This is a genomic window from Nocardioides sp. zg-1230, assembly GCF_013155335.1.
GTDB lineage: Bacteria > Actinomycetota > Actinomycetes > Propionibacteriales > Nocardioidaceae > Nocardioides.
On sequence record NZ_JABJQZ010000004.1, the window covers coordinates 284,310 to 397,884 of the forward strand.

112 protein-coding genes and 1 riboswitch (2 of these 113 only partly in view) are annotated in these 113,575 nt (G+C 70.8%); of the genes, 62 read left to right on the plus strand and 50 right to left on the minus strand.

Features of this window, described 5'->3' with window-relative positions:
- The 6 genes from HOO61_RS13245 to HOO61_RS13270 form a co-directional block, all read left to right on the plus strand.
- A protein-coding gene (locus HOO61_RS13245; RefSeq protein ID WP_172259181.1) for a phosphatidate cytidylyltransferase crosses the window boundary here: on the plus strand, positions 1-753 show its 3' portion. The gene continues 147 nt to the left of window position 1, outside the view; only the last 753 of its 900 coding nucleotides appear in the window; its start codon lies beyond the left edge, outside the window; it ends in the stop codon at positions 751-753.
- The gene (locus HOO61_RS13250) at positions 753-1,529 is read left to right on the plus strand and encodes a sugar nucleotide-binding protein (RefSeq protein WP_172259182.1); all 777 of its coding nucleotides are present in this window, start codon (positions 753-755) and stop codon (positions 1,527-1,529) included. The genes HOO61_RS13245 and HOO61_RS13250 overlap by 1 nt, the downstream gene beginning before the upstream one ends.
- Positions 1,526-2,038, plus strand: coding sequence for a histidine phosphatase family protein (locus tag HOO61_RS13255; protein WP_172259183.1), 513 nt, complete (start codon positions 1,526-1,528; stop codon positions 2,036-2,038). Before HOO61_RS13250 ends, HOO61_RS13255 begins: the two co-directional genes overlap by 4 nt.
- Positions 2,039-2,114: 76 nt before the next feature.
- The gene (locus HOO61_RS13260) at positions 2,115-2,462 is read left to right on the plus strand and encodes a hypothetical protein (RefSeq protein ID WP_216658893.1); all 348 of its coding nucleotides are present in this window, start codon (positions 2,115-2,117) and stop codon (positions 2,460-2,462) included.
- Positions 2,463-2,515: 53 nt separating this feature from the next.
- Positions 2,516-3,640 carry a 23S rRNA (adenine(2503)-C(2))-methyltransferase RlmN gene (gene rlmN, locus HOO61_RS13265; RefSeq protein ID WP_172259184.1) on the plus strand — a complete coding sequence of 375 codons (1,125 nt, stop codon included), beginning with the start codon at positions 2,516-2,518 and terminating at the stop codon, positions 3,638-3,640.
- A gap of 101 nt (positions 3,641-3,741) precedes the next feature.
- Positions 3,742-4,959, plus strand: a complete 1,218-nt coding sequence (locus HOO61_RS13270; protein WP_172259185.1) for a glycosyltransferase family 1 protein — start codon at positions 3,742-3,744, stop codon at positions 4,957-4,959.
- On the opposite strand, the gene HOO61_RS13275 is transcribed toward HOO61_RS13270, so the two are convergent.
- Together HOO61_RS13275 and HOO61_RS13280 are read right to left on the minus strand one after the other, a co-directional pair.
- Complete coding sequence (locus HOO61_RS13275; RefSeq protein WP_172259186.1) at positions 4,922-6,031, minus strand: LOG family protein; 1,110 nt, start codon at positions 6,029-6,031, stop codon at positions 4,922-4,924. The two genes, HOO61_RS13270 and HOO61_RS13275, sit on opposite strands and share 38 nt — an antisense overlap.
- Positions 6,032-6,102: 71 nt before the next feature.
- Positions 6,103-7,077: a serine protein kinase RIO gene (locus HOO61_RS13280; protein WP_367650156.1), complete on the minus strand. Its 975-nt coding sequence runs from the start codon at positions 7,075-7,077 to the stop codon at positions 6,103-6,105.
- 125 nt (positions 7,078-7,202) lie between these two features.
- On the opposite strand from HOO61_RS13280, the gene HOO61_RS13285 reads away from it, so the two are divergent.
- A complete protein-coding gene (locus tag HOO61_RS13285; protein WP_172259187.1) occupies positions 7,203-8,657 on the plus strand; it encodes a M1 family metallopeptidase in 1,455 nt (484 codons plus the stop codon).
- 23 nt (positions 8,658-8,680) lie between these two features.
- The gene (locus HOO61_RS13290; RefSeq protein ID WP_172259188.1) at positions 8,681-9,271 is read left to right on the plus strand and encodes a hypothetical protein; all 591 of its coding nucleotides are present in this window, start codon (positions 8,681-8,683) and stop codon (positions 9,269-9,271) included.
- 1 nt (position 9,272) lies between these two features.
- Here the strand turns inward: HOO61_RS13290 and HOO61_RS13295 are convergent, their stop codons facing one another.
- Positions 9,273-10,490, minus strand: a complete 1,218-nt coding sequence (locus HOO61_RS13295; protein ID WP_367650157.1) for an AAA family ATPase — start codon at positions 10,488-10,490, stop codon at positions 9,273-9,275.
- A 22-nt stretch (positions 10,491-10,512) separates the two neighbouring features.
- Positions 10,513-11,577, minus strand: coding sequence for a tetratricopeptide repeat protein (locus tag HOO61_RS13300; RefSeq protein ID WP_172259189.1), 1,065 nt, complete (start codon positions 11,575-11,577; stop codon positions 10,513-10,515).
- A gap of 26 nt (positions 11,578-11,603) precedes the next feature.
- Between HOO61_RS13300 and dxr the strand changes: the two genes are divergently transcribed.
- The 6 genes from dxr (at position 11,604) to HOO61_RS13330 (ending at position 17,439) form a co-directional block, all read left to right on the plus strand.
- Positions 11,604-12,701, plus strand: a complete 1,098-nt coding sequence (dxr, locus tag HOO61_RS13305) for a 1-deoxy-D-xylulose-5-phosphate reductoisomerase (protein WP_367650158.1) — start codon at positions 11,604-11,606, stop codon at positions 12,699-12,701.
- A 30-nt stretch (positions 12,702-12,731) separates the two neighbouring features.
- Complete coding sequence (locus HOO61_RS13310) at positions 12,732-14,078, plus strand: RIP metalloprotease (protein WP_172259190.1); 1,347 nt, start codon at positions 12,732-12,734, stop codon at positions 14,076-14,078.
- Between the two features lie 160 nt (positions 14,079-14,238).
- Complete coding sequence (gene ispG / locus HOO61_RS13315) at positions 14,239-15,390, plus strand: flavodoxin-dependent (E)-4-hydroxy-3-methylbut-2-enyl-diphosphate synthase (RefSeq protein WP_172259191.1); 1,152 nt, start codon at positions 14,239-14,241, stop codon at positions 15,388-15,390.
- A gap of 59 nt (positions 15,391-15,449) precedes the next feature.
- Positions 15,450-16,301, plus strand: coding sequence for a GNAT family N-acetyltransferase (locus HOO61_RS13320; protein ID WP_172259192.1), 852 nt, complete (start codon positions 15,450-15,452; stop codon positions 16,299-16,301).
- Between the two features lie 89 nt (positions 16,302-16,390).
- Positions 16,391-16,984, plus strand: a complete 594-nt coding sequence (locus HOO61_RS13325; protein WP_216658895.1) for an RNA polymerase sigma factor — start codon at positions 16,391-16,393, stop codon at positions 16,982-16,984.
- The gene (locus HOO61_RS13330; protein WP_172259194.1) at positions 16,981-17,439 is read left to right on the plus strand and encodes a hypothetical protein; all 459 of its coding nucleotides are present in this window, start codon (positions 16,981-16,983) and stop codon (positions 17,437-17,439) included. The genes HOO61_RS13325 and HOO61_RS13330 overlap by 4 nt, the downstream gene beginning before the upstream one ends.
- A 22-nt stretch (positions 17,440-17,461) precedes the next feature.
- Here HOO61_RS13330 and HOO61_RS13335 read toward each other — a convergent pair whose 3' ends face one another.
- Positions 17,462-18,736, minus strand: coding sequence for a S8/S53 family peptidase (locus HOO61_RS13335; protein ID WP_172259195.1), 1,275 nt, complete (start codon positions 18,734-18,736; stop codon positions 17,462-17,464).
- Positions 18,737-18,815: 79 nt separating this feature from the next.
- Here HOO61_RS13335 and HOO61_RS24900 point away from each other — a divergent pair, with 79 nt between their 5' ends.
- A complete protein-coding gene (locus tag HOO61_RS24900) occupies positions 18,816-21,401 on the plus strand; it encodes a CHAT domain-containing protein (RefSeq protein ID WP_172259196.1) in 2,586 nt (861 codons plus the stop codon).
- A gap of 225 nt (positions 21,402-21,626) precedes the next feature.
- Here the strand turns inward: HOO61_RS24900 and HOO61_RS13345 are convergent, their stop codons facing one another.
- Positions 21,627-22,601, minus strand: coding sequence for a hypothetical protein (locus tag HOO61_RS13345; RefSeq protein WP_172259197.1), 975 nt, complete (start codon positions 22,599-22,601; stop codon positions 21,627-21,629).
- Positions 22,602-22,721: 120 nt separating this feature from the next.
- Here HOO61_RS13345 and HOO61_RS13350 point away from each other — a divergent pair, with 120 nt between their 5' ends.
- Both HOO61_RS13350 and HOO61_RS13355 read left to right on the plus strand, forming a co-directional pair.
- A complete protein-coding gene (locus tag HOO61_RS13350; protein ID WP_253942391.1) occupies positions 22,722-24,500 on the plus strand; it encodes a proline--tRNA ligase in 1,779 nt (592 codons plus the stop codon).
- Positions 24,497-25,210 carry an HAD family hydrolase gene (locus HOO61_RS13355; protein ID WP_172259198.1) on the plus strand — a complete coding sequence of 238 codons (714 nt, stop codon included), beginning with the start codon at positions 24,497-24,499 and terminating at the stop codon, positions 25,208-25,210. The genes HOO61_RS13350 and HOO61_RS13355 overlap by 4 nt, the downstream gene beginning before the upstream one ends.
- 275 nt (positions 25,211-25,485) lie before the next feature.
- On the opposite strand, the gene HOO61_RS13360 is transcribed toward HOO61_RS13355, so the two are convergent.
- Both HOO61_RS13360 and HOO61_RS24905 read right to left on the minus strand, forming a co-directional pair.
- Positions 25,486-25,920, minus strand: coding sequence for a ferritin-like domain-containing protein (locus HOO61_RS13360; RefSeq protein ID WP_172259199.1), 435 nt, complete (start codon positions 25,918-25,920; stop codon positions 25,486-25,488).
- A complete protein-coding gene (locus tag HOO61_RS24905; protein ID WP_172259200.1) occupies positions 25,917-26,441 on the minus strand; it encodes a hypothetical protein in 525 nt (174 codons plus the stop codon). The genes HOO61_RS13360 and HOO61_RS24905 overlap by 4 nt, the downstream gene beginning before the upstream one ends.
- A 116-nt stretch (positions 26,442-26,557) precedes the next feature.
- Between HOO61_RS24905 and rimP the strand changes: the two genes are divergently transcribed.
- The 9 genes from rimP to HOO61_RS24150 all read left to right on the plus strand — a co-directional run bounded on the left by rimP (position 26,558) and on the right by HOO61_RS24150 (position 35,851).
- Positions 26,558-27,064, plus strand: coding sequence for a ribosome maturation factor RimP (rimP, locus tag HOO61_RS13370; RefSeq protein ID WP_172259201.1), 507 nt, complete (start codon positions 26,558-26,560; stop codon positions 27,062-27,064).
- Positions 27,064-28,047: a transcription termination factor NusA gene (gene nusA, locus HOO61_RS13375; protein WP_172259202.1), complete on the plus strand. Its 984-nt coding sequence runs from the start codon at positions 27,064-27,066 to the stop codon at positions 28,045-28,047. Before rimP ends, nusA begins: the two co-directional genes overlap by 1 nt.
- Positions 28,048-28,148: 101 nt before the next feature.
- A complete protein-coding gene (locus tag HOO61_RS13380) occupies positions 28,149-28,445 on the plus strand; it encodes a YlxR family protein (RefSeq protein ID WP_367650207.1) in 297 nt (98 codons plus the stop codon).
- 97 nt (positions 28,446-28,542) lie between these two features.
- A complete protein-coding gene (infB, locus tag HOO61_RS13385; protein ID WP_172259204.1) occupies positions 28,543-31,353 on the plus strand; it encodes a translation initiation factor IF-2 in 2,811 nt (936 codons plus the stop codon).
- A 135-nt stretch (positions 31,354-31,488) separates the two neighbouring features.
- Entirely contained in the window at positions 31,489-31,965 is a 477-nt protein-coding gene (gene rbfA, locus HOO61_RS13390; protein ID WP_172259205.1) for a 30S ribosome-binding factor RbfA, read from the plus strand.
- Positions 31,965-32,822, plus strand: a complete 858-nt coding sequence (truB, locus tag HOO61_RS13395; protein WP_172259206.1) for a tRNA pseudouridine(55) synthase TruB — start codon at positions 31,965-31,967, stop codon at positions 32,820-32,822. Before rbfA ends, truB begins: the two co-directional genes overlap by 1 nt.
- 184 nt (positions 32,823-33,006) lie before the next feature.
- Positions 33,007-33,879 (plus strand): hypothetical protein, encoded by an 873-nt coding sequence (locus HOO61_RS13400; protein WP_172259207.1) that lies wholly within the window; start codon positions 33,007-33,009, stop codon positions 33,877-33,879.
- A 62-nt stretch (positions 33,880-33,941) separates the two neighbouring features.
- Entirely contained in the window at positions 33,942-34,877 is a 936-nt protein-coding gene (locus HOO61_RS13405) for a bifunctional riboflavin kinase/FAD synthetase (RefSeq protein ID WP_172259208.1), read from the plus strand.
- Positions 34,874-35,851 carry a hypothetical protein gene (locus HOO61_RS24150; RefSeq protein ID WP_367650159.1) on the plus strand — a complete coding sequence of 326 codons (978 nt, stop codon included), beginning with the start codon at positions 34,874-34,876 and terminating at the stop codon, positions 35,849-35,851. Before HOO61_RS13405 ends, HOO61_RS24150 begins: the two co-directional genes overlap by 4 nt.
- Positions 35,852-36,017: 166 nt before the next feature.
- Here HOO61_RS24150 and HOO61_RS13415 read toward each other — a convergent pair whose 3' ends face one another.
- Genes HOO61_RS13415 through HOO61_RS13430 form a run of 4 tightly spaced genes read right to left on the minus strand, consistent with a single transcriptional unit; the run spans position 36,018 to position 40,166 of the window.
- Positions 36,018-36,260 carry an HPr family phosphocarrier protein gene (locus HOO61_RS13415; RefSeq protein WP_056906489.1) on the minus strand — a complete coding sequence of 81 codons (243 nt, stop codon included), beginning with the start codon at positions 36,258-36,260 and terminating at the stop codon, positions 36,018-36,020.
- Between the two features lie 50 nt (positions 36,261-36,310).
- A complete protein-coding gene (locus HOO61_RS13420) occupies positions 36,311-38,440 on the minus strand; it encodes a fructose-specific PTS transporter subunit EIIC (protein ID WP_172259209.1) in 2,130 nt (709 codons plus the stop codon).
- Positions 38,437-39,402 (minus strand): 1-phosphofructokinase family hexose kinase, encoded by a 966-nt coding sequence (locus HOO61_RS13425; RefSeq protein WP_172259210.1) that lies wholly within the window; start codon positions 39,400-39,402, stop codon positions 38,437-38,439. Before HOO61_RS13425 ends, HOO61_RS13420 begins: the two co-directional genes overlap by 4 nt.
- Positions 39,399-40,166, minus strand: a complete 768-nt coding sequence (locus tag HOO61_RS13430; RefSeq protein WP_172259211.1) for a DeoR/GlpR family DNA-binding transcription regulator — start codon at positions 40,164-40,166, stop codon at positions 39,399-39,401. The genes HOO61_RS13425 and HOO61_RS13430 overlap by 4 nt, the downstream gene beginning before the upstream one ends.
- A 103-nt stretch (positions 40,167-40,269) precedes the next feature.
- On the opposite strand from HOO61_RS13430, the gene ptsP reads away from it, so the two are divergent.
- The 4 genes from ptsP (at position 40,270) to HOO61_RS13450 (ending at position 45,924) form a co-directional block, all read left to right on the plus strand.
- On the plus strand, positions 40,270-41,961 hold the full coding sequence (ptsP, locus tag HOO61_RS13435) for a phosphoenolpyruvate--protein phosphotransferase (RefSeq protein ID WP_253942392.1): 1,692 nt from the start codon (positions 40,270-40,272) through the stop codon (positions 41,959-41,961).
- 29 nt (positions 41,962-41,990) lie between these two features.
- A complete protein-coding gene (locus tag HOO61_RS13440) occupies positions 41,991-43,724 on the plus strand; it encodes a zinc-binding dehydrogenase (protein WP_172259213.1) in 1,734 nt (577 codons plus the stop codon).
- 119 nt (positions 43,725-43,843) lie between these two features.
- Positions 43,844-45,352 (plus strand): PTS mannitol transporter subunit IICB, encoded by a 1,509-nt coding sequence (locus tag HOO61_RS13445; RefSeq protein WP_172259214.1) that lies wholly within the window; start codon positions 43,844-43,846, stop codon positions 45,350-45,352.
- A gap of 137 nt (positions 45,353-45,489) precedes the next feature.
- Entirely contained in the window at positions 45,490-45,924 is a 435-nt protein-coding gene (locus HOO61_RS13450; RefSeq protein ID WP_172259215.1) for a PTS sugar transporter subunit IIA, read from the plus strand.
- Positions 45,925-45,936: 12 nt separating this feature from the next.
- Here HOO61_RS13450 and HOO61_RS13455 read toward each other — a convergent pair whose 3' ends face one another.
- Positions 45,937-48,066 (minus strand): molybdopterin-dependent oxidoreductase, encoded by a 2,130-nt coding sequence (locus tag HOO61_RS13455; RefSeq protein WP_172259216.1) that lies wholly within the window; start codon positions 48,064-48,066, stop codon positions 45,937-45,939.
- A gap of 129 nt (positions 48,067-48,195) precedes the next feature.
- Between HOO61_RS13455 and HOO61_RS13460 the strand changes: the two genes are divergently transcribed.
- The 4 genes from HOO61_RS13460 to HOO61_RS13475 all read left to right on the plus strand — a co-directional run bounded on the left by HOO61_RS13460 (position 48,196) and on the right by HOO61_RS13475 (position 52,902).
- Entirely contained in the window at positions 48,196-48,462 is a 267-nt protein-coding gene (locus HOO61_RS13460) for a DUF6458 family protein (RefSeq protein WP_172259217.1), read from the plus strand.
- A 239-nt stretch (positions 48,463-48,701) separates the two neighbouring features.
- Positions 48,702-48,977: a 30S ribosomal protein S15 gene (gene rpsO, locus HOO61_RS13465; protein WP_056906479.1), complete on the plus strand. Its 276-nt coding sequence runs from the start codon at positions 48,702-48,704 to the stop codon at positions 48,975-48,977.
- A gap of 272 nt (positions 48,978-49,249) precedes the next feature.
- Entirely contained in the window at positions 49,250-51,487 is a 2,238-nt protein-coding gene (locus tag HOO61_RS13470) for a polyribonucleotide nucleotidyltransferase (RefSeq protein WP_172259218.1), read from the plus strand.
- Between the two features lie 101 nt (positions 51,488-51,588).
- Positions 51,589-52,902 carry a M16 family metallopeptidase gene (locus HOO61_RS13475; protein ID WP_367650162.1) on the plus strand — a complete coding sequence of 438 codons (1,314 nt, stop codon included), beginning with the start codon at positions 51,589-51,591 and terminating at the stop codon, positions 52,900-52,902.
- 222 nt (positions 52,903-53,124) lie between these two features.
- On the opposite strand, the gene HOO61_RS13480 is transcribed toward HOO61_RS13475, so the two are convergent.
- Entirely contained in the window at positions 53,125-53,640 is a 516-nt protein-coding gene (locus HOO61_RS13480) for a trans-aconitate 2-methyltransferase (RefSeq protein ID WP_172259220.1), read from the minus strand.
- Positions 53,641-53,719: 79 nt separating this feature from the next.
- Here HOO61_RS13480 and dapB point away from each other — a divergent pair, with 79 nt between their 5' ends.
- Positions 53,720-54,499 carry a 4-hydroxy-tetrahydrodipicolinate reductase gene (gene dapB / locus HOO61_RS13485; RefSeq protein WP_367650163.1) on the plus strand — a complete coding sequence of 260 codons (780 nt, stop codon included), beginning with the start codon at positions 53,720-53,722 and terminating at the stop codon, positions 54,497-54,499.
- Between the two features lie 164 nt (positions 54,500-54,663).
- On the opposite strand, the gene HOO61_RS13490 is transcribed toward dapB, so the two are convergent.
- The 5 genes from HOO61_RS13490 to HOO61_RS13510 form a co-directional block, all read right to left on the minus strand.
- Positions 54,664-54,960, minus strand: coding sequence for an AzlD domain-containing protein (locus HOO61_RS13490; RefSeq protein WP_172259222.1), 297 nt, complete (start codon positions 54,958-54,960; stop codon positions 54,664-54,666).
- Positions 54,960-55,691 (minus strand): AzlC family ABC transporter permease, encoded by a 732-nt coding sequence (locus HOO61_RS13495; RefSeq protein ID WP_172259223.1) that lies wholly within the window; start codon positions 55,689-55,691, stop codon positions 54,960-54,962. The genes HOO61_RS13490 and HOO61_RS13495 overlap by 1 nt, the downstream gene beginning before the upstream one ends.
- A gap of 69 nt (positions 55,692-55,760) precedes the next feature.
- On the minus strand, positions 55,761-55,988 hold the full coding sequence (locus HOO61_RS13500) for a hypothetical protein (RefSeq protein ID WP_172259224.1): 228 nt from the start codon (positions 55,986-55,988) through the stop codon (positions 55,761-55,763).
- 121 nt (positions 55,989-56,109) lie between these two features.
- Positions 56,110-56,673 carry a GNAT family N-acetyltransferase gene (locus HOO61_RS13505; protein ID WP_172259225.1) on the minus strand — a complete coding sequence of 188 codons (564 nt, stop codon included), beginning with the start codon at positions 56,671-56,673 and terminating at the stop codon, positions 56,110-56,112.
- Positions 56,674-56,683: 10 nt separating this feature from the next.
- On the minus strand, positions 56,684-57,265 hold the full coding sequence (locus tag HOO61_RS13510) for a DUF3043 domain-containing protein (protein ID WP_172259226.1): 582 nt from the start codon (positions 57,263-57,265) through the stop codon (positions 56,684-56,686).
- Positions 57,266-57,459: 194 nt separating this feature from the next.
- Here HOO61_RS13510 and HOO61_RS13515 point away from each other — a divergent pair, with 194 nt between their 5' ends.
- From HOO61_RS13515 to HOO61_RS13535, 5 genes are read left to right on the plus strand one after another with little or no spacing between them, the layout of a single operon-like run.
- Positions 57,460-58,260 (plus strand): PspA/IM30 family protein, encoded by an 801-nt coding sequence (locus tag HOO61_RS13515; RefSeq protein WP_216658896.1) that lies wholly within the window; start codon positions 57,460-57,462, stop codon positions 58,258-58,260.
- Positions 58,257-58,535 carry a hypothetical protein gene (locus HOO61_RS13520; RefSeq protein ID WP_172259227.1) on the plus strand — a complete coding sequence of 93 codons (279 nt, stop codon included), beginning with the start codon at positions 58,257-58,259 and terminating at the stop codon, positions 58,533-58,535. Before HOO61_RS13515 ends, HOO61_RS13520 begins: the two co-directional genes overlap by 4 nt.
- Positions 58,536-58,548: 13 nt before the next feature.
- Complete coding sequence (gene htpX, locus HOO61_RS13525; protein WP_172259228.1) at positions 58,549-59,466, plus strand: zinc metalloprotease HtpX; 918 nt, start codon at positions 58,549-58,551, stop codon at positions 59,464-59,466.
- A gap of 11 nt (positions 59,467-59,477) precedes the next feature.
- Positions 59,478-60,050, plus strand: coding sequence for a hypothetical protein (locus HOO61_RS13530; RefSeq protein WP_172259229.1), 573 nt, complete (start codon positions 59,478-59,480; stop codon positions 60,048-60,050).
- Positions 60,047-61,216, plus strand: coding sequence for a GAF domain-containing sensor histidine kinase (locus tag HOO61_RS13535; protein ID WP_172259230.1), 1,170 nt, complete (start codon positions 60,047-60,049; stop codon positions 61,214-61,216). The genes HOO61_RS13530 and HOO61_RS13535 overlap by 4 nt, the downstream gene beginning before the upstream one ends.
- A gap of 8 nt (positions 61,217-61,224) precedes the next feature.
- On the opposite strand, the gene HOO61_RS13540 is transcribed toward HOO61_RS13535, so the two are convergent.
- Genes HOO61_RS13540 through HOO61_RS13550 form a run of 3 tightly spaced genes read right to left on the minus strand, consistent with a single transcriptional unit; the run spans position 61,225 to position 64,911 of the window.
- Positions 61,225-62,412 carry a winged helix DNA-binding domain-containing protein gene (locus tag HOO61_RS13540; RefSeq protein WP_172259231.1) on the minus strand — a complete coding sequence of 396 codons (1,188 nt, stop codon included), beginning with the start codon at positions 62,410-62,412 and terminating at the stop codon, positions 61,225-61,227.
- 18 nt (positions 62,413-62,430) lie between these two features.
- Complete coding sequence (gene nadA / locus HOO61_RS13545) at positions 62,431-63,603, minus strand: quinolinate synthase NadA (RefSeq protein ID WP_172259232.1); 1,173 nt, start codon at positions 63,601-63,603, stop codon at positions 62,431-62,433.
- A gap of 42 nt (positions 63,604-63,645) precedes the next feature.
- Positions 63,646-64,911: an RCC1 domain-containing protein gene (locus HOO61_RS13550; RefSeq protein WP_172259233.1), complete on the minus strand. Its 1,266-nt coding sequence runs from the start codon at positions 64,909-64,911 to the stop codon at positions 63,646-63,648.
- A 62-nt stretch (positions 64,912-64,973) separates the two neighbouring features.
- Between HOO61_RS13550 and HOO61_RS13555 the strand changes: the two genes are divergently transcribed.
- Positions 64,974-66,200, plus strand: a complete 1,227-nt coding sequence (locus HOO61_RS13555) for a glucose-1-phosphate adenylyltransferase family protein (RefSeq protein WP_172259235.1) — start codon at positions 64,974-64,976, stop codon at positions 66,198-66,200.
- A 33-nt stretch (positions 66,201-66,233) separates the two neighbouring features.
- On the opposite strand, the gene HOO61_RS13560 is transcribed toward HOO61_RS13555, so the two are convergent.
- Together HOO61_RS13560 and HOO61_RS13565 are read right to left on the minus strand one after the other, a co-directional pair.
- Entirely contained in the window at positions 66,234-67,121 is an 888-nt protein-coding gene (locus tag HOO61_RS13560; RefSeq protein ID WP_172259237.1) for a GNAT family N-acetyltransferase, read from the minus strand.
- Positions 67,118-67,534: a hypothetical protein gene (locus HOO61_RS13565; protein ID WP_172259239.1), complete on the minus strand. Its 417-nt coding sequence runs from the start codon at positions 67,532-67,534 to the stop codon at positions 67,118-67,120. Before HOO61_RS13565 ends, HOO61_RS13560 begins: the two co-directional genes overlap by 4 nt.
- A 55-nt stretch (positions 67,535-67,589) precedes the next feature.
- Here HOO61_RS13565 and HOO61_RS13570 point away from each other — a divergent pair, with 55 nt between their 5' ends.
- A complete protein-coding gene (locus tag HOO61_RS13570; RefSeq protein WP_172259241.1) occupies positions 67,590-68,672 on the plus strand; it encodes a glycerate kinase in 1,083 nt (360 codons plus the stop codon).
- A gap of 52 nt (positions 68,673-68,724) precedes the next feature.
- Here HOO61_RS13570 and HOO61_RS13575 read toward each other — a convergent pair whose 3' ends face one another.
- Entirely contained in the window at positions 68,725-68,883 is a 159-nt protein-coding gene (locus HOO61_RS13575) for a hypothetical protein (protein ID WP_172259243.1), read from the minus strand.
- 53 nt (positions 68,884-68,936) lie between these two features.
- Here HOO61_RS13575 and HOO61_RS13580 point away from each other — a divergent pair, with 53 nt between their 5' ends.
- Together HOO61_RS13580 and erpA are read left to right on the plus strand one after the other, a co-directional pair.
- Entirely contained in the window at positions 68,937-69,869 is a 933-nt protein-coding gene (locus HOO61_RS13580; RefSeq protein ID WP_172259245.1) for a hypothetical protein, read from the plus strand.
- A 276-nt stretch (positions 69,870-70,145) separates the two neighbouring features.
- On the plus strand, positions 70,146-70,505 hold the full coding sequence (gene erpA / locus HOO61_RS13585) for an iron-sulfur cluster insertion protein ErpA (RefSeq protein WP_090971856.1): 360 nt from the start codon (positions 70,146-70,148) through the stop codon (positions 70,503-70,505).
- 81 nt (positions 70,506-70,586) lie between these two features.
- On the opposite strand, the gene HOO61_RS13590 is transcribed toward erpA, so the two are convergent.
- Entirely contained in the window at positions 70,587-70,841 is a 255-nt protein-coding gene (locus HOO61_RS13590) for a hypothetical protein (RefSeq protein ID WP_172259247.1), read from the minus strand.
- Positions 70,842-70,905: 64 nt separating this feature from the next.
- Here HOO61_RS13590 and HOO61_RS13595 point away from each other — a divergent pair, with 64 nt between their 5' ends.
- Entirely contained in the window at positions 70,906-71,892 is a 987-nt protein-coding gene (locus HOO61_RS13595) for a PfkB family carbohydrate kinase (protein ID WP_172259249.1), read from the plus strand.
- Positions 71,893-71,920: 28 nt separating this feature from the next.
- Here HOO61_RS13595 and HOO61_RS13600 read toward each other — a convergent pair whose 3' ends face one another.
- Both HOO61_RS13600 and HOO61_RS13605 read right to left on the minus strand, forming a co-directional pair.
- Positions 71,921-72,178 carry a sulfurtransferase TusA family protein gene (locus tag HOO61_RS13600; protein ID WP_367650165.1) on the minus strand — a complete coding sequence of 86 codons (258 nt, stop codon included), beginning with the start codon at positions 72,176-72,178 and terminating at the stop codon, positions 71,921-71,923.
- A complete protein-coding gene (locus tag HOO61_RS13605; protein ID WP_172259251.1) occupies positions 72,175-73,302 on the minus strand; it encodes an aminotransferase class V-fold PLP-dependent enzyme in 1,128 nt (375 codons plus the stop codon). Before HOO61_RS13605 ends, HOO61_RS13600 begins: the two co-directional genes overlap by 4 nt.
- A gap of 187 nt (positions 73,303-73,489) precedes the next feature.
- Between HOO61_RS13605 and coxB the strand changes: the two genes are divergently transcribed.
- The 4 genes from coxB (at position 73,490) to HOO61_RS13625 (ending at position 77,878) form a co-directional block, all read left to right on the plus strand.
- A complete protein-coding gene (gene coxB / locus HOO61_RS13610) occupies positions 73,490-74,365 on the plus strand; it encodes a cytochrome c oxidase subunit II (RefSeq protein ID WP_367650166.1) in 876 nt (291 codons plus the stop codon).
- 83 nt (positions 74,366-74,448) lie between these two features.
- On the plus strand, positions 74,449-76,143 hold the full coding sequence (ctaD, locus tag HOO61_RS13615; protein ID WP_172260085.1) for a cytochrome c oxidase subunit I: 1,695 nt from the start codon (positions 74,449-74,451) through the stop codon (positions 76,141-76,143).
- Positions 76,140-76,538, plus strand: a complete 399-nt coding sequence (locus HOO61_RS13620) for a cytochrome c oxidase subunit 4 (protein ID WP_172259253.1) — start codon at positions 76,140-76,142, stop codon at positions 76,536-76,538. The genes ctaD and HOO61_RS13620 overlap by 4 nt, the downstream gene beginning before the upstream one ends.
- A 107-nt stretch (positions 76,539-76,645) precedes the next feature.
- Complete coding sequence (locus HOO61_RS13625; RefSeq protein WP_172259255.1) at positions 76,646-77,878, plus strand: Ig-like domain-containing protein; 1,233 nt, start codon at positions 76,646-76,648, stop codon at positions 77,876-77,878.
- A 319-nt stretch (positions 77,879-78,197) separates the two neighbouring features.
- Here HOO61_RS13625 and HOO61_RS13630 read toward each other — a convergent pair whose 3' ends face one another.
- From HOO61_RS13630 to HOO61_RS13645, 4 genes are read right to left on the minus strand one after another with little or no spacing between them, the layout of a single operon-like run.
- Entirely contained in the window at positions 78,198-79,964 is a 1,767-nt protein-coding gene (locus HOO61_RS13630) for a cytochrome bc complex cytochrome b subunit (RefSeq protein WP_367650167.1), read from the minus strand.
- Positions 79,961-81,073 (minus strand): Rieske 2Fe-2S domain-containing protein, encoded by a 1,113-nt coding sequence (locus HOO61_RS13635; protein WP_367650168.1) that lies wholly within the window; start codon positions 81,071-81,073, stop codon positions 79,961-79,963. The genes HOO61_RS13630 and HOO61_RS13635 overlap by 4 nt, the downstream gene beginning before the upstream one ends.
- Positions 81,070-81,942 (minus strand): c-type cytochrome, encoded by an 873-nt coding sequence (locus HOO61_RS13640; protein WP_172259257.1) that lies wholly within the window; start codon positions 81,940-81,942, stop codon positions 81,070-81,072. The genes HOO61_RS13635 and HOO61_RS13640 overlap by 4 nt, the downstream gene beginning before the upstream one ends.
- Positions 81,943-81,988: 46 nt before the next feature.
- Positions 81,989-82,594, minus strand: coding sequence for a heme-copper oxidase subunit III (locus tag HOO61_RS13645; protein ID WP_216658968.1), 606 nt, complete (start codon positions 82,592-82,594; stop codon positions 81,989-81,991).
- 110 nt (positions 82,595-82,704) lie between these two features.
- Here HOO61_RS13645 and HOO61_RS13650 point away from each other — a divergent pair, with 110 nt between their 5' ends.
- The 3 genes from HOO61_RS13650 to trpD are packed head-to-tail and all read left to right on the plus strand — an operon-like array spanning position 82,705 to position 85,182.
- The gene (locus tag HOO61_RS13650; protein ID WP_172259261.1) at positions 82,705-83,631 is read left to right on the plus strand and encodes a cytochrome c oxidase assembly protein; all 927 of its coding nucleotides are present in this window, start codon (positions 82,705-82,707) and stop codon (positions 83,629-83,631) included.
- Between the two features lie 47 nt (positions 83,632-83,678).
- Positions 83,679-84,104, plus strand: coding sequence for a response regulator transcription factor (locus HOO61_RS13655; protein ID WP_172259263.1), 426 nt, complete (start codon positions 83,679-83,681; stop codon positions 84,102-84,104).
- A gap of 43 nt (positions 84,105-84,147) precedes the next feature.
- Positions 84,148-85,182 carry an anthranilate phosphoribosyltransferase gene (gene trpD / locus HOO61_RS13660; RefSeq protein WP_172259265.1) on the plus strand — a complete coding sequence of 345 codons (1,035 nt, stop codon included), beginning with the start codon at positions 84,148-84,150 and terminating at the stop codon, positions 85,180-85,182.
- On the opposite strand, the gene HOO61_RS13665 is transcribed toward trpD, so the two are convergent.
- From HOO61_RS13665 to HOO61_RS24910, 5 genes are read right to left on the minus strand one after another with little or no spacing between them, the layout of a single operon-like run.
- Positions 85,179-85,418 carry a hypothetical protein gene (locus HOO61_RS13665; protein ID WP_172259267.1) on the minus strand — a complete coding sequence of 80 codons (240 nt, stop codon included), beginning with the start codon at positions 85,416-85,418 and terminating at the stop codon, positions 85,179-85,181. The genes trpD and HOO61_RS13665 overlap by 4 nt on opposite strands.
- A complete protein-coding gene (locus HOO61_RS13670) occupies positions 85,415-85,912 on the minus strand; it encodes an HTTM domain-containing protein (protein ID WP_172259269.1) in 498 nt (165 codons plus the stop codon). The genes HOO61_RS13665 and HOO61_RS13670 overlap by 4 nt, the downstream gene beginning before the upstream one ends.
- 59 nt (positions 85,913-85,971) lie before the next feature.
- The gene (locus HOO61_RS13675; protein ID WP_172259271.1) at positions 85,972-86,256 is read right to left on the minus strand and encodes a hypothetical protein; all 285 of its coding nucleotides are present in this window, start codon (positions 86,254-86,256) and stop codon (positions 85,972-85,974) included.
- Positions 86,257-86,266: 10 nt separating this feature from the next.
- Entirely contained in the window at positions 86,267-86,902 is a 636-nt protein-coding gene (locus tag HOO61_RS13680) for a YgjV family protein (protein ID WP_172259273.1), read from the minus strand.
- A gap of 39 nt (positions 86,903-86,941) precedes the next feature.
- Positions 86,942-91,423 carry an Ig-like domain repeat protein gene (locus HOO61_RS24910; RefSeq protein WP_172259275.1) on the minus strand — a complete coding sequence of 1,494 codons (4,482 nt, stop codon included), beginning with the start codon at positions 91,421-91,423 and terminating at the stop codon, positions 86,942-86,944.
- A 297-nt stretch (positions 91,424-91,720) separates the two neighbouring features.
- Here HOO61_RS24910 and HOO61_RS13690 point away from each other — a divergent pair, with 297 nt between their 5' ends.
- Positions 91,721-91,999: an Lrp/AsnC family transcriptional regulator gene (locus tag HOO61_RS13690; protein ID WP_129457122.1), complete on the plus strand. Its 279-nt coding sequence runs from the start codon at positions 91,721-91,723 to the stop codon at positions 91,997-91,999.
- 3 nt (positions 92,000-92,002) lie between these two features.
- On the opposite strand, the gene HOO61_RS13695 is transcribed toward HOO61_RS13690, so the two are convergent.
- Complete coding sequence (locus HOO61_RS13695; RefSeq protein WP_172259277.1) at positions 92,003-93,793, minus strand: DEDD exonuclease domain-containing protein; 1,791 nt, start codon at positions 93,791-93,793, stop codon at positions 92,003-92,005.
- A gap of 101 nt (positions 93,794-93,894) precedes the next feature.
- Between HOO61_RS13695 and HOO61_RS13700 the strand changes: the two genes are divergently transcribed.
- The 5 genes from HOO61_RS13700 (at position 93,895) to HOO61_RS13720 (ending at position 98,249) form a co-directional block, all read left to right on the plus strand.
- Positions 93,895-94,170 (plus strand): hypothetical protein, encoded by a 276-nt coding sequence (locus tag HOO61_RS13700; protein ID WP_172259279.1) that lies wholly within the window; start codon positions 93,895-93,897, stop codon positions 94,168-94,170.
- 10 nt (positions 94,171-94,180) lie between these two features.
- A complete protein-coding gene (locus HOO61_RS13705) occupies positions 94,181-95,422 on the plus strand; it encodes an NYN domain-containing protein (RefSeq protein ID WP_172259281.1) in 1,242 nt (413 codons plus the stop codon).
- Between the two features lie 65 nt (positions 95,423-95,487).
- A complete protein-coding gene (locus tag HOO61_RS13710) occupies positions 95,488-95,694 on the plus strand; it encodes a hypothetical protein (protein ID WP_172259283.1) in 207 nt (68 codons plus the stop codon).
- 117 nt (positions 95,695-95,811) lie between these two features.
- A riboswitch (cyclic di-AMP (ydaO/yuaA leader) is annotated at positions 95,812-95,971 on the plus strand.
- 96 nt (positions 95,972-96,067) lie between these two features.
- On the plus strand, positions 96,068-96,994 hold the full coding sequence (locus tag HOO61_RS24915; RefSeq protein WP_367650171.1) for an NlpC/P60 family protein: 927 nt from the start codon (positions 96,068-96,070) through the stop codon (positions 96,992-96,994).
- 61 nt (positions 96,995-97,055) lie between these two features.
- Complete coding sequence (locus tag HOO61_RS13720; RefSeq protein WP_172259285.1) at positions 97,056-98,249, plus strand: hypothetical protein; 1,194 nt, start codon at positions 97,056-97,058, stop codon at positions 98,247-98,249.
- An 81-nt stretch (positions 98,250-98,330) separates the two neighbouring features.
- Here HOO61_RS13720 and HOO61_RS13725 read toward each other — a convergent pair whose 3' ends face one another.
- The 10 genes from HOO61_RS13725 to HOO61_RS13770 form a co-directional block, all read right to left on the minus strand.
- The gene (locus HOO61_RS13725) at positions 98,331-98,486 is read right to left on the minus strand and encodes a Flp family type IVb pilin (protein ID WP_172259286.1); all 156 of its coding nucleotides are present in this window, start codon (positions 98,484-98,486) and stop codon (positions 98,331-98,333) included.
- A gap of 72 nt (positions 98,487-98,558) precedes the next feature.
- On the minus strand, positions 98,559-98,732 hold the full coding sequence (locus tag HOO61_RS13730) for a Flp family type IVb pilin (RefSeq protein WP_172259287.1): 174 nt from the start codon (positions 98,730-98,732) through the stop codon (positions 98,559-98,561).
- Positions 98,733-98,930: 198 nt separating this feature from the next.
- Positions 98,931-99,578, minus strand: a complete 648-nt coding sequence (locus tag HOO61_RS13735) for a response regulator transcription factor (RefSeq protein WP_172259288.1) — start codon at positions 99,576-99,578, stop codon at positions 98,931-98,933.
- Positions 99,553-101,127 (minus strand): sensor histidine kinase, encoded by a 1,575-nt coding sequence (locus HOO61_RS24920; protein ID WP_172259289.1) that lies wholly within the window; start codon positions 101,125-101,127, stop codon positions 99,553-99,555. Before HOO61_RS24920 ends, HOO61_RS13735 begins: the two co-directional genes overlap by 26 nt.
- Before the next feature lie 7 nt (positions 101,128-101,134).
- Positions 101,135-102,064, minus strand: coding sequence for a type II secretion system F family protein (locus tag HOO61_RS13745; RefSeq protein ID WP_172259290.1), 930 nt, complete (start codon positions 102,062-102,064; stop codon positions 101,135-101,137).
- A gap of 1 nt (position 102,065) precedes the next feature.
- On the minus strand, positions 102,066-103,958 hold the full coding sequence (locus tag HOO61_RS13750; RefSeq protein WP_172259292.1) for a type II secretion system F family protein: 1,893 nt from the start codon (positions 103,956-103,958) through the stop codon (positions 102,066-102,068).
- Positions 103,955-105,415, minus strand: coding sequence for a CpaF family protein (locus HOO61_RS13755; RefSeq protein ID WP_172259294.1), 1,461 nt, complete (start codon positions 105,413-105,415; stop codon positions 103,955-103,957). Before HOO61_RS13755 ends, HOO61_RS13750 begins: the two co-directional genes overlap by 4 nt.
- Positions 105,416-105,417: 2 nt before the next feature.
- A complete protein-coding gene (locus HOO61_RS13760; protein ID WP_172259296.1) occupies positions 105,418-106,656 on the minus strand; it encodes an AAA family ATPase in 1,239 nt (412 codons plus the stop codon).
- The gene (cpaB, locus tag HOO61_RS13765) at positions 106,653-107,432 is read right to left on the minus strand and encodes a Flp pilus assembly protein CpaB (protein WP_172259298.1); all 780 of its coding nucleotides are present in this window, start codon (positions 107,430-107,432) and stop codon (positions 106,653-106,655) included. Before cpaB ends, HOO61_RS13760 begins: the two co-directional genes overlap by 4 nt.
- Positions 107,433-107,679: 247 nt before the next feature.
- Positions 107,680-109,476 (minus strand): AMP-dependent synthetase/ligase, encoded by a 1,797-nt coding sequence (locus HOO61_RS13770; RefSeq protein ID WP_172259300.1) that lies wholly within the window; start codon positions 109,474-109,476, stop codon positions 107,680-107,682.
- A 117-nt stretch (positions 109,477-109,593) separates the two neighbouring features.
- Between HOO61_RS13770 and HOO61_RS13775 the strand changes: the two genes are divergently transcribed.
- The 3 genes from HOO61_RS13775 to HOO61_RS13785 are packed head-to-tail and all read left to right on the plus strand — an operon-like array spanning position 109,594 to position 111,625.
- On the plus strand, positions 109,594-110,031 hold the full coding sequence (locus HOO61_RS13775) for an SRPBCC family protein (protein ID WP_172259302.1): 438 nt from the start codon (positions 109,594-109,596) through the stop codon (positions 110,029-110,031).
- Between the two features lie 14 nt (positions 110,032-110,045).
- A complete protein-coding gene (locus HOO61_RS13780; RefSeq protein WP_172259304.1) occupies positions 110,046-111,245 on the plus strand; it encodes an ArsA family ATPase in 1,200 nt (399 codons plus the stop codon).
- Positions 111,242-111,625: a hypothetical protein gene (locus HOO61_RS13785; RefSeq protein ID WP_172259306.1), complete on the plus strand. Its 384-nt coding sequence runs from the start codon at positions 111,242-111,244 to the stop codon at positions 111,623-111,625. The genes HOO61_RS13780 and HOO61_RS13785 overlap by 4 nt, the downstream gene beginning before the upstream one ends.
- Before the next feature lie 6 nt (positions 111,626-111,631).
- Here the strand turns inward: HOO61_RS13785 and HOO61_RS13790 are convergent, their stop codons facing one another.
- Both HOO61_RS13790 and HOO61_RS13795 read right to left on the minus strand, forming a co-directional pair.
- Entirely contained in the window at positions 111,632-112,858 is a 1,227-nt protein-coding gene (locus HOO61_RS13790; RefSeq protein ID WP_172259308.1) for a pilus assembly protein TadG-related protein, read from the minus strand.
- A complete protein-coding gene (locus HOO61_RS13795) occupies positions 112,843-113,286 on the minus strand; it encodes a TadE/TadG family type IV pilus assembly protein (protein WP_172259310.1) in 444 nt (147 codons plus the stop codon). The genes HOO61_RS13790 and HOO61_RS13795 overlap by 16 nt, the downstream gene beginning before the upstream one ends.
- Before the next feature lie 168 nt (positions 113,287-113,454).
- Between HOO61_RS13795 and HOO61_RS13800 the strand changes: the two genes are divergently transcribed.
- A protein-coding gene (locus HOO61_RS13800) for an ROK family protein (protein WP_367650172.1) crosses the window boundary here: on the plus strand, positions 113,455-113,575 show its beginning. It continues 833 nt past the right edge of the window; the window shows 121 of its 954 coding nt (coding positions 1-121); the start codon lies at positions 113,455-113,457; the stop codon falls past the right edge of the window.

Consider the following 113,575-nt stretch of genomic DNA (forward strand, 5'->3'; position numbering starts at 1 on the left):
CCCGCCTTCATGGGCATCGTGGCGATCGCGGTCGTGATCGCCGTCTGGGAGCTGCACCGGGGCCTGTCGGCCAAGGGCGTCGACATCCCCGAGCAGCCCCTGATGCTCGGTGGCGTGGTGATGGTCGTCGTGGCCTACGTCTGGGGGGCGCCGGCTCTGGTCACCGCGACCGCCGTCACCGCGCTCGTCATCATGCTGTGGCTGCTGCGGCGCGGCGTCGACGGCTACGTCAAGAACGCCACCGCGTCGGTCTTCACCCTCGTCTACGTGCCGTTCCTGGCCTCCTTCGTTGCGCTGCTGCTCGGCGAGGGCGGCACCGCCCCCGCGTTCGGGCTGGACGTCGACGACCCCGGTGTGCGGGGCGTGATCACCTTCATCGCCATCACCGTCGCCTCCGACACCGGCGGCTACGTCGCCGGCGTCCTGTTCGGCAAGCACCCGATGGCCCGGGTCATCTCGCCCAAGAAGTCGTGGGAGGGCTTCGCCGGCTCCATGGTCGCCACCATCGCGGTCGGCGTCTGGCTGGTGTCCTCGTTCCTCGGTGGCGACTGGTGGGTCGGCGTCCTCCTCGGAGTGATCGCCGCGGTCATGGCGACCCTCGGAGACCTCTGCGAGTCGGTGATGAAGCGTGACCTCGGGATCAAGGACATGAGCCAGGTCATCCCCGGTCACGGCGGGCTGATGGACCGGCTCGACTCGCTGCTGGCCACCGTCGCCCCGATCTGGCTGGTCCTCTACTACCTCGTCTTCTGATGCGCCTGCTCGTCACCGGTGGTCGTACCGGTTACCTGGGGCGCCACGTCGTCGCGGCCGCGGACGGACACGACGTCGTCGCGGTCGCCTCGGCGGACTGCGACGTCCGCGACCCTGCTGCCGTGGACGTGCTCCTGGAGACCTGCCGGCCCGACGCCGTGATCCACACGGCCTACGTCCAGTTCGACTGGGCCGTCACCGCCACGGGGGCGGCGCACGTGGCGCTGGCCGCGGCGGCGTACGACGCGCGGCTGGTGCTGGTGTCGAGCGACGTCGTCTTCTCCGGCGACGACGTCCACTACGACGAGACGGCCCACCCTGATCCGATCACCGCCTACGGAGCGGCGAAGGCGGCAGCCGAGACGACCGCGCTGGCCGCCTGCGAGGACGTCGTGGTGGCACGCACCTCCCTGATCCTGGGGGACGGCGCGTCACAGCACGAACGGCTCGTCCATGCTCTCGCAGGCGGAGCGGAGGGTGCGCTGTTCGACGACGAGGGGCGGTGCCCGGTGCACGTCGGCGACCTCGCTGCTGCCCTCGTCGAGCTCGCAGTCGGCGACTACCGGGGCGTGATGCACGTCGCGGGTGCGGAGGCGATGAGCCGGCTGGAGCTGGGTCGCCTCATCGCGCGGCGCGACGGGCTGGACCCCGACGTGTTGCGGGGAACGAGCCGCGCGGGGCTCCCCGGCCCCGTCGACGTACGCCTCGACTCCCGCCTGGCCTCGACCGTCCTCACGACGCGCCTGCGTGGGGCGCGCGAGTTCCTGGCGTCATGACCCTGTACCTGGTCCGGCACGGCCGTCCCGCGATGGTCCCGGGCGTGCCAGCAGCCGAGTGGGAGCTCGACCCGGCGACGTACGACGACGTGTGGGCGCTGCGCTCCTCGGGTCGGCTGCCTCGGCGAGCGGCGTGGTTCTGCTCCGCCGAGCCGAAGGCGATGCAGACCGCCCAGCTCCTGACCGACGCCGAGGTCGGGGTGCTGCCCGACCTCGGCGAGCACGTGCGGTCGGGGGAGTGGATCGACGACTTCGCCGGCACCGTCCGACGCGCCTTCGCGCGCCCGGGCGAGCCGGCGGCCGACGGGTGGGAGCCGCTCGATGCCTGTCGTGCACGCGTCGTCCCCGCCGTACGCCGGGTCCTGGAGGTGCACGGCGGCGAGGACGTGGTGCTCGTGGGACACGGCACGGCGTGGACGCTCGTCGTCGCGGACCTCACCGGCGAGCCCCCGGACCTGGAGCGCTGGAGTGCGCTCGCGATGCCCGACCTGATGACGGTGGAGACCTGACGGTCCCTCCCAGCCGGTGGACGTGTCACCGCGAGCCCCGCGCAGCAGGGGAGATGCGAGCGCCTAGGCTGGTGGCGTGGAGACCGAACAGGCGCAGGAGCACGAGGTGTCGCAGGACCGGCACTTCGAGTGGTGGCACCACAGCCACCCCACGTTCGCGGGCATCACCGGCTTCTTCGCCGGGATGCTCTTCGTCACTGCCCTGCCGGGCGCCTTCGCGGGGGTGCTGCGGCTGCTGTTCAGCCACGAGACCGCCGAGCGGCTGTTCCCGTTCGTGCTCCTCGCGCTGGCCCTGCCGATCGCGATGCTCGTGATGCGCAAGACCCGGCGCTTCGCCCAGTTCATGTTCGTGGGCATGATCGTCACCGCCCTCGTCGTCGGTGGTGTCGCCTCCCTCGTGCTCTACTTCATGGTCGACGCCTGAGGCGTGACCCGCTGAATGGCCCCCACGCCCGGGGGATGGGAGGATCGGGGGCGATGACCGAGCCGATCAAGACCCTTCCCCTCGTCATGGACGAGCCGCGCGGGCGCAAGAAGCCGCCGCCGCACCTCGCCGACCTCGACGAGGCCGGCCGCAAGGCGCGCCTGGAGGAGATGGGCCTGCCCGGGTTCCGGGCCAAGCAGCTGTCGAACCACTACTTCGCCCGCCTCGTCGACGACCCGGCCGAGATGACCGACCTGCCCGCCGGGCAGCGTGACGACCTCGTCGGCGCCCTGCTGCCCGACCTCATGACGCCGCTGCGCATCATGGAGGCCGACCGGGGCACCACGCGCAAGACCCTGTGGAAGCTCTTCGACGGCGCGCTGGTCGAGTCGGTGCTCATGCGCTACCCCGACCGCGCCACCATCTGCGTCTCCAGCCAGGCGGGCTGCGGCATGGCATGCCCGTTCTGCGCGACGGGGATGGGCGGCCTGCAGCGCAACATGTCGACCGCCGAGATCGTCGAGCAGGTCGTCGCAGGTGCCCGGTCGCTCGCCCGCGGCGAGGTGCCCGGCGGGCCGGGCCGCGTGTCCAACGTCGTGTTCATGGGCATGGGTGAGCCGTTGGCCAACTACAAGGCCGTCATCGGGGCCGTACGCCGCCTCACCGACCCGTCCCCGGCCGGGCTCGGGATGAGCGCCCGCGGCGTCACCGTCTCCACCGTCGGGCTCGTCCCGCGCATCAACCAGCTCGCCGACGAGGGCATCCCGGTCACGCTCGCCCTCAGCCTCCACGCGCCCGACGACGAGCTCCGCAACGAGCTGGTCCCCATCAACACCCGCTTCTCGGTCGCTGAGACCGTCGAGGCGGCCTGGAACTACGCAGCGAAGACCAAGCGCCGCGTCTCCATCGAGTACGCCATGATGCGCGGCATCAACGACCAGGCCCACCGGGCCGACCTGCTCGGCGACGTGCTCAACTCCTACGGCGACTGGGGGTGGGTGCACGTCAACCTCATCCCGCTCAACCCCATCGAGGGCTCGAAGTGGACGGCGTCCGACCCGGCCGACGAGCGCGAGTTCGTCCGCCGGCTCGAGGCCAAGGGCATCCCCACCACGGTCCGCGACACCCGCGGCCGCGAGATCGACGGCGCCTGCGGCCAGCTCGCCGCCAAGGAGTAGCGCCAGCGGGCTGGACCGCGCACCGCAGCGTCGGGGACCGTTCACGTGTCGTCTGCTCGGACAGGACGTGGCGTTGCGGCGCGCTTCCTAGCGTCCGTGGCATGGACCTGCTCGAGAGGCGGCGTCACAGCCGCACCGTCCCGGCCACCGTCGTCCCCCTCGCGCCCGACCTGCCGACGCCGTCGCGAGGCGACCGGCTCCGCGTGCTGGTGGTGACCGAGTCCTTCCTGCCCCAGGTCAACGGCGTCACCAACTCCGTGCGCCGCGTGCTGGAGCACCTGGCGGCCGAGGGTCACGTGGCCGAGCTGGTCGCGCCCACCGGCCCGGCGACGTACGCCGGCTTCCCGGTCACCCTCGCCCGTGGCGCGAGCCTGCCGTTCTACGCCGACTTCCGCATCGGGCTCGAGACGCGGCGCCGGCTGCGCGCAGCGATGGAGCGCTTCCGTCCCGACGTCGTGCACATCGCCTCACCGGCGACCCTCGGCTACCAGGCGGCGAGGGCGGCCCGCTCGCTCGGCATCCCCACCGTCGCGATCTACCAGACCGACCTGGTCGGGTTCGCGGACCGGTACGCCGTCCCCGGCGGCGCCCGCGCGATGGAGGCGCTGACCCGGCAGATCCACCTCGGCGTCGACCGCACCCTCGCCCCGTCGACGGCCAGCATCGAGCAGCTCGCCCGGCTCGGCGTGGACGCCGTCTCCCGCTGGCCGCGCGGGGTCGACCAGGTGCTCTTCGAGCCGGCGAAGCGCGACGAGTCGCTGCACGCCGAGCTGGCCCCGCACGGCGAGGCGCTCGTGGGGTACGTCGGCCGCCTCGCGCCGGAGAAGGAGCTCGAGCTCCTCGCCCACGTCGACCGCCTCCCGGGCGTGCGCCTCGTGCTGGTCGGCGGCGGGCCGGACGAGGCCCGCCTGCGGAGGCTGCTGCCCGGTGCCGCGTTCCTCGGTGTCCTGCACGACGACGAGCTCGCCCGGGCCTACGCCACCCTCGACGTCTTCGTCCACACGGGACGCCACGAGACCTACTGCCAGTCCGCCCAGGAGGCCCTGGCCAGCGGCGTGCCGGTGGTCGCGCCCCGCTCGGGCGGTCCGATCGACGTGGTGGCCGACACCGTCGCCGGCCATCTCTACGAGCCGGGTGACGCGGACGAGCTGGTGGCCCACGTAGAGCGGCTCGTGAACCAGCCCGTGCTCCGGCGCCGGATGGCGCTGGCCGCCCGGCAGAGCGTGCAGGGAAGGACCTGGCAGGCGGTCAACGACCTGCTGGTGAGCCACTACCGCGACGTCAGCGCGCCGCCCGCGAGTCGCCGTCGCGCCGGCTGACCGTCTCCCGCACCACCTCCACGGCCTCCTCGACCGTGTCGACGAGGTGGACGAAGGGCTCCATCACCCGACCGGCGGCCAGCGCCTGGAGCAGCGGCCAGACAGGCAGCTCCTCGGTCCAGTAGCGGCGGCCGAGGAGCACCATCGGCGCCACGGCGGTCCGACCGGCGTAGTAGTTCTCGCAGGCGTCCTGGAAGATCTCCTGCACGGTGCCACCGGCGCCCGGCAGGAAGACGATCCCCGCGGTGCACACCTCGAGCAGCAGCGCCTCGCGCGGTGCGTTGGCGAAGAACTTCGCGATCGACGTGGCGAAGACGTTGGGCGGCTCGTGGCCGTAGTGCCACGTCGGGATGCCGAGCGACTCCCGGCCGCCGGCGGTGTCGCGCACGACGTCGAGGGCGACACCTGCCCAGGCGCCCACGTCGGGCTGGAACGACGGGACCGCGACGAGACGGGCCAACGCGTCGTCGAGGCCGTCGGGCACGAACGCCCCGAGGTTGGCCGCCTCCATCGCGCCGGGCCCTCCGCCGGTGGCCACGGTCAGGTGGTCGCCGAGCGCGTGGCCGAGACGGGCGGCGGCGGCGTACGCCGTGCTGCCGCGCTCCAGGGCGTGCCCGCCCATGACCCCGACGACCTCGCGGTCGGCCACCCACGTCGCCAGGGCTGCGTCGACGTGGTGGTCGTGCAGCGCCATCGCGAGCGTGTCCTCCGGGCTCGTGCCGTGCCGCGACCAGGCGTAGGTGCGCGCGTCGAGGGTGTCGTCGTAGCGGGGCGCGTCGTAGAGGTCGCCGGGGGAGTAGAGGGACGCCCGGTAGGTGTCGACCGGGATGCCCGGGATGTCGTGCAGCACGATCGCGCCCGCACGGCGTACGTCGTCGTCGTCGCCGTCCGCGAACTCACAGCCGAGGAACAGGGCCTGGCCGAGCGACCGCTCGAGCAGGGCCGGGCCGCGGCCGGTGAGGTCCAGGCCGACCACCCGCCAGCCGGCGAGCGACTGCGCTCCGGCAGCGAGCCTCCGGTCGAGGTCGGCCAGGGTCGTGACGTCGACGACGCGTCCGTGGGAGTACTTCACGGGCCAAACCTAGGGTGCTCGCCCTCGAGTCTCCTGCCGACTCGAGGGCGAGCGGCGCCCCGGGTTCCGGGTCAGAAGGCGTGCGCCATCAGCTCGCCGAAAAGCTCCTGCTCGTCGACCGCCAGCCCGCGCGAGCGGAACCAGGCGCACATGTTGGCGCAGTCGCGCAGCAGGAAGTCCATGCCGCGCGGGTTGCCGACGAGGTCGACCATCTGCGGGAGGTCGATGATCACCAGCCGGTCTCCCGCAGCCAGGGTGTTGTAGGGCGAGAGGTCGCCGTGCACCAGCCCGGCCTGCACGAGGGTGGTCAGCGCGTCGCGCAGCTGCTCGTAGAAGCCCTCCACGACCGAGGGCTCCGGACGCACCTGGGCGACGCGCGGGGCGGTCTCGGTGTCGCCGTCGACGGTCACCGTGATCCACTCCATAAGGATCTCGGTCTCGTCGATCTGGACCGGGTAGGGGACGGGCAGCCCGAGCTCCCAGCAGCGGCGCAGCGCGTTCCACTCCGAGACGGCCCACTCGCCGGCCGCGACCTGCTTGCCCCACGTCGACTTGCGCTTGAGCGCGCGGTTGTCGCGCGATCGCTTCATCGACCGACCCTCGGTGTAGGAGGCGGCGCGGTGGAAGGTGCGGTGGTCGGTGTCGCGGTAGCGCTTGGCGGCCATCACGACGGCGGTCTCCGGGCGGTGCGGGTCCTCCCGCTCGAGCAGGAAGACGTCGGCCTCCTTGCCGGTCTTGAGGACGCCGAGCTCGGTGTCGATGGCGCCGCTGGAGGTCACGACCCAGTCGGGGCGTGGCTCGGGGCCCTTCATCAGGGCCTCGAGGTCCTCCCAGCGGGACCAGCGCTGACCCGCGCCGAGCTCGTCGGCGTAGGTGTCGTAGGTGAAGACGAACGACTCGTCGATGCCCTCGAGGGGCGAACGGTCGTCAGGCCGGAGGAAGTCCTCCGGGAAGGATGGATCGGTGTAGAGGTGCGACAACGTGGGTGCTCCGTGGGTGAGAGAGGTGGTCGGCGGGCAGGCCGAGGACAGTCGTGGACATGTCACGGCTCCTCTCGTCTCGGGGCACCGGCGTGGGCACGCGGTGGGCGCGCACGATCGGCGACGCCGGCCACATCGTCGCTGATCCCGGCTCGGCAGCGCAACGCGATTAACCGCGCTAGGTTCGGACGGTGACCACGCGCCCGACGCACCGAACCGTCCGCCCCGCCCTGTCCGCCGCCCTCGCCACGGTGCTGGCCGCTGGGTTGGGCGTCGGGGTCGGCAGCACGACGACGGCGCACGCCGCTGCCGCGCCCGTCGACGGGGCGTCCGGCATCGGCGACCCCTACTGGCCGCTCGACGGCAACGGCGGCATCGACGTGACGTCGTACGAGATCCGCAACCGCTACGCGTTCGCCAGCAAGGGTCTCTCGGGACGCACCCGGGTCGAGCTGACGGCGACCAGCGACCTCCGCAGCTTCTCCCTCGACTTCCTGCTCGACGTGTCGAAGGTGACCGTCGACGGCGCGCCCGCCCAGTTCACCAAGACCGACGGGGACCACGAGCTCCGGATCACCCCCGCGGGGCCCCTCGCCGCCGGCACCGACCACGCGGTCGTGGTGACCTACGACGACTACCCGGCCGACCACTCCTACGCAGGGGAGTTCAACTGGCTGGCCAACCGGCGCGAGGTCATCACGATGAACGAGCCGCACATGGCGCCGTGGTGGTTCCCTGCCAACGACCACCCGCTCGACAAGGCGAAGGTGGACGTCCGCATCAGGGTGCCCAACGGTCGCGAGGTGATCTCCAACGGCGAGCTCAAGGGCCGCCGGGTCGGCAAGCGCTCGACGCAGTGGCACTGGCGGGCCGACGAGCCGATGGTGCCCTACCTCGCGTTCTTCGCTGCCGGGGACTTCGCCATCGACAAGGGCAGGCACCGCGGGCTGCCGTGGCTCGTCGCGGTGTCCGAGCGCCTGGGCGAGCGCGACCAGGCGGCCAGCATGCGGCTGATGCGGAAGACCCCCAAGGTCGTCGCCGGGCTGGAGAAGGACCTCGGTGACTACCCGTTCTCGGTCGTCGGCGGCATCACCACCGGCCTGAACCCCGGGTTCGCGCTGGAGAACCAGACCCGGCCCACCTACCCCGCGGTCGGCGCGAGCGCGACCAGCCTCGTGGTCCACGAGCTGGCCCACCAGTGGTTCGGTGACGACATCGCCGTCGAGCGGTGGTCCGACATCTGGCTCAACGAGGGCTTCGCCACCTTCATGGAGTGGCGCTGGACCGAGACGCACGGTGGTCGCTCCGCCGCGGCGATCCTGCGCAGCTACTACGACAACGTCGCCGCGACCTCCGACTTCTGGCAGGTGGTCGTGGGCGACCCCGGCGCGGACAAGGTGTTCGACGCCGCGGTCTACGGCCGCGGTGCCATGACGCTGCAGGCGCTGCGCAACCGGGTGGGTGACCGGGTGTTCTGGCAGGTCGTGCGCACCTGGCTCCGCGAGCAGCGCGGCGGCAACGGCTCCACCGCCGAGTTCGAGGAGCTGGCCGCCCGGGTGAGCGGTCAGGACCTGGGCGCCTTCTTCGACGCGTGGCTCCGCGCGCCCGCCAAGCCCGCGGCCACCGCCGCCAACGGGCTGGGCTGACGATGACGAGCGGGACGACGGGCGTGACCTGGTTCCGAGCGCCCAGCGACGACCACCCCGGCACCCTCAACGCCTGCTACAACGCCCTCGACATCCACGTCGTCCGCGGCCGCGCCGACGACGTCGCGGCGGACCTCGACGGCTCGGGGCGCACCTTTGCCTGGCTGCTCACCGAGGTCGCCGCGTGTGCCGGCGTGCTGCGCGCGTTCGGTGTCGAGGTCGGTGACCAGGTCGCGCTGGGGTCCGTGCCCCAGGGGGCCGGCGTCGTCGCCGTGCTGGCGGCCGCGCGTGTCGGCGCCCTGGTGCAGTACGACGACTCGGCCGGCGCGACCGGGAAGGTGGTCGTCCGCGGTGGCTCGGACGGTGTGGCGTTCGCGGTCGACGGAGAGGACCTCCCGTGGGACGTCGCGATGCGCGCCGGCCGCACCGACCCGGCCGGCTGCGCCGACGTACCCGGTGACGCGGTGCTGTCGCGGCACGGTCCGGACACGCTCACGGTCCTGGCCGCCCTCGGCGCGTCCGACGACCACGACCTGCCGGTGCCGGATGGCGCGACGCTCGTCGAGGTCGGTGGGTTGCGGTTCTGGTCGTTCGACGCGCCGCAGGCCGGCTGAGTCAGCGCCGCTTGCGCAGCCACTTCGCCAGGTCGTCGTACTCCCCGGACGCGTTGGCGTAGAGCGCGACGTTGCGCGCGGTCTCGACCCAGGGGCCGATCGACGGGCGGATCTCCGACAGCGCCCGGTCGAAGTCGGCCATCTGGATCATCCGGACCGTGCCGGAGCCGACCGACTCCATCAGGGCGTTCTCGGACGCCGACTCGCACAGGTGGGCGAGGTCGGCGCCGCTGAAGCCCTCGGTGGCCTTGGCGAGCCGCCGGGTGTCGATGCGCTCGACGGGCCGGTCGCGCAGGTGCGTGCGCAGGATCGCCTCCCGCGCCTCGCGGTCGGGCGGCAGCACCAGCAGCGTCCGGTCGAGCCGGCCCGGGCGGCGCAGCGCGGCGTCGACGTCCCACGGGTGGTTGGTCGCCGCGAGCACGAACACGCCCTCGTTGTCCGACCCGACGCCGTCGAGCTCGGTGAGCAGCTGGTTGACCGTCGTCCGCGCGCCGGAGCTGCGGTTGAGCGACCGCTTGCCGCCGATGGCGTCGAGCTCGTCGAGGAAGAGCACGCACGGCGCGGAGGTGCGGGCCACCTCGAACAGCTCCTTGACGTTGCGCTCGCTCTGCCCGATGTACATGTCGAGCACGTCCGCCAGCGACACGTGCAGGAACGACGCGCCCAGCTCGCCCGCAATCGCCTTGGCGAGGAACGTCTTGCCGCACCCGGGCGGCCCGTAGAGCAGCAGCCCGCCGCGCAGCGACTTGCCGTAGAGCGCGCGCAGCTCGGGGTTGCGCAGCGGGGCGAGGAAGCTGGCCTCGAGGCGCTTCTTGACCTCCGTCAAGCCGCCCACATCCGCCAGCCGCACCCCCGCCGCCTCGACGTCGTACGCCGCCGGGCCGGAGTCCTCGGTCGAGCCGTCGACGAACATCGGACCCACCGGCTCGCCGAGGTCGGACTCCGCGGCGTGCCAGTCGAAGGTCGACGGCTCTGCCGGGGAAGCCTCGTCCGAGGGTGTCGCAGGAGCTTCAGCCGGGGCGGCGCCCATCGCCCGCGCCATCAGCTCGCGCGCCTGGGTCGACGTCGGGTCCTTGGCGAGCGCGGTCGCGACGTGCTCGACCGCCTCGGCGCCCCGGTCGGCGTCGACGAGCAGCCCGGCCAGGTGCAGCCGCAGCGGCAGGTCGTCGGGGGCGGCGCGCACGGCGGCGGCCAGGCTGTCGATCAGGCGCTCGTCCACGAGCCCCACCCTAGGAGAGGCGTCAGCGGCCGCGCACGAGGTTGACGAGCGCCAGGACCACCCAGCCGACGACGCAGATGATGCCGACCGTGCGGAGGACCGCTGCCAGGACGAGGCCCGCGCCCGCGGCGACGGCGTACGGGGCGACGGACATGACCAGCACGGCGACCGAGAGCAGACCCAGCAGGGCGAGGAGGTACTTGCCCTGCCACTTCACGCGCCCGAACAGCCCGCGCCCCCAGCGTCCGACACCGCGCGGCAGGTCGCGCACCACGCGGCGCACCAAGACCGCCACCCCGCCGACGTACGCCGCTCCGACCAACAGGCGCGACCACCACGGGGCCTCGGTCACGAGCAGGACGCCGAGCACGACGACCGCGGCGAACAGCGACCACATCACCCGCCGGCCGAGGAGCAGGAGCACCGTGTCGAGGTTGTCGCGGACCTGCCGCTGCTGGGGGTCGCTGCTGACGGCACCGCGCAGCAGCCCGGCCGCCCGGCCGAGGCGACCGCGGTCCATCTCCGAGGCGGCGAGGTTGTTCTGCGCGAGCGTGTGCTGGGGGTCGAGCCCCAGCGCGTTGCGGAACGCCCCCTGGGCGCCCTCGTGATTGCCCAGCGCGTCGAGGCAGAGGCCGACGAGGTTGTGGGCGTCGGGGCTGTGCGGGGCCGCCTCCACCGCGCGCAGCGCCGCGTCGTAGGCGTCACGGACCCGCGGCCGGCGCAGGCTCAGCAGAGCGCGGGCGTGCTGGTAGTGCGAGGTGAAGTCGTGCGGCGCCAGCCTCAGCCCGGACTCCGCGGCCGTGACGGCGCCCGGACCGTCCTTGCGGTCGCACAGCACGTCGACGAGCACGTGGTGGGCGCCGGCGTGCTCCGGGTCGAGCGCAAGCGCGCTGCGGACGGCCTGCTCCGCCTCCGCGTGCCGGTCCTGGCGGTTGAGCGCCCGGGCCAGCCCCAGCAGGGCGCGGCCCGACCCGGGGTCGGCGGTCAGCACCTCGCGGAAGCGCTGCTCGGCCTCGGCGTCGCGGCGCAGGTCGAGCAGCTGCTCGGCATGGGCCAGCGCCCGCCAGTCCGCCCCGTCCCCGTCCACGGGCCCCATCCTGACAAACTGCTGGGGTGACTGCGCGCGACATCGTGATCCTCGGCTCGACCGGGTCCATCGGCACCCAGGCCCTCGACCTCGTGCGGGCCCACCCCGACCGCTTCCGCGTCGTCGGGCTGACCGCCGGCGGGTCGAACCGTGAGCTGTTCGAGGCCCAGGTCGCCGAGTTCGCGCCGACGTACTCCGGGCTGGGGGAGGAGGCCTCCACCGAGGCCGCCGGCCGGGCGTGCGACGTCGTGCTCAACGGGATCACCGGTGCCGTCGGGCTCCGGCCCACCCTCGCGGCGCTCGACGCCGGCACCACGCTGGCTCTCGCCAACAAGGAGTCGCTCATCATCGGCGGACCGCTGGTGAAGGAGCGCGCCCGACCCGGGCAGATCGTGCCGGTGGACTCCGAGCACAGCGCCATCGCCCAGAGCCTGCGCGCGGGCTCCGCCGAGGAGGTACGACGCCTCGTCCTCACCGCGTCCGGCGGGCCGTTCCGCGGGCGCACCGCCGCCGAGCTCGCCGACGTCACGCCCGAGCAGGCCCTCGCCCACCCCAACTTCGCGATGGGCCGGGTCATCACGACCAACTCGGCGACGCTCGTCAACAAGGGGCTCGAGGTCATCGAGGCCCATCTGCTCTTCGACATCCCCTTCGACCGCATCGACGTCGTCGTCCACCCGCAGCAGCTGATCCACTCGATGGTGGAGTTCGTCGACGGTGCCGTGGTGGCCCAGCTCGGGCTGCCCACCATGCTGGTGCCGATCGCGCTGGGGATGGGCTGGCCCGACCGGGTCCCCGACGCCGAGACGCCGATCGACTGGACGAAGGCCGCCGACTGGCGCTTCGAGCCCCTCGACGACGTGGTCTTCCCCGCCGTCACCCTCGCCCGCACGGCGGGGGAGCGCGGCGGCACGGCGCCCGCGGTCTACAACGCCGCCAACGAGGTCGCCGTCGACGCCTTCCACGAGGGCCGGCTGCGATTCCCCGACATCGTTTCCGCGGTGGCACACGTCCTTGACCGTCACGACGTACCATCGAAGGAGCACCTCACCGTCGACGACGTCCTCGCCGCGGACGCCTGGGCGCGAGCCGAGGCCGCCGCCCTCATCCGACGCCGCACCTGACGCCCTCACCCCAGAAGGACCCCCACGCACATGTCCGCCCTGCTCTACACCCTGGGTGTCGTCGCCTTCGTCGTCGCGATCCTCGTCTCGATCGGGCTGCACGAGTTCGGGCACCTGGTGCCGGCCAAGAAGTTCGGCTGCAAGGTGCCGCAGTGGTTCATCGGCTTCGGCCCCACCGTGTGGAGCAAGCAGATCGGCGACACCGAGTACGGCGTGAAGGCGATCCCGCTCGGCGGCTACGTCAAGATCGTCGGGATGCTGCCTCCGGGCGCGGAGGACCTCGTCGAGGAGACGACGTACGACGAGGACGGCGAGGCGGTGCACAAGGTGCGCCGCTCCAACACGGGCATGTTCACCCAGCTGATCTCCGACGCCCGCGCCGCCGAGTGGGAGTACGTCAAGCAGCACGACACCGACCGGCTCTTCTACCGCCTCGCGTGGTGGAAGAAGGTGATCGTGATGGCGGGCGGGCCGATGGTCAACATCGCCATCGCCTTCGGGCTCTTCACGCTGCTCTTCGCCACCTACGGCAACCCGCGCGACGAGGTCGTCGAGCCGGTCGTGGCCGCCGTGCCCGAGTGCGTGGTCCCGGTGGAGGACCAGGGCCGGGCCTGCACCGCCGACGACCCGCCCACGCCCGCCAAGGAGGCGGGGATCCGCCCCGGCGACGAGATCCTCAGCTTCAACGGCACGCCCTTCCGTGACTGGGACAGCTTCCAGTCGCAGATCCGCGCCAACGCCGACGGCGACGCCGTCATCGAGGTCAGGCGCGGCGACGAGCAGCTGACGCTGACCACCAACACGACCGTCACGCTGCGCCAGACGTCGATCGAGGACCGCACGCTCACCGAGGTCGGCTTCCTCGGCGTGCAGCCCGAGACCCACCTCGAGACCGGCGGCGTGCTCTACACCACGCAACAGATGGGGACGATGACCGTCGAGACGGTCAAGGCGCTCGGCCAGCTGCCCGTCAAGGTCTACGAGGTCGGCCGCGCCATCGTCGGGCTGCAGGAGCGCGACCCCGAGAGCCCCGTGTCCATCGTTGGTGGCGGACGCTTCGCCGGCGAGGCGGCGTCGGCCGAGTCCTTCCCGGTCATCGACAAGATCGTCACGCTGCTGTTCCTCATCGCGAGCTTCAACTTCTTCATCGGCATGTTCAACTTCGTGCCGCTGCTGCCGCTCGACGGCGGCCACATCGCGGGCGCCCTCTACGAGGGCCTCAAGCGCGGCCTCGCCCGGCTCCTCGGGCGTCCCGACCCCGGGCACGTCGACGTCGCCAAGCTGCTCCCGGTGGCGTACGTCGTCGGGCTTGCGATGCTGGTGATGGGCGTGGTGCTCATCGTCGCCGACATCGTCGTACCCCTGCGCCTGAGCTGACCCGACCAGCCCGCGGCTGTGCGGGTGGTCCACACCACTGGGCGATCGCCGGACACGGGCTGCCCGCTGTGGAATCGTGCGACGGGTGCCGCTGCCCGGGCGTGCGCGGGAGGCGTGCCCGAGCAGCGGCGTCCTGCTGCCCGGCCCGTACGATGGCGCCATGACTTCCGTCGGCCTGGGCATGCCTGCCCTCCCGCCCCCCGTCCTGGCTCCCCGCCGCAAGACCCGCCAGATCAAGGTGGGGTCCGTGGGTGTCGGCAGCGACTCGCCGATCTCGGTCCAGTCGATGACCACCACGCTGACCTCCGACGTGAACTCGACCCTCCAGCAGATCGCCGAGCTCACCGCCACGGGGTGCGACATCGTGCGCGTGGCGTGCCCCAGCCAGGACGACGCCGACGCGCTGCCGGAGATCGCGCAGCACTCGCAGATCCCCGTGATCGCCGACATCCACTTCCAGCCGAAGTACGTCTTCGCCGCCATCGACGCCGGCTGCGCGGCCGTCCGGGTCAACCCCGGCAACATCCGCAAGTTCGACGACCAGGTGAAGGAGATCGCCCGGGCCGCCAAGGACCGCGGCACCTCGATCCGGATCGGCGTGAACGCCGGCTCGCTCGACAAGCGCATCCTCGACAAGTACGGCAAGGCCACGCCCGAGGCGCTCGTCGAGTCCGCGGTGTGGGAGGCCAGCCTCTTCGAGGAGCACGACTTCCACGACTTCAAGATCTCGGTCAAGCACAACGACCCCGTCGTGATGGTGCGGGCCTACGAGCTGCTCGCCGAGGCCGGTGACTGGCCGCTGCACCTCGGCGTGACCGAGGCCGGCCCGGCCTTCCAGGGCACCATCAAGTCCGCCGTCGCCTTCGGCCACCTGCTCAGCCAGGGCATCGGCGACACCATCCGCGTCTCGCTCTCCGCGCCCCCGGTCGAGGAGGTCAAGGTCGGCCTCCAGATCCTGGAGTCACTCAACCTCAAGCCGCGCCGGCTCGAGATCGTCTCCTGCCCGTCCTGCGGTCGTGCCCAGGTCGACGTCTACAAGCTCGCCGAGGAGGTCACCGCCGGCCTCGACGGCCTCGAGGTGCCGCTGCGCGTGGCCGTGATGGGCTGTGTCGTCAACGGGCCGGGCGAGGCGCGCGAGGCCGACCTCGGCGTCGCCTCCGGCAACGGCAAGGGCCAGATCTTCGTCAAGGGCGAGGTCATCAAGACCGTCCCCGAGTCGCAGATCGTGGAGACCCTCATCGAGGAGGCCATGCGCATCGCCGAGGGGATGGAGCCGGTTGACGGCGCTGAGGCGACCGTCAGCGTCTCCTGACAGCCCCACCGGGTGGGACCGCTGGTCCCGCGCCCTTGCGCACCCCTAGGCTCACGAAGGTGCTGAGGACCCGCGAGCAGGTGCGCGTGCTGGGCCCGGAAGACCGGGACGCGTTCATCGCGCTCGCGGAGCAGGACCCGGTCGTCAACGTCTTCGCCGACTACCGCGCGCGCCTCACCAACCTCGACGAGCGGTGGCTCGGGGGACAGGTGTGGGGGCGCTTCGAGGGCGACCGGCTCGTCGCGGGGTGCCACCTGGGGGCCAACCTGGTCCCGGTGCAGTGCACTCCCGACGACGTGGGCGCGTTCGCCGACGTGGCGCTGCGCCGTCGCAACACGGTCGGCACCATCGTGGGCCCCGCCGACGTGGTGGCCGCGCTCTGGGAGATGATCGAGCCGCGCTGGGCCCGACCCCGCGAGTTCCGCCCCGACCAGCCGCACCTGGAGATGAGGCGGGTCCCGACGATCGCCGCGGACCCCCGCGTCCGGGTCACCACGCCTCGTGACCTCGACGTGCTCTACCCCGCGTGCGTGGCGATGTACACCGAGGAGGTCGGTGTCTCGCCCGAGAACGACGCCGGTGGGGGAGACCTCTACCGCGCGCGGATCCAGCAGCTCATCGGTCGCGGCTGGTCGATGGCGAGCTTCGACGACCAGGGGGTGGTCTTCAAGGCCGAGGTCGCCTGCGTCACGCCGTACGCCGCCCAGGTGCAGGGCGTGTGGGTCCGCTCCGACCGCAGGGGCGAGGGTCTCTCCACCAGCGGCATGGCGGCGGTGGTCTCGCACGTCATCTCCACCGGCCTGGCCCCGGTCGTCTCGCTCTACGTGAACGAGTGGAACACCCCCGCGCGGGCGGCGTACGCACGGGTCGGTTTCGAGCAGACCGCGACCTTCGCGACGCTGATGTTCTAGGCCGCACGACGGCGGTGAAAAACATTTGTCCGTCGTGTATCACACAGGGGTGTACGCGCACCTGAGCTGACATGGGGACAATGGTCACCATGTCAGAGGACCGAAGGACTGAGGGGCAGTCCGAGCAGTCACCGTGGGACATGGCCAGTGGGGCGTTCATCGCCTGGCGTTCGGGGGACGCCAAGGCGATGGACGAGCTGGTTGCCACGATGACGCCGATCCTGTGGCACGTGGTGCGGGCCTACGGGCACGACCGCCAGAGCGCCGAGGACGTGATCCAGGCGACCTGGCTCGGTTTCGTACGCCTCCACCGGACCATCGAGGACCCACAGGCGGTCGCGTCCTGGCTGATCACCTCAGCCAGGCGCGGCGCCGCCGCACATGCCCGGGCCGCGCGACGTGCGACCCCGGTGCAGGACGAGACGCTGCACGCCGCCCTCCCTGACGCGGAGTCGGCCGAGGCGCTCGCCGTGCTCGACGACGAGGCGTCACGGCTGTGGGGAGCCGTGGCCTCCGTCGACGAGCGCTGCCGCAAGCTGCTGAGAGTCGTGGCCTTCATGGATCGCCCCGACTACCAGTCGATCAGCCGGGACCTCGACATGCCGGTCGGGAGCATCGGCCCCACAAGGGCCCGGTGCCTGGCGAAGGTCCGGACCGCCCTGATGAAAGGAGGCGAGCGATGACTGATGGGGACGCCGCTCTCCTCGGAGACCTACGTGACATGTGGATGACCTACGACCCGCCGCCGCCCGGCCTCGTCGCGACGATGATCGCCGCCGTCGCTGCCGCCGACCTCGACGCGGAGTGGGAGATGCTCACCCTGGTCCGCGACTCGCGTGACGAGCCCGCCGCCCAGGTGAGGGGGCTCGCCACGTCGCGGATCCTCTACTTCACCGCCGCCGAGGGCTGGTCGCTCGACGCCGAGCTCGACGAGGGGCAGGTGCGCGGACAGCTGCTCGACTTCGACGGTGACATGGGGGCCGTCGAGGTCGTGGTGGAGACCACAGACGGGCAGAGCTGGGCCACCGGCCTCGACGAGGTGGGGTTCTTCGTCCTCACCGCCGAGCCGACCGGGTCGGTCCGCTTCACGGTGCGTGACGGCGACCGGTCGGCGACCAGCCGCTGGATCGAGCTCTGAACCAGTTCTCCGGAGCCACCCCTCACACGTAGGGGCGGCGCAGCTCCTTGACCGGCCCGATGGTCGGGTCGGAGTCGCGGACAGCGCGCTTCAGCACCGCCGTGCGGGCGTCCGCGGCGCTCACGCCGTGCTCGCTGATCTCGCGGGCGATCAGGCCGGCCACGAGCGGGGCCGCGAACGACGTCCCGCTCCACCGCGCCATCCCGGTGCCGAAGACCCGGACGTCGCCCTTGTTCGGGGTCTCGTGGCACGTGAAGGTCCCGTCGGGGAACGCGTTGACGTGGTTGCGGCCGACGACGTAGACGTCGGCCGACACGCCGAAGTTCGAGAAGGACGAGACCCGCTCGTCGCGGTCGAGCGACCCGACGCCGACGCACCAGTCGAAGGCGGCCGGCCAGAAGGGGGCGGCCCACGAGTCGTTGCCCGCCGCGGCCACCATGACGCAGTCGCTGCCCTTGAGGAGGTCCCTGTAGAACGCAGCGAACGCCTTGGAGGGGCGGTCGCGCCACGTGCGGCACCCGGCCGACAGGTTGATGACCTGCGGGTCGTGGGTCATCGCCTCCTCGAGCTGGAGCAGCATCTCCGACTCCAGGATGCCGCCGCCGCCGACGCCGTCGACCGCGAAGCCCTCGACGAAGATCCGGGTGCGCGGGGCGGCGCAGCGCACGACACCGGCGATGAAGGTGCCGTGGCCGGCGTAGGGCCGCAGGTGGGCGCCGTTGTTCTCGTCGTCCCCGTCGACCCCCTTCAGCCACGGCGTGCGGGGATCGGTGGCTGCGGGCGGGTGCCATCCGGTGTCCACGACGACGACGCTGACCTCGTCGCCCTTCTCCTGCGGCTCGATCGGTGGCCACGGATCGGTGAGGCCGGTCTCCTCGGGCTCGACGGCCGGGCACGCCGCCCCGCCACCTCCGCCCGGGGAGACGTGCACCCAGTGGTCAGGGGACGCGGCTCCGTCGGGCAGCCCAGCCTCCTCCAGCAGGTCGAGCACCTCCGGCACCGTCTCGCCCCCCTGACGCGTCGGCAGGACGTAGCGCACGAGGGCTCCGTCGAGCAGGCGGACGTCGTCGCGCCGCGGCGGCTCGGACAGGACGCCCTTGTCGAGGCGTGCCACCGCCTCCTCGAACACGTCGACGTCCTCGGCGTCCACCAGCAGGTGGTCGGGGTGGAAGAGGAACGTGAAGTCCGCCGGAGCCTCGGTGTCCCAGTGGACCTGTCCCTCGTTGGCCCTGCGGAGGTGCCGCAGCTGGTCGGTGGTGCGTCGTCGTCGGTCGTCGCCGATCTTCCAGTCGCTCATGCACCGACGCTAGCGGCGTGCGCGTCTCGGGCCGAGAGGTTTCGGAGAGTTTTCGACGTCGATCCGCGAGGATGGATGGGTGGATCGGGACGAGGCGGAGGAGCTGCTCCGCAACCTCTTCTCCGATCCGCAGTCGGCGCGCCGGATGGCGCAGGAGCTCCTCGTGCACGACCCTGACCCGGCGCTCGCCTCCATCGGGCACCAGGTCGTGGGCATCGTGCTGCGCGAGGTCGGCGACATCGACGGCGCGCTGGGCGAGCTGCGCGCGGCCCGGCGGCTGGCCCGGCACTCCGGCGACCCCGACCGCGCCGCCGAGGTCATGGCGACGCTGGGCACCACCTTGTGCGTGGTCGGTCGCATGCGCGACGGCCTGCGATACCTGGACGAGGCGTCGACCATGCTCGACGGCGTACCGCTCGCGCGGGTGCTCCACCGGCGGGCCTACGTCCTCGGCCACCTGCTCGCCCGGTTCGAGGAGAGTGCCGCAGACCTGAGGAGGGCCCGCGAGCTGTTCGCCGGATCCGGCGACCAGGTGTGGGAGGCGCGCGTGCTCAACCTCCAGGCCCTGGTCGAGGTCAAGCTCGGTGACGTCGGGTCCGCGGCGGACGGGTTCGCTCGCTTCGGCGAGATCTCCGCCTCCCTCGGCGACATGTACGGCGTGGCCGTCGCCGAGCACAACACCGGCTGGCTGGCCTTCGTGCGCGGCGACCTGCCGCGCGCGCTCCAGCAGTACGCCGCAGCGGCCGCGCTCTTCGACTCCCTCGGCGTGACGAGCGTCGACCTCGTCCTCGACCAGGTGGCTGCCTATCTGGCCGGCGGGCTCGCCCAGGACGCCCGCGCCGTCGTCGAGTCCGCCCTTGCCGCCCGGCCTCTCCAGCCGCGCGAGGAGGCGGACCTGCTCGTGGCGGTTGCGGGCGCGGCCCTCGCTGCCGGCGACCTGGACCGCGCCGCGGCGGCCGCCGACCAGGGTTCGTCGCTCCTGCGCGCACAGTCGCGGCACGTCCACCGGATGGATGCCGACCTCCTCTCGATCACCGCGCGTGACCGGGCCGGCGGCCGTGGCAGGCCCTTGCTCACCCGGGTGCAGCGCGTCGTCGACGGCATGCGCGAGGCCAGGGCGCCCCAGCTGCCGCATGCTCTCCTCGTCGGGGCAGGTCTAGCGAGCCGTGTCCGGTCCGAGCGCGCCGCGACGCTCGCGTCGGACTGGCTGGCCGAGGCTGCGTCCTACCGTCGTGCCACCACGGGTTCCGAGCGGGCCCTCGGCTGGTTGGCGCAGGCGCGGGCGCGCGACCTGGCCGGCGACCGGGGCGGTGTGCTGCGTGCGTGCGAGCTCGGCCTGCGCGCGCTGGACGAGCAGCAGGCGACGCTGGGCAGCCAGGAGCTGCGGGCCGGGTCCGCCGGTCACGGTGCTGCCCTGGCGGAGCTCGGCACGCGGACCGCGATGGCCGGCAGAGACGCTCGACAGCTGCTGCGATGGTCCGAGCGGTGGCGGGCCACGGCCCTCTCGACGCCCCTCCGGAGCGCTCGCCCCGACGAGGCGATCGCGGCCGACCTGGCTGCCCTCCGGGCCCAACGCCAACGCCTCGACCAGGCCCGCTCTGAAGGAGCGCCAGCCGATGCGCTCGAGGCGCGCGCGACGCGGCTCGAGCAGCAGGTCCGCCGGCGGCTCCTGCAGCAGCGGGGGTCGGGAGAGGCGGCGGCGGCCCTCGACGTGGGCGCGCTCCTCGACGCGCTCGCCGAGGACGACACCGTGCTCGTCGAGCTGACCGAGCTCGACGGCGTGCTGCACGCGATCGTGGCCGGCCGCGGGCGTGTACGTCGTCGGGTGGTCGGCGATGCCGCGGCAGCCGCCGCCGCCGTGGACTTCGCGCTGTTCACCCTCCGCCAGGCCGCGCGCGGAAGACGGGCGCAGCTGGACGTCGCCGGATCGCGGCTCGAGCGAGCCCTGCTGGGGAGTGCGCTCGCCGGGGTGAAGGGCGGGCACGTCGTCATCTGTGCCCCGGCTGCGTTGCAGAGCGTCCCATGGGGGTTGCTCCCGTCGCTGGCGCACCGACCGGTGACCAGCACGCCGTCGGCGCGGCTGTGGCTGCGGGCACGGGACTCCAGACCGGTCGACGACCGGCGGGTGATGCTCGTCGGCCCGGGTCTCGGGAGCGGCGGCGCCGAGGTCCCGGCCGTGGCGGCCGACGACCCGCATGCCCAGGTGCTCGACGGCGGGGAGGCGACGGTCGCGGCCGCTCTTGCCGCGCTGGACGGGGCCGCGCTCGCGCACGTGGCCGCGCACGGTCACTTCCGTGAGGACAGCCCGCTGTTCTCCTCGCTCACCATGGCCGACGGCCCCCTGCTCGTGCACGACCTCCAGGGCCTCGAGCGACCGCCGCACCGGGTCGTGCTGTCGGCCTGCGAGTCGGGCGTCATGCAGCCGGTCGGCGACCAGGAGCTTCTCGGCCTGGCGGCCGCGCTGTTGTCCATGGGAACCGCCGGCGTCGTCTCGAGCCTCGCCGAGGTCGACGATGCCGCCACCGTCGAGGTGATGGTCGCGCTCCACGCCCGGCTGCGCCAGGGCGGCGGGCTCGGCGACGCGATGCTCGCCGCCCGCGAGGCGGCGGCCGGCGATCCCGTGCTCGCCGCTACCGCCGCGTCGTTCACCGTCCTGGGGACCTGAGGGTCACGCGCCGCGCCCGCCGATGGTGGCGGCACATCGCACGCGGAGGGCCGCTGGACGTGCGATCTGCCGCCACCATCGGGTTCGTGCGAGCAGAGGTGGCGGCACATCGCGGGCGGAGCGCCGTCGTACCTGCAACCTGCCGCCACCCCGGGAGAGGCCGCCGCCCACGGTGGCGGCGTACGACATCAGTTTCGCGCGCCCGGATGTCGTACGTCGCCAGGATCAGGGCGTGCGGACCTTCACCGGGTCCGTCGCGTTCTCGCAGGCGCCGAGCGTGCAGCGCACGGTCGCGGACTTCCGCTTCCCGTTCACGTCGAGGAGCACGGTGCCCGGCGACTCCCACCCCCAGCTGCCGAACCAGTTGGTGGTGTACGTCGCCAGCCGGGTGCCGTCGACCTCGCGCAGGTGGATCTCGCCGGGGCCGAGGCCGTCGGTCAGGATGTGGAAGGTGAGGATCTCCGTGCCGTCGGGGGAGATGGCGGCGACCCTGTCCCGGCACGACCTCCAGACGGTCACCTTGGGACGGCTCAGTCGCGCGAGTCGCATGCATCCACCGAGGTAGGGGTCCTTGGTGTAGGTGACGAGCAGGTCGTGCTCGATGCTCGCGGTGCCGGTGATCTTCCGCGTGAGGGGGCGGCGCACCTCGTCGCGCGCGTAGTTCCACCAGAAGGTCCGCGTGGCGGTGCGAACCAGCACCTTCGCGCCGTCGGCCGCAACCACCTCGGGCCAGTGGCGGAACGCCCGCGACCCGGCCACCGCGCCGGTGATCGGTGACCACACCGTGACGGCGGCGCGTGACCTGCCGGTGTCGGGGACACCGAGCAGGGCGCTGCCGTCCTCGCTCACCTGCACGATGGCCGGGTCGATGTCGCGCAGGACGGTGCGGACGGTGCCGTCCGGCGTGAGGTGGACGACCCGACCTCCGCGCTGCTCGCCGACGCGGTTGGTGCGGTGGGTGCCCACCATCCAGCCGCCGTGCGACCGGCCGATGATCCGGGCCTCGGTACCGGGCAGCTCGATGCGCTGCGCGCCGTCGACGAACACGCCGCCCTCGACGTGCGGGATCGCGATGTCCGCGCCACGCGTCAGCTGCTGCGGCTGGAGCTCGACGGTGGGTGCGGCGGCCTGGGCGGGCACGGTGAGCGCGGCTGCTGCGGAGAAGACGGTGAGGAGCGTGAGGGCGAGCGAGCGACGCATGATGGTCCCCCCTGTGAAGTGCTGTCGTCGAGGAGACGTCGCGGGCCCGCCACAGGTTGCCTGAGACTCTGGACGAATCTGGTTCGCGACGCCTGCGACCCCACCCCTATCGTTGCGCCCATGACCGGCCGCATCCTCCGCATGTCGACCCTGTTCGTGCGCACCCTGCGCGACGACCCCAACGACGCCGAGGTGCCGAGCCACAGGCTGCTCGTCCGCGCCGGCTACATCCGCCGCGCCGCACCCGGCATCTACACGTGGCTCCCGCTCGGCCTCCGGGTGCTGCGCAAGATCGAGGACATCATCCGCCAGGAGATGGACGACATGGGCGCCCAGGAGCTGTCGTTCCCGGCGCTGCTCCCCAAGGAGCCCTACGAGTCGACCGGCCGTTGGGCCGACTACGGCCCCAACATCTTCCGGCTGCAGGACCGCAAGGGCGGTGACTACCTCCTCGGCCCCACCCACGAGGAGATGTTCACCCTCGTCGTGAAGGACCTCTACTCGTCCTACAAGGACCTGCCGCTCTCGATCTACCAGATCCAGACCAAGTACCGCGACGAGGCGCGGCCCCGCGCCGGCCTGCTGCGCGGGCGTGAGTTCGTGATGAAGGACTCCTACTCCTTCGACGTCGACGACGCCGGGCTGGAGGTGTCCTACCAGAAGCACCGCGACGCCTACATCCGCATCTTCGACCGGCTCGGCTTCGAGTACGTCATCGTCAAGGCGACGTCGGGCGCCATGGGCGGCTCGGCGAGCGAGGAGTTCCTCGCCAAGGCCGAGGTCGGCGAGGACACTTACGTGCGCTGCACGCACTGCGACTACGCCGCCAACGTCGAGGCCGTCACCGTGCCCGCCCCGCCCGCGGTGCCGTACGACGACGCTCCCGCCGCGCACGCCGAGGACACCCCCGACACCCCGACGATCGACACCCTGGTCGACCACCTCAACGCGGCCTACCCGCGCGACGACCGTCCGTGGGCCGCCGGCGACACCCTCAAGAACGTGATGGTCGTGCTCAAGCACCCCGACGGCACCCGCGAGCCCCTCGCGATCGGCGTGCCCGGCGACCGCGACGTCGACCAGAAGCGTCTCGAGGGCCAGCTCGAGCCCATCGAGGTCGAGGCCATGGACGAGGCCGAGTTCGCGAAGCACCCGGCACTGGTCAAGGGCTACATCGGTCCCGAGGTCCTCGGTGAGGAGTCGAAATCCGGCATCCGGTTCCTCGTCGACCCGCGCGTCGTCGAGGGCACCCGCTGGGTCACCGGTGCCAACGTGCCGGGCTCCCACGTGCTCGACCTCGTCGTCGGACGCGACTTCACGCCCGACGGCACCATCGAGGCCGCCGACGTGCGCGACGGCGATTCCTGCCCCAACTGCAGCGAGGGCACCCTGGAGTCCGCCCGCGGTGTCGAGATGGGCCACATCTTCCAGCTCGGCCGCAAGTACGCCGACGCGCTGGGGCTCAAGGTGCTCGACGAGAACGGCAAGCTCGTCACCGTCACGATGGGCTCCTACGGCATCGGCCCCTCGCGGGCCGTGGCCGCGATCGCCGAGGGCACGCTCGACGACATCGGCCTGTGCTGGCCGCGCAACGTCGCCCCCGCCGACGTACACATCGTTGCCGCGGGCAAGGACGAGGCGGTCTTCTCCGCAGCCGAGGTGCTCGCCCAGGACCTCAAGGCCGCCGGCGTCGAGGTGCTCCTCGACGACCGCACCGGCAAGGTCAGCCCGGGCGTGAAGTTCAAGGACGCGGAGCTGATCGGGGTGCCCACGATCGTCACCGTCGGCCGCGGCCTGGCCGACGGCAACGTCGAGGTCCGCGACCGCCGCACGGGTGAGCGCGAGGACGTCGCCGTCGGCTCCGCGGTTGCCCGGATCACCGAGATCGTCCGGTCGTGATCGAGGCAGTCATCTTCGACTGGGGCGGCACGCTGACCCGGTGGCACGACGTGGACTTCCACGCCGAGTCCCTGGCGCTCGCGGAGGCCGTCCGTCGTACGCCCTCGCCCGACGACGACCACCACGCCCACGCCGAGCGCCTGCACCGCGCGGGCGACGTCGTGTGGGGGCGCAGCCGCGACCACCAGCAGAGCGCCACCATCGCCGACCTCTTCGCCGAGGCGGGGCTCGACCACGACCCCGACCTGCTGAGCGCGTACTACGAGTTCTGGGAGCCGCACACGCTGACCGATCCGGAGGTGAGGCCGATGTGGGAGGAGCTGCGCGCGTCGGGGATCAAGGTCGGCGTGCTGTCCAACACCGTGTGGCCGCGTGAGTGGCACGTGGGCTTCTTCGAGCGCGACGGGGTGTACGACCTCGTCGACGGGGACGTCTACACCAGCGAGGTCCCGTGGACGAAGCCGTCCCCGCTCGCCTTCGGCGCCGCGATGGAGGCCGTCGGGGTGAGCGACCCGGCCGCCTGCGTCTACGTGGGGGACCGGCTGTACGACGACGTCTGGGGCGCCCACAACGCCGGGCTGCGGGCGATCCACGTCCCGCACAGCACGATCCCGGTCAACCAGGTCGGGCACACCGAGGGCGAGCCGGACGCGACGGTCACTTCGCTGAGTGAGATCCCCGCCGTCGTACGGCGTCTCGACGCCACCTGACGGGCCGGTCGGAGGGGTCCTGAGCGTGGGACTTCTGCAACTTCGTGCGTTGCAGGAACATGCAAGCGGATCCTGCTTTCGGATCTGCCGGATCGAATGCATGATTGTGCATGTCGCTCCACCACCCCCACAGGTTGGGCGACACAGGGTGATGCTGACCAACCCCACGGAGCGGTCCGCGTCCTCGGCCTTTGGGAGAGATCTCGGGACTTTCCCAAGGGTTGAGGCCGCGGGCCGCTCTTCCTGTGTCCGGGCCTTTGTCCTCGCAGCGTGCGTCAGGGACCGTCGAGCTCGGGCGCGCCCGGCCACGTCTCGGCCGTCCCCCCCAGCTGGAGCTGCCACATGGCCGACCACGTCGCCTCGGTGAGCGCCCACTCGCGCACCGAGCCGCTCGACCGGGCGACGAGCGCGAGGAGCACCTCCACGCTCCCGGCCTCGATGTCTGCCGCCGCTCGCTCGATCTGCGCGGGGCGGAGCAGTGGGCCGTCGAGGTCGTAGACCACCTCGGCGGCGACCGGGTCACCGCCGGCGTCGCGCACCATGAGCCGGAGCTGGTCGCGGCGGGCCCGGTGGCGGCGGTAGCCGGCCGTCAGGGTCTCGAGGAGCGCCGGCGAGGTCGCCTGTGACGTCCGTGCGCCGAGCACGCCGTAGGTGTAGAGCGCGGCGTGCTCGTCGGCCAGCGTCTCCTGGAGGGCGTCGAGGACGGTCACGTGACCTCCCCGGCGGCGGAGACGCCGGGCGGAGCGGCGAGCACCGCCCCGTGCTGGGCGGTGGAGGCGGCGATGCTGGCCAGCACCCGGGCGAGGTCGCCGCTGGCCGCGCCGACGCAGCCGCGGCGCACCTCGCGCAGCAGGCGCTGCTCCGAGCGACGTACGACGGTCAGCGCGCGGGCCCGGTCGCCCGCGATCGTGGGCGGCGCCGGGGCGGGGACGTCGGTGTCGGCGACCGCGCCGGCGAGCACCTCGAGGTGGGCGGCGTGCGACGTCGCGACCGGCTCGAGGACCGGCGTCAGCCCGGGAACCGCCAGCGTCGCCGCCTCCACCACCGACCGGGCCCGGACCAGCTCCGCGACGACCGCGGCCACGAGCTCGGAGTCCTCCGGCGGGGGCGGCGTCGGGTCCGCGGAACCGTCGTCGCGAGCCGGCGGGTCGATGTCGCAGGCGGCCGCCGCGAGCGGGGCGAGCAGCGCCGCGCCCACCGTCGTACGACGGGTCAGCGGGCGTCCGGGCACCCCCGAACCCTATCCGCCCCGCGAGCCGGTCCGGACCGGCCACGGGTGTTTGTCGCGGCCCACCCGAAGGCGGCTATCGTGGTCCTCGGACAACTACACAAGGAGGTCGCAACCCGATGAGCACCCCCCACCAGGACGCCACCCGGGACCGCATCGAGGCGGAGCTGGTCGACCCCTTGCGAGCGATGGCGCTCGACGTCGAGGCCGTCGAGGTGACGCCCGCCGGCAAGCGCCGGGTGCTGCGCGTCGCGGTCGACAAGGACGGCGGCGTCACCCTCGACGACGTCGCCGACGCGACGCGCGAGGTGTCGCGCGTGCTCGACGAGTCCGACGTCATGGGCGAGATGCCCTACACGCTCGAGGTCACCTCGCGCGGCGTCGACCGGCCCCTCACCCTGCCGCGCCACTGGCGCCGCAACGCTGACCGCCTCGTCAAGGTCACGCTCACCGACGGGTCGAGCCTCACCGGCCGGATCCTGTCCTCCACCGAGGAGTCGGTGACCCTGGACGTCTCCGGCAAGCAGCGCGAGGTCGCCTACGCCGACGTGGCCAAGGCGCTCGTGCAGATCGAGTTCAACCGCAAGACCGACAAGGCCGGGACGACCGGCGAGAAGGACGACTGATGGACATCGACCTGAGCATCCTGCGCATGCTGGAGCGGGAGAAGGAGATCTCCTTCGAGGTGCTGGCCGAGGCCATCGAGCAGGCCCTGCTCACCGCCTACCAGCGCGCGACCGAGTCCTCGCGCCCCGCGCGGGTCGAGCTGGACCGCAAGACCGGCCACGTCACCGTCTGGGCACGCGAGCTCGACGAGGACGGCACGGCCGGCCCGGAGTACGACGACACCCCCCAGGGGTTCGGCCGGATCGCGGCGACGACCGCCAAGCAGGTCATGCTGCAGCGGCTGCGCGACGCCGAGGACGAGAAGACGTTCGGTGAGTTCTCCGGCAAGGAGGGCGACATCATCTCGGGCACGATCCAGCAGGGCCGCAACCCCGACGACGTCATGGTCGACCTGGGCAAGCTCGAGGCCATCCTGCCGATCAGCGAGCGGGTGCCGGGGGAGAAGTACGTCCACGGCGAGCGCATCAAGTGCCTCGTGACGTCGGTCCGCAAGGGCATGCGCGGTCCCCAGGTCACCCTGTCCCGGTCCCACCCGACGCTGGTCAAGAAGCTCTTCGCGCTCGAGGTGCCCGAGATCGCCGACGGCACCGTCGAGGTCGCCGCCATCGCCCGCGAGGCCGGTCACCGCACCAAGATCGCGGTGCACTCGACCGTCCCCGGCGTCAACGCCAAGGGCGCGTGCATCGGTCCGATGGGCCAGCGGGTGCGCAACGTGATGAGCGAGCTGCACGGCGAGAAGATCGACATCGTCGACTGGGCCGAGGACCCGGCCGAGCTCGTGGCCCACGCCCTCTCCCCGGCCCGGGTCACGGCAGTCGAGATCGTCGACCTGGCCGCCCGCTCGTGCCGCGTCGTCGTGCCCGACTTCCAGCTCTCGCTCGCGATCGGCAAGGAGGGGCAGAACGCCCGCCTCGCCGCTCGCCTCACCGGCTGGCGCATCGACATCCGCTCCGATGAAGCTCCCGCCCCCGGCGCGGGCTGAGGCGAAGCGCCCAGTTCGTAAACCACTGGCCGCACCGGCTAGAGTGGAGGTCAGTGGCCACCACGTCTGACAACCCTGCGCCCGGACCCGTCCGGACCTGTGTGGGTTGCCGGACGAAGGCCGCTGCGAGCGAGTTGCTGCGTGTGGTCGCAGGCTCGGACGCCGAGGGCAGACCCGCCCTGGTGCCCGATCCGGACCGCCGGGCACCCGGCCGCGGGGCGCACGTCCACCCCACGCCCGAGTGTTGGCAGCTCGCGGTGCGACGCCGAGCGTTTCCCCGAGCACTCCGCTCGGGGGTCTCGCTCGCCGGCGCGCCGGTGGAGGACTACCTCGCCTCGCTGCACCACTTTTCCGATCCACAGCACGACCGACCAGAAACTGGAGCACGCAGCTCATGAGCACTCGATGAGTAACTCGTAATGAGTGTGCACACCCACTAGCTGTTCCGTTTCCCCTCCTTCTGGGGTCACGGACCAGAAGGAGTAGTAACCAACCGTGGCAAAGACCCGAGTCCACGAACTCGCCAAGGAGTTCGGAGTCGAGAGCAAGTTCGTTCTCGAGAAGCTCAAGGAGATGGGGGAGTTCGTCAAGTCGGCATCGTCGACTGTCGAGCCGCCCGTCGAGATGCGCTTCAAGAAGCAGTACGGCGACGAGCTGAAGGCCGCAGCGGCCTCGGCGCCCGCCGAGACCGCTGCGCCGGCCGAGAAGTCGGCCGCCAAGAAGGCCGCGCCCAAGCCCGGCCCCAAGCCCGCACCGGCACCCGCCGCCACCGAGGCCCCTGAGGCCCCGGCCGAGGCACCCGCCGTCGAGGCCCCGGCTGAGGCGCCCGTCGCCGAGACCGCGGCTCCGGCTGCCGAGCCGGCAGCGCCCGCCGCCAAGCCCGGCCCGAAGCCCGGCCCGAAGGCACCTGCCGCCGAGCCCAAGGCCCCGCCGGCCGAGCCCGAGGCGCCTGCTGCCCCGGCCGCGAAGGCCCCGAGCCCGGCACCTCGCCCCGTCGGTCGCCCCGGCGCACCGCGTCCGGGCAACAACCCGTTCGCCCCCAGCCAGGGCATGGGGCAGCGCCCCGCCCCGCGCACCTCGAGCGGCGACGACAACCGCCCGCCGCGTCCGCCGGCCGGCGGCGAGGGACGTCCCGGCATGCCGCGTCCCAACCCGGCGATGATGCCCAAGTCCCCGGCCGCCTTCGGCAACGGTCCGGGCGCGCGTCCGGCCCGTGGTGGCCCCGGTGGCGGTCCCGGCCGTCCGGGTGCCCCCGGTCGCGGCGGTGCCCCGGGTCGTCCCGGTGCCGGTGCCCCCGGTGGCGCTCCCGGTCGTCCCGGCGGCTTCGGCCCGTCCGGTGGCGGTCGTCCCGGTGGCGGTCGTCCCGGCCAGCGCGGCCAGACCCAGGGTGCGTTCGGTCGCCCCGGTGGTCCGTCGCGCCGCGGTCGCAAGTCGAAGCGGGCACGTCGTCAGGAGTTCGAGGCGATGGACGCCCCGACCCTGGGTGGCGTGCGCGTCCGCAAGGGCAACGGAGAGACGGTCCGGCTGCCTCGTGGTGCGTCGCTGACCGACTTCGCCGAGAAGATCAACGTCGACGCGGCCGCCCTGGTCCAGATGCTGTTCTCGCTCGGCGAGATGGTCACCTCGACCCAGTCGGTCGGTGACGAGACGTTCGAGCTGCTCGCCGAGGAGCTCAACTACGTCGTCCAGATCGTCTCCCCGGAGGACGAGGACCGCGAGCTGCTCGAGACGTTCGACCTCGAGTTCGGTGCCGACGAGGGCGACGAGGCCGACCTGGTCGTCCGTCCGCCGGTCGTCACGGTCATGGGTCACGTCGACCACGGAAAGACCAAGCTCCTCGACGCGCTGCGTGACGCCAACGTGGTCGACAAGGAGGCCGGTGGCATCACCCAGCACATCGGTGCCTACCAGGTCCACACCGAGGTCGAGGGCGAGGACCGTCGCATCACCCTGATCGACACCCCCGGTCACGAGGCGTTCACCGCCATGCGTGCCCGTGGTGCCCAGGCCACCGACATCGCGATCCTCGTGGTCGCGGCCGACGACGGCGTGATGCCGCAGACGGTCGAGGCGCTCAACCACGCGAAGGCCGCCGAGGTCCCGATCGTGGTCGCGGTCAACAAGATCGACAAGCCCGAGGCCGACTCCACCAAGGTCCGCGGCCAGCTCACCGAGTACGGCCTGATCCCCGAGGAGTACGGCGGCGACGCGATGTTCGTCGACGTCTCGGCCAAGGCCGGGCTCAACCTCGACAAGCTGCTCGAGGCCGTCGTCCTCACCGCCGACGCCTCGCTCGACCTGCGGGCCAACCCCGACCAGGACGCCCAGGGCCTCGTGGTCGAGGCGCACCTCGACCGCGGTCGCGGTCCGGTCGCCACGGTCCTGGTCCAGCGCGGAACCCTGCGCGTGGGCGACTCGATCGTCGCCGGTCCGGCCCACGGCCGCGTCCGCGCGATGCTCGACGAGCACGGCAACGAGATCACCGAGGCCGACCCGTCGCGTCCGGCGATGGTGCTGGGTCTCTCGGCGGTGCCGGGTGCGGGCCAGAACTTCATCGTGGTCGAGGACGACCGCATGGCCCGCCAGATCGCCGAGAAGCGCGAGGCACGTGAGCGGGCGGCCATGCAGGCCAAGCGTCGCGTGCGCCGCAGCCTCGAGGACTTCATGGCCTCCATGGAGAAGGGGGAGAGCCAGGAGCTCAACCTCATCCTCAAGGGCGACGTGTCCGGTTCGGTCGAGGCGCTCGAGGACGCGCTGTCGCAGATCGACGTGGGCGAGGAGGTCTCGCTCCGCGTGATCGACCGCGGCGTCGGTGCGATCACCGAGACCAACGTCGACCTCGCCGCCGCCTCCGACGCCATCATCATCGGCTTCAACGTCCGCCCGCAGGGCAAGGCGAGCCAGATGGCCGACAAGGAGGGTGTCGAGATCCGCTACTACTCGGTCATCTACCAGGCGATCGAGGAGATCGAGGCGGCCCTCAAGGGCATGCTCAAGCCCATCTACGAGGAGTCGACCCTCGGCCAGGCGGAGATCCGCGAGATCTTCCGCTCGTCCAAGGCCGGCAACATCGCGGGCTGCATGGTCACCTCCGGCCTCATCCGCCGCAACGCCAAGGTGCGGGTCCTGCGCGACGGAGCGGTGGTGGCCGACAACCTCGACCTCGCCTCGCTGCGCCGCGAGAAGGACGACGCGTCCGAGGTCCGCGAGGGCTTCGAGTGCGGTCTGGTGCTCCGCAACTTCCAGGACATCAAGATCGGCGATGTCGTGGAGGCCTTCGAGATGCGCGAGATCCCGCGCAGCTGATCACCGAGCGGGCACTTGCTCGCGCTGGACAGAGCCGACCGGGCGGTTCCTCGCGGTACATCGCGAGGAACCGCCCGGTCAGCGCGTGTCAGCGCGAGGAAGTGCGCGGTCCCCGTCTTCTGAGAGAGTGAACCCATGACCAATCCTCGCGTGCGCAAGATCGCCGACCGGATCCAGGTGATCGTCGCCGAGATGCTCGAGCGCCGGATCAAGGACCCCCGCCTCGGCTTCGTCACCGTCACCGATGTCCGCGTGACCGGCGACTCCCAGCAGGCGTCGATCTTCTACACGGTGCTCGGCACCGAGGAGGAGCTGGCCAGCACGGCCGCCGCCCTCGAGTCGGCCAAGGGCGTGATCCGCTCCGAGGTCGCCAAGCAGCTCGGCATGCGCATCGTCCCGTCGCTGACGTTCATCCCCGACGCCCTTCCCGAGAGCGCCCGCGCGCTCGACGAGGTGCTCGAGCGTGCGCGTCAGCAGGACGAGGAGGTCGCGGCCCGCCGGGTCGAGGCCTACGCCGGCGAGGCCGACCCCTACAAGAAGCCCCGCGTGGTCGAGGACGACCTGGACGAGACTGACGCGGACGACCTCGACAGCCGGGACGACCGCGCCTGATGGTCGACCCCGGACTCGTCGTCGTCGACAAGGCCCCGGGCATGACCTCGCACGACGTCGTGGCCCGCGTCCGCCGGCTCGCCGGCACCCGCAAGGTCGGCCACGCCGGCACGCTCGACCCGATGGCCACCGGCGTGCTGGTGCTCGGCGTCGACCGCGCCACCCGGTTGCTCGGCCACCTCATGCTGACCGAGAAGGCGTACGACGCCACGATCCAGCTCGGCGTCTCGACGACGACCGACGACGCGGAGGGTGAGGTCACCGCGACCCACGCGGTCGACGGCGTGCGGGAGGACGTCGTACGGGCCGAGCTGGCGCGGTTCGTCGGCGACATCGAGCAGGTGCCGACCGCTGTCTCCGCCATCAAGGTCGACGGCAAGCGCGCCTACGCGCGGGTGCGCGACGGCGAGCAGGTCGAGCTGAAGGCTCGCCCTGTGACGATCCACGAGCTGGTCGTGCACGAGGTGGCGCTGCCCGACGTGCGCATCTCGGTGCGATGCTCGTCGGGCACCTACATCCGCGCGATCGCCCGCGACCTCGGGGCCGCGCTCGGCGTGGGCGGCCACCTGACCGCGCTGCGGCGTACGGCCGTCGGGTCCTTCGACCTCTCGGCCGCCCGCACGCTCGACCAGCTGGCCGACGACTTCTCCGTCCTGCCGATCGCCGACGCCGCCCGCATGACGTTCACCTCGGTCGACCTCGACGACGAGCAGGCGGCGCACGTGAGGTTCGGGCGCGGCCTCGACCTCGACCTCCCCGGTGACGGTCCGCACGCGGTGTTCGCACCCGACGGCGAGTTCCTCGCGCTCTACGAGCAGCGCGGCGAGCAGGCCCGGCCGGTCGCGGTCTTCGTCTGACGGCAGCGTCCACGGGACGGCGTCGCGCCCAGGATTTCCCAACGGTTGGACACAGCCCCCTTGGGGGTGAGAGGTGGTCTTGACCACCTCGAACCTGTGGTGGTGCTGTGCGCGGCCCGGGAGCACCCTGTCCCCAACGGGGCCGGGGGTCGCAGGGTGCGATCGAGCGCCCGAGGAGGTACGCATGTCCGTCCAACGCATCGCTGTGCTCGGGGTCAGCGTCATGGTGCTGGCCGCTGGAACACTCACCGGGGGAACGGCTGGCGCTGCCGGCCCGGCTGCTGCACGGGAGACAGCAGCCGGCACGGTGACGGTCAGCATCACTGCTGCGCACAACGTCACGATGCCGGCCACGATCCAGCCGGGTGTCAACGAGTTCCGGGTGACCACCGAGGCCAAGAGCTCCGGCTTCCAGCTGGTCCAGCTCGCCGCGGGCTACACCCTGGACGAGGCCATAGCCGACATCGATGGCTTCGACAAGGGCAAGATCAAGCCGCTCAAGAGGTTCGAGGCCAACACCACCCTGCTGGGTGGGGTCAACGTACTGCCTGGGAAGGTCGGCAAGCTGGCCGTCAACCTGCCGGTCGGCAGCTACTACGCAGCCGACATCGAGAGGAACCGTCCGTCCGCGTTCACCGCCTTCACCGTGGCCGGCGCCGACACGGGCGCTTCCATGCCCGCGGGCTCGACGATCAAGGCGGTCAAGAGCACGAGCTGGGCGAAGGGACCGAAGAGCATCGCCCGCCGCGGCATGCTGACCTTCAAGAACCGCACCGACAAGAACCACTTCGTGGGGCTGGTGAGGCTCAAGAAGGGCAAGACGGCCAAGGACTTCGCGGCCTGGATCGACGCCGCGATGGAGGGCGAGGAGGGCCCGCCGCCGGTGGACTTCCGCGTCGCGTTCGACAGCGGACTCGTGGCACCCGGCCAGACGGTGGCGACGAACTACAAGCTTCCCAAGGGCGAGTACATCCTTGCCTGCTTCTGGCCGGACGCCTCGATGGGCGGCATGCCCCACGCGTTCATGGGCATGTACCGCGGCATCACGCTCACCTAGCGACAAGCGACAAGCAGGCCCGGCGGCGCGGGGCGCGAGCCCCGCGTCGCTAGGCTGCGCAGGTGCAGATCTGGCGAGACGTCGACGACGTGCCGGCCGACCTCGGCCGCACCGTGGTCAGCATCGGCAACTTCGACGGCGTGCACCTCGGTCACGCCCACGTGCTGCGCGAGGCGCGCACGAGCGCCGAGCGCCTGGGCATCGACACGGTGGTGGCGGTGACCTTCGACCCCCACCCGATGGCGGTGCTGCGTCCCGAGCACGCCCCGCCCACGTTGACCTCGATCCACACTCGCGCCCGGCTCCTGGAGGACGCCGGTGTCGACGCGATCCTGGTCGTCGCCTTCGACCGCGATGTCGCGTCGTGGTCGCCGCAGGAGTTCATCGACCGGATCCTCGTCGACACGCTCCATGCCCGCGCGGTCGTCGTCGGCTCGAACTTCCGCTTCGGCAACAAGGCGGCGGGCGAGGTCGCCACGCTGGTCGAGGCCGGGACGTCGCGCGACTTCGAGACCGTCGGGGTGGCGCTCGACGGCGGTCCGCAGGTGTGGAGCTCGACCTACGTCCGCCAGTGCCTGGCCACCGGTGACGTCGCCGGGGCGGCGGAGGCCCTGGGGCGCCCGTTCACCGTCCGCGGCACCGTGGTCGAGGGCGACAAGCGAGGCCGCGAGATGGGCTACCCGACGGCCAACGTCCCGATCCCGCCGGTCGACGCGGCCCCGGCCGACGGCGTGTACGCCGGCCGGCTGACCCGGCTCGACACGGGGGAGACCTTCCCCGCCGCGATCTCCGTCGGCACCAACCCGACCTTCGACGGCGAGCGCGACCGCCGCGTGGAGTCCTACGTCCTCGACCGCGACGACCTCGAGCTCTACGGCGTCGAGGTGGAGGTCGCCTTCGTCGACCGGCTGCGCGGCATGGTGAAGTTCGAGGGCATGGAGGCGCTCATCGAGACCATGCACGACGACGTACGCCGGGCGCGGGACCTGCTCGCGTGACGCGGGACCGGACCGCCGTCGAGGCGTGGTTCCTGGGCCACGGCCTGCCCTACTTCGTCGCCGAGGAGCGCGCTGCCGCGCGGGCCGGGCTGCGGCCCCGACGCCTGGTGACCCTCGCCCTGGTGCTCGCCCTGCTCGCTGCGGGCGTCGGTGCCCTGGCGTGGGCCACCGAGACGACGTACGCCGGCCCCGCGGTGTGGATGTCGCTGACCGGCCTCGCCCTGCTCTGGTACGCCGCGACCGCGCTGCACGCCCGGCCGATCCTGGGCTTCGCGCTGTCCCGCACCCTCGGCAGCGTGCGGTTCCTCGTGCCGATGGCCTCGCGCGCACTCCCGCTCCTGCTCGTCTTCGTGACGTTCCTCTTCGTCAACGCGGAGGCGTGGGAGATGACCACCAACCTGCCATTCGGGCTGCTGTGGGTCACCGTGCTGCTGATGTTCGGCCTCGCCGTGCTGTTCCTGCTGGTCCGGCTGCCCGAGGAGGTCGACCGCGTGGACGACGAGGTGGACGACGACTTCATCGTGCGGGCGTGCGCCGGCACGCCGCTCGAGCAGGCCAGTCGTGAAGTCGCGGCGGACCCGCGGATCGACCCGCAGGAGCACGCCCAGGTCTCCGGCTTCGAACGCTGGAACCTGATCCTCGTGCTGCTGGTCATCCAGTCCGTGCAGGTGCTGCTGCTCTCGGTGACCGTGTTCGTGTTCTTCATGCTCTTCGGCTCGCTGGTGATGGAGACGAGCACCCAGGAGTCGTGGACCGGCCGCGACTACATCCCGGCAGCGCCGTTCCTGCCGCACGTCTCGCTCTCGCTGATGAAGGTGTCGCTGTTCCTGGCCTCGTTCAGCGGCTTCTACTTCACCGTCTCGGCCGTCACCGACGACACCTACCGGCGGCAGTTCTTCTCCGTCGTGGAGAGCCAGCTCGAGCGGGCCGTCGGGATGCGCGCGGTCTACCTCGCGACGCGCGAGCGCCGCTGACGTCCTCGGAGCGGTGGCCCACCCACATTCGGCGACCTCGCAATGTGGCTCGGCCACCGCTCTCGGGCGTGTCGGGCCGGACGCGCCGGTGGGCGGTGATCCAGCCACGTTTCCGGCGTACGGAATGTGGCTGGACCACCGCCCACCGGGCAGTGCGATGGAAACCTCAGGCGTCGAGGTCCTGCTCGACCAGGGCGGCGATGGTGTCGACCGCGGCCTGGTCGTCGCCGGCGACCTCGACGGTGTCACCGTTGCCGGCACCGAGGGTCATGATCATCAGCGAGGAGCTCGCGTCGACGCCGTTGATGGTCACTTCCGAGCCGAGCTCGGCGGCCTTCTCGGCGATGATCGCGGCGGGACGGGCGTGGAGGCCGACGGCGGAACCGACGACGACGGACTTGCTGGGCATGGTTCTCCTTGGGGTCGGACTGACTCAGGGACGGGACGGTGTGGCGGTGCTCAGACAGTAGCGACGTCGGCGTCGGAGGGGCCGATGGACTTCAGGGCGACCACGGCCACCGCGCCGACGACCACGCCGGCCGCGAGCGCGATGAGGAAACCAAGGACGCCGTCGACGGCGAACAGGACGAAGATCCCCCCGTGCGGTGCGCGGACGGCCACGTCCATCGCCATGGACAGGCCGCCGGTGACGGCGCTGCCGAGCATGATCGCCGGGATGACCCGCAACGGGTCGGCGGCGGCGAACGGGATGGCGCCCTCGGTGATGAACGAGGCCCCGAGCGCCCAGCCCGCCTTGCCGTTCTCCCGCTCGGGCACGTTGAAGAGCCCGGGTCGGATGACCGTGGCGAGGGCCAGGGCGATCGGCGGCACCATGCCGGCGAGCATCACGGCTGCCATGATCCTCAGCTCGGGGGCGTCGCTGGCGAGCGCCGCGCCGCCGACACCGGCCGCCGCGAAGCTGTAGGCGACCTTGTTGAGCGGACCGCCCATGTCGAAGGCCATCATGAGGCCGAGGATCACGCCGAGGAGCACGGCGCTGCCGCCGCTCATCGAGTTCAGCCCGTCGGTGAGCTGCTCCATCAGCCACGCGATCGGCTTCCCGAGCAGCACGATCATCACCAGGCCCACCGAGATCGTCGTGAGGAGCGGGATGATCAGCACCGGCATCAGCCCGCGGGCCCAGGTCGGGACCTTCCAGCCTGCGATCCAGTGGGCCACCAGGCCGGCGAGGACACCGCCCACGATGGCACCCAGGAAACCGCTCTGCGGGGCGCCGAAGCCCGAGATGTCGGTGACGAGGCCGCCCATGACGAAGCCGGGCGCGATGCCGGGGCGGTCGGCGATGGCGTACGCGATGTAGCCGGCGAGCGCGGGGACGAAGAAGGCGAAGGCGATCTTGCCCAGCATGAACAGCGCGGCCCCGAGGTAGGCCATCGCACCCGAGTCGAAGAGCACGTGGTCGAGGCCCGGGTCGGCGTAGGCCGAGATGTCCGGCGGGCTGAACAGGCTGCCATCGGCGAGCACCGCACCGGCGTGGTTGGCGATCTCGTAGCCACCGAGCAGGAAGCTGATCGCGATCAGCAGGCCGCCGGCGGCGACGAACGGGATCATGTAGGAGACGCCGGTCATCAGCACCCGACGGGTCTTGGCGCCGAAGGACTCCTCGCCGCCCGTCGTGCCGCTCGCGTCGGTCGCGGTGCCCTCCACCTTGGGGGCGCTGGCCGGGTCGGCGGCGTAGCGCAGCGCCTCGGCGATCATCGCGTCGGCCTCGTCGATCGGCCGCTTCACCGAGGAGCTGACCATCGGCTTGCCGGCGAAGCGGCCGCGGTCGCGCACCCCCACGTCGACGGCGAAGATCACCGCGCCGGCGCGAGCGATGGTGTCGTGGCCGAGCGGGGTCGACCCGGCCGAGCCCTGCGTCTCGACCTGGATGTCGACGCCGGCGCGCTCCGCGGCGGCCTCGAGCGCCTCGGCGGCCATGTAGGTGTGGGCGATGCCGGTCGGGCAGGCGGTGACCGCGACCAGCGAGGTGCCCGTCGTGGTCGCTGTACCGGCCGCTGCGGGGGCTGCGGTGCTCGCCGCCTGGCCGGCAGCCGTCGTCTCCCCGCCGCCCGGGACGGCAGCGCCGGAGGGTGCACCGGACGCCGGGGCGGCGGCGTGCTTCGCGGCCGGCGCGGGCTCGCCGAGCTCGTGCGAGACCAGGTCGACGACCTCGTCGTCGCTCTCCGCTGCGCGGAGCGCGTCGGTGAAGGCCGGCTTGACCAGCGCGCGGGCCAGCTTGGTCAGGATGGTGAGGTGGTCGGCGTCGCCACCGGCCGGTGCGGCGATCAGGAACGCCAGGTCGGCCGGGCCGTCCTTGGCCCCGAAGTCGACGGGCGGGTCGAGCCGCGCGAAGGCGAGCGTCGGCGTGTCGACCCCGGCCGTGCGGCAGTGGGGGATCGCGATGCCACCGGGCAGGCCGGTCGCCGAGGTGGACTCGCGCGCGAACGCGTCCTCGACGAGCTGGTCCTTGCTGGTGGCCCGACCGGCGTCGTCGACGACGCTCGCGAGGGCGCGGATGACGTCGTGCTTGTCGGCCCCCCAGTCGGCGCCCAGGCGGACGAGGTCGGTGGTGATCAGTGAGGTCATGCGGTGCCTCCCAGTGACGGGGTGAGGGCGGAGACGCCGACCAGCTCCGTGCGGAGCTGGGACGGCTGAGGGATGGTGGTGCCGGGGAGACCTGCGGCGGCGCTGCCGTAGGCGACGGCCAGTGCCAGGCGCTCCGGGGCAGGGAGGCCCCGGATGTCGCCGAGCAGGTAGCCGAAGAGGCTGGAGTCGCCCGCACCGACGGTGCTCACGACTGTGGTGGGAGGCGGGCTGGCGTGCCAGGCCCCCTCGGGGGTGACCAGGACGGCACCGTTGCCGCCCAGGGTGGCGAGGACGGCTCCGACGCCGCGCTCGATGAGCTGGCGGGCCGCCGCCGCGGTCGCCCGCGGGTCGGATTCCAGCTCGTCGGCGTCGCCGCCCGTGAAGGACGCGAGCTCCTCGCCGTTGGGCTTCATCAGGTCGGGCGCCGAGTACGGCAGCGCGTCGACCAGCGCCTGGAGCGGCGCCTCGCTCGTGTCCACGGCGACGCGACCGCCGACCTCGCGCAGCCGTCGTACGAGATCGGCGTAGAAGGAGGCGGGGGCGCCCGCGGGCAGGGAACCGGCGAGGACGGTCCAGTCCGCGCTGGAGGCGCGGACCAGCACGGCCTGGGCCATCAGCTCGAGGTGGAGGGGGAGCACGGCGGCACCGGGGGAGTTGAGCTTGGTGGTGGTGCCGTCGGGCTCGGTGATGGTGAGGTTGACGCGTACGTCGCCGGCCGGCTGGACGGGACGGCAGTCGATGCCAGCGCCGAGCAGCTCGAGCACGAACGCGTCGTCCTTGGCGGCGGGTACGACGGCGATGCTGGGGATGTCGGCGCTGACGGCGGCACGGGAGATGTTGACGCCCTTGCCGCCCGCCTGTGAGGTCACCGAGGCGACCCGGTGGACCTGGCCGCGCGACAGCACGCCGTCGAGGGCGACCGTGCGGTCGATGCTGGGGTTGGGGGTCAGGGTCAGGATCATGCGACCACCACCTCGATCCCGGCGCCCTCGAGCGCCCGTCGGTCGGCTGGCTCGATGTCGCTGTCGGTGACCAGCACGTCGAGGCTGTCGAGGGTAGCGAAGCGCACGGCCGTCTCCACCCCGATCTTGGTGGAGTCGGCGAGCACCACGGTCTTGCGGGCGCAGGCGATCATCGCGCGCTTGCTCGCCGCCTCGTCGCTGTCGGGGGTGGTGAGTCCGTGCCCGACCGTGAGGCCGTTGGTGGCCACGAACGCCACGTCGGCGCGCAGGTCGGACAGGGCGGCGACGGTCTCCGCGCCGACCGCGGCGTGCGTGGTGGGCCGGACCTTGCCGGGCAGCAGGTGGAGCTCGATCTGCGGCAGGCCGGCCAGGCGGGTGGCGACCGGCACGGCGTGGGTGATGACGACCAGCCGGTGGTCGCGGGGGAGCGCTGCCGCGAAGCGTGCGGTGGTGCTGCCCGCGTCGATCACGACGACCGAGTCCGGTGGCGGCAGCAGGGCGACCGCCGCGTTGGCGATGGCCTCCTTGGCCTGCGTGTTGGACTGGTCGCGCTCGCCGATGCCTGATTCGATGACGGTGAGCGAACCGGCGGGCACCGCGCCACCATGGACGCGTCGGACCAGTCCCATCCGGTCCAGCGTGGACAGGTCGCGGCGCACGGTCTCGGTGGTGACCTCGAACTGCTCGGCCAGCTGGACCACCGACAGCCGGCCGCGCCGACTGATCATGTGGGCCATCGCCTGCTGGCGCTCTTCCGCATACATCGGATCGGTCCACCTCCACGGTCGTCGTCTGGCGATCTGTGTATGTGTTGTTTTAGTCCCGAATGTGTTGCTTGTCAACAACCTGATGTCTTACGGTGTGTCCATGACCACATCCGCGAAGTCGCCCGCGAACACCCTCAGCGGGACCCCGGTGGTGCCGGGCGTCGCCGCTGGCCCGGTCCTCCACGTGCGCGGCGAGGTGTCGCCGGACGCGATCGCGCGCTTCGGTGACGGCGACTTCGCCGACACCGACGCCGCGCTGGCGGCGTACGACGACGCGGTGACCGCGGTCGCCGAGACCTTCTCCAGCAAGGCGGCCTCCGCGCAGGGTGCGGCCGCCGAGGTGCTCACCGCGAGCGCCGGCCTGGCGAAGGACAAGGGCCTGCGCTCCGGTGTCGCGAAGAACCTGCAGGCCGGCCAGGGGCCCGTCGCCGCCGTGCAGGGCGCGGTGGAGCAGTTCGTCACCATCTTCACCAACATGGGCGGCCTGATGGCCGAGCGGGTGACCGACCTGCGCGACATCGAGCGCCGCGTGGTCGCCCACCTGGTGGGGGAGCCCGCCCCCGGCGTCCCCACCCCGAGCGAGCCGTCGATCCTGGTCGCCGAGGACCTGGCGCCCAGCGACACCTCCGGTCTCGACCCCGAGCTCGTCACCGCCCTGGTCACCGAGCGCGGCGGCGCCACCAGCCACACCGCGATCATCGCTCGCCAGCTCGGCATTCCCTGCGTCGTCGGCGCGGCCGGTGTCATGGACGTCCCGGCCGGCACGTTCGTCGTCGTCGACGGCGAGGCCGGCACCATCGAGCAGGGCGCCGACCCGGAGGAGGCACGCTCGCGCGTGGAGGAGAGCCGGCGGCTCCGCGAGGAGCTCGCTGCCTGGAGCGGGCCTGCTGCGACCTCCGACGGGATGCCGGTCAAGCTGCTCGCGAACGTCGCCGACGGCGCCTCCGCCCAGTCCGCGGGTGGGGAGCCCGTGCAGGGGGTGGGCCTGTTCCGTACCGAGCTGTGCTTCCTCAACCGCAAGGACGAGCCGAGCGTCGAGGAGCAGGCCGACATCTACTCCGAGGTCCTCGCGCCCTACTCCGACGGTCGCTACGTCGTCGTCCGCACGCTCGACGCGGGGTCGGACAAGCCGATCGCCTTCGCCACCCACGAGGGCGAGGAGAACCCCGCCCTCGGCGTGCGCGGCCTGCGGCTCAGCTTCGGCAACCCGGCCCTCATGGACCGCCAGCTCGACGGCATCGCCGCCGCGGCGGAGCGCACCGGCACCGAGACCTGGGTCATGGCGCCGATGGTCGCTACGGTCGCCGAGGCGGCTGACTTCGCCGGCAAGGTGCGCGAGCGCGGGCTCAAGGCCGGCGTGATGGTCGAGATCCCGAGCGCGGCGCTGCTCGCGCACCGGATGCTCGAGGTCGTCGACTTCCTGTCCATCGGCACCAACGACCTGACCCAGTACGCCATGGCCGCCGACCGCATGGCCACCGACCTGGCCCACCTCACCGACCCCTGGCAGCCGGCCGTGCTGCAGCTCATCGCGATCACGGCCCACGCCGGCACCGAGGCCGGCAAGCCCGTCGGCGTCTGCGGTGAGGCGGCCGCCGACCCGCTGCTCGCCACGGCGCTCATCGGGATGGGCATCTCCTCGCTCTCCATGGCCGCGCGCGCCGTACGCCCTGTCGGCGCCCAGCTCGGCAAGGTCAGCTTCGAGACCTGCGAGGCCGCGGCCGAGGCCGCCCTCAGCGCGCCCGACCCGATGGCCGCCCGCGCCGCCGTGCGCGACCTGCTCGGGCACTGAGACCGCACCCACCTCACGACGGAGGAAGCATGACATCAGCGTACGACCGCTACCGCGCGGCCGATCTCGACCTGCCGGAGGGCGCCTGGGCCTGGAACCTGTGGGGCGCAGGGGAGGAGAACATGGGCAAGGGCGACCAGCCCGAGCTGGTCCCCATCCCCAGGCCCGATGCCGACCACATGCTGGTGCGCATCGACAGCGTCGGCCTCTGCTTCTCCGACGTGAAGATCATGCGTCAGGGCGGCAGCCACCCGAAGCTCTACAACCGTGACCTGGCCAACGAGCCCACCCGGCTGGGGCACGAGGTGAGCCTCACCGTCATCGAGGTCGGCGACAACCTCAAGGACCGCTACCACGCCGGCCAGCGGCTGGCCGTGCAGCCCGACATCTACCAGGACGGCAGGAGCACGGCCTACGGCTACACCATCCCCGGCGGACTGATCCAGTACCACCTCATGGGCACCGAGATGCTCGACACCGACGACGGTGCCTGCCTGCTGCCCCTCCCCGACACGATGGGGTACGCCGAGGCCTCCACGCTGGAGCCCTGGGGTTGCGTGATGGCCGCCTACACCCAGCGTCGCCGACTCGAGCCCAAGGACGGCGGGACGATGTGGATCGTCGGCCGGCCCGGGGACGAGCGGGAGTACGACTTCTCCTCCGGTCTGGACGCTCCGAGCACCATCGTGCTGACCGACGTGCCCGCCTCGGTGGCGGAGCTCGCGGAGCGCACCTCGGCCACCGCGGTTGTCCGCAACGGCATCGGGACCGATGACTACCAGGCGTTGGTGGACGAGCTGACCGACGGCGCCGGCTTCGACGACATCGTCATGCTCGACCCCCGTTCGGCGGCGACGGTGGGTGCGGTGGCCACGCACATCGCCCGGCGCGGCACCCTCAACCTGGTCGGCGAGACCGAGCTGGACGGCCTGGTGGACACCGACGTGGGCCGCCTGCACTACGACTACACCGCCTACATCGGCAGCCGGGGGCCGGACATCGCCGCCTCCTACGGAGAGGCGCGCAACCGCTGCGACCTGCGCTCGGAGGGCACCACGGTGTTCGTGGGCGCCGGCGGCCCCATGGGGCTGATGCACGTGCAGCGGGCCATCCAGCAGCCGGGCGGCCCCCGGAGGATCGTTGCCACGGAGGTGAGCGACGAACGCCTCAGGGCCCTCGAGGACCGGCTGGCCCACCTGGCGGAGAGCAACGACTGCGAGCTGATCACCTTCAACTCCCAGACTGCCGACCAGTCCCTCCACGACTTCGTCATGGACCTCACCGACGGCCGGGGGGCCGACGACGTGGTGGTCAGCGTCCCCATCGCCGCGGTGATGGCCGAGGCCGACACCCTGATGAGGTCCGACGGCATGCTGGTCTTCTTCGCCGGTGTCCCCAACGGCACCATGGCGCCGATGAACCTGAGCGCGGTCTACCTCGACAACGCGCAGTACACCGGGACGTCGGGACTGACCATCCACGACCAGCAGCAGGTGGTGGACCTGGCCAACCAGGGTGCGCTCTCGCCGGGATCCATCGTGGGTGCCGTCGGCGGCATGCGGGCGGCCAAGGACGGCCTCCAGGCCCTGGTCGACGGGAGCTACTCCGGCAAGGTCCTGATCTTCCCCCAGATCCACGACCTCCCCCTGATGGGGCTCGACGAGCTGGAGCAGGAGCTGCCGGACGTGGCCGCGAAGCTCGGACCCGGCGGAACATGGAACGGCGACGTCGAGAAGGCGCTGTTCGACAGCCAGCTGGGCTAAATCCACACGGTCGGGCACCAAAACATGCCCGAATGCTTGGCAACATGCCCGAACGTGAGGTTTAATCGCGGCATCATGTGATGGGGGTCACCCCCTGAGTTCGACTGGAGGACATCAGCATGGCCACGACATTCACGGCCCCCACCGGCTCCGGTGCCCGGGTCCGCATACAGAAGTTCGGCACGTTCCTCTCCAACATGATCATGCCCAACATCCCGGCACTGATCGCGTGGGGACTGCTCACCGCGCTCGTCATCGACGTCGGCTGGTGGCCGAACGCCGACCTCGCCACGATGGTCGGCCCGATCATCCACTTCGCCCTGCCGATCCTCATCGCCGCCACGGGCGGCCGCATGGTCTACGGCGACCGCGGCGCGGTGGTCGGTGGCTTCGCGGTGATGGGTGCGATCGCGGGATCCGACCTGCTGGTGGCGAACTTCAACGCCGACCTGCCCGCCGACGCGGCCCCGCTCGGCCAGGTGCACATGTTCATCGGCGCGATGATCCTGGGCCCCCTGTCGGCCTACGTCATGAAGCGGGTCGACGCGATCTGGGACGGCAAGATCAAGGTCGGCTTCGAGATGCTCGTCAACATGTTCTCGGCCGGCATCGTGGCCTTCCTGATGGCGATCGTCGGCTTCTGGGTCGTCGCACCCATCGTCAACGAGATCATGGAGGTGCTCGGCAACGCGGTCGAGTGGCTGGTCGACAACAGCCTGCTGCCGTTGACGTCGATCGTCATCGAGCCCGCGAAGGTCTTCTTCCTCAACAACGCCATCAACCACGGCGTCCTCACGCCGCTGGGTCTTGCCGAGGCCGCCGAGTCCGGCAAGTCCGTGCTGTTCCTGCTCGAGGCCAACCCGGGCCCGGGCCTCGGACTGCTGCTCGCCTACACGTTCTTCGGCCGCGGCGTGCCGAAGGCGACCGCCCCGGGCGCGGCGATCATCCAGTTCTTCGGCGGCATTCACGAGATCTACTTCCCCTACGTGCTGATGAAGCCCCGCCTGATCCTCGCCATGATCGCCGGCGGCATGACCGGTGTCGCGATCAACGTGGCGTTCGACGTGGGCCTCCGCGCACCGGCGGCCCCGGGCTCGATCTTCGCCGTGTACGCCCAGACGGCGCGAGGTGACTACCTCGGGGTCACGCTCGGTGTCTTCGGCGCCGCGGCCGTCACGCTCGTCGTGGCCGCGTTCCTGCTGAAGATGGACAAGTCCGACGACGAGGGTGACCTGAGCGCTGCGACCGCCCAGATGGAGGCCAACAAGGGCAAGAAGTCCTCGGTCGCCAGCACGCTGACCGGCGGCGCGGCCGCTGCCACGGCCACCGCCACCCGCGAGATCCGCAGCATCGTCTTCGCCTGCGACGCGGGGATGGGGTCCTCGGCGATGGGGGCCTCGGTGCTCCGCAAGAAGATCCATGACGCCGGGCACCCGGAGGTGACGGTCATCAACAAGGCGATCGCCAACCTCGACGACAGCTACGACCTCGTGGTCAGCCACCAGGACCTCACCGACCGGGCCCGTCAGAAGACACCGTCAGCCGAGCACGTCTCGGTCGACAACTTCATGGCCAGTCCCCGCTACGACGAGATCGTGGAGATGGTCCGCGACAACAACCGGACCTGACGCCCGCGCCAGGTCCCCCCGACGGTCGAGCCCGGCCCTCCCCCCGTGGGGGCCGGGCTCGACCTCCGACGACCACCCTCCGCCGCGAGCGTGTGGTCTGATGATCCACCCGACACTGCGAGGAAGAGAGACGCCACATGAGCGACGTACTGAGCAGGGAGGCCATCGTTCTCGGCGGCCAGGCCACGGACAGGGATGCAGCGATCACCGAGGCCGGCCGGCTGCTGGTCGCGAGCGGTGCGGTCGACGAGGCGTACGTCGACGCCATGCACGAGCGCGAGACCTCGGTCTCCACGTTCATGGGCAACGGTCTCGCCATCCCGCACGGCACCAACGAGGCGAAGGCGCTGATCCGCCGCACCGCGATCTCGTTCGTCCGCTACGACGAGCCGATCGACTGGAAGGGCAGCCCGGCCCGCTACGTCGTCGGGATCGCCGGCGCGGGCGACGACCACCTGACCGTGCTGCAGGCGCTGGCGGGTGCCTTCACCGACGACGCGAGCATCGCCGCGCTCGACGCCGCGCAGACCCCGGACGACGTCCTCGCCGTGCTGGGCGACGTCAGCGCCTGACCGGGCCGACGCTCAGATCGCCGTCACCGCGACCGGTACGCCGTTGAGCGCGGCGTTGCCCGAGACGTCGAGCAGCTCGGGGTCGGTGAGGTCGTTGACCGAGACGCCCGGGACCTCGCGGCTGCGCGACATCAGGACGCCGTCGGCCGCGTGCCCGTAGCCGTGGGGGAGGGACACCACGCCCGGCATCAGGTCGTCGGACGCGGCCACCTCGACCTCGACCGATCCGACGCGCGAGGTCACGCGCACGCGCGAGCCGTCCTCGATGGCGCGCTGCACCAGGTCGCCGGGGTTCATCAGCAGCTGGTGGCGCGGCCGGCCACGCGTCAGTCGCTCGGAGTTGTGCATCCAGGAGTTGCAGTCGCGCTGGTGGCGCCGCCCGATGAGCACCAGCTCGTCGCCGGCGGGCACCGGGACCTCGGCGAGTCGCCTCACGTCGGCCACTACGAGCGCAGGCGCCAGGTCGACCCGCTTGCTGCGGGCCGGCAGCCGGTCGGGCAGCTGGCCCCCGCGGAGCGGGCCGAGGTCGATGCCGGCCGGTCGCGCGCGGAGCTTGGAGAGCGTGACCCCGCTCGACCCGCGGCGCAGCAGCTGCCCGATGAGGAACGTGGGGCTCGCGGTCAGCCGCGCGCGCTGGACGATGCGCTTCTTGAGCGGGGCCTTGCGCTCCAGACGGGCAGTCGTCCGCAGTGTGATCTCCCGGAAGATCTGCCAGTCGTGGCGCTGGTCGGCCTCCTTCTCGAACACCGCCGGGGTGAACCGGGCCGTGTTGCGCACCGCGAGCAGGTGGAAGACCAGGTCGTAGTGGTCGCGCTCGAGCGCGGTGGTCGGCGGCAGGATCACGTCGGCGTGCCGGGTGGTCTCGTTGACGTAGATGTCGACCGCGGCCATGAAGTCGAGGCCGCGCAGCGCACCGTCGAGGCGGGCGCCGTCGGGCGTCGACAGGACCGGGTTACCCGCCACCGTGAGCAGTGCGCGGACCTGGCCCTCGCCGGGCGTCTCGATCTCCTCGCGCAGCGCCGCCACCGGCAGCTCGCCCGCGGTCTCCGGGAGCCCGCGGACCCGCGAGCGCCACGCGTCGTGGTGGCCGCGGCCGATGAGACCGGTGCCCACGGCGTCGATCGCCGGGGTGGTGAACATCGCGCCGCCCGGCCGGTCGAGGTTCCCGGTGAGGACGTTGAGGCAGGTGACCGCCCACTGGCACACCGTGCCCCACGGCCCCGCGGACACCCCGATGCGGCTGTAGACGACGCCGGCCTCGGCGGCCGCCAGCTCGTGCGCGAGCCGGCGGACCTCCGCCGCCGGCAGTCCGCTCATCGCCTCGGCCCGCTCGGGCGTGAAGTCGGCGACCAGCTCCACGACGGTCGCGAGCCCGTCGACGTACGACGCCACGCTGGGTGCGGTGTCGGGGGAGGACTCGACGGTCAGGACGTGCAGCATCGCCAGCAGCACCCACGCATCGGTGCCCGGCCGGACGAAGTGGTGCTCGTCGGCGACCTTGGCGGTCTCGGTGCGGCGGGGGTCGAGCACGACCATCTTCCCGCCGCGGGCCCGGAGGTCGCGCACCCGCTGCGGGAAGTCGGGAACAGTCATCAGGGAGCCGTTGGAGGCCATCGGGTTGCCGCCGACCACGAGGAACCACGAGGTGCGGTCGATGTCGGGGATCGGCAGGAAGAGCTGGTGGCCGAAGACGAGGTGCGCCACGAGCTGGTGGGGGAGCTGGTCGACCGAGGTGGCCGAGTAGCGGTTCCTCGTGCGGAAGGACTTGAACATCGCGGTGCCGTGCGTCATCGACCCCAGGCTGTGGGCGTTGGGGTTGCCGAGGTAGACGCCGAGCGCGTCGTCCCCGTGCTCGTTGATGGTGCGCGCGAGGTTGTCGGCGACCAGGTCGAAGGCCTCGTCCCAGCCGATCTCCTCCCACCGGGCGTCGGCGCCCTCGCCGACGCGGCGCACGGGTCGACGCAGCCGGTCGGGGTCGGCGTACACGTCCGCGATGGCGACGCCCTTGGGGCACACGTGACCGCGCGACAGCGGATCGGCCTTGTTGCCGCGCACCCCGACGACCTCGCGCCCCTCGATCGTCAGCTCGAGGCCGCAGATGGCTTCACAGAGGTTGCAGACGCCGATACGTGTCTCACCCATGGTGTGGATCGTCGCACGGCGCACCCCGCAGGGGGATGACACCGGACCGGTCACCCGTCAGACTCTGCCGGGCCCGGTCCAGACCGCCCCGGTCGCCGGGCGGCATCCCCCAACAGAATGGAGCACGTCATGGGTTTCGGAGGGCCGATCGGCCTGATCGTCGTGGGACTGATCCTCGCGCTGGCCTTCAACGAGCAGCAGGTGGGACCGCTCGAGGTACCCACCATCGGGTGGATCCTCGTGCTGGCCGGAGCGCTCTGGCTGGTGCTGACGGTGGTCCAGCAGAACACCAAGCGACGCCACAGCACGACCGCCACCACGACCGACGCAGAGGGTCGCCAGGCCTCGACGCAGCGCACCACCGAGTCCGACCCGCCGGCCCCGCCGGCCGTGTGAACACCCCGCGGCGTTCTCCTCCTCCGCTTCGCTCCTCCGGACAACGCCGCGGGGACCCCGTTCCCTCGGAGGGCCTCCTGCTTCTGGTTGCGCGGCGCGGATTGGGCCAGGGGTCCGGCGCCTCGATATGATCCTGCGGTTGCCCGACAGGGCGACACGCCGTCACGACGGCCGCGGAACCAGAGTGCCCCGGTGAACAGGCCCGGGCGCGCCGCGCAACGAGAACCGAAGGAGCCCCCATGTCGATTGGTACCGACGCGGAGACCAAGAAGAAGATCATCGCCGAGTACGCCCTGACCGAGGGTGACACCGGTTCCCCCGAGGTCCAGATCGCGCTGCTCAGCCACCGCATCTCGCACCTCACCGAGCACCTCAAGACGCACAAGCACGACCACCACAGCCGTCGTGGACTGCTGCTCCTGGTCGGCCAGCGCCGCCGCCTGCTCAACTACCTGCAGAAGACGGAGATCGAGCGCTACCGCTCCATCGTCGAGCGCCTCGGCCTCCGCCGCTGAGCAACGGAGCGGCTCCCCGCCACGGGGAGCCGCTCCTCTCACATCCGGGCCGCGCCGCGCTAGTGTCGACCCGGCACAACTGAAACAACACCCAACAGGAGCGACCCGCCTCGTCGCCCGGTCCTCGGTAGTGGCCTTCAGATCCCAGCCCCACGGCTGGAAGAGCTGCGGGCCTCGATCGAAGACCGGCCCCGCGGGACCTTCGATGGTCCACCACATGAGGGGTGGACGCCGCGGATCGCTCCGCGAAGAGAAAGCAGAGTCCTGCTTCCATGAGTGAACCCATCATCTCCGCTGTCGAGACCGTCCTCGACAACGGCAAGTTCGGCCAGCGCACGGTCAAGTTCGAGACCGGGCTGCTCGCCCGCCAGGCCGCCGGCTCCGTCACGGCCTACCTCGACGACGAGACCATGCTGCTCTCGGCGACCACCGCCTCGAAGAACCCGAAGGACCACTTCGACTTCTTCCCGCTGACCATCGACGTCGAGGAGCGGATGTACGCCGTGGGCCAGATCCCCGGCTCGTTCTTCCGTTCCGAGGGTCGCCCGGGCGAGGACGCGATCCTCACCTGCCGCCTCATCGACCGCCCCCTGCGCCCGACCTTCAAGAAGGGCCTGCGCAACGAGGTCCAGGTCGTCATCACCGTCATGGCGCTCGACCCCGACCAGCCCTACGACGTGCTGGCCATCAACGCCGCGTCGCTGTCCACCCAGCTCTCGGGCCTGCCGTTCTCCGGCCCCGTCGGCGGCGTCCGCGTCGCCCTCATCGACGGCCAGTGGGTCGCCTTCCCGAGCCACTCGCAGCTCGAATCGGCCGTCTTCGACATGGTCGTCGCGGGTCGCGTCACCGAGACCGGCGACGTCGCCATCATGATGGTCGAGGCCGAGGCCCCCGAGGAGACCATCGCCCTCATCCAGGGTGGAGCCCAGGCACCCACCGAGGAGGTCGTGGCCAGCGGTCTCGACGCCGCCAAGCCCTTCATCAAGCAGCTGTGCGAGGCGCAGTCGCAGCTCGCCGCCGAGGCCGCCAAGCCGGTCCAGGACTTCCCGGTCTTCCTCGACTACGAGGACGACGTCTACGCCGCCGTCGAGGCCGCCGCGAAGGACGACCTGACCGCCGCCATGCAGATCGGCGACAAGCAGGAGCGCGAGTCGCGCACCGACGAGCTCAAGGTCGCCCTGCTCGAGAAGCTCGCCGACCAGTTCGAGGGTCGCGAGAAGGAGCTCGGCGCCGCGTTCCGCTCCGTCAGCAAGAACGTCGTGCGCGAGCGTGTCCTGCGCGACAAGGTCCGCATCGACGGCCGCGGCCTCGCCGACATCCGTCCGCTGCACGCCGAGGTCAACGTGATCCCGCGCGTCCACGGCTCCGCGCTGTTCGAGCGCGGCGAGACCCAGATCCTGGGTGTCACCACGCTCGACATGCTCAAGATGGAGCAGCAGCTCGACACGCTGTCGCCGGAGAAGCACCGCCGCTACATGCACAAGTACGTCTTCCCGCCGTTCTCCACCGGCGAGACCGGCCGCGTGGGCTCGCCCAAGCGTCGCGAGGTCGGCCACGGCGCCCTGGCGCGTCGCGCGCTGCTCCCCGTCCTGCCCAACCGCGAGGAGTTCCCCTACGCGATCCGCCAGCTCTCCGAGGCCATGGGCTCCAACGGCTCCACCTCGATGGGCTCCGTCTGCGCCTCGACCCTGTCGCTGCTGCAGGCCGGTGTGCCCCTGAAGGCGCCCGTGGCCGGCATCGCGATGGGCCTCATCTCCGGCGAGGTCGACGGCGAGACCCAGTACGTCGCGCTCACCGACATCCTCGGCGCCGAGGACGCGTTCGGTGACATGGACTTCAAGGTCGCCGGCACCCGCGAGTTCGTCACGGCCCTGCAGCTCGACACCAAGCTCGACGGCATCCCCGCCGAGGTCCTGGCCGCCGCGCTGACCCAGGCCCGCGACGCCCGCCTGGCGATCCTCGACGTGATGGGCGAGGCCATCGACGCACCCGAGGAGATGTCGGTGCACGCGCCGCGCATCATCACCGTGCGCGTGCCCGTCGACAAGATCGGCGAGGTCATCGGCCCCAAGGGCAAGGTCATCAACCAGATCCAGGACGACACGGGCGCGACGCTGTCCATCGAGGACGACGGCACGGTCTACATCGGCGCGACCAACGGCGAGGCCGCCGAGGCGGCCAAGGCCGCGGTCAACGCGATCGCCAACCCGACGATGCCCGAGGTCGGCGAGCGCTACCTCGGCACCGTCGTGAAGACGACCAACTTCGGTGCCTTCGTCTCGCTGATGCCCGGCAAGGACGGCCTGCTGCACATCAGCAAGCTGCGCGCCCTGGCCGGCGGCAAGCGCGTCGACGCGGTCGAGGACGTCCTGGCCGTGGGCCAGAAGGTCCAGGTCAAGATCGCCGAGATCGACGACCGCGGCAAGCTGTCGCTGGTCCCCGTCGTCGAGGAGGACGAGGGCGGCTCCGAGGAGTCCGCCGACGCCCCCGAGGCCGTCGACGCCGAGTGACCTGACGCTCCTGCTCCACCCACGACCGGTCGGCCGTCAGGCCGGCCGGTCGTGGCGCTTCACCCCGGCTCCACCCCTTGTTTCGCCCCGGAAGGACCCCTGTGCAGAAGAACGGCACCACCCGCACCCTCCACACGGTGAAGGACGCCGACGGCGCCGTCACCTCGCGCGTACGACGCACCGTCCTGCCCAGCGGCCTGCGCGTCGTCACCGAGCAGATGGCCGGCACCCGCTCGGCGAGCATCGGCGTGTGGGTCGCGGTCGGCTCGCGTGACGAGACGCCCACGCTGCACGGCTGCTCGCACTTCCTCGAGCACCTGCTCTTCAAGGGCACCCCCGAGCGCACGGCGATGGACATCTCCGTGGCGCTCGACGCGGTCGGCGGCGAGTTCAACGCCTTCACCACCAAGGAGTACACCGTCTTCCACGCGCGGGTCCTCGACGAGGACCTCGGCACGGCGGTCGACGTGCTCGGCGACATGGTGACCGCCTCGACGATCGCCGAGGCCGACGTCGAGGCCGAGCGTGACGTCATCCTCGACGAGATCGCGATGCACGACGACGACCCGGACGACGTCGTCCACAACCTCTTCGCGCAGCAGGCGTGGGGCGACACGCCCCTCGGTCGTCCGATCGCCGGCACCGAGGCCTCGATCACCGCGATGACGCGAGCGCAGATCCAGCGCTTCTACCGGCGCCACTACCGCCCCGACAACATGGTCGTGTCCGTCGCGGGCAACATCGACCACGCGAGTGTCGTACGACAGGTCCGGCAGGCGTTCGGTCGTGGCGGCTTCCTCGAGGTCGAGGCCGACCCGACCCCGTCCAACCAGTCCGAGCGTGCCCGCAAGGTGCACCCCGGCGAGGCACGCACGATCCGCCCGCAGGAGCAGGTCAACCTCGTCCTCGGGGTCAAGGGACTGACCCGCACCGACCCGCGCCGCTACACCCTCGGCGTGCTCAACACCGCCCTCGGTGGCGGCACCTCGTCGCGGATGTTCCAGGAGGTGCGCGAGCTGCGCGGCCTGGCCTACTCGGTCTACTCCTTCGCCACCCACCACGCCGACGCCGGTGTCGTGGGCGTATCGGTCGGTTGCCTGCCGGGCAAGTACGACGCCGTGCTGGAGACTGTGCGCAACGAGCTCGCCAAGGTCGCGGCCGAAGGGCTGACCGACGAGGAGGTCGAGCGCGGCAAGGGCCAGCTCAAGGGCGGCCTCGTGCTCGGTCTCGAGGACTCCGGCTCGCGGATGTCGCGCATCGGCAAGGCCGAGCTCGTCCACGACGAGCTGCTCACCATCGACGAGGTCGTCGCGCGCATCGAGGCCGTGACGGTCGAGGACGTCACCGCCCTCGCCGAGGAGCTGTTCACCCAGCCCGAGCTGCTCGCGGTCGTCGGGCCGTCCGCCGCTGGCTGAGCCGGCCGCCGCTGGTTGAGCAGCGAGCGTGACGACCGCTGGTTGAGCAGCGAGCGCCAGCGAGCGTGTCGAAACCAAGGTTCCTCGGGCTCGAGCTGCTTGTCGGCTGACCGGGTTTCGACACGCTCGGTCACGCCTTCGTCCCTCAGGCGTGCTCGCTGCTCAACCACCGATGCTTGGCGACGGTCACCCACCGCCTCGCGGGCTCGGCGGTTGCGATCGTCACCTGCGCGCGATGATCCCGATGACCGGGGGAGCCTTCTGCTCCACGACGCTGACCCGGAAACCACCGCGAAGGAGGTTCTCGGAGGCCTTCTTCACGATGTTGGGCACCAGCTCGGGGCGGGCGGCCTCGTAGAAGAGGTACACCGCACCGCCGGGGACGACCCGCTCGTGGAGCAGGGCGACCTCGTCGTCGCAGGCGCGCACCCAGAACAGGTTGACGTTGAAGGCGAAGACCTTGTTGAGGCGCTTGACCGGGACGCGGAGGGTGGCCAGGTCGATCTGGCGCACGACGAGCCGACCGGCGTCGACGTGCTTCTGGTTGCGGCGCTTGGTGCGGTCCACGCCCGACTCGGATCGGTCGATCGCGAACAGCTTGCCGGTCTCCAGCTTGGCGCAGATCGCCTCCGCGCCGGCGCCGGGGCCGCAGCCGATCTCGAGGACCTGGTCGGCCGGTTGCACGTCCATGAGGTCGACGGCCCACTTGATGCGCGGCGGGATGGTCGAGGCAGGCATGGGCCACAGCCTGCCAGACGCCTGTTCGCGAGTCAGCCACCGCCACACGCCGATCCGTGCGGCCGATACGGTTGAGCGCGTGAGCAGTGGAGACGCGGGACAGGTTCGGGCACGGGTTCGGGTCGGCGTGCTGGGCGCGCGGGGCAAGGTCGGCTCGGAGGTGTGCCGGGCCGTCGAGGCTGCCCCCGACACCGAGCTGGTGGCCTCGGTCGACGCGGGTGACGAGCTCGAGGAGCTCGCCCGCGCGGGCGCCGAGGTCGTCGTCGACTTCACCCACCCCGACGTCGTGATGGACAACCTGCGCTTCTGCATCGAGCACGGCATCCACGCCGTCGTCGGCACGACCGGCTTCGACCAGCCCCGGCTCGACCAGCTCGAGGCCTGGCTCGCCGACGCGCCGGAGGTCGGGGTGCTGATCGCGCCCAACTTCTCCATCGGAGCGATCCTGATGATGCGCTTCGCCGCGCAGGCCGCCCCCTTCTTCGAGTCGGTCGAGGTCGTCGAGCTGCACCACCCCGACAAGGCCGACGCCCCCTCGGGCACGGCACGGCGCACGGCCGAGATGATCGCCGCGGCCCGCCGCGAGGCCGGCAGTGCTCCCATGCCCGACGCGACGTCCACCGGCCTCGAGGGGGCCCGCGGCGCGGACGTGGAGGGCGTACGGGTGCACGGCCTGCGGGTGCGCGGGCTGGTGGCGCACCAGGAGGTCGTGCTCGGCACGGCGGGGGAGACCCTGACGATCCGCCACGACTCGCTCGACCGGGTCTCGTTCACCCCCGGCGTGCTCACGGGCATCCGCGCGATCGCAGACCACCCGGGCCTCACGGTCGGCCTGGACGCCTTCCTCGACATCGACTGAGCCCGCAGCCACGGTTCCGCTGGGGTGGCGGCAGATGGCAGGTCAGCCAGCTGCCGGGCTGCGATGTGCCGCCACCGTCGTTTGTCGCTCCGCTGGGGTGGCGGCAGATGGCAGGTCTGGCGGCTCCCGGGGAGCGATGTGCCGCCACCCAGCGGCGACCGAGGTCAGACGAGGCGAGCCACAGCCGCCACGACCGCCGCCCCCACGACCACGACCAGGAAGGGCATCCGCAGCAGCAGCGCCACCACGGCGAAGCCGAGACCGAGGGCCCGCGCGTCGAGCACCAGCTCGGGGCCCGACGAGAAGGTCTGGACGGCGACGAGCGCGGCGAGCAGCGCGACCGGGATGAGGTCGGCCACCCGCTCGACCGTGGGGTGCTCGAGCACCCGCTCGGGCAGGGACAGGCCGGCGAGCTTGAGCAGGTAGCAACCGACGCCGGCGAGCAGGACCGCGGTCCACATCAGCGGTGGCTTCCCGCGACGTCGCCCGGCCCGGGGACCTCGGTCGGGTCCTGCCGCCTGCCGAGGACGCCCACGAGCAGCGCCACGCCGCCCGCGGCCAGCACCGGCACCCCGGCGGCGGTGATCGGCACCACCGACAGCGCCACGGCCGCAGCGAGCACGGCGACGAGGATGTTGCGCCGGTCGCGCAGCCGCGGCCAGAGCAGGGCCAGGAACGCGGCACCGACGGCTGCGTCGAGGCCGAAGGTCCGTGGGTCGCCCACGGCCTCGCCGGCGAGGGCTCCGACCGCGGTGGCGAGGTTCCACAGGACGAAGACCGAGACGCCCGTCGTGAGGAAGCCCAGCCGGGCGCCCTCCGTCGTGTCACGGCCGACCGCCATCGCGGTCGACTCGTCGATGAGCACGTGGGCGGCTGCCGCGCGCCGCCAGCCGCGCCACCGCAGCAGCGGTGCCATGCGGAGTCCGTAGAGGGTGTTGCGGGTGCCCAGCAGCAGTGCTGTCGCCGCGCCCGACACCGGCGCGCCGCCGGCGGCCACGACGCCGACGAGGGCGAACTGGCTCGCCCCGGTGAACATCAGCAGGGACAGGACGCACGTCTGGGCGATGCTCAGGCCCGAGGCCACCGACACGGCACCGAAGCCGAAGCCGTAGGCCCCGGTGGCCAGGCCCACGGCCAGGCTGTCGCGGACGATCGCGGTCCGCTCACCGGGTTCGAGGGCGGCGTCGGGCACGCCCCGAGGCTAGGTCATGCCACCGACCGTCCCGCGCACCGTCCTGTGACGCGTCCCGGGACGGTTTCCTCAGTGAAGCCGTCGGCGCACGCGGACCGGGCGGCCCTCACGCTGGTGGAAGTCGTGGACCAGCACGAACGCCACAGCGATGCCGGCCGCGGCGCCCGCCACGAGCCCGACGCGGAGATTGAGCGGGATCTCGGGCGCGGCGACGAACCAGAGGCCGATGCCCGTGCAGACGACGAGTGCGGCGGCGACGAGCAGGTACTTGTGCAGAGCGGGTAGCGGACCGAGCATCAGGACCCCCGTGGTGTGCCGGCCGGGCGGCCGTTCCCTCCATGGTGACGCGCGTCACAGGAAAAGCAAGCGCCCCAGGGGTGGATTCCTCGAGATGGGGGGTGCGGTTCCGCCTCGCCCGTCAGGCGATCCCGGTGTGGAGGCGTACCTGCTTGACGGTGGTCGCCCCTGTGCCGTCGAGGTCGAGCTCGCGGTGGGCGGTGTCGGGGGCCCAGCCGGCGTCTGTCAGGAAGGTCCGCAGGGCGTCGTCGCCGGCGTTGACCCAGGTCACGGCGCGGGTGAAACGGTCGGCCGCGAGCGTGTCGACCGCAGCCTGGAGCAGTCGGGAACCGTGGCCCTTGGCCCGCTCGCCCGGATCCAGCGTCACCTCGGCCAGCTCGCCGTCGGCGACGGGGTCGCAGTCGGGGTCGGCGGCCGGCGAGGTCAGCGCGAAGCCCACCACGCGGTTGCGCTCGAGGGCGACGAGGACCCGGTTGCGGGCGTCGACGGGGCGCGACAGCGCCTCGCGCCACTGCGCGGCGACGGCCTCGACGTCGGTCGGCAGCACCTCGGCCGGCAGCAGTCCGGCGTAGAGCTCGGGCCACGCCCGGACCTGGACGGCGGCGATCGCGGCGGCGTCGTCGGACCAGGCGACGCGCACGGACACGTCCGCGCTCGGGCCCCGGCCCGGGTGCTGGTGCGACATCAGCGTGCGCTCATCGATAGGTCTCGGGGAGCTTCTCGCCGATCTTGACCTGCGCCTTGGGCATGCGCAGGAACTTCATCTGGAGGGAGCGCATCGCGGCGTAGAGCGTGGTGCCCTTGGTCGGCTCGTCGGGGAAGCGGCGAGCGAGCTCACGGCGCAGCCGGAAGCGCAGCATCACGATGTCGAAGACGATCACGAGCAGGGTGGTGAACAGGACGGTGTTGCCGAGCTGGACCATGCTCCGGTTGCCGGAGTAGCCCAGGATCATCGACACGATCAGCAGCGGCACCATCAGCTCGATGAAGGAGAAGCGCGAGTCGACGAAGTCGCGGATGAAGCGGCGCACGGGACCGCGGTCGCGAGCCGGCAGGTACCTCTCGTCGCCGGTCTTCATCGCCTCGCGCATCTTGCGCGACGTGTCGCCACGAGCGGCGCGCTGGGCGGCGGCCTGCTCCTTGCGCGAGCGGGGGACCTTGGCGCGGGCCCGGGCGGCTGCCTCGGCCTCCTTGCGCGTCGGCGTGGGCCGGCCCTTGCCACCCACCTTCTCGTCGGTGGTGGGGGTCTCCGGCTCGGAGCTGGTACGACGGAACACGCGTGCTGCCTTCACATGGCTTCGGGAGGAACGGATGGGGCGGATCTGGTGGTGGGGCCAGCCTATCGCCGCGACCCACCGGGCGCGGTGTCGAGGCAGGCCCAACCTCCGACTTGCCCTACCTCCGACTTGCCATTGGTCCTAGGGTGAGAACGTCACTCCAGTCGCATGCCCAAGAGAGGGTCTCCACCCCGATGAGTCTCATGAAGCGCATCAGCCTGATCTTCCGCTCCAAGGCCAACAAGGCCCTGGACAAGGCGGAGGACCCCCGCGAGACCCTCGACTACAGCTACCAGCGGCAGCTCGAGCTCCTGTCCAAGGTCCGTCGAGGCGTGGCCGACGTGGCCACGAGCCGGAAGCGCGTCGAGCTCCAGGTCAACCAGCTCGAGCAGCAGGCCGCCAAGCTGCAGGGCCAGGCCGAGAAGGCCATCGGAGCCGGTCGTGAGGACCTCGCCCGCGAGGCGCTGACCCGCAAGTCCGGCCTCGCCTCGCAGATCACGGCCCTCAAGGAGCAGCAGGCCACGCTGCAGGGCGAGGAGGAGAAGCTCGTCCTGGCGCAGCAGCGGCTGCAGGCCAAGGTCGAGGCCTTCCGCACCCGCAAGGAGACCATCAAGGCCACCTACACCGCGGCCGAGGCGCAGACGCGCATCGGCGAGGCGATGTCGGGCATCGGCGAGGAGATGGGCGACGTCGGCCTCGCCATCCAGCGGGCCGAGGACAAGACCGCCCAGATGCAGGCCCGCGGCCAGGCCATCGACGAGCTGATCGCCTCCGGCGCCCTCGACGACGCCTCGCAGCTCAACGCCGGCGACGACATCTCACGCGAGCTCGACGCCCTCAGCTCCGGCTCCGACGTCGAGGCCGAGCTGGCCCGGCTCAAGGCCGCCAGCACCCCCCAGGCCATCGAGTCCGGCGACGAGGGCGGCGACATCCTCGCGGCCGAGCCCGACGCCGTACGCGCCGAGGGCGAGAGCAACGAGGGCGGACGGGCATGATCGTCCGCATCCTCGGCGAGGGTCAGTACGACCTCGACGACCACGCTCTCGACGCCCTCAACGGCCTCGACAACCAGATCGAGCAGGCCATCGAGTCGGGCGACGAGGAGATGTTCCGCACCGCGCTGCACGGGCTGCTGTCCGCCGTGCGCGCGAGCGGCACGCACCACTCCCTCGACTCGCTGGACGAGTCCGACATGATCCTGCCGCCGCCCGACGCGACGATCGACGAGGTCCGCGAGCTCCTGGGCGACGACGGACTGATCCCGGGCTGAGACGCCCCGACCGGTGGCCACCTCACGCTTCATCAAGGACACCGGGCTGACCGCCCGGATGACCCTCACCATGTTCCTGCTCGGCGCGCTGTTCGTCGGGCTCGTGGTCACGGTCATGGCGTTCGTCAGGAGCACCGGCGGCGCCGTGCTGGTCGCGGTCATCGCGATCGGCATGGCGTTCTGGCAGTGGTGGAGCTCCGACAAGGTCGCGATGCGCGCCATGCGCGCCCGCGAGGTGACCCCGGAGGAGGCGCCGGAGCTCCACGGCATGATCGACCGGCTCTGCGCGCTCGCCGACATGCCCAAGCCGCGCGTCGGGGTGTCGCAGCTCGACATGCCCAACGCGTTCGCCACCGGTCGCTCGCCCGACCGCTCCGTCGTGTGCGTGACGACCGGGATCCTGCAGACCCTCGACGCAGAGGAGCTCGAGGCCGTGCTGGCCCACGAGCTCAGCCACGTCGCGCACCGCGACGTGCTCGTGATGACCGTCGCCTCCTCGGCCGGCATCGCCGCGGGGCTGCTGATGCGCTTCGCCCAGTTCGGCGGCCTGGGCCGCTCCCGCAACAACAGCAGCGCGCTGCCCGCGCTCCTGGTCGCGGTGGTCGTGAGCATCGTCGTCTACGCCGTCAGCTTCGTGCTGCTGCGCCTGCTCTCGCGTTACCGCGAGATGAGCGCCGACCGCGCGGGCGCCTACCTCACGCTCAAGCCTGCCTCGCTGGCCAGCGCGCTGCAGAAGATCAGTGGCGAGGGTGCCGCGACCCCGCAGCGCGACCTGCGCGCCAGCAGCGCCGCGGGCGCGGCCAGCGCGCTGTGCATCGTCCCGGCGCTCCATGGCGGACTGGGTGGTCTGATGGCGACCCACCCGCCGCTGCAGCAGCGGCTCGAGCAGCTGGCACGCATCCAGGCCGAGCTGAGCCGGCCGACCGGCTGAGGGGGAGCGACATGGGTCTGTGGGAGGCGATGCGTGGTCGGACGCAGCCCAAGCGCAACAACCTCGACGCGCTGTTCCACGTGCCGAGCGCGGCGATCACGTTGCAGACGGCGCTGGGCTTCGAGCCCACCGGCACCGGGTCCGTCTGCTACCGCTCGGCCGCCGGCGCCGCCTTCGCGCAGACCCAGGCCGACGTGCTCGCCCTGCTCCGCGACGACGCCGAGGCGCCCGACGTCGAGGTCACCCAGGACGACTTCGGCTTCACCTGGCTCGTCGTGGAGGGCGACAAGGACGACATGGCCGGCCTGTGCACCGACCTCCACGCCGTCAACACCACCCTCGAGCTCAACGGGTTCGAGTCCGGGCTGCTGTGCTCGCTGGTCCCGTTCGTCAACGCGTCCGGCCAGCGGTTCGGCCTGACCTACCTCTACAAGCAGGGCACGTTCTACCCGTTCGCGCCCACCGGCGAGCAGACGCGCGACACGCTGCTCGAGCTGTCCGTGCGTGACCTGCTGGGGGAGGAGCTCCCCATGGAGCCCGACCTGCAGCGGTGGCTGGCGGTGTGGAAGGCCCCGGGCCTGTGAACCCCGGAGTGACCCGCGACCGCTCGCTGGCGGCGTACGACGCCCTCGACGGCCGACCGCGCCGGGAGCTCGACTCCCTCGTGCAGCTCGCCGCCCAGGTGGCCGGCGTCCCCTTCGCTGCGGTCAACCTGCTGAGCTCCCACTCGCAGCACCAGGTCGCGACGGCCGGGTTCGAGGGCACCCAGTCGCCGATCGACCACTCGATGTGCCGCCTGGTCGTCGAGAGCGGGCGGCCGATCATGCTCGAGGACGCGGGCGAGGACGTGCGGTTCGCGGAGAACCCGTGGACGACCGGCGAGATCGCCGAGGTGAAGTACTACGGCTCCCACCCGCTCACCACGCCGGCCGGTGTCACGATCGGCACGCTCTGCGTCTTCGACGACCACAGCCACCAGGTGACGCCGGAGGCAGCGCGGGGCCTGGCCCAGCTGGCCGACCGCGTGGTCGACGTCCTCGAGCTCGAGCTCACGTCGCGCCGGCTCAGCGAGGCCAACGCGCGGCTCAGCACCTCCAACCAGCGGCTGGCCCACTTCGCCGGGCAGGTCAGCCACGACCTGAAGAACCCCCTGACGTCCATCTCGCTGTCGCTCGAGACGCTCGAGCTCGACGTCGAGGACCCCGACCAGCTCGACACCGTGGCCCGCGCGCGCCGCGGCGTGGACCGGATGACCGACCTGATCAACAACCTGCTGGAGTTCGCGCAGCAGGGCGAGGCCCCCGGCGAGGACGTCGTGGACCTCGCCGTGGAGCTGGGGTCCGCGCTCGACGACCTCGCCGGGCGGCTCTCCCGCGACCAGGTCGACGTCGGGGACCTGCCGCTGGTGCGCGGCGACCGCGCCCAGCTGCGGTCGGTGCTGATGAACCTCGTGGACAACGCGGCGAAGTTCACCGTGCCCGGGGAGCAGCCCGAGGTCGAGGTCGACTCGGTGCCGATCGACGGACACCACCGCGTGGAGGTCCGCGACCGTGGCCGGGGGATCCCGGAGGACAAGCGCGAGCGGGTCTTCGCGCCGCTGGCACGGCTCGACAAGACCGTCGAGGGCTCCGGCATCGGGCTCGCGACCTGTCGCCGGATCGTCGAGGCCCACGGCGGCCGGATGGGCGTCGACGGGCGCGAGGGCGGCGGGTCCGTCTTCTGGTTCGAGCTGCCCCGCGCGGACGCCTGAGCCCTGCGTCAAGGCAGCTTGGCCTGCCTCATCTGCCGCGAGGCGTAGATGTGACCGATCACCGTGCCGTCGAGCCATGCGGTGAGCCGCCGCGCCTCGTGCTCGAGGGCGGCGAGGCCGTCGGGGCCGACGTCCTCGAGCAGCGACAGCCGGACGACGCCCTCCTCGTCCTGGACCCAGCAGCCCACGATGCGGCCGTCCCACCAGGCCGTCGTGCCGGCGTTGCCGTTGGTGTCGAAGAGGTAGGGGACGTGGGACGGATCGAGGTAGAAGTCACGTGCCTTCCACCCCATCACGGTGGGGTCCAGCGTGGGCAGCAGCGCCGCCCACGGCTCCACCGGCCCGGTGTCGCCGACGTCGTCGGGGTGGACCCAGCCCGTCGAGCCGTCGTCGAGGTCGACCTCGACCGCGCCGAGGTCGGCCAGCGCGCGGGTCACGGCGGTCTTGGTCGAGCCCAGCCACCACTGGATGTCGGCCGCGGTGCCGGGGCCGAAGGTGAGGAGCCACTCGCGCACCAGCGCGGCATAGCCCGTGTGCTCGTCGAGAGGTGGCTCCACGACGCCCAGCCAGTGCTCGGCGGTCGTCCACGTCGGCTTGTTCAGCCGCCAGTGCCCGGCGTTGCGTCCGCGCACCACCTTGCCCTCGAGGCCGAGGTGCGTGAGCACCCACGGGGCCACCGGGACCGGCCGGTCGTACGGCTTGTCCGTGGTCCCGCCCACCATCCCGGCCAGCTCCGGCACGTCGGCGCGCAGGTCGGCGGTGGTCGCCGGCCCCGCCGCGAGGCGTACGAGGGTGGCCTCACGGGCGGCGTCGAGCCAGGCGTCCCCGTCGGGCGCGATGCCGGCAGCGGCGATCGCCTTGGCGATGCGCTTGCGCTCCGACGTCGCCACGCGCGCCGAGGCGCTGCCCCAGGCGGCGGGCAGCAGGTCACGAGGGAAGACGAACAGCGTCCGGCGCATCGCGAGCTGCTTGACCACCGACCGGGCGTCGTACAGCTCGGCGTCGACGTCCTCGGGGGTGATGCCCTCCGAACGCGCGGCGACCGCGAGGTGCACGGTGGCCGCCTCGGTCGCGTGCAGGACCGTCATCGCACGGGTCACCGCGGCGACGTCGGCCAGACGGTGGGCCGGTGCCAGCGCGTGCCGTACGCCGATGCGGCTGCGGCGCTCGGAGTCGCTGATCCGCCGCCGTGCCATCGTCGTCGCGCCGGTCGCTCAGTCGCGGTGCGACTTGCCGGGCAGGTCCAGCATGCGCTGGAGCGCCACCAGCGCGTCGGCCTCGGTGTCGGGGTCGACGGTGATCCGGTTGACGACGTTGCCGGCGACGAGGTTCTCCAGGGCCCACACGAGGTGGGGGAGGTCGATGCGGTTCATCGTCGAGCAGTAGCAGACGTTGCGGTCGAGGAAGACGATCGTCTTGTCGGGGTGGGCGTCAGCGAGGCGCTTTACCAGGTTGAGCTCGGTGCCGATGGCCCACACGGTGCCGGGCTCGGCGGCCTCGATGGTCTTGATGATGAACTCGGTGGAGCCGACGAGGTCGGCCTTGAGCACCACCTCGTGCTTGCACTCGGGGTGGACCAGGATCTTGATGCCGGGGTGCTTGGCGCGGAGCTCGTCGACGACGTCCTCGGAGAAGCGGCCGTGCACCGAGCAGTGGCCCTTCCACAGGATCATGCGCGCCCGCTGCAGCTCCTCGGCGCTCAGGCCCCCGCCGGGCTGCAGCGGGTCCCACACGACGCACTCGTCCAGCCCGATGCCCATCTGGAGCACCGCCGTGTTGCGGCCGAGGTGCTGGTCGGGGAGGAACAGGACCTTGGCGTCGGGCCTCTGGGCGAAGGCCCAGTCGAGCGCGACGTCGGCGTTGGAGGAGGTGCACACCACGCCACCGTTGCGCCCGCAGAACGCCTTGATGTCGGCGCTGGAGTTCATGTAGGTCACCGGGACGACGAGGTCCTGGATGCCGGCGTCGGCCATCGCGTCCCAGGCGTCCTCGACCTGGCGCAGGCGCGCCATGTCGGCCATCGAGCAGCCGGCGGCGAGGTCGGGGAGGACCACCTGCTGGCTGGGCGAGGTGAGGATGTCGGCCGACTCGGCCATGAAGTGGACGCCGCAGAAGACGATGAACTCCGCGTCCGGGCGGGCCGCTGCGTCGCGGGCGAGCTTGAACGAGTCGCCGGTGACGTCGGCGAACTGGATGACCTCGTCGCGCTGGTAGTGGTGGCCGAGCACGAAGACCCGTTCGCCGAGCGCCTCCTTGGCCGCGCGTGCCCGGGCGACCAGGTCGGGGTCGGACGCTGCCGGCAGGTCGCCGGGGCACTCGACGCCGCGCTCGGCGTCGAGGTCGCGGCCCTTGCCGAGGGGGAGGAGCGGCAGGTCGACGAGGCTCATACGCAGATCCTAGGCCGGAGCGTGACCGCGCCCGACGGGTGCTCAGCGCACGCGCACGGGGGTGAGGCGGTCGTCGAGGCCGCCGTAGCCGAGCTGGCCCGCCGTGCCGCTGCCCCAGCACCACGCCGTACCCCCTCGCAGGCCGCACGCGTGCGTGCCGGCGAGCGCCACCGCCTGCCAGCGGCCGTCCAGGCGATCGGGGGAGAAACGTGGCTCGAGCGAGCCGTTGCCGACGGTGCCGTGCTCGTTGCTGCCCCAGCACCACAGGCGGCGGTCGGTGCGGATGCCGCACGTCGTGTTGGCCCGGGTCGTGATCGCCTGCCAGCGGCCGGGGAAGCGGTGGATGCCCACCGCCTGGGTGGGTGCGCCGCTGCCGACGGTGCCGACGCCGTCCCACCCCCAGCAGGCCGCGCGGCCGCGCGTGGTGATGCCACATGACGCCGACGCGCTGGTGACCACCTCGCGCCACCGCCCCGGCAGGGTGCTGACGTACTCGACGTCGCTCGGCGCGCCGGGACGGACCTGGCCGTTGGTGTTCTTGCCCCAGCAGGCGGCGCGGCCCGTCGGGCGTACGCCGCACCCGGAGGTGTCCCCGACGTGGAGCGTGCGCCATCGTCCGGGGATCCGCTGGGGCACGCCGGTGTCGGTGTTGTTGCCGTTGGCGAGCTGGTTGTACAGGCCCCAGCCCCAGCACCACCCGGAGCCGTCCTTCTTCGTGGCGCACGTCGTGACGCCGGGGCTCACGGACACGAACCCGTGGCCGATGCGCAGCGGCTCGAGGACGTAGAGGCTGCCGTCGGTCCCACCGGCCTGCCCGTGGTTGTCGTGCCCCCAGCACAGCAGGGCGCCGCTGGTCCGGATGCCGCAGGTGGTGGAGCCGGACGTGACGATCTCGCGCCAGCGACCCGCGACCCGCTGCGGACGGGGCTGCGGGTAGCCGCTGATCGGCCGGGCGATCTGTCCGAGCTCGTTGCGCCCCCAGCAGTAGCCGCGTCCCCGACCGCGTACGCCGCAGGTGACGCCGTCGGCGTTGCTGAGCTGGCGCCAGCGTCCGTCGATGCGCTGCGGCCGCGGCACGAAGTCCTCGACGCCCTCGGGCCCCAGGGCGCCGGAGCCGTTGCTGCCCCAGCACCACACCCGCCCGCCGTCGGCCCCGGCACACGACGCGCCCCACGTCGTGGAGACCTCGGAGAAGGCCGGCAGGTCGCGGGCTCGCTCCTCCGGAGCGGCCGACGCGGGCCCGAGGGGGACGAGCACGAGGACAGCGGCGACGACTGCCGTGCGCACGGCGACCAGGACCTGAGGCATCTTCGAAGGATCGACCCGACGGGGTGGGCGCACCAGCCCCCTGGGGGTGCCATGCTTCGGCCATGTCACGACGCGGTGAGGTGCTTGCCCTGGTGCAGGCCGGGGGCCAGGGGTCCCGGATGGACGTGCTGACCCGCGAGCGGGCCAAGCCCGACCTGCCCTACGGCGGGGTCCACCGGCTGATCGACTTCGCCATGTCGGGCCTGGTGCACGCCGACCTGGCCGACGTGTGGGTGTCGCTGGAGTACCAGGTGACCTCTATCGACGACTACCTCTCGGGGGGCCGTCCCTGGAGCCTGGACCGCAACCGCGGCGGGTTCCGCCGGATCGTCCCGCAGACCGGCACCGGGCCGGCCACCGAGAGCGGCTTCGCCCACGGCAACGGCGACCTGCTGCTGCGGACGTCCGCCGACATCGAGGCGTTCGGCGCGCAGACGCTCGTCGTGTGCAGCGCCGACCACGTCTTCAACATGGACCTCGCCCCGGTCATCGAGGAGCACGTGGCCGCCGGCCGCGTCGCCACCGTGCTGACGAGCGAGGTCAGCAAGAAGGACGCCTCGGACAACGTCGTCGTCCTCGCCGGCCGCGACGGAACCATCACCGGGGTCGAGCACAAGCCGTCCCGTCCGTCGTCCGGCACCGTCGCGACGGAGATCTTCCTCTACGACACCGCGGTGCTGCTCGAGACGCTCCGTGACCTGCGGCGTGAGCTGTCCGGTGAGCACGACGACGGCGACAGCGGCATCGGCGACTTCGGCGAGCACCTGCTCCCGCGCCTCGTCGAGACCGGCAGGACCGCGGCGGTGCCGCTGACTGGCTACTGGCGCGACGTCGGCCAGCCCGGCCTCTACCTGCAGTCCCACCGCGACCTCATCGCCGGCAAGGTGGACGTCTTCGACCACCCCGGCCGGCCGGTGATCTCGCACTGGCCCGACCGTCCGGCCGCCCGCGTGCGCGGGACGGGCGCGCTGCACGACTCGCTGCTCTCGCCGGGGGCGGACGTCTCCGGCCTCGTCGTGGGCAGCGTCCTCGGCCCCGGCGTCGTGGTGGAGAAGGGCGCCGAGGTCCACGACAGCGTGGTGATGGAGGACTGCGTCATCCGCGCGGGCTCCGTGGTGCGCACGGCCGTCCTCGACGAGCGCTGCGAGGTGCGCGCGAAGGCCCGCGTCGGCGAGGAGCCGACGCGCCGGGTGGCTCACGACGACGACCTCGTGCTCGTCGGCCGGGAGTCGACGGTGTCGGGCACGGTGGCCGCCGGAGCGCGCCTCGAGCCGGGCTCGGCGACCTGACCCTGCGGCCGTGACGGCTGCAGCCCGCTGCGGCTAGAGCAGCGAACCGTGGTGCAGGTAGGGGGTCGGCGGCTTCATCCGGCGCAGGCACAGGTAGCCGTTGGTGTAGATCGCCAGCCGCGCCGACAGGCCGACGTCCAGCGCCCACGCGTTGGCCGCGGTGATGTGGCGAACCTCGACCTGCTCTCCCGGGGTCGAGGAGGCCAGCGCCTCCCACATCAGCCCCGACGCCGTACGCCGGTTGGTGGCCGCGACCAGCACGGGGACGCCGTCGTCGTCGACGTAGGCGTAGCCCGACCCGGTCGAGTGGTCCGTGACGACGAGCCGGAACTGCGCGAGCAGCAGCTCGTGGTCGCCGAGGTGGGCCGCACCACGCGTGCGCCGGTCGACGGAGTCCATCAGGTCCACGTCGCCCGCCGTCCCCTCGCGGACCCGGTCCACGACCGGGATCGCGCTGCGGTCGACCACGCCGGTCAGCATCATCTGCGGGTGCAGGTCGAAGCCGGCGAGCCGGTAGCGGCGTACGGCGCCCGGGTCGGCGCTGGCGGCGAACATGCCGCGCAGGCACCCCCGCCCGTGGTGCAGCGCCGCGGCCATCAGCTCGGTGCCGATGCCCTGACCCTGGTGCTCGGGCCGCACCGCGAACGAGGCGAGGATCCACATCAGCTCGCGCACCCGGGACACCGCGCCGCCGATGACCTCGCCGTCGACCTCAGCGACCCAGCAGCCGCCCGGGTCGGTGACCAGCGCCCGCCCGGTCCGCCGGATCCAGTGGTCGTTGCGGGCGGCGGGACGTCGTACGGGATCGGGCCAGGCGCGCTGGTGGGTGCGGGTGTCGACCTCGTGGTAGGAGGTCGCGGTGATCTCGGCGAACGCCGCGAGGTCCTCCTCGCGCATCGGCCGGACGACCGGCGCGGTCACGACACGTGCGCGGCGTAGCGCGTGAGCAGGTCCTCCCAGTGCGTGAACCTCTCACGCACCTCCTCGGTGCCGGGGGTCCAGCCGCTGTGCACGAGCCGCACCTGAGAGCCCTCGGGGGCCTCGATGAAGCGCACGTCGAGGACGGTCGCCTCGTCCTCGGGGTGCCAGAGCCAGAGCTCCTGGATGTAGTGGCCGATCGGGTCCCACTGCATCACCCGGCCCCAGACGTACTGCTCGTCGCCGTGCACCGACGCGACGGGACCGTTGGGGTCGATGGCGATGCCGGTGAACGCGGGCGGGTCGGGGCTGAGCAGGGGGTCCCACCACTCGCCCATCTGAGCCGTGAAGCCGACGAAGGCCTCCGTCGGGGTCACCGGGACCGTGATCTCGGCGACGATGGGATCCAGGCTCATGTCCCAAGCATGCCCGACGCAGGCTCTCCACCTGCATTGCTGGATCATGGCGGCCATGCGCGTGCTGATCGCCCCGGACAAGTTCGCCGGAACCCTGACCGCGGTGCAGGCCGCCGAGGCGGTCGCCGACGGTTGGCGCCGGCACGCGCCCGACGACGAGCTCGACCTCGCTCCGATGGCCGACGGGGGACCGGGATTCGTCGACGTGCTGCACGCCGCCCTCGGCGGGTCGCTCGACGCCGTGACCGTGAGCGGACCGCACGGTGCCCCGGTTCCCGCGGTCGTGCTGCGGGTGGGGGAGACGGCGTACGTCGAGAGCGCGCAGGCCGCGGGGCTGCACCTGGTGACGGGGCCGGTCGAGACCGCGTCCAGCGCCGGGGTCGGAGAGCTGGTGCTCGCCGCGGTGGCCGGTGGCGCCCGCACCGTCGTGGTCGGGCTCGGCGGCACGGGGACCAACGACGGCGGCGCGGGGGTGCTCGCCGCCCTGGGCGCGGTCTCCGACGGGGTCCTCGACGGCGGGGCCGCACCGCTGGCGTCGGTGACCTCGGTCGACCTGTCCGTCCCCCGCTTGCGGCTGGCCGGCGTCACGCTCGTCGCCGCCAGCGACGTCGACAACCCGCTCACCGGGCTCTTCGGGGCCACCAAGACCTTCGGCCCGCAGAAGGGCGTGACCGAGGACCGCATCGCCGAGGTGGACGGGTGGCTCGAGGCCTTCGCCACCGCCACGGACCGGCGCACGTCGCTCGAGAAGGGCGCCGGCGCCGCCGGCGGCATCGGCTACGCGCTCCTGGCCCTCGGCGCGACCCGGGAGCCCGGCATCGGCCTGGTCGCCGACGCCGTCTCCCTGGCCGCGCGGGCGCGGGCCGCCGACCTGGTCGTGACCGGCGAGGGCGCCTTCGACTTCTCCAGCCGAGCCGGGAAGGTCCCCTACGGGGTGGCCGCCGTCGCCTCCGAGGCCCTCCGCCCCTGCATCGCCCTCGCCGGCCAGGTGCTCGTGGGCTCCCGCGAGATGCGCGCCCTCGGCATCGAGTCGGCGTACTCCCTCGTCGACCTCGTGGGGGAGGAGCGCGCCCTCGGCGCTCCCGCCGAGGCTCTCGCCGACCTCGCCGCCCGCGTCGCGCGCACCTGGTCGCGCTGACGGGCACTTTCGCCGCGGTCGCCTCTTGAGGGTGGCGGCATACGACATCGGATCAGCGACCCGGGATGTCGTACGCCGCCAGGGTCGGGTCGACGGCCACGAGGGTGGCGGCATACGACATCGGGTCGGGCTGCGTCGATGTCGTACGCCGCCAGGGTCGGATCCCGGGCCGTAGAACGTCCACAGGGTCGGCCCGGCCGACACCGTCCACAGGGCCGTCCGCCGATCCTGTTCGTGCGGCGCGCTGGTGGCGAGCATCGACGTGTGGATGACGTATCGCCGCTGGCACCCGCCCCGCTGGGCGTGCGGGGCAACCCGAGGCTCAAGGCCTACGTGCGTGAGTCCCATGGTGTGCACCGTCGGGCGGACCTCGGGGACGACGCCGTTGCGTCCCTACACGCCTGGCAGCTCCTGATGACCGACAACGGCTGCTTCACCGGGCCGACCTCGGCCCTCGTCCGGAGGTGGTGGCTGCCCCCGCTCCCTTCCACGACGCCTGTCTTCATGGCCATGGAGCTCGACGACCCGCGGCCGATGCGCTGTGGCGTGCTGACGAGCAGGCACACACGTCAGGTGGTGTTCGAGGAGATCGACGGGCTTCGGTGCGCCACAGCGGCCGAGACGCTGCTGGCCTGCGCGCGGTGGTTGTGCCTCATCGACGTGGTGGTGCTGGTCGACTGCGTGCTGCACACGGGTCAGGCCACGCGCAGCGAGATCGAGGAGGTGATCAAGCCACGACGTCCCGGGGCGCGCCGACTGCGCGACGCGCTGGCACTCGCCGACCGCCGGTCCGAGTCGGTGTTCGAGACCTTGCTGCGCCTCCTCCACGTCTCGTGCGACATCGACGTCGTCCCCCAGTTCGAGGTGGTCGGCGAGGACGGCGTGCTGGTCGCACGAGGGGACCTGTGGCTTCGCGGCACCAACAGCCTGCACGAGTTCGACGGGGACGAGCACGAGAAGCCGGCGCGCCGGGTCAAGGACAGGCGGCGCGACAGGAAGCTGGACAAGGCCGGCCTGGTCCGGAGGGGCTACACCTCCGGTGACGTGCTCCGACGGCCGGTGACCGTCCTGGAGGACGCCGACCGAGCGTTGGGTCGCGATCATGACCCTGCTCGGATCCGCGTGTGGACGGCACAGCTGCGGGAGTCGTTGTTCACGCCAGCAGGTCGGTCGGCCTTCCTCTGTCGCGTCGCGTGAGGGTCGCGGCTTGGGACATCGCGTCGCGCTCCGTCGATGTCGTGGGCCGCCAGGGTGGAGCGCCGCCAGGGTGGGGCGCCGCCAGGTGGGCGCCGGTGTGGGCCGCCACCTGAGGGTGGCGGCGCTGGACATCGAGATGGGCTGGGGAAGTGTCGTACGCCGCCAGGGTCCGCCAGCCCGGGCTGCGGCGGCGTCCATGCGAGCACGACCACGGGGAATATCCGCCGGTGTGCGACCATTGAGCCAAGCAGTACCCGAGACTTCTGGAGTGATGAGATGACCGAGCAGGTCGAGACCACTGAGCGCCGCACCGACCAGATCAACCTCTCCGCTGTCGCCGCCGGCAAGGTGAAGAGCCTCCTCGAGCAGGAGGGTCGCGACGACCTGGCCCTGCGGATCTCCGTGCAGCCGGGTGGCTGCTCGGGCCTCCGCTACCAGCTCTTCTTCGACGAGCGCACCCTCGACGGCGACGTGACCACCGACTTCGACGGCGTGACCGTGGTCGTCGACCGGATGAGCGTCCCCTACCTCAACGGTGCCGAGATCGACTTCGTCGACACCATCGAGAAGCAGGGCTTCACGATCGACAACCCCAACGCCACCGGCTCCTGCGCCTGCGGCGACAGCTTCCACTGAGGCGCGTCGACACAGACACACACGAAGGGCCCCAGCCGATTGGCTGGGGCCCTTCGTCGTACGTCGCGGCGGCTGGCGAAGTCAGTCCAGGTGCAGGTGCAGCGCGTTGGCGATCCGGGCGGCGGCGTCGGAGACCCGGATCTCGCGCTTGGCGACCTCGGCCGGGTAGTCGTCGAAGCGCAGGCTCGGGGCCGGGGACACGGCGGCCCGGGCCGCGCGATCGAAGCGGCTCTGGAGGCCGAGGTTGCGGCTGGTCTCGCGACCGTCGGCGGCCATCTCGGCGGGGGTGCCCAGCTCGTCACTGAAGAGGGGCGCGGGGCGTCGTGACGTCGTCATGGGCACGACGCTATTGGCTACTGATGCGTATCCCGAGCCGTACCGCGAGGTAGTGTCTCGCGGCGTGTCCCTCCTCGTTGCCGGATCCATCGCGACCGACCACCTGATGTCCTTCCCGGGCAAGTTCGCCGACAGCCTGGTGGTCGACCAGCTCGACAAGCTCTCGGTGTCCTTCCTGGTCGAGGACCTCGAGGTGCGCCGCGGCGGCTGTGCCGCCAACATCTGCTTCGGGCTGGGCAACCTGGGCCTGCGCCCGGTACTGGTCGGCGCGGTGGGCGAGGACTTCGCCGAGTACCGCTCGTGGCTCGAGCGGCACAACGTCGACTGCGACTCGGTGCACGTCTCGGAGACCCGCCACACCGCCCGCTTCGTGTGCACCAACGACACCTCGATGGCGCAGATCGCGAGCTTCTACGCCGGCGCGATGAGCGAGTCCCGCGAGATCGAGCTCAAGCCGATCGTCGACCGCGTCGGCGCCCCCGACTACGTGATCATCGGCCCGGACGACCCGGACGGGATGCTGCGCCACACCGAGGAGTGCCGCCAGCGGGGCTACCGCTTCCTGGCCGACCCCTCGCAGCAGCTGGCCTTCGGCGACGGCGACCTCATCCGGCCCCTCATCGACGGCGCGGACATCCTGTTCTCGAACGAGTACGAGGCCAGCCTCATCACCCAGAAGACCGGTTGGAGCCGCGAGGAGATCCTCTCCCGCGTCGGCACGTGGGTCGTGACCCTGGGCCCGAACGGCGTCCGGATCGACAGTGAGGGCCAGGAGTCGATCGTCGTCGGCGCCGTCCCCGAGATCGCCAAGGTCGAGCCGACCGGCGTCGGCGACGCCTTCCGCGCGGGCTTCCTCGCGGCCCTCACCTGGGGCCTCGGCCACGAACGTGCCGCGCAGCTCGGCTGCCTCCTCGCGGTCCACGTGGTCGAGAAGGTCGGCACCCAGGAGTACGAGATCTCCCGCGGCGCGTTCCTCGAGCGGTGCGCGAAGACGTACGGCGACGACGCCGCCGCCGACTTCGAGCCGCACCTGCGCACCATCCGGCCCTGATCGAAACCTGGTCGCTCGACCGCGGCCCTCAGGCCAGCCGTCGTACGACGTAGCGCGGGGCGCCGTCCTCGGCGACGTCGGCACCGACGTAGTCCTGCGCCTTCATCCGGCACCAGGCCGGTACGTCGACCGCCGCGGCCGGGTCGTGGGCGACCACCGCCAGCAGCTCGCCGACCTCGACGTCAGCGAGGTGGCGCGCGAGCTCGATGACCGGCATCGGGCACGGCATCTCCCGGCAGTCCAGCTCGAGCGCCAGGTCCCAGGGCTCGGCCGGGGAGGCGCTCACAGGCCCACCCGGGACCGGATCTCCGCGACCACCTCGGGCAGCACGTCGCAGAAGGCGTCGACGTCGGCGCGCGTGGTGTCGCGCTGCAGCGAGAGCCGGACGTTGCCGTGGGTGAGCACGCCCATCGCCTCCAGCACGCGGCTCGGGGTCAGCGTCGAGGCCGTGCACGCCGAGCCGCTGGCGATGCCGAAGCCGCGCCGGTCGAGCTCGGTGACGAGCGCCTCGCCGTCGACGTAGAGGCACGAGAACGTCACCAGGTGGGGGAGGCGCCGGTCCGGGTCGCCGACGACCTCGACGTCGGGCACCTCCGCGGCCACCCGGCGGCGTACGACGTCCACGAGCGCGTGCTGGCGCGGGTTCACCTCGTCGCGCTCGGCCACCACCGCCTGCAGCGAGGCCGCCGCGGCGAGGACGGCCGGGACGTTCTCGAAGCCCGTCGAGCGCTCGTCGATCCGGTCGTCGCCGGGGAAGGGGTTGCGCCATCGCGCGCGCTTGCGGACCAGCAGGACGCCGACACCCGCCGGGCCGCCCCACTTGTGCGCCGATCCCGCGGCCGCCGCCCAGCCGGACGGCAGCGGCAGCCGGCCCATCGAGGCGCAGGCGTCGGTGAACAGCGGGACGTCATCGGGGAGCTCGAAGCCACCGACGTCCTGGATCGTGCCGACCTCGTGGTTGGCCGTCTGGAGCGCGACGACCGCGGTGCCGGGGGAGGACGCGTTCTCGACGAGGTCGCCGTCGTGGACACGCCCGTCGCCCTCGACGCCGACCTCGAACGACTCGGCGCCCCACGCCACCGCGTGCCGCACGGCGGAGTGCTCCACGGCCGAGTGGACGACCACGGTGCCGCGACGAGAGCCCCTCACCAGGCCCAGCAGTCCGAGGTGGACCGCGTGCGTGCCGCTCGGGGTGAAGGTCACCTCGTCGGGCCGCACGCCCAGCGCGTCTGCGGTCGCCTCCCGTGCGTTGTCGAGCAGCAGCCGCGCCTCGCGGCCGGCGCGGTGCAGCCGCCGCGGGTCGGCGTACCCCCTGTCCAGGGCGGCCAGGAGCACCTCGCGCGCCGCCGGGTGCAGCGGCGCCGAGGACGCGCTGTCGAGGTCGGCGGGCCCAGGCGGAGGGGCAGTCACAGGGGCAACTTATGCCACGCGGAGCCGCCTCGGCGCGGGCGGACAGACCCTGACCGGCGCAGATCGGCCGACACCCGACCCTGCCCCGCACGACGCGGCCAGTTGGGGATACCCTCTGTCTGTCGACAAGGACCGAGAGAGAGGCTCATCAGTGGGTCTGCAAGTCCCCAAGCTTTCGGGCGCGCCCGTGCGGCGCACCCTGAGGGTCGCGCTGCTGGGCGTGGCGATGCTGGTGCTGGCCGGGTGTTCCGAGGCCGACCAGCACCAGATCCGCAACCTCGCGATGCCCGACCGCGCCAGCGCTGAAGGTCCCTACACCTACGAGCTGTGGAAGTGGGCCTGGGTCGCCGCGATGGTGACCGGCGTCATCGTCTGGGGCCTCATCTTCTACGCGGTGGTGAGGTTCCGTCGCCGCAGCGACGACGAGGTGCCGCGGCAGACGCGCTACAACCTGCCGCTCGAGGTCTTCTACACGATCGCCCCGGTCCTCATGTGCGTGGTGTTCTTCTTCCACACCGTCCGGGTCCAGGACGAGGTCCTCAACATCGACCCCGAGCCCGACATGACCGTCGAGGTGCTCGGCCAGCAGTGGTCGTGGACCTTCAACCACGGCGTCGGTGAGCAGGACCCCTCCGCGACCGCCACGGGCGACGACTTCGCCTACGGCTCCTACGTCTACACGTCCGGCACCGGCGCCCAGATCCCGACGCTCGTGCTGCCGGTCGACCAGACCATCCAGTTCAACCTCCACTCGCCCGACGTGATCCACGACTTCGGCGTCCCGTCGTTCCTCGTGAAGATGGACGTCATCCCCGGCAGGGTCAACAGGCTCCAGGTCACCCCGACCGTCGAGGGCACCTACGCCGGCAAGTGCTACGAGCTCTGCGGTGTCTCCCACTCGCGGATGCTCTTCAACGTCGAGGTCGTCAGCCAGGACGAGTACGACGCCTACCTCGGCGAGCTGGCTGACGCCGGCAACACCGCCGAGCTGCCCATCCTCGGCGGCGACTACGTCCGCGAGCAGGCGGGTCTCGAGGACGATTCGGAAGGACACAGCGAGTGAGCGCCCCCACCACGTCCCGCCCGGAGGCAGCGACACCGCCCCCGGAGCCCAGGAAGCGTCTCGGCGAGCAGGCCGTGCGCATCATGACCACGACCGATCACAAGCTGATCGGCAAGATGTACCTGATCACCTCGTTCGCGTGGTTCGTCATCGCCGGCGTCATGGCCATGCTGATCCGCTCGGAGCTGGCCTACCCCGGTCAGCAGATCGTCAACGACCAGCTCTACAACCAGCTGTTCACGATGCACGGCACGATCATGCTGCTGCTCTTCGCGACGCCGCTGTTCTTCGGCTTCGCCAACGTGATCATGCCGCTCCAGATCGGCGCCCCCGACGTCGCCTTCCCGCGCCTCAACATGTTCAGCTACTGGCTGTTCCTGTTCGGCGGCCTGATCGCGGCGTCCGGCTTCCTCACGCCCTCCGGTGCCGCCGACTTCGGCTGGTTCGCCTACACGCCGCTCTCCGACGCCGTACGCAGCCCGGGCGTGGGTGGCGACCTGTGGATCATGGGCCTCTGGATGGCCGGTCTCGGCTCCATCCTCGGTGGCGTCAACTTCATCACCACGATCATCTGCATGCGCGCACCCGGCATGACGATGTTCCGGATGCCGATCTTCGTGTGGAACACGCTGATCACCAGCATGCTCGTGATCATGGTGTTCCCGATCCTGGCGGGCGCGCTGCTCTCGCTGGAGGCCGACCGGATCCTCGGGGCCCACGTCTTCGACCCGTCGCACGGCGGCCCGATCCTGTGGCAGCACCTGTTCTGGTTCTTCGGCCACCCCGAGGTCTACATCATCGCGCTGCCGTTCTTCGGCATCGTCTCGGAGATCCTCCCGGTCTTCAGCCGCAAGCCGATCTTCGGCTACGTCGGCCTGGTCGCGGCGACCCTCGGCATCGCGATGCTGTCCGTCGCCGTGTGGGCCCACCACATGTTCGTCACCGGCGCGGTCGACCTGCCGTTCTTCTCCGGCATGACGTTCCTGATCGCGGTGCCGACAGGAGTGAAGTTCTTCAACTGGATCGGCACGATGTGGGGCGGATCGGTGTCGTTCGACACCCCCATGCTGTGGTCGATCGGCTTCCTGGTGACCTTCCTCTTCGGTGGCCTCACCGGCGTCATCCTGGCCAGCCCGCCGCTCGACTTCCACGTCTCCGACTCCTACTTCGTGGTGGCGCACTTCCACTACGTCGTCTTCGGCACCGTGGTGTTCGCGATGTTCGCCGGGTTCTACTTCTGGTGGCCCAAGATGACCGGCCGGATGCTCGACGAGCGCCTCGGCAAGGTCCACTTCTGGATCCTCTTCGTCGGCTTCCACACCACCTTCCTCGTCCAGCACTGGCTGGGTGTCGAGGGCATGCCGCGTCGCTACGCCGACTACCTGCCCGAGGACGGCTTCACCACGCTCAACCAGATCTCCACGGTGGGCTCGTTCCTCCTGGCCGCCTCGACGCTGCCGTTCTTCCTCAACGTCTACCTCTCGGCCAAGGCGCCGAAGGTGACCGTGGACGACCCGTGGGGCTGGGGCCGCTCGCTCGAGTGGGCGACCAGCTGCCCGCCCCCGCGCCACAACTTCCACATGCTGCCGCGCATCCGATCGGAGTCGCCCGCCTTCGACCTGCACCACCCCGAGGTGGCGCTGCTCGAGCTCGACGACAACCCGGCCGAGGGCAACGGCGACGTGGCCGACGCACCTGAGGTGGACGGCCGCGAGGAGATGCTGCGCGAGCGCGCCGACCTGCCGGTCGACCGCACCGACGAGGAGAGGGACCGATGAAGGCCGAGGCATGGATCTTCGGGATCACCACCGTGTTCGTCGCGGTGGTGGCTCCGGGCTACTGGTTCCTCTCCGGGGACTGGACCGGCACCTCCGCGCTCGTGATGACCGCGCTCCTCACCGCGATGATCACCCTCTACCTCGGCTTCCACGCCTCGCGCATGGACCCGCGGCCGGAGGACCGCAAGGAGGGTGAGATCGCCGACGGTGCCGGCGAGCTGGGCTTCTTCCCGCCCTACTCCTGGTGGCCGCTGTGGTGCGCCCTCGCCCTCGGCGTCATCGTCTACGGCACCGCGATGGCGGCCTGGTGGCTGGTCATCATCGGCTTCACCGCCGGTGCGGTCGTGACCTGCGGTTTCGTCTTCGAGTACTACCGGGGCGAGCACGCCCACTGAGCAACGCCCCTCGTGGCAATTCTGGAAGAGCCCGTCCGCGTCGTACGCTGGACGGGTTCTTCTGTTCCACCGCCCGTGAGGGTGGGCAACCCTGGGGGTCACGTCGCATGCGCTCACGCGCGCTCCGGTCCACGCGTCCCGCGCATCGTCGTACGACGGCCGCGGCGGCTCTCCTGACGCTGTCCGCCGGCCTCGCCGCCTGCAGCAGCAGCGGCTCGACTCCTGGTGACGACTCCCAGGCCGGTGCCACGGACGCTCCCGGCGCCACGCAGGCCGCCGACCCGGTCGACCCGGTCCGGCTGACGACCAGCTTCACCGACGCCGGTGCCGTACCGATCGACGCGCCGGTGACCGTGTCCGCGACCGGCGGTGACCTGTCCGACGTACGCGTGACGTCGGCGGTCGGGCCGGTCGAGGGTCGCGTCGAGGGCGGCACGTGGACCTCGACCACCCGGCTAGAACCCGGCACCGACTACCGGATCACCGCTTCCGCGACGCGCTCCGACGGCCAGGCGGTCGAGCGCACGCGCGGCTTCCACACCGTCGACCTGACCCTCGACGAGCAGACGTTCGCCGCGGTCGCTCCGCTCGACGGGGAGACCGTCGGCGTCGGCATGCCCGTGGTGGTGACCTTCGACCTGCCCGTCACCGACCGTGCGCTGTTCGAGAAGCACATGACGGTGACCAGCACGCCCGCGCAGAAGGGCTCGTGGTACTGGCTGAGCGACCGCGAGGCGCACTTCCGCCCGGCACGCTACTGGAAGGCCGGCACCGACGTGTCGGTCGACCTCGACATCAACAGCCTGCCCGCGGGCAACGGGATCTACGGCCAGGAGTCGCGCCGCGTCGACTTCCAGGTCGGCGACGCCAATGTCTACAAGGTCAACGCCCAGACCCACCAGATGCAGGTCTTCAGCAACGGCAAGCTGCTCCGCACGCTGCCGATCACCACCGGCAAACCCGGGTTCACCACCCGCTCGGGCGTGAAGGTGATCATGGAGAAGTTCGAGTCCCGGCGGATGAACTCCGAGACGGTCGGCATCAACCGCAACAGCCCCGAGGCCTACGACATCGACGACGTCCGCTGGGCGATGCGGCTCACCCACTCCGGCGAGTTCATCCACGCCGCCCCGTGGTCGGTGGGCTCGCAGGGCTACGCCAACGTGTCCCACGGCTGCACGGGCCTGTCGACTGCTGACGCCGGATGGCTCTACGCCATGAGCCGACGCGGCGACGTCGTGGAGTACACCGGCACCGACCGCCCGATGACCCTCGAGAACGGCTACGGCGACTGGAACCTCGCTCCCGCCGCCTGGAAGCAGGGCTCGGCGCTCAGCTGACGCTCGCTCGCGCCCGAGCGGTCCGACAGGCGGCTTCCGGGCCGCTCGATCCCGCCTCACCCACCGCCCGCCGGGGTGTCGTACGCCGACACGCGGGGAGCGGTGGTCCACCCACATTCGCATCGTCAGGAATGTGGCTCCACCGCCGCCCGCCGGGGTGCCCTACGTCGGCGCGCCGGGGAGCGGTGGTCCGCCCACATTCTCGTCGCCCGGAACGTGGCTGGACCACCGCCCGCGGGAGAACCGTCGGCGAACCGAAGACAAGACGAGGGCCCGCCGGGAAGCTTCCCGGCGGGCCCTCGTGCAGGTCGTACGACGATCAGTGGTCGCGCAGCGGCACGTCGTCGGTGTCGCGCAGGCGGTGGTCGTCGAACTGGTGACCGTCGACCGGGTGGTCGAGCCCCGACTGGAGCTCGGCCTCGTGCTCGGCGTGGTGGTGCGCCTCCTCGAGCTCGGCCCGCGTGGGCTTCTGCACGTTGTGGCTGTACATCCACGACGAGAGCCTGGCCCGCAGCTTCTCCGAGCGCGAGTTGGGTGCGGCCACGCCGGAGGCGTCGGTGTCGCTCCCGACCGTGAACACCTCGTCGCGGTCGCGCGCGGTGAGGGTGTAGGCGGACGTCTCGTTGATCGGCAGGTGCCGCTCGGCGTACTGACCCTCGGGGGAGCGGGTGATGATGCCCGTCTCGTAGCCGTGGAGCAGCTTCTCGTTGTCGTGGCGCTGCAACGAGATGCACCAGCGTCGGGTGATCCAGAACGCCAGGAGCGGGCCGAGGAAGATGGCCACGCGCATGAAGTAGGTGATCTGGTTGATGCTCAAGTCGAGCTTGATGGCGATGATGTCGTTGCCGCCCGCGGCCCAGGCGAGGCCGTAGAAGGTCATCAGGGACACCATGACCGCCGTGCGCGTCGGCGCGTTGCGCGGGCGCTGGAGCAGGTGGTGGTCGCGCTTGTCGCCGGTGATCCAGCCCTCGATGAAGGGCAGCAGCATCAGGATGACCAGCATCAACGGGGGCACGATGAGGATCGGCAGCATCACGTTCCACGAGATCGTGTAGCCGAAGATCACCGACTCCCAGCCGGTCGGGATGATGCGCAGGAGGCCGTCGGGCCAGCCCATGTACCAGTCGGGCTGCGATCCGGCCGTCACCTTGGTCGGGTCGTAGGGGCCGAACTTCCACACCGGGTTGATCGACATCAGGCCGCCCATGATGGCGATGACGCCGAAGACCATGAAGAAGAAGCCACCCGCCTTCGCGGCGTACACCGGGAGCATCGGGAAGCCGACGACGTTCTGCTCGGTGCGGCCGGGGCCGGGCCACTGCGTGTGCTTGTGGTAGACGAGCAGCAGCATGTGCGCCGCGATCAGCGCCAGCAGGATGCCCGGGATGAGCAGCACGTGGATGATGTAGAGGCGGGGGATGATCGACTCGCCGGGGAACTCGCCACCGAACAGCAGGAACGACATGTAGCTACCGGCGACCGGGGTCGCCTTGAGGAAGCCGTCAGCCGCCCGGACGCCGGTGCCCGAGAGCAGGTCGTCGGGGAGCGAGTAGCCGGTGAAGCCCTCGAGAGTGCCGAGGAGCAGCAGCAGGCAGCCGATGACCCAGTTGAGCTCACGGGGCTTGCGGTAGGCGCCGGTGAAGGCCACGCGGAGCAGGTGGACCATCATCGAGGCGATGAAGATCGCTGCCGCCCAGTGGTGCATCTGGCGCATCAGCAGGCCGCCGCGCACGTCGAAGGAGATGTGCAGGGTCGAGGCCATCGACTCCGACATCCCGACGCCGCGCAGCTGGTCGTAGGAGCCCTCGTAGGTGATGTGACCCATGGACGGGTTGAACCAGAGGGTCAGGAAGACGCCGGTGAGCAGCAGGACCACGAAGCTCCACAGGGCGATCTCGCCCAGCATGAAGGACCAGTGGTCGGGGAAGACCTTGCGCAGGTTCTTCTTCATCGCCGTGGCGAGGCCGAGGCGGTCGTCGGCCCACGAGGCCAGCGAGCCGGCGGGTCCGGGCTTGGACGCGGTCGCAGCGGTCGTGCCGTTGCTGGTCGCGACCTTGCTGGTGTCGATCCTGGAGTCCGTGCTCACAGCTTCTCACGCTCCCAAAAGCTTGCCCCGATGGGCTCGGTGAAGTCGCTCTGCGCGACCAGGTAGCCCTCGTCGTCCACTGCGAGGGGCAGCTGGGGGAGGGGGCGGGCAGCCGGACCGAAGACCACCCGAGCGTGGTCGGCGAGGTCGAAGGTCGACTGGTGGCACGGGCACAGCACGTGGTGGGTGGTGCGCTCGTAGAGGGAGATCGGGCAACCCACGTGGGTGCAGATCTTCGAGTAGCAGATGATGCCGTCGACGGTCCACTTCTCGCGGCCCTCGAGTGGGGTGATCTCGTCGGGGTCCATCCGGACGACGATGATGGCGGCCTTGGCCTTCTCGGCCTGCTCCTCGGCGCCGTGGAGCTCGGGGTAGCCGTTCTCCTCGGACGGGAACATCGCCTCGGCGGTGCCGTTGATGAGGTCGCCCATCTCGACCTCGCTGGCGAGGATGGGGGTGCCGACGACGTCGCGCACCACGCGCATGCCGGGCTCCCAGATGGTGTTCGCGAGCTTGTCGATGTCGAGCTCGTCGCCGGGAGCGAGGTCGCGCAGCAGCACCACGGCGGGCAGCCCGAGCACGCCGACGGCGCCGAGCATGGTGTTGCGGACGAGCGGACGCCGGCCGATGCCGGCCTCGGCGAGGCCGTCGTTGAGCGCCTGGACGGTGGCGTCGCGGTCCTCCTGCGGGGACGCGGCGGGGTGGCGCATCTCGACCATCTCGTGGTCGGCCATCAGCTTGCGGGCGAGGTGGATGATGCCCGTGCCGATGAGCAGCAGGCTCAGGCCGAGCGTGAGGCCGAGCGTGATGGTGGAGGCACCCAGACCGGCGAAGGTGTCCCAGTTGTCACCGACCTCGAAGGAGAAGTAGGCGACCACGAAGAGGACGGCGAAGACCATCGCGGCGATGAACATCGCCGCGATCTGCCGCTCGGCGCGCTTCTCGGCCTTGGGGTCGACGTCGGTGGGGCGCCACGTGTGGGCCGGCAGGCCCGGGTCGGCGATCGGCTCGGCCTCGCGGTGCGTGGGCACGTGCGTGTCGTACGGCACCGGGGTGCCGTCGGGCGCGTTGACCGGGTGCTCCGGCGTCGAGGAGTTGTCGTTGCTCACGCGTTCACCTTGCTCTTCTTGCTGCGGGTGGTGTGCGAGGCGATCCAGACCGCTGCGCCCACCAGTCCACCGATGCCGACCACCCAGGCGAAGAGGCCCTCGGACACCGGGCCCAGTCCGCCCAGCGTGAAGCCGGCGTACTCGGGGGTCTCCTCGAGACTACCGAGGTAGGCAATGACGTCGCGCTTCTCCTCGGGGGAGAGGTTGCCGTTGCTGAAGTTGGGCATCTGCTGGGGGCCGGTGAGCATCGCCTCGTAGATGTAGCGGGGCTCGACGCCGTGGAGCGAGGGCGCGTAGCCACCGCGCGGCATGGCACCGCCGGCGCCGTTGAAGTTGTGGCACGCGGTGCAGTTGGTCAGGAAGATCTGACCGCCGCGGGAGATGGCCTCCTCGCGCTCCTCCTCCGACAGGTCATCGATGGAGTAGTCGGCCTCGCTGGGGATGGCCGGGCCGGGGCCGAGCGAGGCGACGTACGCCGCCAGCGCAGCGATCTCCTCGTCGTTGAAGACGACCTTCTTGCGCGGGGCCTGCTGGCCCGGGGCGGCCATCGGCATGCGGCCGGTGCCGACCTGGAAGTCGACGGCCGCGGCACCGACACCGACCAGCGAGGGGCCGAGCTGGTAGCCGTCGCGGACGGTGGGCACGCCCTCGCCGTTCTGGCCGTGGCAGAACGAGCAGCTGGCCAGGAAGAGCTCCTTGCCCTTCGCGACCTGCTCGGTCTCGCTCGGCTGGGAGTCAGCCTGGGCGGGGGAGAAGGCCGTGTAGAGGGAGCCGCTGATCAGCAGCCCCAGCAGCAGCACGGCGAGACCCGCCAGAGGTCCCCGACGATGCCGGGAGAGGCGACCAGCGGTTCGGTTCAGCAAACGCACTTTTGAGTCCTTGCCAGTTGCGACGGTGTGGGCTGTCTGGGGGTGCTTACTGGATGACGTAGATCGTGAAGAACAGACCGATCCACACCACGTCGACGAAGTGCCAGTAGTAGGACACGACGATGGCGGTGACGGCTTGCTCGTGGGTGAAGCGGCGGGCCAGATACGTGCGGCCGAGGACGAACAGGAACGCGATCAGGCCGCCGGCCACGTGGATGCCGTGGAAGCCGGTGGTCAGGTAGAACATCGAGCCGTAGGCCGAGCTCGGGATGGTGACGCCGTGCTCGATCAGCTCGGCGTACTCCAGCGCCTGGCCGCCGATGAAGATGGCGCCCATGACGTAGGTCAGGATGAACCACTCGCGCAGGCCCCACTTCGTGAAGTTGAGCAGGCCGCCGGTGCGCCCGACCTGGCCGCGCTCGGCGGCGAAGACGCCCCACTGGCAGGCGAAGGACGAGGCGACCAGGATCGCGGTGTTGGCGGTCGAGAACGGGACGTTGAGCTTGTCCGTCTCCTGCGCCCACAGCTCGGGGCTCACCGCCCGGATGGTGAAGTAGGACGCGAACAGCGCCGCGAAGAACATCAGCTCGCTCGAGAGCCAGATGATGGTGCCCACGCTGACCATGCTGGGTCGGTCGTGGTGCCCGTGCAGACGGGAGGCCGGAATCGTCGCAGTTGCTGTCGCCACGGAAGCATTATGGCCGTTGGCGGGGACAAGGGGCACCCCGACCCCCTGTGTTGTCCCGTCATAAAGTTCACAACGTGGTCCACACCCTCCTCGCCCTCTCCGCGGACACCGCCGAGGTCCTTCCGAGATTCACGCTCGGACGAGTCCTGACGGACTGGGGGATCGACCCGATCCCGTTCGTGGTGACCGTCTGGGCGGTCGGGCTGTACGCCGTCGGGGTGGGCGTGCTGCGCCGCCGCGGGGACCGCTGGCCGGTCGGTCGGACTCTGGCGTTCGTGGTGCTCGGGATGGGCTCCTTCGCCTTCGCCACCATGTCGGGGCTGGGTATCTACGACACGACGCTGCTGAGCGTGCACATGGTCCAGCACATGGTGCTGTCGATGGTCGTGCCGCTCGCCCTCGCGCTCGGCGCGCCGGTGACCCTCGCCCTGCGCACCCTTCCCGCCGCGCCGCGCCGGTGGTTGCTGGCGGTGCTGCACTCACGGGTGGCGAAGGTGCTGGCGTTCCCGCCGCTCGCGTTCGTGCTCTACATCGCCTCGCCGTGGGCGCTCTACTTCAGCCCCTGGTACGACGCCAGCCTGAGCTCGTCCTTCGTCCACCAGATGATGCACATCCACCTCGTGCTCGTCGGCACCCTGTTCTTCTGGCCGCTGATGGGCGTCGACCCGGTGCCGGGTCGGGTCAGCCACCCGTTCCGCGTCCTCCTCACGCTCATGACGCTGCCCTTCCACGCATTCCTGGGCGTCACGATCATGGGCCAGACGACCCTCATCGGGGAGGAGCACTACCTCGCGCTCCGGGAGGGGCCGATGGGCGCGTGGCTGCCGCCGGTGCTCGAGGACCAGCACCTGGCCGGCGGGATCCTGTGGGCCAGCGGGGACCTCATCGGTGTGCTCTTCTTCGGCGTGCTCTTCACCCAGTGGGTGCGCTCGTCGATGAAGGAGGCCGCCCGTGAGGACCGGCGGCTCGACCTGGCTGAGCGGCGTACGCCGACCGGCTGATGCTGTGACGCATGCCTCGGCGCCGGTGACGGGTGACGACGGTTACGATGCCTCTCGTGACTGATGCCGCCGCAGACCGCGCACTGAAGGTCCTCGTCTACAGCGACGACGTGAACACCCGCCAGCAGGTCATCCTGGCGCTGGGTCGCCGTCCGCACCCCGACCTCCCCGAGCTCGAGTACGTCGAGGTCGCCACCGAGCCGGTCGTCCTGCAGAACATGGACCGCGGCGACATCGACCTCGCGATCCTCGACGGCGAGGCCGTCCCCGCCGGCGGCATGGGCATCGCCAAGCAGCTCAAGGACGAGATCTACCAGTGCCCGCCCGTAGTGGTGCTGACCGGCCGTCCGCAGGACGCCTGGCTGGCCACCTGGTCGCGCGCCGAGGCCGCCGTCCCGCACCCGCTCGACCCGATCCAGCTCGCCGAGGCCGTCATCGGCCTGCTGCGGCCGTCGGTCCCGGCCACCTCCTGACACGGCTCCGGCGCCTCCTCGGCGCGCCGATAGCCTGACCACCATGTCCCACTCCTGGCCCGACGTCCTCTCCACGCTGGTCGCTGGGAGCGACCTGTCGACCGAGCAGGCGCGATGGGCCATGGACGAGGTCTTCGCCGGCGCGGCCACCCCGGTCCAGCTCGCCGGCCTCGTCGTCGCGCTGCGCGCCAAGGGCGAGACGGTCGAGGAGGTCACCGGCATCGCGGACGCGATGTTGGCTGCCGCCAACCCGATCGCGGTGCCCGGCCGCCTCCTCGACATCGTGGGCACGGGCGGTGACCGCTCGATGTCGGTCAACATCTCGACGATGGCCGCGATCGTCGCTGCCGGCGCCGGCGCGCGGGTGGTCAAGCACGGCAACCGGTCGGCGTCCTCGAAGTCCGGATCGGCCGACGTCCTCGAGGCGCTCGGCATCCGCCTCGACCTCGCCCCCGCGCGGGTCGCCGAGGTCGCGGAGGAGGCCGGCATCACCTTCTGCTTCTCCGCGGCCTTCCACCCCGCCATGCGTCACGCGGCCGTCCCGCGGCGCGAGCTCGGCATCGCGACCACCTTCAACATCCTCGGCCCGCTGACCAACCCGGCCCGCCCCCAGGCCCAGGCGATCGGGTGCGCCGATCCGCGGATGGCACCGGTCATGGCCGGCGTGCTCGCCGGCCGCGGCGTCGACGCCTGGGTCTTCCGCGGCGACGACGGGCTCGACGAGCTGACGACCACGACGACCTCGACGCTGTGGCGGGTGCACGGCGGCTCGGTCACCCAGTCGTCAGTCGACCCGGCGTCCCTCGGCCTCGCCCGGGCGGCCACCGAGGACCTCCGAGGTGGGGACGCCGCGCACAACGCCGACGTCGTACGCCGCCTCCTTGCCGGCGAGCAGGGGCCGGTGCGAGACGCGGTGGTCCTGAACGCCGGTGCCGCGCTGGCGGTCTACGACTCGCCGGACTCCGAGGTCGACGCGGCGCTCGAGGCTGGTGTGGCGAAGGCGGCCGAGGCGATCGACTCCGGAGCGGCGCACGCTGCGCTCGAGCGGTGGGTGGCAGCGACGTCGGTGTCGTCCTAGGTGGTCGCTCGTCGCTGGTCCGAGTGGACGCGCCGCAACGCCTTCCACGCGTCGGAGGCGTACGGGGCTCGTAGCACCAGCGGGTAGACGGACAGGCAGACGATGGAGAACGTCAGCAGGGGAAACCACGCCGACATGAGCGTCACGATCGACAGGTGCAACAGCGCGCCTGTCAACAGCGCGACCCGACGGGTGGGCCGCATCCACATGCCGAAGGCGATGAACAGCTCGGTCAAGATGACGAGCGCGGCAAGTGGCCTCCAACGACCTCCGGCAGTGGGGTCAGCAACTGCGCCCGGAGCTCGTCGCCGGCGAGCCACCAAGGGTTGATCTTCGCGAGCGCTCCGAACAAGTAACACACGCTGAGCTGGGTGACCATGAGCAGGACGGGCAGCGACGTGGCCCGCGTGCGCTGACCGAAGAGGGAGCTCACGGACCAGACGTTGTCGGAGCCCGCGAACGCCAGGTATGCGAGCAGCAGCGTGGTCAACCAGAAATGATTGGTGTACGCCTGCTGGTCCCACAGCATGGCTGTGAGGCAGGTCGCGCTGCCCGCAAGGGCCGCAGGGGTGGTCAGTAGCCCGACCAATACCAGAATGGCGCTGGTCATGGCAGTCAGCGTCCACGCGCTGACCGCGGTCTGCGTGAGCGCCAGTTGAACAGGTCCGGGCATCGCCAGCGCACCGTCGCGAACGCGGCCGAGGATGGCGTGGATCTCGACTGTGTTCATGAGGGCGGCCAGACCGAGCAAGATCCGGCACAGGGCGACTGCCCTGGGAGAGGGCCACGTCATTGGCACTGCACAGTCCTAGTGGAGCGCGACCTCTCCACCGTCACCTCGACGGCGCCGGCATCGACGTCACAGATGTGCTCGGGCAGGCGCCGGGTCCAGTCGACGTCGATCCGGTCGAGGGCCACATAGTCAGCGAGCCGGTGCTCGCGCCGGGCCCCGGTCTCGTCGACCACCGTGATCCTCGTCCAGCCGGCACCCGAGTACATCTGGAATCCGAATTGGGCAGGTGCGCGGACTAGGGCTACCAGCGGGATGAGCAGCTGCACGAGCACCGCTGCCATGACCCACTGCCTACGCTGCACCGGGCACCTTCAGCACCCATCGGTCGCCGCGCGGTTGGAATCCGAGCCGGTCGTAGTAGGCCCCGACCATGCCAGGGGGCGTGACCACTTGGCGGATGCCCCGACTGGCGAGCAGGCCGCTCTTGCGCCACACGAACTCGCCGGGGGAGAAGTCACGGTAGCGCGGGGTCACGTAGTCGAGGAGCACGTCGGCAGTACCTCCCTCTTTGCGCAGCAGCACCACGCCTACGGTCTCGTCACCCTTCTGGACGAGGAAGGCGTCCTGCTCGTCCGACGGGTCGTGCACGAAGGCCGGGTTGAACTTGAGGATGTCCGCGCCGTGGATCCGCAGGGTGTGCCTGAGGTACTCATCGTTCGGGGCGACCTCGAGCACCTCGTACACCGTCTCGTCGTGGCGATCGCGGAGCAATCGTGCGATGAACCAGAGGTTGATGGCGACGAGCACGGCGTTCATCCCCACCATGGGCCAGACCTCGAGCACGGCATTGAACACGATGAGGATCACGCACGCGATCGCGTTGAGCACGCGGAGCCTGAGGACGCTCGCCTGCAGCAGCGAGTAGACCAGGAGGGCGCTCCCGCCCCACCCGAGTACGTCCAGCCAGTGGTCGGCGAGCCAGGTCACGGCGGGAGAATACCTCCGGCCGTGACCTGGTGCTGACGATCACTTCACGACGTACAGGATGATCCTCTTGGACTTCGATCCGAAGGTCTGGGCGTTGCCGAGGTAGACCACCTGCAGCTTGTGCTTGCCCTTCTTGAGCTTCTTCAGCTTGAGCGTCTTCTTGCCCTTGTGGACCGGCGCCATGGTGAACTGCGCGATCTTCTTGCCCTTGTCGAGGACCTGCACCACTCCGGTCGGGGTGGTGAGTCCGCTGACGGCGATCGTCACGCTCAGCTTGGCACGCTTTCCGACCTTGACACGGGACGCCTTCAGCGCACCTGCGACAGTGGACTTCAGCCTGGCGACCGCCACGGCCGCCGAGTTGGCGGAGCCGTCGTTGAAGCCGGTCTTGGATGCCAGAACGGTCACCGCGACATTCCTGCCAGCGTCCTCAGTGGTGACGCGGTAGCTGGAACCCGTTGCGCTTGGGATCGGAGCTCCGTCGCGCAGCCACTGGTACTTGAACGTCGGTGACGACTCTGACCACGTACCGGGATCGACTTTCAGAGTGCTACCCGAGGCCGCGGTTCCCGTGATGACCGGCGGGACGGTTGCCTGCAGGGCGCCACCGGCCGAGCCAACGACGACGTTGCTCACGACCACGCTGTCCTGGAAGCCCGACTTCTTGCCCGTCGCCCGGAGGCTGATCTCCTTGCCGAGGTCGGTCACCGTCAGCGCGTAGGCGGACGTCGTGGCGCCGGAGATGTTCGCTCCGTTGCGCAGCCACTGGTAGGTGGTGGTGACATCGGGTTGGTTCCATACCGGTGCGGTGGCGACCAGACCGGCGCCGATGCCGGTGCCAGACGGCGCGGACACCTGCGGGCCAGCCACAGCGGAGAGGGTCTCCACCCGGACGGCGTTGGAATGGGCCACACCGTCGGTGTAGCCGGGTGCCGATACCGTGACGCGGAAGACGATGTCGCTGCCGGCATCCGCGGCGACGGGGGTGTAGGTCGTCGTCGTCTGGTCCGGGATGGGGACGCCGTTCCTCAGCCAGGCATACGAGTACGACAGCGTGCCGTACGTCGCCGGCCACGTTCCCCTGTTGCCAGTGAGCCGGTTGCCGACGGCGACCGGGCTACCAGTGATGGTGGGCGCCGTCACGTTCGCGATGGCGTCACCGGACGTGGGCGAGATGGGCAGGCTCGTGCTGATGCCGTCGATGTAGCCGGGCGCCTTGCCGGTCGCCTTGACTGTGATCGACTTGCCGAAGTCGGCGTTCACCAAAGTGTAGGACGTGCTCGTTGCCCCGCTGATGTTCGCGCCATCGCGCTGCCACTGGTACGTCGTCGTCACACTCACGCCACCCGGGCTCCACGAAGGCGGCGCGACCGTCAACGTCTTACCCAGACCCGTGCCCTCGGGTGTGTTGATCGTGGGCCGGAGGATTGCCTGGAGCTGGCTGTTGACGTCGAAGGTGGAGCTCGCCTGTCCGATCGGGTTGCCGCTCGCGTCGCGGGCCGTGACGGTCCACCCATACGTGCCGCTGACCAGGTTGGTCACGGGCGCATATGCACTAGCGGCGGTGGTGAAGTTCTGCGTCGATCCACCTGGCGCGACGAGCGCAACCGCATAGGACGCTGCGCCAGCAACCTGCCTCCACTGGAAGAGCGCTCCATTCGGTGGCGTCGATCCGCCCAGAGCAGGCGAGAGCAGCTGTACAGCACCCGCGGTCACGCGGAAACGACCTGCCACCGACCAGGGGCCCTTGTTCCCGTCAGAGTCCGTCCGACGCACGCGCCACAGGTAGTACTCGCTCGATACCGGGAGCGTGTCGATCGGAACGTACGCGGCGTTGCGAACGCCGCTTGCTGACGCGATCTTGTTCGCTGCCGAGAACGTGGCGTCGTCGTTGGCGTAGATCTCGATGTCGTAGGACTTGGCGAACGCTTGCGGTGTCCAGCGGAACGGGGTCGTGCCCGCAACCGCAGCGTTGCCGACTGGCGAGGTGAGGCTGACCTGCAGACTCTGCTTGGTGAACTGGTGGTACTCCGGAGTCGGGTTGATGCGCGACCAGGCCAGACCGTTGTCGTCTGAATCGACTGCCTGCACACGCCAGTACAACTTGCCTTCGGGGTAGAGCTTGGTCAGCGCCGTGTAGGTCGGCTGGTCCACGAGCGCGCTGTCAATGAGCGCGCCAGCGAACGACGCGTCGTCGTCGACCTCGATGCGGTAGCGCTTGGCGGACTGGTTCGGCACCTCGCCCGTCTGCGCCCACGGCTGCTCCTGGTTGGTTTCCCAGTAGTCGGTCCACTTGAAAGTGACCTCGGTCCCGCTCGGATCCGTCGTCTGCTCCAGACCCCTGATCTCAGGAGACCGCTTCTTGAATGTGCCCTGCGCAACGTCGGTCTGCGAGACCGGGTCAGGGCCGCAGTTGAGCGCCGTCCGGCACGGACGGATGTGGTAGTAGTACGACTGCCCGGCCTGGCTGTCGGGATACGTGTGCGCCGTGTTGTCGAGCGCAGGTGCGTACATGGTGCTGGTCGTCGCTGGCACGGCGTTGCTGGGCTCGAGAAGATTCGTGAAGTTCGGGTCGCTCGCGACGTAGACCATGTAGTACGACGCTCGGGGGTCGGTGTCCCACTTCAGCACGGGAGTGCTGGGCACAGTGCAGCCGCCACTGGAAGGCGTACACGGATTCTGCGGGCCGGCGAAGTTGTCGTCGAGCTGCTGGCCGTCCTGCGCGAGAGCATGACCATTCGTCGACCGGATCGGTTGGACCGTGAATCGTCCTTCTGGCCCGACGCCGATCTTGACGTTGTCCTTGTCATAGGCCGTCACCTGCCAGTCGTAGTCCCCCGGTAGGAGCAGCCTGGTGGACGTGTCGGTCATGGCCGGGTAGTCGGTGGCCTGGCCGAACAGGTCATCCGTTGCGTGTCCGAACCACACCTGCACGCCATCATTGGCGTTGCCGACGTTGACCGAGTAGTGGTCCGCCCCCGCCATTGGCGCCCAGGTGAGGGAGGGCGCAGTCATGATCGTGGCGTCCGACGTGGACGGGGTCAGAGGAGTGAGACCGGGCTTGTCGCTGGTCGGGACGTTGCCCGATACGTTGAACGTGTTCGGATAGGTGACAGACTGCGTTCGGTCAGCGCCGATAGCGGTGATGTGCCAGGTGAACGGGCCGTCGGCCGGGTTCAACTTGACCGTCGGCGTGTACGAGGTCGCTGAGGTCGACTTGCTCAGCACCTGCGTCCCGTTCGCCCGCACGATGCGCACGCGGTAGGACTCTGCACCAACCGCCGTGTCCCACGTCAATGTCGGAACGTCGACCGTGGCGCCGCTCTTGGGCGCCATGTTGGTCACGCTGAGTGGCATGTAGCGGAAGGCCTGTGCCTCCGAAAAGAGGCCCTGCACGCCTGGGATGTCTCCACTCTTGGTGAAGGGTCGATCGAGCCCCCGTACGCGCCAATAGTTGATCTCGCCCGCTTGAGGGATGCAGTCCTCGTTGATGCGCGGCGGAGCCAGGATGCCGGTGGTGTTCACCGCGAACATACCGGGGGTGTACGTCGTCCCGGCTACTCGACAGCTCTCGAAGGTTCCTACAGTGAAGTTCGCCTGCGTACCGACCTGGATCTCGTATTCCGACGCGTGCTTCACGGGGCTCCACTGGAAGTAGAGCGGGGCCGGCACGTCCTCTGCCCCGTCTGCGGCTGGAAAGACCGCTGTCGGGCGATGTGGCCAGTTGCGGGTGAAGCTCGAGCGAGCGGCCGTCCAGGGGGTCGCCTGCCCGGACATGTCGATCGCACGCACCCGCCAGAAGTAGCTCGCGTTGTCGTAGGTGACAGCAGGTGAGTAGCTGGTGCCGAGGATCCCGGTTGCGCTGTCGATGAGGGCGCCGCCCTGACTGAAGTCCGCCTCGGTCGACACCTGGACGTCGTAGGAGGCTGCCCCCTCGATGGGACGCCAGTCCAACACGACGTCCTGCAATGTCTGGGTCGCGTCATCCTCTGGATAGTCGATCTGCGGTTGGGGAAGCGGGGAGACAAGGAACCGTCGCTCTTCACTTGCAAGGGAGTTGAGGCTTGTGCCCTTGCTCGCCGTCACCCGCCAGTACCAGTCGCCGTCTCCGAGCGGGAATGGGACCACCAGCGACGTGTTCTTGGTGGTGTATGAGCTGGCCCCGACGAAATCGGCGTCGCCGTCCACCTCGACCTTGTACGACGTGGCTCCGGCGGAAGGCGCCCACGTCAGGAGCGGGGGGTTCCCAGGCTGAGCCAGGGTGGCATTTGCGGTCGGGGACACCAGGACTGGAGCGGCCAGTCGCGTGCTGGAGAAGGTGCTCGTGGCGGCTGGGCCGGGCTCCGTGCCGGCGTAGGCAGTGACCGACCAAGCGAGGTTTCCCTCGGGCAGAGCCTGTGGAGGCACGAACGAGTTGTTGACCGTGCTTGTGGTGGTGCCATTGACCGTCACGGCGTACCGCGTCGCGTTCGGCACGTGCTCCCACGAGAGGATGCTGGTGGTGCTGTCGGGCTGGTTCACCGCCAGACCCGTCGGCATGTCCGGTGGCACGGCAGACGCGGGAGCCGTCGCCCCGAAGGTCGCAGCGACCAGTCCCAGCGTCAGAGCGGCGGCGATCCGCATTCGAACGGCAGCGCGGTGCATTGAGCGTGACATCCCGAAAGTTCCCCTCGTCGGGTGGTGGCAGACCGCCACACGCTAGGTCTGCGGAACGCGCGTCCGATGGGAAATGGCACTTCCGTAGTCATAAAGGACTAGTGGGTCCGACCGATCGGTCGCCTCACGTGCCGCAGACGCCCTGAGCGCTACGGTGAATCCATGATCACCGCCATCGTCTTCGTGAAGGCCGACGTCGCACGCATCCCCGAAGTGGCGGAGGCCATCGCCTCCCTCGACGGGGTGAGCGAGGTCTACTCGGTGACCGGACAGATCGACCTCATCGCCCTGGTGCGCGTGCGCGAGCACGAGGACGTCGCCTCGGTCGTCGCCGACAGGCTCAACAAGGTCGAGGGCGTGACCGAGACTGAGACCCACATCGCGTTCCGCACCTACAGCAAGCACGACCTCGAGTCGGCGTTCAGCATCGGGCTCGACTGACGATCAGCGCGCCGGTCGGTGCACCGGCGACGGAAGTCGCTGCTCGTCGAAGGGTACGAGCGACAGCCGCGACTGGTTGGCCGCGTCGTAGAGCGCGAGGTGGCGCGCCGCCCCGCCGAGCGGGCAGACCCACTCGCCGTCGACGTCAACGAGGCGCACGCCCGGTGACTCGAGCCAGCGCAGGATCTTCTCGGTCTCCTCCGCCGTCGCGGCGGGCACTGGACCGGGCGCGACGTTGACGGTCTCGGCCGTGGCCCTCAGCTCGCGCACGTACTGGTGGGCGTCGGCACCAGGCGGGATGACTCCCGCAGCGGCGAGCCGCCCGTGACGCACGACATGCACCGACCATCGGCCGCTGTCCTCCCTGCGCGCGGCGACGATCTCCGGGCAGCGGGTCAGGGCCGTGAGCCGCTGGGTGCGGGCCGCGGCACGCACGAAGGTGGCCAGCCGGTCTCGGTGGATGCCGGCTTCCTCGAAGCGCTCGCGATCGGCCAGCGAGGTCATGCGCTGGTTGATCGCCTCGACGACCTCCTGCGGGTTGCGGAGCAGCGTGTCGCGCAGCTGACGCACGATCGCTGCGTAGGTGGAGGCGTCGGTGGATCCGTCGCACGGGGACAGGCAGCGACCCATCTCGGCCAGCACGCACGCCGATCGGGATGGAGCCAGCGGCAGCCGGCCACTGCACTGTCGGACGGGGAAGGTCTCGTGGAGCGCGGCCAGGCACTTCTCGGCCGTCTTCCTCGAAGAGAACGGTCCGAGGTAGTCGGCGTCGTCGTCGAGCACCTTGCGCACGAGCGACAACCGCGGCCAGGCCTCGCGGGTGAGCTTGAGGAAGTGGACCTTCTCGGGGAAGCGCGAGCGCCGGTTGTACTTCGGCTTGTGCTCGGCGATCAGCCGCAGCTCCCGCACCTCGGCCTCGAGCGGCGTCGCGCACTCGATGCCGGTGACCGATTCGGCGAGCCCGACCATCTCTCCCATCCGCGTGCGAGTCTCCGAGGACGTGAAGTAGGTGCGGACGCGCGTGCGCAAGTCCTTCGACGTCCCCACGTAGAGGACACGCGCCCGGTCGTCGCGAAAGAGGTAGACGCCGGGGGAGTGGGGCAGTCCCTCCGCCAGGTGGCGCTTGCGCCGCTGGGCCGTGCTGACCCGCGCGGAGAAGGTTTGGAGCTCCTCGAGGGTGTGCACGCCGAGCCCGCCGAGCCGCTCCATCAGACCGTGCAGGACGTCGACGGTGGCCCGGGCGTCCGAGAGTGCGCGGTGGTTGGGCGTCGTCTCTGAGTTGAAGACCTTGGCCAACGACGACAGCTTGCAGTTGGGAGCATCGTCCCGAGTGATCACGCGTCGGGCGAGCTTCGCCGTGTCGAGCACCTCGAACTTCGGCCAGGGCCGCCCCTGCTGGCGCGCGAAGTGTTGCAGGAAGCCGATGTCGAACGGCGCGTTGTGCGCGACCAGGACGCATCCCGCCGCGAAGTCCAGGAACGCGGGCAGCGCCGTCTCGATGGATGGAGCGTCGTGGACCATCGAGTTGCTGATGCCGGTGAGCACCGCGATGAACGCCGGGATCTCGGTGTGGGGGTTGACCAACGTCTGGAACTCGCCGAGGACCTCGCCACCGCGGACCTTTACTGCCCCGATCTCGGTGATCATCGATCCGGCTGTGGCCGAACCACCTGTCGTCTCGAGGTCGACCACGCAGAAGGTCAGATCGCGCAGGGGCCGCCCCAGCTCGTCGAAGCTGCGCTGCGCCTCCCAGCGGGACGTCTCCCGCGAAGGGCGTTGGGCAGTGGTGCTCATGTCCGACGACGCTAGACGTGGGATCCGACATCGGCGCTGCGGCGCGCGGACTACGCTGACCGCGCCTCCCCGCAGAGGCGACGACGACTCGAGGAGACTCCGTGCCTGAGCAGACCAGCGACCTCCGCGTTCCCGGTGACGGTGAGCGGTGGCGTTGCGCCGGCTGCGGCAACCTCACCCGCTTCGACGTCACCCGCACTCGTCGTACGACGGAGTACTGGCACTTCGACCTCGCCGGCGACCACCAGGTCGAGGAGGAGACCGTTCGTTCGGAGGCGGTCGAGTCGGTCTCCTGTCGGTGGTGCGGCCGCAGCGACGCGATCGAGGTCGTGGACCGCGCGTCCGCCGACGCGTCCAGCGACCCGGCTGCTGGATGACGGACAGACCGTGACCGACCTCGCGGCCCTGCCGGAGCGGCTGCGCCTGAGGGTGGTCGCCCTGGTCTCTGCGGTCCTGCCGTCCGTCACCCCGGTGCCACCCTCGCTGCGCAAGGTGGCTGGTTTCGCGCCCGCCCGGCGCGCGCGACTCGGTGGCGGGGCCATCTTGGCTGCGCTCGACGACGACACCTTCCGCGAGCACGCGGCCGTGCAGGTCGCCGCTGTTCAGGCCTCCGTGGACGATCCGGTCGACGCGGCCGCCCGGGCCTGGCTGGCCAGAGAGGACGGCTGGGAGGACGTCGTGGCCCAGGTCGCCGACTCGCTCGAGGACGACGAGGTACGCGACGAGCAGACCCATGCCGAGCACGCCCGCCTCACCGCCCAGGTAGCCGCACTGCAGGCCGAGCTCGCCGCAGTGCGAGCGGAGCACCGCGCCGAGCTGGAGCGGGCGAAGGCCGACCACAAGGTGCTGCGCCAGCGTCTGGGGGAGGCGCGCGGTGTGCTGCGCGCCGCCGAGGCGGAGCGGGACGCAGCGTACGCCGCGCGCGACGAGGCCGCGGCTGCGGCCGAGATCGCGACCCGCAATGCGGAGGCCGACGTACGACGCCTGCGCGCGCAGCTGGAGGAGGCCGAGGCCGGCCTGGCGGCCAACCGTCGCGAGGCACGGTCCGACCGGGACGCGGCGAGCATCCGGGCCCGGCTCCTGCTCGACGCGGTCGTCGACGCCGCAACGGGGCTCCGGCGCGAGCTGGCCCTCCCGGCCGTGAGCGGCACGCCGGGCGATGCCGTGGAGTCTGCCCTGGCGGGCATCGAGTCGGCACCCGCGTCCAGTGCGCCGGCCACCCCGGCACTGCTGGAGCAGACCCTCTCGCTGCCACGGGCACGTCTCGTGGTCGACGGCTACAACGTCACCAAGCAGAGGTGGCCGACCGCGAGCCTCGAGGCCCAGCGCAGCCGCCTGGTCGCAGCGCTCGGCCCGCTGGTTGCGAGGACCGGGGCAGAGACGACCGTGGTGTTCGATGCAGCCGAGTCGACCGTGCGTACGGCGATGCCGGCGCCGCGCGGCGTCCGCGTGGTGTTCAGCCCCGAGGGCGTCATCGCCGACGACGTGATCCGTCAGCTGGTGGCTGCCGAGCCTCGAGGTCGCGTGGTGGTCGTGGTGACCGGGGACCAGGCCGTCGCGCGCGACGTGGCACGCGACGGCGCGCGAGCAGTGCCTGTCGCCGCACTGCTCGGCGTCATCGGTTCCTAACCCGACACGCCGACCGGCGACACGCCGAGGAGGCGTTGTCGGTGGCCCCTGTCACCGTTCGGGACATGACGACACGGATCGACTGCGACACCTGCGTGGTGCGCGGGCTGCACTGCCACGACTGCGTGGTGACGGTGCTCCTCGGCCCACCGCCCGAGCTGACCATCGACGACGACGAGATGGCCGCGCTCGACGTTCTGGCCTCCGGAGGCCTGGTCCCACCCCTGCGGCTCGTGGAGCCGGTGACGGGGCCGGTCATCGAGTCAGCATGAACGGGCGTCAGACACGACTTCCACAAGTTGGGCCGAAGATTGGCGACGGGTCCGACGTCGGTCTAGGGTGTGGGCTGACGTCCGTGGCAGTGGGTCACCCGGCCCGCGCGGGCGTCGCGCCGAGTCGTGGACCACACCCCCGCATCACCCGTGGTCGACGAGCCGGGGAACCACACTTCCCCCTGGGGTGAATCCTCTGTGAGGTGCGCTGCGCGAGCGGCGCGAGGAGCAGAGGTAGGCCAGTCGAGCCGAACCCGTCAGCTCACCTGGTAGGCGTACGACACCCCGAGGAGTTCCCCCGCTCGTGGCTCACACCCGCAAGCGAGTTGGCGCGACCGTTCTTGGTCTCTCCGCGATCGCTGCCATCGCTTTCGTGCCCGCGACTCCCGCGCAGGCCGATCCCGACATCCAGGACGTCAAGGCTCGCGTCGACCGCCTCTACCACGAGGCCGAGGCGGCGCAGGAGCGCCTCCACGACGCCAGGCTCGACCTCGCCGACCTTCGGAGCGACCTCAACGGCCTCAAGGCCGACCAGGAGCGCCAGGACGAGCGGCTCGACGCCGTTCGTGACCAGGTCTCAGACGCGGTCGTCCGACAGCTCGAGGGAGAGGGCATCGCGACGGTCGGTCAGATCGTCGTCTCAGACGACCCGGGAGCGTTCCTCGACTCCCTCTCGACGATGTCGTCCTTCAACGACCTCCAGGCCTCGCTGCTGTCCGACTACGACACCGAGCTCGCGGCCCTCGAGATCCGCCGTGAGGCCACCGGTGCCCGCACGAAGGAGATCGCGGAGCTCACCGAGCAGCTGAGCGCCGAGAAGGACACCGTCGACGACAAGCTCGCCGAGGCCAAGGACCTGCTCGCCGACCTCGAGGCCGAGGAGCGCGACCGCGTGCTCGCCTCGCGCGGCACGACGACCCGCGCGCCCAGCTCGGTCTCCGTCCCGGCGTCCGGCCGCGCTGCCGCGGCCGTGCAGTACGCGATGGCGCAGGTCGGCGACGCCTACGTCTACGGCGCCATGGGTGAGAACGCCTTCGACTGCAGCGGCCTCACCATGCGCGCGTGGGCTCAGGCCGGCGTGTCGCTGCCCCACTCCTCGAGCGCTCAGTTCAGCTCCGGTCCCCGGATCGCTGCGAGCGACCTGCAGCCCGGCGACCTGGTCTTCTACTACAGCCCGATCAGCCACGTCGGCATGTACATCGGGAACGGCATGATTGTGCACGCCGCCAACCCCGGCACCGGCGTCGCCGTGTCGGGTCTCCACTCGATGCCCTACGTCGGCGCGGTCCGCCCTGGCTGACCAGCAGACCTCGAAGGCCGGTCGTCCACTCCTGTGGGCGGCCGGCCTTTCGCTGTTCCTCGTGGTCGTCCTGGTGGTCATCGTTCTCGTCAGGGACGGACGTCAGGAGGTGGCTCCCGCCCCGCCCGTCGAGACGCCGCGCGCGAGTCCTGCCGAGGCTGCCCGCGCTCTGGCAGCGTTCGTCGAGGCCGTTCAACAACGCGACGCGCCGGCGATGGAGCGGCTGGCACCGTCCGAGCTGCCCGCCGCGCGCGAGCTGCTCTCGGGCATCGCCGCGAACGCCCGTTCGCTCGACCTCACCGCTGTCAGCGCACGGTACGTCGACCAGGTGGACACGGTCTCGTCGGACGGTTCTTGGACTGGGGTGGCGGAGCTGACGTGGCAGCTGCGCGGCTTCGACGACGAGCCGGCCCGTAGCGATGTCGCGGTCCTGTTCGCTCCCGACAGCGAGGGTCTCGGTATCGCCGGGTTCGAGGCATTCGCCGAAGAGGGCGGTCGGCTTCCGTTGTGGCTCCGGGGACGACTGTCCGTGGCGCGTGCGGACGACGTCCTGGTGATGGCGGACGGGCCCGCGAACGTGGCCGAGGCTGCGACTGATCGGGCAGTGCGCGGCATTGACGTCGTCAGACGAGCCCTGCCTGACTGGAGCTCGCCCGTCGTGGTCGAGATCCCCGACAGCGCGCGAAGCCTCGACGAGACGCTCGGCGCCGAGCCCGGGACGTACGCCGGCATTGCCGCCGTGACCGCACCAGCCGGGCGCGCGTCCGATGTCGACGGGCCCGTCCACGTGTTCGTAAACCCCGATGTCTCCGACGGACTGCGGCGCATGGGCGCGCAGGTGGTGATGAGCCACGAGCTGGTGCATGTCGCGACGGACGCCGTACGTCGACCGGTCGAGCCGTGGCTGCTCGAGGGCTTCGCCGACTACGTCGCGCTGCGGGGGACGCGGCTCCCGGACCGGGTGACCCTCGGCCGGGCCATCGAGGCGGCGAGGCGGGACGGCGTCCCGGAGGCGCTGCCGACGGCGGCGGACTTCGACCCCCGTGCGCGCAATCTGCAGGCCCGCTACGAGGAGGCCTGGCTGGCCTGCCGCATCATTGCCGAGCGCGTGGGCGAGCGAGCTCTCATCGAGGTCTACGGGGCTGCGACGCGACGTGATGACCTCGAACGAGCACTGAACGGAGCGGGGTTCGGCCTGGGCGACCTGACAGCGACATGGCGAGATGAGCTCCGTGTGCGGGTCCGTCGACAGTGAAGAAAGACATTGAAGGCGACCGATGATCGGTCGCCTTCAATGTCGATGGCCAAGCTGTCGCGGAGCTCCTGTCGCCGGTGGCTACCAGGGCCAACCGAGCGTGCCCTGGAAGATCCCGAGCAGCTCTCCGCCCAGGAGCGAGACCGCCGAGATGATCACGGCAGCGATCAAGCTGACCATGAGTGCGTACTCGACTGCAGTGGCCCCGCGCTCGTCATCGATGTGCATCTTCGGCATCGCGCTCGCCTCTCAGAGAAATGCAGCGAGCCGGCGTTGCGGGCTCGCAACGCCGGCTCGCTGGTGGTCGGCTCAGAGCTCGGCGAGAACCGTGTTGAAGGCACCGAGGATGGCCTGGCCCAGGAGGGCGACGGTGGCGACGATGATGGCCGCGATCAGGGCGACCATGAGGCCGTACTCAACGGCGGTCGCGCCCTTCTCCTCGTCACGGCCGACGATCATGAAGGTGATGAACTTCTCGAGCATGGAATTCCCCTTAGGTGACTGTGTGTTGGTGAGTCTCGGTTCCGAGCCCGCGTGGACCCGTCGAGGACAACTCTGCCAAGCCAGCCTCTTCGCCGAATCGGGTGATCGGCCGCGCCTCCGTAGTCTCTTGTGACTAGGGATGGCCCACCCGCACGGACGGCTCCGTCGCACGGGAAGACAGCACCCGGCAGAGCCACTTCAGAACCGTTGCGGCGACGCATGGTCCAGCATGCCGAGCCGCATCGCCGTCACCAGCGCCTGAGCCCGGTTGACGGCGCCCAGCTTCTGGTAGATGTGGGTGATGTGCGTCTTCGCGGTCGATTCGCTCATGTACAGGCGACCGGCGATCTCGCCTGTTCCCAGTCCGTCTGCCAGGAGGGTGAGCACTTCTCCCTCGCGCCCGGACAACTTGGGAGGTGCGGGGCTGGTCGCTCGACGCACCATCGCGGCGCTGAGCCCGGCGCAGAGGAAGGTCCTGGGTGCCACCGCGGCGTGCTTGGCTGCGCTGACGACCTCGGCCGCCTTGCTGTCCTTGCCGACGAACGCGGAGGCGCCAGCCTCCATCGCGGCGAAGATCTGGTCGTCGCCGGCGTGCATGGTCAGCACCACCACGCCGATGGAGTCGGACACTGCACGCACCGCCCGGGCGATCTCGAGACCATGCCCGTCCGGAAGCTGGAGGTCTGTGACCACCACGTCTGGAGTGAGCTGATGGCACGCCGCAACACCGTCGGCCACGTTGCCGGCCTGACCCACGACGGTCATGTCGACGTCACGCTCGAAGGCGCGCGCGAGTCCTTGGCGAATCAGCTCGTGGTCATCAACCAGTAGCACGGTGGTGCCCATGGGCAGTGCCTCCTTCTCGGGGGGTGGTCACGGTGGACCGCAGGCTGACGACGGTGCCGCCGTCCTGACGTGGACAGACGTCGAGCCGGGCGCCGACGCCCTCTGCCCGTTCGCGCATGGTCTGCAGCCCCCAGTGGTGTTCGCGTGGGCCGGCGTTCCCGACGCCGTCATCCTCCACCTCGAGCTGAAGCATGGTTCCGTCGGACTCGAAGGTCAGCCACAGGTTCTCGGCGTTGGCGTGCTTCCTGACGTTGCCGATGGCCTCCTGCGCCACGCGCAGGACTTCTGTCGCTGTGCGCGGCGACAGGGGCGGACCCGACTCGGCCAGGGACAGGTGCACGCGGAGACCGCTGGCGATGCTGACCGCGCGCGCGTAGTCGGCCAGCGAGCTCGCAACACGTCCGTCGGTGACTTGATGGCGCAGGTCGAAGATGGAGAACCTGATCTCCGACACCAAGCGGGTGATCTCGGCCCTGAGCACCGATGCCAGCTCCCGCGTCTGGTCCTGGTCGCTGATCGACTCGATCTCGTCGACGATGTATCCGAGCGCGACGATCTCCTGCGCGACGCCGTCATGCATCTCGCGTGCGATGCGGTTCCGCTCCTCCGAGGTGGCGAGCGTGCGGACGTCGTCGAAGAGCACGGCGGTGTCCAGTCGTAGGGCGAAGTCGTCTGCGACCTCGCGGGCCCGATCAGCGAGCTCATCGGTCCATCGAGGCACCCCGACCACCACGCAGTAGCCCAGCACCTGTTGCGCACCGCGGAGCGGAACGACCGCCGCGCCGGGCGTCCGATCGGAGTCGGGCAGATCGATCTCACGTGCGAGACGTTCCACGTCCGGGCCGGGGTTGAGTGCGCGCAGCGTTCTGTCGGGCTCCACGACGAAGACCGTCGATCGGGCACCGCTGGTCGCTCGACGCATGGCGTCCTCGAGCTCACTGGCAAGCGAGGTGCTGTCCAGGCCCAGGGTGCCTGAGGTCGCCAGCTGGTGGATGCGGGCCATCAGGAGGTGGGCCGCGGCATACGGCGCCTGCCGCGCAGCGAGGTCGCGCGTGGCGCGGGACTGCCAGCTCGCGAGCAGCCCGACCCCGAGGCCGATCGCAAGCCACGGCGCACACGCTGCCGCACCCTGGAGGGCGTCGCCTCCGGGCTCGAGCGCCAGGGTGGCAGCGGCCGTGAAGGCTGACAGGAGTGTCACGTTGAGCGTGGTGACCAGACCGTGCCGTACGCCGGCGACCACAGGCGGAACGGCGAGGTACGCGACGGGACTCGAGGATGAGGACGCGCCCACGATCACCGTAGTGACCGCCACGGCCTCGGCCACGGAGTGCCAGTGGGTGAGCTTGTTCCTGCTGGACCACTCGAGAAGGGACGAGGCCGCGGACACGACAGCCAGCACCAGCAGGAGCGGAAGGACCTCACTCAGTGTCCCGCTGCTGATCGCGTTGCCGGTCGCCAGTGCGAGGGCGAAGACGCGTACGGCAGTCGTCGTGCGCCACGTCCGGAGCTGAGGGCCGCCAGGCGCTTCGGTCGATGGGAGCGTCTGCACCGCGAGCCTAGCTGCCGAAGGCTTCCATCATCCCGATAGCCGCAGGGCCCATCACGATAATGAAAAGGCAGGGGAGGATGAACAAGACCAGGGGCACCATGATCTTGACGGGCACCTGCTGCGCTTTCTCCTCAGCTCGTTGCCGCCTCTTGGTGCGCATCTCCTGGCTCTGGACACGCAGCACGCGACCGATGGGGATTCCGAGGCTGTCCGCCTGCACCATGGACGTACAGAATGATCGCAGGTCATCCAGCGACGAGCGCTCTGCCATGCTGCGCATGGCTTGGACTCGGCCCACTCCGATCTGCATCTCCTGAAGGAGACGGCCGAACTCCTGCGCGAGGGGGCCCTCGGTGTTCTTGGCCACGCGTGCGACTGCGGAGTCGAAGCCGAGCCCGGCCTCGACCGACACTGTGAGCAGGTCGAGGGCATCCGGCAACGACTTGCGCATGAGTGCCTCCCGCTTCTGCCCAGCGTTGTAGAGCAGGACGTTGGGCAGCACGTAGCCGAACCCGGCGACCGCTGCCGTGGCGATCACGACGCGGTATAAGGGCCAGTCAGTCGACGCGATGTACAGGAAGCCGAGAACGCCGAAGATGCCGAGGCCCAGCACCTTCAGGCCGAGGATGCGGTTCACATCCCAGCCCTTGGGGTTGCCAGCGATATCGAGGCGGTGCTGGATCTTCTTCGCGGTGTCGGCGCCAGCCAGCTTGCGGCCAACGCCGACGAAGCGGTCGCCCAGAGGAGCGAGCACACGTTCCGCGAACGGTCGCTCGAGCTCTTCCTTCATGACGTCGGGAGCTGACTCGAGTGCGTTGATGGCGGCGACAGATCTCGCCACGCCGCGACGCTCGACAGTTGTCACGCCGATGAGTGACAGCGTGAGGGTGCCGGCGACGAAGAGCATTCCCGCACCGAGCATCAGGATGGGCGACATGTCAGACCTCCACCTTCGCCAGCTTGGCCATGAAGAAGCTCCCCACGCTCAGGAAGAGGGCGGCCACGATCAGCATGATCCACCCGAGGCCCGTGGTGTAGAGGGGCTCCACGTACTTGCGGTTGGCCATGAGCATGTAGCCGAACATTCCCACGGGCAGCGCACCGAGGATCCATGCCGACATCCGGCCCTCCGCGCTCAGCGCCTTCACCTGTCGGCGCAGGTACTCGCGCTCACGCAGCGTGTCCGACACTGTGTGCAGGATCTCGGCCAGGTTCCCACCGACCTCACGCTGGATCCGGATGGCCATGACCACCCACGTGAAGTCCTGACTCTCCATTCGCTGGCCGATGCCCTCCATCGCGTCCGTGATGTCGATGCCGAGGCGCTGCTCGATGAGCGCCCGCTTGAACTCACCTGCGATGGGTTCGTTGCCTTCCCGCACGACGGTGTCAACGGCCTGTGGAAGGGACAACCCCGCTTGGAGTCCGCCTGCCATGAGTCCGAGTGACTGCGCGAGGTTCGCGTTGAACTTGGAGAGTCGGCGCTTGTGGCGGAAACGGAGGTAGATCCAAGGAAGCACGATGCCCAGCACGAGTCCCAGCACCGCGGTGGCGGCGCCCCCGACGAGGAACCCGACCAGTGCGCCACCCACCGCGATCGCGGCGTGCAGGAGCACCCACTCGGCCGCTGTCAGAGCCGAGCCCGCGCCCGTGAGACGCTGTGAGATCCGGGTTTCGAGGTCCGCTGTGACCACCTTGTCCGCCACTGCCACCGCAGACCCCTTGAGGTCCGCGGTTGCGGCCTGGCCTCGCCTTCGCGACTCCCGCCCATCGCCGAAGTACTCGTCCAGGCGACGCTCGGATGCCGTCCGACTGTCGGTGGCTCCGACGAGCACGGTCACCAGCACACCGCCCAGCCCGACTGCGAGGGCAAGGGCGCCGACCAGCATCACGGGGCGGCTGACGAGCGCCTTGCCGGAGTCGACGACGTCGAGCTGCGTCCCGGTGCCCGCGAAGGCGACCAGAGCGGAGTCGTGGAAGGTCTGTCCGGCCGATGTCAGGGTCACGTCCACGGACGCGTCGGTCGTCACGTCGCGAGGCGCCTCGAACGTGATGAGCAGCTGCTCGGCCAGCGCGTCCGCCTGACGGCTGAAGACCGTGGCGAGAGCGGCTCGGTCGGCCGGGATGACGGTGCCTCGCGTCGCATCGGCCAGGGAGGCCAGCTCCGCGGCCCGAGCGGCCTCGGCCAGCGACACGACGTCGACGACAACCCCGGCGTCGGCCGCTTGCCGCGACAGGACGTCGAGCGTCGTGGTGCTGCCGGTGTCAGCACCGTCCGACAGGACCAGGACGGAGCGGGAGCCTTCGTCGCCCAACGCCGCCATACCGGCCTCGATGCCGTCGTAGACACTCGTTCCCCGCTTGAGCGTGACGCCCTCCAGCGCGGCAGCCACGGCATCGTGGTCGGTCGTCGGATCGATGGTCGTCGACACCTTGCCGGCAAACGCCACCAGCCCGATGCGGACGTCCTCGGGTGCCGCCGTCAGGTAGGCGTCGACCGCAGCCTTCGCGGCGTCGAACTTCCCAGCGCGCCGCATGCTGTTGCTCGCGTCGAGGACGAGCATGGTCGAGCGCTGGATGTCGCCGGCCGCGACGGTCTTGACGACTGAGTCGACGGCGCGCCCGTCCACGGCCACGTCCACCGAGTCTGCCTCGACCCCAGCGCCGCCCGGGAGGCGGTCGACCGAGAGAAGGAGGTTCACCTCCGACCCGGTGGACTCGACGTGGTCGATCGTGACCTCGTTCTCGGCGAATGCCGCGCCGGGTACGGAGAGTGCAAGTGCTGCCACCGCCGCGCCGACGCCGGACAGCCTGAGAGCGAGGCGCCTCATCGTCGACCGCCCACGGCGGCGAAGATGGCGGGATCCATGTGGACGCCGTGGTCCTGGAGCCGCTCGACGAAGCGAGGGCGCAGACCGGTTGATGCCAGACCGCCCTTGAACTTGCCCATGTCGTCCATGCCTGCGGCGTAGTCGAACAGGAAGACGTCCTGGGTGGTGATGATGTCGCCCTCCATGCCGACGATCTCCGTGATCGCGGTGATGCGGCGGGTGCCGTCCTTGAGACGGGTCTGCTGGATGATCAGGTCGACCGCACTGGCGACCTGCTCACGGATGGCGCGCACCGGCAGGTCCATGCCCGCCATCAACACCATCGTCTCCAGGCGGGACAGTGCGTCACGCGGGGTGTTGGCGTGAAGGGTGGAGATCGAACCGTCGTGACCGGTGTTCATCGCCTGAAGCATGTCCAGTGCAGCCGCGTCACGAATCTCACCGACGACGACGCGGTCGGGGCGCATGCGAAGGGAGTTCTTGACCAGGTCGCGGATCGTCACGGCGCCCTTGCCCTCGATGTTGGCGGGACGCGACTCCAGGCGCAGCACGTGGTCCTGCACGAGGCGCAGCTCCGCGGCGTCCTCGATGGTGACGATGCGCTCGTCGTCGGGGATGAAGGACGAGAGCACGTTGAGGGTCGTGGTCTTCCCTGCACCCGTACCGCCGGAGACGAGGATGTTGAGGCGGCCCTTGACGCATCCGGCGAGGAGCTCAGCCGACTGTCGGGTGAGTGTGCCGAAGCTGATCAGGTCCTCGACGGTGTAGGGGTCCTCGGAGAACTTGCGGATGGTGAGCTTCGAGCCGTCGAGCGCCAGGGGCGGGATGATCGCGTTGACGCGGCTGCCATCGGGCAGGCGGGCATCCACCATGGGGCTGGTCTCGTCGACGCGTCGGCCGATCTTGCCGACGATCTTGTCGATGGTGCGGCGCAGGTGTGCCTCGTCGGAGAACGACGTACCGGTCTTCACCAGCTTGCCGCTGCGCTCGATGTAGATGCTGTCGTAGGCGTTGACCATGACCTCGGACAGGTCCGGGTCACGGAGCAGCGGCTCGATCGGACCGTAGCCGAGGATGTCGTCCGCGATCTCCTGGGCGATACGCGTCCGGTCTGCCGAGGTCATCGGCATGTCCGTGTCTGCGAGCGTCGTCTGCAGAGCCAGTCGGACCTGCTGCTCGAGCTCGGACTGAGTCATGTTGGCGTCGTAGAGCTTGGGTCCGATCGACTCCACGAGGCGGGCGTGGACGACACGCTTCAGGTCACGGAACGGGTCGACGCCCTCCGGCGTCTTCTGCTTGCGACGGGCCGCGAGACTCGATGCGGAGGTCACGGCCGTCCCGGGTGCCTCCCCGGCTGCTGCGGTTCCGTTGACTCCCTCCTGGTCCGTTGCGGCCGCGGCGCCACCTCCGGAGCCGTTGAGGCGCGTCGCTGCGGCGAGTCGGTCGCTGAGTCCCATGATCAGCCCTTCCTGAGACGGAGCCGCCCGGACTTGCGCCCAGCGGATTCGGATGTTGCCGCGGAGGTCGACGTGTGGCCGAGCGTCGCTGCGAAGCGCACCAGGCCCCTGCTGTTCTGGTGTCCGGCGTAGGCGCGCACGAGGGGTTCACCGCGGTTGACGGCGTTGAGCACCTCGTTGGCCGACACGAGAGTCAGTGCGGCCTTGAGTCCCAGGGTCGATTCGTACTCGTCGACGGACAGGCCGACGCGGCCGTCGGCGCGATTGAGCACGAACCGCCACGAGTCCTTGCCGAAGTTCAACAGGTTCAGCGTGTTGGTCGCCAGCTTGAGTCCCTTGAGGGCTGGTATGTCGAGGGTGCCCACCAGGATGATCGTGTCGCTGCGGTCGAGCGCAGTCAGCGCTTGGTCGTCGAAGACGCCCGAGGTGTCGACCACGACAGCGTCGAAGCGGTACTTCAACGCGTCGAGCAGCTTGCCGATGTCCTCGGCGGTCGCCTGATCGGGACTGTCCAGGCGGATCGGCGCCGCCACGATGGAGAGGTTGTCGGAGTACTTCGTGAGGACGGAGTCGACCGCGCCGTCGTCGACGACGCCCTGGAAGCCGGCGAGGTCACTGATCGTCCTGGTCGGGTTCAGCTGGAGCATGATGGCGACGTCACCGCTGTTGACGTCGAGATCGACGAGGCAGACACGGTGTCCCGCATCGGCGAGCGCCACCGCGACGTTGGTGGCTACCAGGCTCTTGCCCACGCCGCCTTTGGTCGAGAAGACCGTGTGCAGGCGACCCGACGGGCCCTCTGCCGCCGCCTGGGCAGCAGCTGCCTCGGCGGCAACCTGCGCCATGGCTGCGTCGGCCGCAGCCTGCGCCTCACCCAGAAGCGTCTGGCCGATGGCGCTGGCGACGCTCCGCGCCCGCTGGACCGCGGTGGTCACGCCCGCCAGGTCCCGCGCGCCGACGACTTCCCGCATGCCGCTCCGCAACGCGAGCGCGAGTGCGTCACTGTTGACGGTGTCGCGCAGGAGGATGACACCGAGGTCGGGGCGCTGGACGCGCGCCCACTGCGCGAACTCGGCTGCGGAGTCGGCTGGAACTGAGGGCCCGATCACCACCGCGAACTCTTGGGGCGTCGCCTCGAGGTGGTCGCGCAGCGCACTCATGTCCTGGAACGCCGCGGAGCCGTGCAGCATCGCCTGCAGGATGTTGGCCTGCGACGTGTCCGGTTCGAGGATCGCGGTCACGGCGTCGTCCTGAAGTGCTCGGGCATCACGCCGCCGAGTCCGATGCCCGGTTCGTCCTGGATACCGCTGTCGTCCGTCAGCAGGGCGAAGGTGAGCTCGGTCGTGCGGTCGGAGTGGATCAGCTTCTCGGCCTCGGCCTGGCTGACGGCGATGGTCAGGATCGTCGTCGGAACCTCCTCGACGACCTCCTCCCCGTCGTCGCTCTGCGTGGTCCGGGAGGTGACGCTCGTGGTGCCGACACCCAACACCGGTACGCGTGGCAGGACGACTCGGGTCCAGTCGCCCAGCTTGGTCTCCTCGCCATCCGGGGCGATGCGTACCGGAGCCAGCGCCGTGCCGAAGATGGCCACCTCGTTCCCGGGGTTGACGAACCCGGCGACACGCTCCCAGTCGGTGAGCTCGACCGACACGGCCATCTTGTCGTCGGGGATGACCAGCGAGTCGGTGTCCCCGAGGGTGCCGAACTTGCGCGCGATCAGCTGCTCACCTGGGTAGATCGGTCCTGTCGCAACGAGGTCCGAGATCGAGCTCGTCGAGGACAGCGCGCCGTCGACGACATCGTCGCGCCGGACTTCCTTGGTGTCGAACTTGCCGGCTTCCTGCGCCGCCGAGACGGACTCGCCCGCCTCGAGGGTGTCCGTGGCCACGAGCACCTCCACGAGCTCTTGGCCCTCGGCTGCTCGCGCATCGATGCCTTGGACGTAGACGACGATCAACGCAGTGCCGATCAGTGCGATCAGCACGGCCACCATGAGGAGAACGGAACGGCGAGCCATGGGGCAGTCCTTTGGTTCGGGGAACCGAACGACACGTCCGATTCACACAACGGAGCGCCGGGCATCGGGCTTGGGAGGCCCCGGCGCCCAACCCAGCGACTGAGAACTTATGGGCGCCGCCGCGGGCGCGGGGGCTAAACCGCGCAAACCACCCGAACATGGCCACGGGGTAGTCCCTTGTGACTATGCCGACCTAGTCGAGGCCTAGCCCGCGATGCTGGGGGGATCCGACTCGGTGGGGGATGTCTCAGCCGAGGTAGAGCGCCTCGATCTCTTCGCGCGACTCCCGCATCACCACGCGTCGCTTGAGCTTGAGGCTGGGGGTGAGCTGGCCGCCCTCCTCGGTCCACTCGCCGGGGAGGATCGCGAACTTGCGGATCGACTCGGCCTTCGACACGGCCTTGTTGGCCTCGTCGACAGCGTCCTGGACAGCCGCGACCAGGTCGGGGTCGTCGAGGTTGGCGCCGAGGTCGGACGTCTTGCCGTGCTGCTCGGCCCACTCGGGGTAGGTCTCGCGGTCGATCGTCACGAGTGCTCCGATGAACGGCTGACCGTCGCCGACGACGAGGCACTGGTCGACCAGGGCATGGGCACGAAGGCGGTCCTCCAGGACGGCCGGCGCGACGTTCTTGCCGCCGGCGGTCACCAGGATCTCCTTCTTGCGGCCGGTGATGCGGACGAAGCCCTCGTCGTCGACCTCGCCGACGTCGCCGGTGTGGAACCAGCCGTCGCGGTCGATGGCCTCGGCCGTCGCCGCCTCGTCACCCCAGTAGCCGGCGAACACCTGGCCGCCGCGGAAGAGGAGCTCGCCGTCGTCGGCGACGCGGACGCTCGTGCCGGGAAGCGGCCGTCCGACCGTGCCGATCTTGGTGGCGTCGGGGAGGTTGGCGGACAGGGCGGCGGTCGTCTCGGTGAGGCCGTAGCCCTCGAGCACGGTGAGGCCGATGCCGCGGTAGAAGTGGCCGAGCCGGTCGCCCAGCGGTGCGCCACCTGAGATGGCGTACGTGCAGCTGCCCCCGAGTGCCTGGCGCAGCTTGCCGTAGACGAGGCGGTCGAAGAGGGCGTGCTGCGCGCGCAGCCGCACCGGCACACGCTTGCCGTCCGAGGCGCGTGACCACGCGATGGCGACGTCGGCAGCGCGGTCGAAGATCCTGCCCCGGCCGTCGGCGGTCGCGCGCTGCGAGGCGCTGTTGAAGACCTTCTCGAACACCCGCGGCACGGCCAGGATGAACGTGGGCCTGAACTCGCCCAGGTCGGTCACCAGGTTCTTGATGTCGGCGCTGTGGCCCAGCTTGGCCCGGCTCTTCACTGCGCCGACCTGGATAATGCGGGCGAACACGTGGGCGAGCGGCAGGAAGAGCAGCGTCGAGGCGTTGTGGCTGTCGAACAGCTCGTGCAGCTCGTCGACGGCCACGCCGAGCTCGAACATGAAGTTGCCGTGGGTGAGCATGCAGCCCTTGGGCTTGCCCGTCGTGCCGCTGGTGTAGATCAGGGTCGCGAGGTCGAGCGGCGTCGCCGCCGTACGGCGCTGCTCGAGCAGGTCGTCGGAGATGTCGGAGCCGAGGCGATCGAGCACGCCGACTGCGTTGTCCTGCAGCGACCACACGTGCTGGAGCTCGGCGAGGTCGCCAGACTGGCGCGCCTCGCGGACCCGGGCGAGGTGGTCCGGACCCTCGGCCACGATCGCGCGGGCGCCGGAGTCCTGCAGGATCCAGCCGATCTGCTCGGCCGACGACGTCTCGTAGATCGGCACGGTGACCGCGCCGGCGAACCAGATGGCGTAGTCGAGGAGCGTCCACTCGTAGCGCGTCTTCGACAGGAGGGCGACCCGGTCGCCGGCCTCGACGCCGGCCGCGACGAGCCCCTTGGCGACCGCTCGGACCTCGGCGAGGAAGGCGGCCGCCGTGACGTCGGTCCACCCGTCATCCGTGCGTCGGCTGAACACCACGGTGTCCGCGAAGTCGCGTCCGTTGGTGACGACGTCGTCGGTGAGGTTCCCGGTGGACGGGATGGTGATGGAGAGCGGCGTCGAGAACTCCCGCACGGTGGAACCTCCTGGAGGGTGGTGGACTGCGGTCGCAGGTTATCGCCCGGTAGGGGGTGTCGAGCACGCCCGGTGCCTGTGCCCGGACCCACCCGCGCGTTGGGCTAGGCTCCGGCCATGGCCGAACAGACCTCCTCGTCGATCGTCGTCGACGCTCCTCCGGCCGACGTGATGGCCGTCATCGCCGACTTCGAGTCCTACCCCGAGTGGGCCAAGGGCGTGCAGAAGGCCGAGGTCGTGGAGCCGGGGGCCGACGATCGGGCCGAGCGGGTCTACTTCGAGCTCGACGTCGCGCCGATCAAGGACGAGTACACCCTCGCCTACGACTGGGACGGCGACCGCGAGGTCACCTGGACCCTCGCCCAGGGCAAGATGCTGCGCGCCCTCGACGGCACCTACACGCTGGTCGACCGTGGCGACGGAAGCACCGAGGTGACCTATCGGCTTGCGCTCGACGTGACCATCCCGCTGATCGGCATGCTGAAGCGCAAGGGCGAGAAGATCCTCATCGATGCCGCGCTGAAGGGCCTCAAGAAGCGCGTCGAGTCGCTCTGACGCGCGGTCCGGGCATGCGGATCCTGCTGTTCACCGGCAAGGGCGGTGTCGGCAAGTCGACGCTCGCCGCCGCCACGGCGTGCGCCAGCGCCGCGGCCGGGCACCGGACGCTCGTGCTGTCCACCGACGCCGCGCACTCGCTCGCCGACGCGTTGGACGTGCCCGCTGCGTCCGAGCCCACCGAGGTCGCCGCGAACCTCTGGGTCCAGCACGTCGACGCCCAGGAGCGCCTCGAGCGGTCGTGGGCCGACATCCAGGGCTACCTCCTCCGCGTGCTCGACGTGGCCGGGGTCGACCCGGTCGCAGCCGAGGAGCTGACCGTGATCCCCGGCGCCGAGGAGGTGCTGGCCCTCCTCGAGGTGCGCGCCCAGGCGAGGTCGGGGGAGTGGGACGTGCTGGTCGTCGACTGTGCGCCGACGGCGGAGACACTGCGGCTGCTCGCCCTCCCCGAGGCGCTCGGGTGGTACATGACGCGCGTCCTCCCCGTCGAACGCCGCGTCGTCAAGGCACTCAAGCCCGTGCTGAGCCGCGCCGCCGGCGTGCCCATGCCCGAGGACTCGGTCTTCGACGCGGTCGAGCGGCTCCACGCCGACCTCGACGACGTACGCGCGGTGCTGACCGGACCCGAGACGTCGGTCCGCCTCGTCCTCACCCCCGAGTCGGTGGTGCTGGCCGAGGCGCGCCGCGCCTACACGTTCTTGACCCTCTTCGGCTACAGCGTCGACACGGCCATCGTGAACAGGGTGTTCCCCGCCGAGGGGGCGGACGACTGGCGCCGGAGCTGGGTCGACGCCCAGCGCCGTCGGCTGGAGGATGCGGCCGACTCCTTTGCCGGCCTCGGCCTGCTCACGTCGGTGTACCGGACGAACGAGCCCGTGGGGCGCGACGAGCTGCTCGACCTCGCGGCGTCCGTATACGACGACATCGACCCGCTCGCGGTAGGAGCGTCGGCGCCCGCGATGTCGGTGCGCTCGACGGCGAGGGGCCTGGTGCTGTCACTTCCGTTGCCCCTGGCGTCCCAGGACGACGTGGGCCTCGTGCGCAAGGGTGACGAGCTCATCGTCACCGTGGCGTCCTACCGTCGCCTCCTCACCATGCCGTCCGGGTTGGCCAGGCAACGGGTCGCCGGTGCGCGTGTGCGCGACGGCGAGCTCCAGGTCCGGTTCGTCGAGCCGGCTGCTGCATCCACCGACCTGTCCGAGGGGGCACTGTGACCGACGCCGAACCGCGGGACGTCGGGTCGCTGGGCGAGGAGGCAGCACGGCTGTTCGGTGCCCTGTCCGGGTGGGCGCGCGACCACGCGGCCGAGGCCGGGGACGGACTGTCCGGTCTCGCGGCACAGGCCGCCACCTCCGCGCACGACCTCGACGAACACCTCGCGACAGGTGCGGCGGAGTGCACGGTGTGCCCTCTGTGCCGGGCGATCAGCGCCGTGCGCCAGGTGAGTCCGGAGGTCACGGCGCACCTGTCCGCCGCCGCCAGCTCGCTCGCACAGGCGGCCGCGGCGCTCCTGGCGTCCGCCCCGGACTCGTCTCAGGGCACGGACGACGTCGAGCAGGTCGACGTCACGGACGACTGGCCCGAGGACGAGTGACCCGCTTCATTCCTCACCGCCACCGCCGGTGAGACGCGTACGCCGCAGCCCGCCGTCGCACTCAGCCCCCAGTGCGCACTCGGATTCTGCATGGGTTCCACTGGTGCGAGTCGAGATGTACTTCAGCACGAGGTAGTTGTTGCCGCTGCTGTCGTCCGGGTCCGCCTCGGCGAGGAAGGGGTTGCCTTCGCACTTGCCCGTGGTCGAGTGCTTCTTCTCCTTCTTGCTGAAGTGATAGCCGCACACGATGGCCGACACGAGCTTGTAGACGGGGAACACGGTTCCGGTACCCGAGCCGGACGTCGTGTCCTCACTGCACTGCGGCGACACGCAGAACACCGGGAAGATGCTCTCCTTCTCCGTGTCGACCAGGTCCTCCCAGGCATCCGCGATGTGACCAGCGTCCAGGTTGCCTGGGTCGCCGCTCATGCACGTCTCGGAGCCGATCGGCGCTGCCGGGCACGCATCCTCGAGCACGACCGTCAGCTGTCCGGGAGTGTCCACGTCCGACTGGCCGGGGATGACAGTGACGCGGTCCGTGCAACCGTTGCGGATCTGGTCCTCGAGGACGGTGGTGGCACCACCGCGTTCCTCGGGACAGTCGAGGGTCCACCAGTTGCCGGCACTCTTGGGCTTCGGGCACTGCGGAGGTGACTTGGTGCCGTGGCCGGGGTAGAAGATCTGGACGAACTCGCCCGGCTCGGTGTCGCCGACCGCGGCCGAGCAGAGCGCGAGCGGCCGCACGTTCTCACCAGCGCCCGGAGCGACGTCGATGGTTGCCTCCGAGTCCTGCGTGGTGGTCACTTCCTCATCGCCGCCGAAGATGGGCGCGAACACCGTGTCGGTGGTGCCTTGGTTGCCGAACGTGACGATGAGCACCTTCAGGTCCGGGTCGCAGTCGATGTCGAAGTCGGTCTCGCCCCAATCGCGCGCGACGTTCTTCGGGTAGTTATCCTGCGCGACCTCCTGGGCGCGAGCATGCGCCAGCTCCCAGGCCTCGCCGCCCTCCCTGAACGTCGCCAGGTCGCAGCTGCCCGGAGTCTGGGTGAGTGACTGTGCGGCGGCCAGGGCGCCCGCGTCAGCAGCACGCTGCAGGTTGCGGTTGGACACGAACGCGACGCCTGCGTCCGTCGTGAACGCCACAAGCCCGACCATGAACAACGCGAGGATTCCGACGAGGACGGCGGTGGCGCCGCGCTCGTCAGGGTCACGTGACGTCAGTTGAACTCGCACTGGAACGCAGCCTCACTCTCGAGGTCGAAGGAGTCCGGAAGGACCGCGTCGGGGAATATCCAGGGGATCACCACGTCAGTGGTCACCTCGGCGCGGACCGCCAACATGTCCCCGAACTCGCTGCCCTCGCAGGAGTCGCCAGCGTCACCGGGAAAGGTGATGTCGAGGTCGCCCGCACTCGTGCGCGCGATGGTCGACGCGAACTCGTCCTCCGCCCGCGCCGACACGTCGGCGGGTGGGTCGGTGTCGACCACGCCTGCACGAGCGGCAGCTCGTGTGGCGTTGTCCAGGCTGAGCTGCTGCGCGAAGATCACCCCGAAGTTGACGATCATGCAGATGATGAAGAGCAGCGGGATGACGACGAAGGCAAACTCCACCGCGGCGGCACCTCGTTCGGTCCGGCCGTTGTTTCGGATGCGCCAGCGCATGAGTTCCCCTTGCCCCTTAGTCCTGCGCCAGTCACCGTAGGGCGCGCTGATCCCGGCTGTCGCTGCTTTCGCGGCACTGGGTTCAGTCACTGCGGAAAGATGGCCCGATGTGACTACGTTGCTGGTCCCATCGGCGCATGTGGTGCGGCGTGCTGGAGGATGTCCCGCGTGAGCGATGGTGTGGTGGTCGGGGTCGACATCGGCGGGACCAAGGTGCTGGCCGGCGTCGTCGACGCTGACGGGCGCGTGGGTCGTACGGCCTTGAGCACGACCCCGGGGCGCCGAGTGG

Coding starts and splice junctions, on each gene's coding strand:
- HOO61_RS13250 (WP_172259182.1), top strand. CDS start 753: ATGCGCCTGCTCGTCACCGGTGGTCGTACCGGTTACCTGGGGCGCCAC.
- HOO61_RS13255 (WP_172259183.1), top strand. CDS start 1,526: ATGACCCTGTACCTGGTCCGGCACGGCCGTCCCGCGATGGTCCCGGGC.
- rlmN (WP_172259184.1), top strand. CDS start 2,516: ATGACCGAGCCGATCAAGACCCTTCCCCTCGTCATGGACGAGCCGCGC.
- HOO61_RS13270 (WP_172259185.1), top strand. CDS start 3,742: ATGGACCTGCTCGAGAGGCGGCGTCACAGCCGCACCGTCCCGGCCACC.
- HOO61_RS13310 (WP_172259190.1), top strand. CDS start 12,732: ATGTCCGCCCTGCTCTACACCCTGGGTGTCGTCGCCTTCGTCGTCGCG.
- ispG (WP_172259191.1), top strand. CDS start 14,239: ATGACTTCCGTCGGCCTGGGCATGCCTGCCCTCCCGCCCCCCGTCCTG.
- HOO61_RS13325 (WP_216658895.1), top strand. CDS start 16,391: ATGTCAGAGGACCGAAGGACTGAGGGGCAGTCCGAGCAGTCACCGTGG.
- HOO61_RS13330 (WP_172259194.1), top strand. CDS start 16,981: ATGACTGATGGGGACGCCGCTCTCCTCGGAGACCTACGTGACATGTGG.
- HOO61_RS13335 (WP_172259195.1), bottom strand. CDS start 18,736: ATGAGCGACTGGAAGATCGGCGACGACCGACGACGACGCACCACCGAC.
- HOO61_RS13345 (WP_172259197.1), bottom strand. CDS start 22,601: ATGCGTCGCTCGCTCGCCCTCACGCTCCTCACCGTCTTCTCCGCAGCA.
- HOO61_RS13350 (WP_253942391.1), top strand. CDS start 22,722: ATGACCGGCCGCATCCTCCGCATGTCGACCCTGTTCGTGCGCACCCTG.
- rimP (WP_172259201.1), top strand. CDS start 26,558: ATGAGCACCCCCCACCAGGACGCCACCCGGGACCGCATCGAGGCGGAG.
- nusA (WP_172259202.1), top strand. CDS start 27,064: ATGGACATCGACCTGAGCATCCTGCGCATGCTGGAGCGGGAGAAGGAG.
- rbfA (WP_172259205.1), top strand. CDS start 31,489: ATGACCAATCCTCGCGTGCGCAAGATCGCCGACCGGATCCAGGTGATC.
- truB (WP_172259206.1), top strand. CDS start 31,965: ATGGTCGACCCCGGACTCGTCGTCGTCGACAAGGCCCCGGGCATGACC.
- HOO61_RS13400 (WP_172259207.1), top strand. CDS start 33,007: ATGTCCGTCCAACGCATCGCTGTGCTCGGGGTCAGCGTCATGGTGCTG.
- HOO61_RS13415 (WP_056906489.1), bottom strand. CDS start 36,260: ATGCCCAGCAAGTCCGTCGTCGTCGGTTCCGCCGTCGGCCTCCACGCC.
- HOO61_RS13420 (WP_172259209.1), bottom strand. CDS start 38,440: ATGACCTCACTGATCACCACCGACCTCGTCCGCCTGGGCGCCGACTGG.
- HOO61_RS13425 (WP_172259210.1), bottom strand. CDS start 39,402: ATGATCCTGACCCTGACCCCCAACCCCAGCATCGACCGCACGGTCGCC.
- HOO61_RS13430 (WP_172259211.1), bottom strand. CDS start 40,166: ATGTATGCGGAAGAGCGCCAGCAGGCGATGGCCCACATGATCAGTCGG.
- ptsP (WP_253942392.1), top strand. CDS start 40,270: ATGACCACATCCGCGAAGTCGCCCGCGAACACCCTCAGCGGGACCCCG.
- HOO61_RS13440 (WP_172259213.1), top strand. CDS start 41,991: ATGACATCAGCGTACGACCGCTACCGCGCGGCCGATCTCGACCTGCCG.
- HOO61_RS13445 (WP_172259214.1), top strand. CDS start 43,844: ATGGCCACGACATTCACGGCCCCCACCGGCTCCGGTGCCCGGGTCCGC.
- HOO61_RS13450 (WP_172259215.1), top strand. CDS start 45,490: ATGAGCGACGTACTGAGCAGGGAGGCCATCGTTCTCGGCGGCCAGGCC.
- HOO61_RS13455 (WP_172259216.1), bottom strand. CDS start 48,066: ATGGGTGAGACACGTATCGGCGTCTGCAACCTCTGTGAAGCCATCTGC.
- HOO61_RS13460 (WP_172259217.1), top strand. CDS start 48,196: ATGGGTTTCGGAGGGCCGATCGGCCTGATCGTCGTGGGACTGATCCTC.
- rpsO (WP_056906479.1), top strand. CDS start 48,702: ATGTCGATTGGTACCGACGCGGAGACCAAGAAGAAGATCATCGCCGAG.
- HOO61_RS13470 (WP_172259218.1), top strand. CDS start 49,250: ATGAGTGAACCCATCATCTCCGCTGTCGAGACCGTCCTCGACAACGGC.
- HOO61_RS13480 (WP_172259220.1), bottom strand. CDS start 53,640: ATGCCTGCCTCGACCATCCCGCCGCGCATCAAGTGGGCCGTCGACCTC.
- HOO61_RS13490 (WP_172259222.1), bottom strand. CDS start 54,960: ATGTGGACCGCGGTCCTGCTCGCCGGCGTCGGTTGCTACCTGCTCAAG.
- HOO61_RS13500 (WP_172259224.1), bottom strand. CDS start 55,988: ATGCTCGGTCCGCTACCCGCTCTGCACAAGTACCTGCTCGTCGCCGCC.
- HOO61_RS13505 (WP_172259225.1), bottom strand. CDS start 56,673: ATGTCGCACCAGCACCCGGGCCGGGGCCCGAGCGCGGACGTGTCCGTG.
- HOO61_RS13515 (WP_216658896.1), top strand. CDS start 57,460: ATGAGTCTCATGAAGCGCATCAGCCTGATCTTCCGCTCCAAGGCCAAC.
- HOO61_RS13520 (WP_172259227.1), top strand. CDS start 58,257: ATGATCGTCCGCATCCTCGGCGAGGGTCAGTACGACCTCGACGACCAC.
- HOO61_RS13530 (WP_172259229.1), top strand. CDS start 59,478: ATGGGTCTGTGGGAGGCGATGCGTGGTCGGACGCAGCCCAAGCGCAAC.
- HOO61_RS13540 (WP_172259231.1), bottom strand. CDS start 62,412: ATGGCACGGCGGCGGATCAGCGACTCCGAGCGCCGCAGCCGCATCGGC.
- nadA (WP_172259232.1), bottom strand. CDS start 63,603: ATGAGCCTCGTCGACCTGCCGCTCCTCCCCCTCGGCAAGGGCCGCGAC.
- HOO61_RS13550 (WP_172259233.1), bottom strand. CDS start 64,911: ATGCCTCAGGTCCTGGTCGCCGTGCGCACGGCAGTCGTCGCCGCTGTC.
- HOO61_RS13555 (WP_172259235.1), top strand. CDS start 64,974: ATGTCACGACGCGGTGAGGTGCTTGCCCTGGTGCAGGCCGGGGGCCAG.
- HOO61_RS13565 (WP_172259239.1), bottom strand. CDS start 67,534: ATGAGCCTGGATCCCATCGTCGCCGAGATCACGGTCCCGGTGACCCCG.
- HOO61_RS13570 (WP_172259241.1), top strand. CDS start 67,590: ATGCGCGTGCTGATCGCCCCGGACAAGTTCGCCGGAACCCTGACCGCG.
- erpA (WP_090971856.1), top strand. CDS start 70,146: ATGACCGAGCAGGTCGAGACCACTGAGCGCCGCACCGACCAGATCAAC.
- HOO61_RS13590 (WP_172259247.1), bottom strand. CDS start 70,841: ATGACGACGTCACGACGCCCCGCGCCCCTCTTCAGTGACGAGCTGGGC.
- ctaD (WP_172260085.1), top strand. CDS start 74,449: ATGACCACGACCGATCACAAGCTGATCGGCAAGATGTACCTGATCACC.
- HOO61_RS13620 (WP_172259253.1), top strand. CDS start 76,140: ATGAAGGCCGAGGCATGGATCTTCGGGATCACCACCGTGTTCGTCGCG.
- HOO61_RS13625 (WP_172259255.1), top strand. CDS start 76,646: ATGCGCTCACGCGCGCTCCGGTCCACGCGTCCCGCGCATCGTCGTACG.
- HOO61_RS13655 (WP_172259263.1), top strand. CDS start 83,679: ATGCCTCTCGTGACTGATGCCGCCGCAGACCGCGCACTGAAGGTCCTC.
- trpD (WP_172259265.1), top strand. CDS start 84,148: ATGTCCCACTCCTGGCCCGACGTCCTCTCCACGCTGGTCGCTGGGAGC.
- HOO61_RS13670 (WP_172259269.1), bottom strand. CDS start 85,912: ATGAACACAGTCGAGATCCACGCCATCCTCGGCCGCGTTCGCGACGGT.
- HOO61_RS13675 (WP_172259271.1), bottom strand. CDS start 86,256: ATGGCAGCGGTGCTCGTGCAGCTGCTCATCCCGCTGGTAGCCCTAGTC.
- HOO61_RS13690 (WP_129457122.1), top strand. CDS start 91,721: ATGATCACCGCCATCGTCTTCGTGAAGGCCGACGTCGCACGCATCCCC.
- HOO61_RS13695 (WP_172259277.1), bottom strand. CDS start 93,793: ATGAGCACCACTGCCCAACGCCCTTCGCGGGAGACGTCCCGCTGGGAG.
- HOO61_RS13710 (WP_172259283.1), top strand. CDS start 95,488: ATGACGACACGGATCGACTGCGACACCTGCGTGGTGCGCGGGCTGCAC.
- HOO61_RS13725 (WP_172259286.1), bottom strand. CDS start 98,486: ATGCCGAAGATGCACATCGATGACGAGCGCGGGGCCACTGCAGTCGAG.
- HOO61_RS13730 (WP_172259287.1), bottom strand. CDS start 98,732: ATGCTCGAGAAGTTCATCACCTTCATGATCGTCGGCCGTGACGAGGAG.
- HOO61_RS13735 (WP_172259288.1), bottom strand. CDS start 99,578: ATGGGCACCACCGTGCTACTGGTTGATGACCACGAGCTGATTCGCCAA.
- HOO61_RS13745 (WP_172259290.1), bottom strand. CDS start 102,064: ATGTCGCCCATCCTGATGCTCGGTGCGGGAATGCTCTTCGTCGCCGGC.
- HOO61_RS13750 (WP_172259292.1), bottom strand. CDS start 103,958: ATGAGGCGCCTCGCTCTCAGGCTGTCCGGCGTCGGCGCGGCGGTGGCA.
- HOO61_RS13755 (WP_172259294.1), bottom strand. CDS start 105,415: ATGGGACTCAGCGACCGACTCGCCGCAGCGACGCGCCTCAACGGCTCC.
- cpaB (WP_172259298.1), bottom strand. CDS start 107,432: ATGGCTCGCCGTTCCGTTCTCCTCATGGTGGCCGTGCTGATCGCACTG.
- HOO61_RS13775 (WP_172259302.1), top strand. CDS start 109,594: ATGGCCGAACAGACCTCCTCGTCGATCGTCGTCGACGCTCCTCCGGCC.
- HOO61_RS13780 (WP_172259304.1), top strand. CDS start 110,046: ATGCGGATCCTGCTGTTCACCGGCAAGGGCGGTGTCGGCAAGTCGACG.
- HOO61_RS13795 (WP_172259310.1), bottom strand. CDS start 113,286: ATGCGCTGGCGCATCCGAAACAACGGCCGGACCGAACGAGGTGCCGCC.